The 109,032-nt window shown below is 36.7% G+C and carries 101 protein-coding genes, 1 other RNA gene and 1 pseudogene; 50 read left to right on the forward strand and 53 right to left on the reverse strand.

Annotation, left to right across the window (positions count from 1 at the left end; translation table 11 throughout):
* Window positions 1–195 precede the first annotated feature (195 nt).
* The 5 genes from K8089_RS06260 to K8089_RS06280 form a co-directional block, all read right to left on the reverse strand.
* Window positions 196–2,178 (reverse strand): BatA domain-containing protein, encoded by a 1,983-nt coding sequence (locus tag K8089_RS06260; RefSeq protein WP_237602431.1) that lies wholly within the window; start codon window positions 2,176–2,178, stop codon window positions 196–198.
* Between the two features lie 45 nt (window positions 2,179–2,223).
* The gene (locus K8089_RS06265; RefSeq protein WP_237602432.1) at window positions 2,224–3,420 is read right to left on the reverse strand and encodes a sensor histidine kinase; all 1,197 of its coding nucleotides are present in this window, start codon (window positions 3,418–3,420) and stop codon (window positions 2,224–2,226) included.
* A gap of 70 nt (window positions 3,421–3,490) precedes the next feature.
* A complete protein-coding gene (locus tag K8089_RS06270) occupies window positions 3,491–4,696 on the reverse strand; it encodes a sensor histidine kinase (RefSeq protein WP_237602433.1) in 1,206 nt (401 codons plus the stop codon).
* A gap of 153 nt (window positions 4,697–4,849) precedes the next feature.
* Entirely contained in the window at window positions 4,850–5,614 is a 765-nt protein-coding gene (locus K8089_RS06275) for a TIGR02757 family protein (RefSeq protein ID WP_237602434.1), read from the reverse strand.
* 43 nt (window positions 5,615–5,657) lie between these two features.
* Window positions 5,658–6,317: an ABC transporter ATP-binding protein gene (locus K8089_RS06280; protein ID WP_237602435.1), complete on the reverse strand. Its 660-nt coding sequence runs from the start codon at window positions 6,315–6,317 to the stop codon at window positions 5,658–5,660.
* Between the two features lie 120 nt (window positions 6,318–6,437).
* Here K8089_RS06280 and folE point away from each other — a divergent pair, with 120 nt between their 5' ends.
* The gene (folE, locus tag K8089_RS06285; protein ID WP_237602436.1) at window positions 6,438–7,037 is read left to right on the forward strand and encodes a GTP cyclohydrolase I FolE; all 600 of its coding nucleotides are present in this window, start codon (window positions 6,438–6,440) and stop codon (window positions 7,035–7,037) included.
* Window positions 7,038–7,088: 51 nt separating this feature from the next.
* Complete coding sequence (locus K8089_RS06290) at window positions 7,089–7,391, forward strand: hypothetical protein (RefSeq protein ID WP_237602437.1); 303 nt, start codon at window positions 7,089–7,091, stop codon at window positions 7,389–7,391.
* Between the two features lie 24 nt (window positions 7,392–7,415).
* Here the strand turns inward: K8089_RS06290 and K8089_RS06295 are convergent, their stop codons facing one another.
* The 8 genes from K8089_RS06295 to K8089_RS06330 form a co-directional block, all read right to left on the reverse strand.
* Complete coding sequence (locus K8089_RS06295; protein ID WP_237602438.1) at window positions 7,416–9,629, reverse strand: TonB-dependent receptor; 2,214 nt, start codon at window positions 9,627–9,629, stop codon at window positions 7,416–7,418.
* A gap of 51 nt (window positions 9,630–9,680) precedes the next feature.
* A complete protein-coding gene (locus K8089_RS06300; RefSeq protein WP_237602439.1) occupies window positions 9,681–10,010 on the reverse strand; it encodes a hypothetical protein in 330 nt (109 codons plus the stop codon).
* Entirely contained in the window at window positions 10,007–10,309 is a 303-nt protein-coding gene (locus tag K8089_RS06305) for a DUF6787 family protein (RefSeq protein WP_237602440.1), read from the reverse strand. The genes K8089_RS06300 and K8089_RS06305 overlap by 4 nt, the downstream gene beginning before the upstream one ends.
* The gene (locus K8089_RS06310) at window positions 10,306–10,728 is read right to left on the reverse strand and encodes a DUF6146 family protein (RefSeq protein WP_237602441.1); all 423 of its coding nucleotides are present in this window, start codon (window positions 10,726–10,728) and stop codon (window positions 10,306–10,308) included. Before K8089_RS06310 ends, K8089_RS06305 begins: the two co-directional genes overlap by 4 nt.
* Before the next feature lie 170 nt (window positions 10,729–10,898).
* Window positions 10,899–11,534: a DUF937 domain-containing protein gene (locus tag K8089_RS06315; RefSeq protein WP_237602442.1), complete on the reverse strand. Its 636-nt coding sequence runs from the start codon at window positions 11,532–11,534 to the stop codon at window positions 10,899–10,901.
* 46 nt (window positions 11,535–11,580) lie between these two features.
* Window positions 11,581–12,537, reverse strand: a complete 957-nt coding sequence (locus K8089_RS06320) for a D-2-hydroxyacid dehydrogenase (protein ID WP_237602443.1) — start codon at window positions 12,535–12,537, stop codon at window positions 11,581–11,583.
* An 85-nt stretch (window positions 12,538–12,622) separates the two neighbouring features.
* Entirely contained in the window at window positions 12,623–13,690 is a 1,068-nt protein-coding gene (serC, locus tag K8089_RS06325; protein ID WP_237602444.1) for a 3-phosphoserine/phosphohydroxythreonine transaminase, read from the reverse strand.
* 68 nt (window positions 13,691–13,758) lie between these two features.
* Window positions 13,759–14,775 (reverse strand): acyl-CoA reductase, encoded by a 1,017-nt coding sequence (locus K8089_RS06330; RefSeq protein WP_237602527.1) that lies wholly within the window; start codon window positions 14,773–14,775, stop codon window positions 13,759–13,761.
* A gap of 63 nt (window positions 14,776–14,838) precedes the next feature.
* Between K8089_RS06330 and K8089_RS06335 the strand changes: the two genes are divergently transcribed.
* On the forward strand, window positions 14,839–15,189 hold the full coding sequence (locus K8089_RS06335; RefSeq protein WP_237602445.1) for a 4Fe-4S binding protein: 351 nt from the start codon (window positions 14,839–14,841) through the stop codon (window positions 15,187–15,189).
* A gap of 91 nt (window positions 15,190–15,280) precedes the next feature.
* Here the strand turns inward: K8089_RS06335 and K8089_RS06340 are convergent, their stop codons facing one another.
* Together K8089_RS06340 and K8089_RS06345 are read right to left on the reverse strand one after the other, a co-directional pair.
* Window positions 15,281–15,808, reverse strand: a complete 528-nt coding sequence (locus K8089_RS06340; RefSeq protein WP_237602446.1) for a hypothetical protein — start codon at window positions 15,806–15,808, stop codon at window positions 15,281–15,283.
* Between the two features lie 244 nt (window positions 15,809–16,052).
* The gene (locus K8089_RS06345; protein ID WP_237602447.1) at window positions 16,053–16,526 is read right to left on the reverse strand and encodes a hypothetical protein; all 474 of its coding nucleotides are present in this window, start codon (window positions 16,524–16,526) and stop codon (window positions 16,053–16,055) included.
* Between the two features lie 326 nt (window positions 16,527–16,852).
* On the opposite strand from K8089_RS06345, the gene ychF reads away from it, so the two are divergent.
* On the forward strand, window positions 16,853–17,947 hold the full coding sequence (gene ychF / locus K8089_RS06350) for a redox-regulated ATPase YchF (protein ID WP_237602448.1): 1,095 nt from the start codon (window positions 16,853–16,855) through the stop codon (window positions 17,945–17,947).
* Between the two features lie 62 nt (window positions 17,948–18,009).
* On the opposite strand, the gene K8089_RS06355 is transcribed toward ychF, so the two are convergent.
* The 3 genes from K8089_RS06355 to K8089_RS06365 form a co-directional block, all read right to left on the reverse strand.
* Window positions 18,010–18,966: a phosphatase PAP2 family protein gene (locus K8089_RS06355; protein ID WP_237602449.1), complete on the reverse strand. Its 957-nt coding sequence runs from the start codon at window positions 18,964–18,966 to the stop codon at window positions 18,010–18,012.
* Between the two features lie 88 nt (window positions 18,967–19,054).
* On the reverse strand, window positions 19,055–19,345 hold the full coding sequence (locus tag K8089_RS06360; RefSeq protein WP_237602450.1) for a chaperone modulator CbpM: 291 nt from the start codon (window positions 19,343–19,345) through the stop codon (window positions 19,055–19,057).
* Complete coding sequence (locus K8089_RS06365; RefSeq protein ID WP_237602451.1) at window positions 19,345–20,253, reverse strand: DnaJ C-terminal domain-containing protein; 909 nt, start codon at window positions 20,251–20,253, stop codon at window positions 19,345–19,347. Before K8089_RS06365 ends, K8089_RS06360 begins: the two co-directional genes overlap by 1 nt.
* Before the next feature lie 279 nt (window positions 20,254–20,532).
* Between K8089_RS06365 and K8089_RS06370 the strand changes: the two genes are divergently transcribed.
* Window positions 20,533–22,383: a DNA topoisomerase IV subunit B gene (locus K8089_RS06370; RefSeq protein ID WP_237602452.1), complete on the forward strand. Its 1,851-nt coding sequence runs from the start codon at window positions 20,533–20,535 to the stop codon at window positions 22,381–22,383.
* 167 nt (window positions 22,384–22,550) lie between these two features.
* Window positions 22,551–25,214 (forward strand): DNA gyrase/topoisomerase IV subunit A, encoded by a 2,664-nt coding sequence (locus K8089_RS06375; protein ID WP_237602453.1) that lies wholly within the window; start codon window positions 22,551–22,553, stop codon window positions 25,212–25,214.
* A gap of 1 nt (window position 25,215) precedes the next feature.
* Here K8089_RS06375 and K8089_RS06380 read toward each other — a convergent pair whose 3' ends face one another.
* Both K8089_RS06380 and K8089_RS06385 read right to left on the reverse strand, forming a co-directional pair.
* Window positions 25,216–26,037 (reverse strand): T9SS type A sorting domain-containing protein, encoded by an 822-nt coding sequence (locus tag K8089_RS06380; RefSeq protein ID WP_237602454.1) that lies wholly within the window; start codon window positions 26,035–26,037, stop codon window positions 25,216–25,218.
* Entirely contained in the window at window positions 26,018–26,338 is a 321-nt protein-coding gene (locus K8089_RS06385) for a hypothetical protein (protein WP_237602455.1), read from the reverse strand. Before K8089_RS06385 ends, K8089_RS06380 begins: the two co-directional genes overlap by 20 nt.
* A 319-nt stretch (window positions 26,339–26,657) precedes the next feature.
* On the opposite strand from K8089_RS06385, the gene rpsA reads away from it, so the two are divergent.
* The 11 genes from rpsA to K8089_RS06440 all read left to right on the forward strand — a co-directional run bounded on the left by rpsA (window position 26,658) and on the right by K8089_RS06440 (window position 39,353).
* The gene (gene rpsA / locus K8089_RS06390) at window positions 26,658–28,508 is read left to right on the forward strand and encodes a 30S ribosomal protein S1 (RefSeq protein WP_237602456.1); all 1,851 of its coding nucleotides are present in this window, start codon (window positions 26,658–26,660) and stop codon (window positions 28,506–28,508) included.
* A gap of 206 nt (window positions 28,509–28,714) precedes the next feature.
* Entirely contained in the window at window positions 28,715–29,254 is a 540-nt protein-coding gene (gene pyrR / locus K8089_RS06395) for a bifunctional pyr operon transcriptional regulator/uracil phosphoribosyltransferase PyrR (protein WP_237602457.1), read from the forward strand.
* A gap of 59 nt (window positions 29,255–29,313) precedes the next feature.
* Window positions 29,314–30,255: an aspartate carbamoyltransferase catalytic subunit gene (locus K8089_RS06400; protein WP_237602458.1), complete on the forward strand. Its 942-nt coding sequence runs from the start codon at window positions 29,314–29,316 to the stop codon at window positions 30,253–30,255.
* Window positions 30,256–30,287: 32 nt separating this feature from the next.
* On the forward strand, window positions 30,288–30,623 hold the full coding sequence (locus K8089_RS06405; protein WP_237602459.1) for a ribonuclease Z: 336 nt from the start codon (window positions 30,288–30,290) through the stop codon (window positions 30,621–30,623).
* Window positions 30,624–30,714: 91 nt separating this feature from the next.
* Window positions 30,715–31,620 carry a ribonuclease Z gene (locus tag K8089_RS06410; protein WP_237602460.1) on the forward strand — a complete coding sequence of 302 codons (906 nt, stop codon included), beginning with the start codon at window positions 30,715–30,717 and terminating at the stop codon, window positions 31,618–31,620.
* A gap of 209 nt (window positions 31,621–31,829) precedes the next feature.
* Window positions 31,830–32,957 carry a T9SS type A sorting domain-containing protein gene (locus tag K8089_RS06415; protein ID WP_237602461.1) on the forward strand — a complete coding sequence of 376 codons (1,128 nt, stop codon included), beginning with the start codon at window positions 31,830–31,832 and terminating at the stop codon, window positions 32,955–32,957.
* 145 nt (window positions 32,958–33,102) lie between these two features.
* On the forward strand, window positions 33,103–33,747 hold the full coding sequence (pdxH, locus tag K8089_RS06420; RefSeq protein WP_237602462.1) for a pyridoxamine 5'-phosphate oxidase: 645 nt from the start codon (window positions 33,103–33,105) through the stop codon (window positions 33,745–33,747).
* Window positions 33,748–33,799: 52 nt separating this feature from the next.
* Window positions 33,800–34,285: a SixA phosphatase family protein gene (locus tag K8089_RS06425; RefSeq protein ID WP_237602463.1), complete on the forward strand. Its 486-nt coding sequence runs from the start codon at window positions 33,800–33,802 to the stop codon at window positions 34,283–34,285.
* The gene (gene ppk1, locus K8089_RS06430; protein WP_237602464.1) at window positions 34,285–36,381 is read left to right on the forward strand and encodes a polyphosphate kinase 1; all 2,097 of its coding nucleotides are present in this window, start codon (window positions 34,285–34,287) and stop codon (window positions 36,379–36,381) included. Before K8089_RS06425 ends, ppk1 begins: the two co-directional genes overlap by 1 nt.
* Before the next feature lies 1 nt (window position 36,382).
* The gene (locus tag K8089_RS06435) at window positions 36,383–37,294 is read left to right on the forward strand and encodes a Ppx/GppA phosphatase family protein (RefSeq protein ID WP_237602528.1); all 912 of its coding nucleotides are present in this window, start codon (window positions 36,383–36,385) and stop codon (window positions 37,292–37,294) included.
* 451 nt (window positions 37,295–37,745) lie between these two features.
* Entirely contained in the window at window positions 37,746–39,353 is a 1,608-nt protein-coding gene (locus K8089_RS06440) for an FMN-binding glutamate synthase family protein (protein ID WP_237602465.1), read from the forward strand.
* Window positions 39,354–39,407: 54 nt separating this feature from the next.
* On the opposite strand, the gene K8089_RS06445 is transcribed toward K8089_RS06440, so the two are convergent.
* The 7 genes from K8089_RS06445 to K8089_RS06475 form a co-directional block, all read right to left on the reverse strand.
* On the reverse strand, window positions 39,408–39,866 hold the full coding sequence (locus K8089_RS06445; protein WP_237602466.1) for a tRNA (cytidine(34)-2'-O)-methyltransferase: 459 nt from the start codon (window positions 39,864–39,866) through the stop codon (window positions 39,408–39,410).
* A gap of 205 nt (window positions 39,867–40,071) precedes the next feature.
* The gene (locus K8089_RS06450) at window positions 40,072–40,404 is read right to left on the reverse strand and encodes a hypothetical protein (protein ID WP_237602467.1); all 333 of its coding nucleotides are present in this window, start codon (window positions 40,402–40,404) and stop codon (window positions 40,072–40,074) included.
* Between the two features lie 29 nt (window positions 40,405–40,433).
* Window positions 40,434–40,709, reverse strand: a complete 276-nt coding sequence (locus K8089_RS06455) for a hypothetical protein (protein ID WP_237602468.1) — start codon at window positions 40,707–40,709, stop codon at window positions 40,434–40,436.
* Between the two features lie 115 nt (window positions 40,710–40,824).
* On the reverse strand, window positions 40,825–41,436 hold the full coding sequence (locus K8089_RS06460; RefSeq protein WP_237602469.1) for a class I SAM-dependent methyltransferase: 612 nt from the start codon (window positions 41,434–41,436) through the stop codon (window positions 40,825–40,827).
* Between the two features lie 74 nt (window positions 41,437–41,510).
* Entirely contained in the window at window positions 41,511–42,806 is a 1,296-nt protein-coding gene (locus tag K8089_RS06465; protein ID WP_237602470.1) for a chloride channel protein, read from the reverse strand.
* A gap of 59 nt (window positions 42,807–42,865) precedes the next feature.
* Entirely contained in the window at window positions 42,866–43,447 is a 582-nt protein-coding gene (gene miaE, locus K8089_RS06470) for a tRNA-(ms[2]io[6]A)-hydroxylase (protein WP_237602471.1), read from the reverse strand.
* A gap of 92 nt (window positions 43,448–43,539) precedes the next feature.
* Window positions 43,540–45,411, reverse strand: coding sequence for a DNA polymerase III subunit gamma/tau (locus K8089_RS06475; RefSeq protein WP_237602472.1), 1,872 nt, complete (start codon window positions 45,409–45,411; stop codon window positions 43,540–43,542).
* A gap of 91 nt (window positions 45,412–45,502) precedes the next feature.
* Between K8089_RS06475 and rnpB the strand changes: the two genes are divergently transcribed.
* Window positions 45,503–45,853, forward strand: an RNA gene (rnpB, locus tag K8089_RS06480) — RNase P RNA component class A.
* Here rnpB and K8089_RS06485 read toward each other — a convergent pair.
* From K8089_RS06485 to K8089_RS06500, 4 genes are read right to left on the reverse strand one after another with little or no spacing between them, the layout of a single operon-like run.
* Window positions 45,852–46,241 (reverse strand): hypothetical protein, encoded by a 390-nt coding sequence (locus K8089_RS06485; protein ID WP_237602473.1) that lies wholly within the window; start codon window positions 46,239–46,241, stop codon window positions 45,852–45,854. The two genes, rnpB and K8089_RS06485, sit on opposite strands and share 2 nt — an antisense overlap.
* Window positions 46,242–46,249: 8 nt before the next feature.
* Window positions 46,250–46,783: an RsmD family RNA methyltransferase gene (locus K8089_RS06490; protein ID WP_237602474.1), complete on the reverse strand. Its 534-nt coding sequence runs from the start codon at window positions 46,781–46,783 to the stop codon at window positions 46,250–46,252.
* The gene (locus K8089_RS06495) at window positions 46,783–47,604 is read right to left on the reverse strand and encodes a DUF3822 family protein (RefSeq protein WP_237602475.1); all 822 of its coding nucleotides are present in this window, start codon (window positions 47,602–47,604) and stop codon (window positions 46,783–46,785) included. The genes K8089_RS06490 and K8089_RS06495 overlap by 1 nt, the downstream gene beginning before the upstream one ends.
* Window positions 47,582–48,244 carry a hypothetical protein gene (locus tag K8089_RS06500; protein ID WP_237602476.1) on the reverse strand — a complete coding sequence of 221 codons (663 nt, stop codon included), beginning with the start codon at window positions 48,242–48,244 and terminating at the stop codon, window positions 47,582–47,584. The genes K8089_RS06495 and K8089_RS06500 overlap by 23 nt, the downstream gene beginning before the upstream one ends.
* Before the next feature lie 128 nt (window positions 48,245–48,372).
* Between K8089_RS06500 and K8089_RS06505 the strand changes: the two genes are divergently transcribed.
* The 6 genes and pseudogenes from K8089_RS06505 (at window position 48,373) to K8089_RS06530 (ending at window position 54,028) form a co-directional block, all read left to right on the forward strand.
* A complete protein-coding gene (locus K8089_RS06505) occupies window positions 48,373–49,794 on the forward strand; it encodes an ATP-dependent DNA helicase (protein ID WP_237602477.1) in 1,422 nt (473 codons plus the stop codon).
* Between the two features lie 76 nt (window positions 49,795–49,870).
* Complete coding sequence (locus tag K8089_RS06510) at window positions 49,871–50,449, forward strand: DUF4126 domain-containing protein (RefSeq protein WP_237602478.1); 579 nt, start codon at window positions 49,871–49,873, stop codon at window positions 50,447–50,449.
* Between the two features lie 51 nt (window positions 50,450–50,500).
* Window positions 50,501–51,211 (forward strand): annotated as a pseudogene (gene kdsB, locus K8089_RS06515) (3-deoxy-manno-octulosonate cytidylyltransferase); the annotation flags it as partial.
* A 45-nt stretch (window positions 51,212–51,256) separates the two neighbouring features.
* A complete protein-coding gene (locus K8089_RS06520; protein ID WP_237602529.1) occupies window positions 51,257–52,315 on the forward strand; it encodes an iron-containing alcohol dehydrogenase family protein in 1,059 nt (352 codons plus the stop codon).
* 17 nt (window positions 52,316–52,332) lie between these two features.
* On the forward strand, window positions 52,333–52,884 hold the full coding sequence (locus K8089_RS06525) for a 1-acyl-sn-glycerol-3-phosphate acyltransferase (RefSeq protein WP_237602479.1): 552 nt from the start codon (window positions 52,333–52,335) through the stop codon (window positions 52,882–52,884).
* A gap of 112 nt (window positions 52,885–52,996) precedes the next feature.
* The gene (locus K8089_RS06530; protein WP_237602480.1) at window positions 52,997–54,028 is read left to right on the forward strand and encodes a hypothetical protein; all 1,032 of its coding nucleotides are present in this window, start codon (window positions 52,997–52,999) and stop codon (window positions 54,026–54,028) included.
* Window positions 54,029–54,098: 70 nt separating this feature from the next.
* Here K8089_RS06530 and K8089_RS06535 read toward each other — a convergent pair whose 3' ends face one another.
* The 5 genes from K8089_RS06535 to gcvT form a co-directional block, all read right to left on the reverse strand.
* Window positions 54,099–54,824 (reverse strand): YebC/PmpR family DNA-binding transcriptional regulator, encoded by a 726-nt coding sequence (locus K8089_RS06535; protein WP_237602481.1) that lies wholly within the window; start codon window positions 54,822–54,824, stop codon window positions 54,099–54,101.
* 122 nt (window positions 54,825–54,946) lie between these two features.
* A complete protein-coding gene (locus tag K8089_RS06540) occupies window positions 54,947–55,228 on the reverse strand; it encodes a 4a-hydroxytetrahydrobiopterin dehydratase (protein WP_237602482.1) in 282 nt (93 codons plus the stop codon).
* Window positions 55,229–55,269: 41 nt separating this feature from the next.
* Window positions 55,270–56,127: a sugar nucleotide-binding protein gene (locus K8089_RS06545; RefSeq protein ID WP_237602483.1), complete on the reverse strand. Its 858-nt coding sequence runs from the start codon at window positions 56,125–56,127 to the stop codon at window positions 55,270–55,272.
* 20 nt (window positions 56,128–56,147) lie between these two features.
* The gene (locus tag K8089_RS06550) at window positions 56,148–57,062 is read right to left on the reverse strand and encodes a glutaminase (RefSeq protein ID WP_237602484.1); all 915 of its coding nucleotides are present in this window, start codon (window positions 57,060–57,062) and stop codon (window positions 56,148–56,150) included.
* On the reverse strand, window positions 57,062–58,144 hold the full coding sequence (gcvT, locus tag K8089_RS06555) for a glycine cleavage system aminomethyltransferase GcvT (RefSeq protein ID WP_237602485.1): 1,083 nt from the start codon (window positions 58,142–58,144) through the stop codon (window positions 57,062–57,064). Before gcvT ends, K8089_RS06550 begins: the two co-directional genes overlap by 1 nt.
* 221 nt (window positions 58,145–58,365) lie before the next feature.
* On the opposite strand from gcvT, the gene K8089_RS06560 reads away from it, so the two are divergent.
* Both K8089_RS06560 and K8089_RS06565 read left to right on the forward strand, forming a co-directional pair.
* Entirely contained in the window at window positions 58,366–59,727 is a 1,362-nt protein-coding gene (locus tag K8089_RS06560) for an NAD-dependent succinate-semialdehyde dehydrogenase (protein ID WP_237602486.1), read from the forward strand.
* 47 nt (window positions 59,728–59,774) lie between these two features.
* Window positions 59,775–60,164: an acyl-CoA thioesterase gene (locus K8089_RS06565; protein WP_237602487.1), complete on the forward strand. Its 390-nt coding sequence runs from the start codon at window positions 59,775–59,777 to the stop codon at window positions 60,162–60,164.
* Window positions 60,165–60,166: 2 nt separating this feature from the next.
* On the opposite strand, the gene K8089_RS06570 is transcribed toward K8089_RS06565, so the two are convergent.
* Both K8089_RS06570 and K8089_RS06575 read right to left on the reverse strand, forming a co-directional pair.
* Window positions 60,167–61,429, reverse strand: coding sequence for a mechanosensitive ion channel family protein (locus K8089_RS06570; RefSeq protein WP_237602488.1), 1,263 nt, complete (start codon window positions 61,427–61,429; stop codon window positions 60,167–60,169).
* Entirely contained in the window at window positions 61,429–61,716 is a 288-nt protein-coding gene (locus tag K8089_RS06575; protein ID WP_237602530.1) for a DUF3817 domain-containing protein, read from the reverse strand. Before K8089_RS06575 ends, K8089_RS06570 begins: the two co-directional genes overlap by 1 nt.
* A gap of 103 nt (window positions 61,717–61,819) precedes the next feature.
* Between K8089_RS06575 and K8089_RS06580 the strand changes: the two genes are divergently transcribed.
* Window positions 61,820–62,743: a mechanosensitive ion channel family protein gene (locus K8089_RS06580; RefSeq protein ID WP_237602489.1), complete on the forward strand. Its 924-nt coding sequence runs from the start codon at window positions 61,820–61,822 to the stop codon at window positions 62,741–62,743.
* A 57-nt stretch (window positions 62,744–62,800) separates the two neighbouring features.
* Here K8089_RS06580 and K8089_RS06585 read toward each other — a convergent pair whose 3' ends face one another.
* Window positions 62,801–63,415 carry a M15 family metallopeptidase gene (locus K8089_RS06585; protein WP_237602490.1) on the reverse strand — a complete coding sequence of 205 codons (615 nt, stop codon included), beginning with the start codon at window positions 63,413–63,415 and terminating at the stop codon, window positions 62,801–62,803.
* A 70-nt stretch (window positions 63,416–63,485) separates the two neighbouring features.
* Here K8089_RS06585 and K8089_RS06590 point away from each other — a divergent pair, with 70 nt between their 5' ends.
* Window positions 63,486–64,211, forward strand: a complete 726-nt coding sequence (locus K8089_RS06590; RefSeq protein ID WP_237602491.1) for an SDR family oxidoreductase — start codon at window positions 63,486–63,488, stop codon at window positions 64,209–64,211.
* Between the two features lie 82 nt (window positions 64,212–64,293).
* On the opposite strand, the gene K8089_RS06595 is transcribed toward K8089_RS06590, so the two are convergent.
* From K8089_RS06595 to K8089_RS06615, 5 genes are all read right to left on the reverse strand, one after another.
* Window positions 64,294–65,136: an OmpA/MotB family protein gene (locus K8089_RS06595; RefSeq protein ID WP_237602492.1), complete on the reverse strand. Its 843-nt coding sequence runs from the start codon at window positions 65,134–65,136 to the stop codon at window positions 64,294–64,296.
* Window positions 65,137–65,225: 89 nt separating this feature from the next.
* Window positions 65,226–65,366, reverse strand: coding sequence for a hypothetical protein (locus tag K8089_RS06600; RefSeq protein ID WP_237602493.1), 141 nt, complete (start codon window positions 65,364–65,366; stop codon window positions 65,226–65,228).
* Window positions 65,367–65,396: 30 nt separating this feature from the next.
* A complete protein-coding gene (locus K8089_RS06605) occupies window positions 65,397–66,290 on the reverse strand; it encodes a mechanosensitive ion channel family protein (RefSeq protein WP_237602494.1) in 894 nt (297 codons plus the stop codon).
* A 9-nt stretch (window positions 66,291–66,299) separates the two neighbouring features.
* Entirely contained in the window at window positions 66,300–68,120 is a 1,821-nt protein-coding gene (locus K8089_RS06610; protein WP_237602495.1) for a sodium:proton antiporter, read from the reverse strand.
* 95 nt (window positions 68,121–68,215) lie between these two features.
* Window positions 68,216–69,082, reverse strand: a complete 867-nt coding sequence (locus tag K8089_RS06615) for a sigma-70 family RNA polymerase sigma factor (RefSeq protein ID WP_237602496.1) — start codon at window positions 69,080–69,082, stop codon at window positions 68,216–68,218.
* Window positions 69,083–69,208: 126 nt separating this feature from the next.
* Between K8089_RS06615 and K8089_RS06620 the strand changes: the two genes are divergently transcribed.
* The 10 genes from K8089_RS06620 (at window position 69,209) to K8089_RS06665 (ending at window position 77,871) form a co-directional block, all read left to right on the forward strand.
* Window positions 69,209–69,418 (forward strand): adenylosuccinate synthetase, encoded by a 210-nt coding sequence (locus tag K8089_RS06620; protein WP_237602497.1) that lies wholly within the window; start codon window positions 69,209–69,211, stop codon window positions 69,416–69,418.
* An 82-nt stretch (window positions 69,419–69,500) separates the two neighbouring features.
* Window positions 69,501–70,151: a hypothetical protein gene (locus K8089_RS06625; protein WP_237602498.1), complete on the forward strand. Its 651-nt coding sequence runs from the start codon at window positions 69,501–69,503 to the stop codon at window positions 70,149–70,151.
* Window positions 70,152–70,313: 162 nt separating this feature from the next.
* On the forward strand, window positions 70,314–70,763 hold the full coding sequence (locus tag K8089_RS06630) for a hypothetical protein (RefSeq protein ID WP_237602499.1): 450 nt from the start codon (window positions 70,314–70,316) through the stop codon (window positions 70,761–70,763).
* On the forward strand, window positions 70,760–70,960 hold the full coding sequence (locus K8089_RS06635; protein ID WP_237602500.1) for a helix-turn-helix transcriptional regulator: 201 nt from the start codon (window positions 70,760–70,762) through the stop codon (window positions 70,958–70,960). Before K8089_RS06630 ends, K8089_RS06635 begins: the two co-directional genes overlap by 4 nt.
* Window positions 70,961–71,101: 141 nt before the next feature.
* Window positions 71,102–72,853: a thiamine pyrophosphate-dependent enzyme gene (locus K8089_RS06640; protein WP_237602501.1), complete on the forward strand. Its 1,752-nt coding sequence runs from the start codon at window positions 71,102–71,104 to the stop codon at window positions 72,851–72,853.
* A 4-nt stretch (window positions 72,854–72,857) separates the two neighbouring features.
* Entirely contained in the window at window positions 72,858–74,381 is a 1,524-nt protein-coding gene (locus tag K8089_RS06645; protein WP_237602502.1) for an FMN-binding glutamate synthase family protein, read from the forward strand.
* 23 nt (window positions 74,382–74,404) lie between these two features.
* Complete coding sequence (locus tag K8089_RS06650; protein ID WP_237602503.1) at window positions 74,405–74,863, forward strand: universal stress protein; 459 nt, start codon at window positions 74,405–74,407, stop codon at window positions 74,861–74,863.
* A 61-nt stretch (window positions 74,864–74,924) separates the two neighbouring features.
* Entirely contained in the window at window positions 74,925–75,230 is a 306-nt protein-coding gene (locus K8089_RS06655) for a DUF1456 family protein (protein WP_237602504.1), read from the forward strand.
* Window positions 75,231–75,922: 692 nt separating this feature from the next.
* A complete protein-coding gene (locus K8089_RS06660) occupies window positions 75,923–76,537 on the forward strand; it encodes a YqaA family protein (RefSeq protein ID WP_237602505.1) in 615 nt (204 codons plus the stop codon).
* A gap of 68 nt (window positions 76,538–76,605) precedes the next feature.
* The gene (locus tag K8089_RS06665) at window positions 76,606–77,871 is read left to right on the forward strand and encodes an MFS transporter (protein ID WP_237602506.1); all 1,266 of its coding nucleotides are present in this window, start codon (window positions 76,606–76,608) and stop codon (window positions 77,869–77,871) included.
* 55 nt (window positions 77,872–77,926) lie between these two features.
* Here K8089_RS06665 and K8089_RS06670 read toward each other — a convergent pair whose 3' ends face one another.
* The 3 genes from K8089_RS06670 to K8089_RS06680 all read right to left on the reverse strand — a co-directional run bounded on the left by K8089_RS06670 (window position 77,927) and on the right by K8089_RS06680 (window position 79,977).
* Window positions 77,927–78,484 carry a DUF4256 domain-containing protein gene (locus K8089_RS06670; RefSeq protein WP_237602507.1) on the reverse strand — a complete coding sequence of 186 codons (558 nt, stop codon included), beginning with the start codon at window positions 78,482–78,484 and terminating at the stop codon, window positions 77,927–77,929.
* A 24-nt stretch (window positions 78,485–78,508) separates the two neighbouring features.
* Complete coding sequence (locus K8089_RS06675) at window positions 78,509–79,243, reverse strand: YoaK family protein (RefSeq protein ID WP_237602508.1); 735 nt, start codon at window positions 79,241–79,243, stop codon at window positions 78,509–78,511.
* Window positions 79,244–79,425: 182 nt separating this feature from the next.
* Complete coding sequence (locus tag K8089_RS06680; protein ID WP_237602509.1) at window positions 79,426–79,977, reverse strand: ExbD/TolR family protein; 552 nt, start codon at window positions 79,975–79,977, stop codon at window positions 79,426–79,428.
* A 174-nt stretch (window positions 79,978–80,151) separates the two neighbouring features.
* Between K8089_RS06680 and K8089_RS06685 the strand changes: the two genes are divergently transcribed.
* Window positions 80,152–80,718 (forward strand): Crp/Fnr family transcriptional regulator, encoded by a 567-nt coding sequence (locus tag K8089_RS06685; protein WP_237602510.1) that lies wholly within the window; start codon window positions 80,152–80,154, stop codon window positions 80,716–80,718.
* A gap of 93 nt (window positions 80,719–80,811) precedes the next feature.
* Here K8089_RS06685 and K8089_RS06690 read toward each other — a convergent pair whose 3' ends face one another.
* Window positions 80,812–81,687, reverse strand: a complete 876-nt coding sequence (locus K8089_RS06690) for a pirin family protein (RefSeq protein ID WP_237602511.1) — start codon at window positions 81,685–81,687, stop codon at window positions 80,812–80,814.
* Between the two features lie 251 nt (window positions 81,688–81,938).
* Between K8089_RS06690 and K8089_RS06695 the strand changes: the two genes are divergently transcribed.
* Entirely contained in the window at window positions 81,939–87,014 is a 5,076-nt protein-coding gene (locus tag K8089_RS06695) for a translocation/assembly module TamB domain-containing protein (protein WP_237602512.1), read from the forward strand.
* A gap of 39 nt (window positions 87,015–87,053) precedes the next feature.
* Window positions 87,054–89,324 carry a translocation and assembly module lipoprotein TamL gene (gene tamL, locus K8089_RS06700; RefSeq protein ID WP_237602513.1) on the forward strand — a complete coding sequence of 757 codons (2,271 nt, stop codon included), beginning with the start codon at window positions 87,054–87,056 and terminating at the stop codon, window positions 89,322–89,324.
* Between the two features lie 6 nt (window positions 89,325–89,330).
* Here tamL and K8089_RS06705 read toward each other — a convergent pair whose 3' ends face one another.
* A complete protein-coding gene (locus K8089_RS06705; RefSeq protein ID WP_237602514.1) occupies window positions 89,331–89,942 on the reverse strand; it encodes a hypothetical protein in 612 nt (203 codons plus the stop codon).
* 139 nt (window positions 89,943–90,081) lie between these two features.
* Between K8089_RS06705 and msrA the strand changes: the two genes are divergently transcribed.
* Both msrA and K8089_RS06715 read left to right on the forward strand, forming a co-directional pair.
* Complete coding sequence (gene msrA / locus K8089_RS06710; RefSeq protein ID WP_237602531.1) at window positions 90,082–90,630, forward strand: peptide-methionine (S)-S-oxide reductase MsrA; 549 nt, start codon at window positions 90,082–90,084, stop codon at window positions 90,628–90,630.
* Window positions 90,631–90,888: 258 nt separating this feature from the next.
* Window positions 90,889–91,335, forward strand: coding sequence for a cold-shock protein (locus tag K8089_RS06715; protein ID WP_237602515.1), 447 nt, complete (start codon window positions 90,889–90,891; stop codon window positions 91,333–91,335).
* 67 nt (window positions 91,336–91,402) lie between these two features.
* On the opposite strand, the gene K8089_RS06720 is transcribed toward K8089_RS06715, so the two are convergent.
* Entirely contained in the window at window positions 91,403–91,645 is a 243-nt protein-coding gene (locus K8089_RS06720) for a YtxH domain-containing protein (RefSeq protein ID WP_237602516.1), read from the reverse strand.
* Window positions 91,646–91,948: 303 nt separating this feature from the next.
* Here K8089_RS06720 and K8089_RS06725 point away from each other — a divergent pair, with 303 nt between their 5' ends.
* From K8089_RS06725 to K8089_RS06755, 7 genes are all read left to right on the forward strand, one after another.
* Window positions 91,949–94,051 carry an elongation factor G gene (locus K8089_RS06725; protein WP_237602517.1) on the forward strand — a complete coding sequence of 701 codons (2,103 nt, stop codon included), beginning with the start codon at window positions 91,949–91,951 and terminating at the stop codon, window positions 94,049–94,051.
* Between the two features lie 179 nt (window positions 94,052–94,230).
* Window positions 94,231–95,784: a DEAD/DEAH box helicase gene (locus K8089_RS06730; protein WP_237602518.1), complete on the forward strand. Its 1,554-nt coding sequence runs from the start codon at window positions 94,231–94,233 to the stop codon at window positions 95,782–95,784.
* Window positions 95,785–95,924: 140 nt separating this feature from the next.
* Window positions 95,925–97,271, forward strand: a complete 1,347-nt coding sequence (locus K8089_RS06735) for a DEAD/DEAH box helicase (protein WP_237602519.1) — start codon at window positions 95,925–95,927, stop codon at window positions 97,269–97,271.
* A 190-nt stretch (window positions 97,272–97,461) separates the two neighbouring features.
* Entirely contained in the window at window positions 97,462–98,400 is a 939-nt protein-coding gene (locus K8089_RS06740; RefSeq protein ID WP_237602520.1) for an EamA family transporter, read from the forward strand.
* A gap of 368 nt (window positions 98,401–98,768) precedes the next feature.
* Window positions 98,769–99,824, forward strand: a complete 1,056-nt coding sequence (locus tag K8089_RS06745) for an NAD(P)-dependent alcohol dehydrogenase (protein ID WP_237602521.1) — start codon at window positions 98,769–98,771, stop codon at window positions 99,822–99,824.
* 355 nt (window positions 99,825–100,179) lie between these two features.
* A complete protein-coding gene (locus K8089_RS06750; protein ID WP_237602522.1) occupies window positions 100,180–102,393 on the forward strand; it encodes a tetratricopeptide repeat-containing sensor histidine kinase in 2,214 nt (737 codons plus the stop codon).
* Window positions 102,394–102,431: 38 nt separating this feature from the next.
* Window positions 102,432–103,094: a response regulator transcription factor gene (locus tag K8089_RS06755; RefSeq protein ID WP_237602523.1), complete on the forward strand. Its 663-nt coding sequence runs from the start codon at window positions 102,432–102,434 to the stop codon at window positions 103,092–103,094.
* Between the two features lie 3 nt (window positions 103,095–103,097).
* Here the strand turns inward: K8089_RS06755 and K8089_RS06760 are convergent, their stop codons facing one another.
* From K8089_RS06760 to K8089_RS06770, 3 genes are all read right to left on the reverse strand, one after another.
* A complete protein-coding gene (locus tag K8089_RS06760; RefSeq protein ID WP_237602524.1) occupies window positions 103,098–104,333 on the reverse strand; it encodes a gliding motility-associated C-terminal domain-containing protein in 1,236 nt (411 codons plus the stop codon).
* 1 nt (window position 104,334) lies between these two features.
* The gene (locus tag K8089_RS06765) at window positions 104,335–107,076 is read right to left on the reverse strand and encodes an Ig-like domain-containing protein (protein ID WP_237602525.1); all 2,742 of its coding nucleotides are present in this window, start codon (window positions 107,074–107,076) and stop codon (window positions 104,335–104,337) included.
* 214 nt (window positions 107,077–107,290) lie between these two features.
* Window positions 107,291–109,032: hypothetical protein (locus tag K8089_RS06770; RefSeq protein WP_237602526.1), on the reverse strand; the 1,742-nt coding region annotated here is incomplete at its 5' end.

Genomic DNA, 109,032 nt, shown 5'->3' on the forward strand with positions numbered 1-109,032 from the left:
ATAAACTTGTATTGAGAATTTTTGCAATTGCTAAAAGGGAGGAGCCTTTTGTAAAATTATCCAATTAAAAATTTGTTTTTAACTTAGAATGCTCAATAACCGTATTTCGACTTCGCTCAATAACCGTATTTCGACTTCGCTCAATAACCGTATTTCGACTTCGCTCAATAGCCTATTTTGGTTTTGCGCAATTACCTAATTCGGCGTTATATTAATATTACGCTTTTTACTTGATCGCTGGGCGAAGTTGGAACGCAGAATAATCATTTCAAAAATTAAAAAGAGCAATGCAAAAATAGCAAACCATTTCCAAAAACTGTTAATTGCATTCGCTTCGGTTAACGAATCAAAAAGTGCTTCCACCGAACTGTAAACTTCGGCACCTTCCCAATCTTCGGGATTTAAATACTGAAGATTGCTCTCGCTACGATCGTAATTATAACTTATATTTTCTAAAAGTTCGGCATCTTTCACAATTTCGTAATTGCCAGCTTTATTGGGAGATTCAGTGGTGGTTAAAAGCACATAATTGGCTTTTGATTGCTGTAACGGAATAAATTGTACCGTGCTGTCTTTTATAGTCAAAATTTCGTCGGGCCCTAATTTTACAGGTACTGCGATGGAATTTTGTTCGCCAATGGTGTAATACAAACGCGGCAAAGGCAAACTCTGCAATGCCATATTGTAAATTGTGGGCACCACTAAAGGCGAATTTTGAAAATTTGAGTTTTCGTTATTAATCGCTGCGGTAAACAAATAATTTTTGTTATTCTGAACTAAAAACGGCTGGTTGTCTTCAAAGCCAATTGCGGGAGTGGCATTTGATGAAAGATTGTAAAACGAATGAACCTTTGGATATTGAAAATTTGCGACTTCTTTTTCAAAAACATCTTTAAACAGCGGATGCGAGAAAACAATTTTTGTAATCTTCTTTTCTTGGGTTTTTTCTTCGGAAATAGTTCCCAAAGCCATCGTTAAAAGGAAGTTGTTATAACTGTTTAAATTTGCCTGCGATGACGGAATAACCAAAATACTGCCGCCTTCGTCACTAAAAGATTTGAGCGCGGTTGTAAGCGAGGCTGGAATTTCAGTTAACTCATTGAGTACGATAAAATTTTGATCGGGAATTCCGTTATAATTCAGCGTTTTAAAAGTTTGCTGGGTAAATTGGAATTCTTCCTTTTCAAAAAGACGCTGCAAAAAGTTCCCGTCTGCTTCGTTTATAGCCAAAACCTTTATTTTTCCAGGTTTGTTGATGCTAAAAAACAAAGTATTATCGAAGGTAAGATTTGGATCGCTAAGCTCTAGTTTTCCTATAAATTCTTCGGCATTGTCAATATCAAAAGTAACTGTGCCGCTGGTGTTTTCGGAAAAGTTTACTGCAGTTTTCGCAACTAATTTTTCGTTGTTAAAAAGTGAAATTGGTGCTTCGGTAATTTCGCTGCTATTTTGTGCTTGCTGCGGAGCAGAAACCTTCACTTTAAGTTGTGTGATAGAAGCATTTTTAGAAGCAATAAACACACTGTCAATTCCCACGTTTGAGGCTTTCACGGGTTTTAACTGCACTGCATCTACAATTAAATCTTCGGGAATAGGAGGGAAGGCCTCTTTCTGCTGAAAATCTGATAAATAAACCAATCGTTTTACAGTTCCTTTTTCATTTGAAAAAAGCTGATTGGCTTTCAACAGAACTTGATTCGGTGTTAGTTGATTTTGAGAATATTCAATGGAGAGCACTTCGCCTTTAAAATCTTGTGCGGAAACGCTTTTGCTTTCAGCATTGTTTGTAAACCAGCTTATTTTTTCGGTGCCGCTAACTTTATCAAATAAATCCTGCAAAGCCCGCTCCAGGATGGCACCCTTGGCACCTTTAGCTTGCATGCTGAAAGAATTGTCTATATAAACAACGGTTTCTTTTTGAGTTGTTAATGCATTTTTTGCAGCGGTAAAAGGTTGTGCGAAAGCTATAATTATACAAGCCATAGCCAGCAAACGCATTAATAAAGTGAGCCATTTTTTAAGTTGCGAACTTTTCCGCGTTTGAATGGTTACTTTTTTAAGAAACGCAACATTGGTGAAATCTACTTTTTGGAAACGCCGAAGTTGAAAAAGATGAATAAATATGGGTATGAGCAGTAGGAAAAGGGCGTAAAGAATTTCTGGGTGTTTGAACTGCATTCCTATAAATATTGCCCAAAGATAAAAAATGCAATGTAATTATTGCTATTTCTGTATGGTAAAGGTGAAGGTACTCCCGCAATCTAGTTTAGATTCTAATGAAATTGTTCCGCCAAGCTTTGAAACTAAGCTTTTTACCGTAGCTAAACCAATGCCGGTTCCTTCCTTTCCATTGCGGTCTTTAATGCCGTTGGTCTTAAAAAGACTAAAAATCTCTTCCTGCACGCCAAGATCAATCCCCATTCCGTTGTCTTTTATAGCGAATTTGTGAAAATTCGGTTCTTCAATATAAGATACCGAAACCAAACGCTTTTCATTTAAATTGTATTTTAAACTGTTATCAATTAAATTCAAGAAAATCTGGGTTAGGGCTACTTTGTTTACATTTTTTAAGACTCCCTCTTTTGGAAAGCTAAATTCTGTTTCCTCAGTTTTAAAAATTTCTTTTATATCTTCAAAAAATGTGGCAAGTACAATGTCTTCTTTTTGTGCTTCGAGTAAGACATCTGCTTTGTAAAAATTTAAAATACCGTTGATGTAATTTTTAAGTGTTAATGATGACTCTTCTATATATTTTAGGTACAATTCTGAATCTTCAGAGAGGTTTTGATTTTTTTCATCGTTTAGCAATCGGGTAAGCGAAATAATATTGGCCAACGGCGATTTTAAATCGTGTGATACTACGTGGGCAAAGCTGGTGAGCCTTTCGTTTCTTGACTGCAATTCTTGTTGATATTCTATCAGCTTTTTGTTTTTTAAACGAAGTTCAAAAAGGTTGATCGTTTGTTTTCCTAAAGATTTTAAAGATGTAATTTGAATTTTAGTTAATTGTCTTGGCTTATAGTCGAAAATGCATAGAGTACCCAGTTTAAAACCGTTTTGGTTTACAAGGGGAACGCCTGCATAAAACCTGATTTTTTCGTCCAAAACCAGCGGATTATCGTAAAATCGATCGTCTTTGGTAGCATCTTCAACGATAAAAATTTCTGAATCTTCCATAATAGCATGGCCGCAGAATGAAATATTGCGAGGCGATTGATTAAAATCCAATCCGAAATGTGATTTAAAATAATTGCGTTTGGAATCTAAAAGAGTAATTAATGAAATTGGCACCTCGCAGATTGCAGCGATAAGGCTTGTTATATTATCAAAATCGTTCTCGGAAAGCGTATCGAGTAAATCATATTTTTTTAACTCGGCAATACGTGCTGCTTCGTTCTTGGGATATTCAGGAGAAATCATACAAAGAAAATCGTGGTTTATGTAAGTTTAATCATTAAATGGCAGCCGCTGAGATTTTTAATATAATTTTTTAATTTAATTTTTTAACACTAAATTTTACAGTAGTACCTTCCCCTAAAGTTGAAGTTACTTCTATTTTGCCCCCAAGTCTATTTACTAACTTTTTTACAGTGGAGAGCCCTATACCATTTCCTTTTTTTCCGTACCTATCTAAGGTGTTACTAGTAGCAAAAAGATTGAAAATTTGAGAAAGCTGTTCATTGTGGATTCCCATGCCGTTATCGGTAATTGTAAAATAATACATTTCCTGTTTTTCGCTACAATCAATGTCTATTTTAATCTTTTCTTTGTCGTTGTATTTTAGACTATTTCCTACGAGATTGAGTAAAATTTGCTCGAGGGCAACTTTATTTGCTTGCATTTCAATATTCTCCTCGGGAAGATTTATTTCGCAGTCTATATTTATATTTAATAGTTCTATTATTTCTTCTATTAAATCTTGACTATCAAAAACTTCACTGCGCAACGCGGCGGTTTTATTGGTTTCATAATGCTCTAAAAGCCCCGTTATATATTCACTTAATGTAAACGAAGATTGTTTTATATAATCTAAATATTCTTTCCCTTGATTGTCTAAAAGTTTTCCGTATTTGCTGCGCAGCATATCTGAAGTAATAATCATATTTGCCAGCGGCATTTTCATGTCGTGCGACACCACACCTGCAAAGGTTTTAAGTTCTTCGTTGCGCTCTTTTAATTCTGCTTGAACGTTGAGTAATATTCTATTGTGTTTTCTGGCTTCAAACAAGTTTACAACTTGATAAGCCATAGCAATTAACGCCTTTTTTTGAGAGGTAGTTAGGGTACGTGGTTTGGTGTCAAAAACACAAAGTGTGCCTAGCGGATATCCTTCAGAATTTACCAAACGAACGCCGGCATAAAAAATGGAATTCATTTCAGTAACCAGCGGATTGTCTTTAAAACGCGGATCTTTTCGTGCGTCTTCTACAATAAAAATACTGCTTTCTTCCAAAATTGCGTGACCGCAAAAGGAAGTATCTCGTGGCGACTCATTAAACGAAAGTCCATAGTGAGATTTTAAAAAATTACGGTCGGCATCGAGCAGCGTAACCAAAGATATTGGAACATCACAAATATTCGCCGTTAAAGCGGTAATATTGTCAAAATCCTTTTCTGGTAAGGTATCCAGTAAGTGATATGAATGAAGCGCAGCTAATCGTTCCTGCTCGTCAACGGGAAATTTTGGTTTAATCAATGTTGTAATCTATTAAATTATAATCGGAAAGAGCTATTTTTTCAGGGTTTAGCGGTAAATGTACAACATTTTCGGTTGAAATGTTAAACATATAATATTTATGTGAAATGGATTATAATTTTACACAATAACGTTCATTTCATTGACAATAATTTAAAAACTTTCAAAAACGCCTAATCCGAATAATGCAAAATCATATTTTACTGGGTCTGCCGGATCCATTTTTCGCAAGGCATTGTCTAATTCAAACAAAGCTTTGGCATCATTTTGTTTTCTTTTTAAAAGATTTATTTTTCGCGCTACATTGCCACTGTGCACATCTAGCGGACAGGAGAGTTGCGAAGGTGAAATGCTTTTCCAAATACCAAAATCTACTCCGGCATTATCGTTGCGAACCATCCACCGCAGGAACATATTTATACGTTTTGCCGCCGAATTTTTTAATGGATCGCTAATGTGTTTCTGTGTTCTGGCGGGGTGAGGCAGTTCAAAGAACGTTTTTTTGAAATGATGAATTGCGGGCTGCATCGAATTTTTTTCAGCATTTTTTTCGAATAAACGTTCTAGTCCGCCGTGATTTTTATAGATATTTTGAAGTGATTTTAAAAAATAAACGAGGTCGGTATCGTTAAATGTACGATGCACGAAACTTGAAAGGGAGTCTGCTTCATTTTCAGAAAAATTCATCACAAAATCATAGGGTGAATTCCCTAGCATTTCCATCAATCTATGTCCGTTGTTTATGATGCTTTTCCTATTTCCCCAAGCTATAGTAGCGATTAAAAAACCAGCGATTTCAATATCTTCCTTCAGGGAAAATAAATGCGGAATTTGAATTGGATCGGATTCAATAAAGTTTGGATTGTTGTAAACGCTAACTTTTTGGTCCAGAAATTCTTTTAATTGGCTACTGTTCATTATAAATATTTTCCGAAAAAATTGCCTGCCGTAAACAGTTTTTCTACTTGACAATTACTCCATCCTGCATAACCAACTTTCTATCGGCCATATCTGCAAGTTCTTCATTATGCGTAACAATTACAAAGGTTTGCCCAAACTCGTCACGTAGTTTAAAGAATAGGTTGTGTAGGTTTTCGGCGCTTTCAGTATCGAGATTTCCGCTGGGTTCATCGGCAAGAATTATTGCCGGATTATTAATTAGTGCACGTGCTACGGCAACGCGTTGTTGTTCGCCACCTGAAAGTTCGTTTGGTTTGTGGTTTTCTCTGTGCGAAAGTCCTAAAAAAGCGAGTAACTCCTTGGCTCTTTTGGTTGCTTCGGCTTTGGGCGTGTTTTTTATAAAAGCTGGAATGCAAACGTTTTCAAGCGCCGTAAATTCGGGCAGTAACTGATGAAACTGAAAAATAAACCCCAAGTTTTCATTTCTAAATTGCGCTAATTTTTTCCCCGAAAGGGTACCGATATTTATACCGTTTATAACCAATTTGCTTTTTAAAGGATCAAAAGCATCGAGGGTTCCCAAAATTTGCAATAACGTGGTTTTTCCTGCACCCGAGGCTCCAACTATAGATACAATTTCACTTTTTTTAATATGAAGATCTACGCCTTTTAATACGTGAAGATTGTCGTAGTATTTATGAATATTTTGGGCCTCAATCATAGTAAAAATTTAAAGCGTGAAAGTACTATTTATAGTGCTATCATGCAATCTGATGGGCTATATTGTTTTTATTCAAACTTATGTGTCTATTTTTGAATTGCAATTTTTAAACAAAAATCTATGTCGTCATATAAATATTTTGAGGAGTACAATCAGCCAGTTACCGATAGTTTAGTTAAAAACTACAATGATATTTTGGATAAAGTAGGAGAAGATGTTTCTCGGGAAGGAATATTAAAAACGCCCGAAAGAGCCGCAAAGGCAATCCAGTTTTTAACCTCGGGAAACTGTCAGGATCCTGCCGAAATTTTAAAATCGGCGATGTTCGCTGAATCGTATCACGATATGGTTGTAATAAAAGACATTGAATTATACTCTCTGTGCGAGCATCACATTTTGCCCTTTTTTGGCAAAGCACATATTGCTTACATTCCAGACGGGTATATTGTTGGGCTTAGTAAAATACCGCGAGTGGTAGATGTTTTTGCACGTAGATTGCAGGTACAGGAACGACTTACGCACGATATTTTGGAATGTATAAACAATACTTTAAAACCGAAGGGAGTAGCCGTAGTTATTGAAGCTTCGCATATGTGCATGATGATGCGCGGTGTACAAAAACAGAACAGCGTTACTACAACTTCTGGTTTCCGCGGACAGTTTGAAGCCATTGAAACACGAAGCGAATTTTTAAAATTAATAAGTCACGATTTGTCTTAGGTTTTTGGAATGTTTTTTGCAATTGTATTCGCGAAATAACACCGTAAAAGAATGAATAACGAAAAATATAAATTACTACGAAAAGGAATTGTTTTCGATTTAATAGGAATGGCAACGATGGCTATTCCCGTAATTGGACCGTTTTTAGATTTAATTTGGGCGCCAATTGCAGCAAAAAAAATGACTGAAATGTATAAAGGCACCGAAGGAAAAGTAGCTTCGGTAATTGTGTTTCTCGAAGAAATACTTCCTATAACCGATATAATTCCAACATTTACACTAATGTGGCTTTACACTTTTGTTTGGAAAAAACAGCCAACGCAACGAGCTATTAAAATACGAGTGAACGAATAAAAAAAGCCCCGATTGGGGCTTTTTTTAGATTTCTAGTTTCAAGTTTACATTTATACTTCTTCCAATATTGAAAATACCATCGGGTTTAAATCGCGATAAATGCGAAACATATTGTTTATCGGTTAAGTTTGTTCCATTGACACCTATTTTCAATAAAACTTTTTGAAGTTTGAAGCTGCTTTCTATCCCTGCACTTAATAATGAATACCCTGCAGTTCTCGTTTCAAAATTGCTGACGTTTTTTTGGTCGAAAGTGTTTTCAAGGGTAATAAAGGCCGAGCTTTTTTTGCGAGCTTTTCCATCTTCAAATTCTACACGAAATGTATTCCGAACTGAATTTGCTGGAATTAATGGTAAAAATGCATCATTGCTTAACTTGCCAGTTACGGTTTCAAAACTGCTCTCCAAATGCAACCAATCTAAAGGGTGTGGATGAAGATGAAAGCCTAATTCGCCGCCATAAAGCGCGGCATTATTCTGTAAATAATCATATACTGGTGTGTCGTCAATTGTTTCATTGGTTGGCGACAGAAATATATAATCGTTAACAGCATTGTAAAAACCGTTTGCAAAAAATTCAATGTGTTCGTTTCTGTATTCCAAAGCAACATCGGTCTGGAAGTTATGTTCGTTTGTAAGATTGGCATTGCCGCGTTCGTATCTATTTGTGCCTTCGTGAACGCCGTTAGATGTTATCTCTGCCAAGTTTGGCGCTCGGAAACCACTCGCCAGATTTACACGGGCCGAAAAATTATCAATCAAATCTAGTTTTGCTCCTAAAGCCGCTGTAAAACTTGTAAAGGTTTTATTGAATGCTGGAATAAAATTTTCATCCAGAGAATTGCGTGCCGCTTCACTTTCAATTTTTCGTGAATCGAAACGAATTCCGGCTTGCAAATCAACTTTTTCTAAATGGTAGTGCGAAGTTGCTAAAAGCCCAATATCGGTGGTTTTGGCATCGGGGATTAATATTTCTTCACCTTCATTTTTATTGTTTTGAAACATTCCCTGCAATCCAACAATAGTTTCAAAATTACCAATTTGTGGGAGGTGATATTTTACGTCGTAATTTAAAGTATTCAATTTAAGCCGAAGTGCCGCAAGGTTTGCTTCTTCTTCAAACTCGCGTCGATCGTTAAAAATATATCCGACTTTTACATCTAAACTAGATTTGTTGAAAAACAATGTATTGTCGAAACTTAAAATGTGGTTGTCAATTTCCTGAAAAGGAAGTTCCAATTCTTTTGAACGTGTTTGCTCTCCAATTTCTTCGGGAATACCAATGTTGGAACGGTTGTAATTATAACGAAGGGTCGATTTAAATTTGACGCCCGAATATTGCACCCCTGCTTTAAAATCCTTTTCATTAAAACGCGAATTGGTAACCCGGTAAGTAGCTCCCGATTGGTAATCGCTAAAGCTAGAGTAGGAGCCACGTGCTAAAAACTTCAACTTTTCACCCGAAGTTTTAATCCCCAAATTTGTTGCAGTTCCCAATGTATTTGTAAAATAAGTACTGCTTAAATCGACGTTAGTTTCGTTAGAAAGTGCAAATTTTTCCGGATTTAAATAAAGTACGCCGCCAAGCGCATCACTTCCATAGAGCAGCGATGCGGGACCTTTTATAACCTCCACACTTTCAATTCCGGCTTCGTTAATTCCCAGTCCGTGTTCGTCGCCAAATTGTTGATTTTCTAAACGAACTCCCTGCGCATAAGTCACTACACGATTAGAACTTAGGCCGCGGATAACGGGCTTGCCAATGCCAGTTCCGGTGCTAATTACATTCACTCCTGCAATGTTGTTAATGCCTTCGGCCAGTGTTACCGCTCCTGAGGCGTTCAACTCTTCGGTAGAAACCCGCTCTACTTTCATCACGTTGTCACTTTGCAGCTGGTGAAAAGGAGTTGAAATTATTACGGCTTCCATTTCTACTGCACTTTCTTGTAATTGAATGTTTTGGGTTACGCTAGCGTTGTTTGAAAAATATAGCTTTTTAGAAACTGTAGCAAAACCCAATGAAGAGAATACAACATTGTAACTTCCGTCTGGAATGTTCTGTATGTTATATTTGCCGTCAAAGTCTGCAACTGTTCCCTTTTCAAGTTGCGGTAGGTAGATGGTCGCGGAAACTGATTGGTTTGTGTTTTTTGAAATAATAGTACCCGTTAAGGAATTTTGTGAACTTGCTGCCATAGATACAATAAATACCGCAAGCAAGCATAATGAGTTTTTCATGCTTTCTCGATTTTGAAAAATTATTTTTAATTTAAAGTAAACTGCTTAAAATCAAGAAAATGACGGTGGCCCTCGTAGGAAATAATGTGTTGTGTTTAAACTGAATTCAGAAAGGAAATATTCAGTTTCTTCGCTTTTAAAAATGTGGAAAACCACAAATTCAGGAAGCTGTTGTGGTGTAAAATTAAATATTGAAAAGTGAAAATCGCAAATAGAGCAATCTAGTTGCTTTTCGTGCAGGTGGGTAGAAAGATCTGTACAGGCTTTGTGTTCGTGGCCGTCAAAAGTGTGCGCAAAATTTACAGCAGTAGGCAGCAGTAGTGCAACCGAAAAAATGGTTGCTGCTAAAATTTGCAATATTTCCTTTTTTAAAATCTTCATTTTTTAAATAAAAAGCCCAAGCCCATACTGCGCAGCATTTTCTTTTCAAAGTTCCAAAAAAATTTGAATTCGCCAAATACCCAACCAAAAAAAACGAGAAGTACTTGATAAATTGGGAAGATAATTAAAATACGGAATGGCCAATAAATGTACCATCCCATTTCTTTTTTAACTTCTAAAAATTCTGAGACGGGAGCCCCGAGTTTTGCTGCTGAACTTCCGGTTATTGCGAAAACCAGAAATATTATAAAAAGTTGGCCGTTGGTTTCTATTTTCCAACGTTCTTTAAGTTTTTTCAATTTCGTCCTCCAATAAACCTTTGATTGTATTTTTCCTGAAAATACATAAAGTAGTTATACAATAGATAGTTTACTTCGTAGCCATAATCTACTGCTGGATCATAGTTTATTTTTTCAGAATATAGATTACGAGAATACTGTGTTGGGTTTAAAACACGCGAATTGTATTCGGTTACAAATTGTCTGTTTTTCGATTCTAATTTCGCTTGTCCATAAAACCCGCGAGGTGGCTGCGAAATAAGCCACGAATCAAAACCTGGTTCAACTATTATTATTTCGTATTCTAAACTGTCGTTTGCTATTCGAATGGTGTCAGAATTAGCAATTTCAGACGAAGTATTGTTACTTATGGTTTTTGTTCCTGTACCACAACTAAAAATTGTGATGGACAGAACTGCTATAATTAAGAAGTGTTTCATCTATTTTAAATTTTTAAGATTTAAAGCTGTTTCCAGCAATTTTCAATCTAAACGAATTTTTGCAAAGTTAAGGAATGTTATATGAAGCGCACCGCATTTAATAATCATTTAAAAAAAACCGCCTCTGAATATAAGTGGCGGTACAATTTATTTATGACAAAATGATAGTTTTATTTTCCGAAAAGTCCGCCGAGCATACCCCCAATTCCGCCTTTTTTCTTTTTACCACCAAGCACCATTCCGGCAATATCGTCAACAACGCTTCCGTCGCCATCAGCATCTAATAGTGTTGTGAGTAGCGATTTGTCGTGATTGGTGTTTTTACCCATTACTGAACCTAAAAGATCACCGAGCCCATTTTCATCTACATTGTCTTTTCTTTTTTGGCTTCCCAAGATACCCATAATTATAGGAGCTGCCATTTGAATTATTTTGGCTACTGAGTTTGCATCTACACCGCTTATTTTACTAATACCCTGCTGCACCTTTTGTTGATTGCCACCGAGAACATGGTTTAAAATACCAGCGCCATCATGCATTAAATTACTATCGGCACTTTTGCTTGCCAATAAATCGCTCAATTGGTTTAAAATGGAACCGTCGTGTCGATTGTTTTCGAGGGCTGCGTTTAAGCTTTGAGCGCCTTGAGGTGTAGCGGCGTTTTTTTGCATTGCTCCTAAAATAACCGGTAAAGCCATGCTTAAAACATTTGCGGTTTTTTCGGGCGATTGACCAGTTTTTGCACTAGCAGCACCAACAAGTTGTTTGCCTGCATCACTACTAAGAAAATCTAAAATTGATGGCATAATATATTGTGAATTAATTTATTAGCTGACAAGGTAAAAAAAATAATTAAGCTTTTTTCAGTAAACTAATTATTTGCTCTGCAAGTTCGATTCCTATTCGGTCTTGTGCTTCGGTTGTTGCTGCGCCAATATGTGGGGTTAAAGAAATAGCATCATTCATTAAAACTTTTATAGCTGGGCTAGGTTCATTTTCAAAAACATCGAGTGCGGCGAATGAAACCTTGCCAGTTTCAATGGCATCAATAAGTGCAACTTCATTTAAAATTCCGCCCCGAGCTGTATTAACGATTCCTACGCCATCTTTCATTTTTTCAATTTCCTCCTTTCCAATTAAATACCCTGTTTGCGAAGGCACGTGTAAGCTTATAAAATCACTTTTTTTAATAAGTTTATCAATGGGTGCGGTTTTTATTTTTAACGTTACTTCTTGTCCATCGTAAAAGGTGAGGGTTATATCGGCTTCTCCCACTTGGTGATCGCTTGCAATTACTTTCATACCGCAACCAAGGGCAATTTTTGCTACTTGGCGCCCAATTCGGCCAAACCCAATAATTCCCAAAGTTTTTCCACGCAACTCACGGCCGGCGGCATAACTCTTCTTTAATTCTTTAAATTTTGTATCGCCATCTAGGGGCATGTTTCGGTTTGAATCGTGCAGAAAACGCACGCCACCAAACAAATGCGCAAAAACTAATTCGGCTACAGATTCTGACGAAGCTGCTGGTGTATTTATAACATTTATGCCGTTTTCCAATGCATAATCTACATCTATATTGTCCATGCCAACGCCGCCGCGACCAATGATTTTTAACGACGGACAATTATCGATAATATTTTTTCGAACTTGTGTGGCGCTTCGCACTAAAACTACATCTACTTGATGTTCGTTTATATAATTTTGAAGTTGTTCCTGTGCTACGTGAACCGTCAATACTTCAAAACCTGCAGCCGTAAGTGCATCTTTTCCGCTTTTTGAAATTCCGTCATTTGCTAATACTTTCATATTTTTTGTTGCCTATAATTATTTTAAATTGTTGCGACGATTGTAAGCGTTATTCACTATTTCGCCATCGAAAATTAGGTTGCTTTTATGCGCCTTTTTCTACTGTTTGCATTACATCTACCAATACCTGCACACTTTCTAAAGGCAAAGCATTGTACATAGAAGCACGATACCCACCAATACTGCGATGGCCATTTATACCATTGATTCCGGCTTGTTTTAAGTGATCGTCAAAAGTTGCTTTTAAGCCGTCATTCTTTAAATTAAAAGTGGCATTCATTTTTGAGCGATCTTCTTTTTTTGAAACAAAACCTTCAAAAAGTGCGTTCCTATCTATCTCAGAATAAAGAAGTGCTGCCTTTTCGTTGTTCACCTTTTCAATTGCCGAAATACCGCCCGAGTCTTTCAGCCACTGCATTGTTAACATAGAAACATACACCGAAAAGACGGGAGGAGTGTTAAACATACTATCTTTGTCAAGATGTACTTTATAATTGAGCATAGATGGGATGGCGCGTGAAACTTTACCGAGAATTTCTTCTTTTATAACGACGAGCGTTGTTCCTGCTGGACCCATATTTTTTTGTGCTCCCGCATATATTAAACCAAATTTTGAAAAATCAAGCTGACGTGAAAAAATATCGCTGCTCATGTCGCAAACTAGCGGAATTTCAGTTTTAGGGAAATCCTGCATCTGTGTTCCGTAAATTGTATTATTGCTGGTACAGTGAAAGTAATCGGCATCTTTTGGGATGTTGTAATTTTTAGGAATAAAGTTGAAGTTTTCACTTTTAGAAGAAGCTACCTCAATTACTTCCCCCAGCATTTTTGCTTCTTTAATTGCCTTTTCGCTCCAAGTTCCCGTATTTAAATATGCCGCTTTCTTTTCTAAAAGATTGTAAGCAGTCATTAAAAACTGCATACTTGCGCCTCCTTGTAAAAATAGCGCTTTGTACCCTTTATTTTGAAGTTGCAAGTGTACTAATGCTAAACTTTGTGCGGTCTCCATAACCTCAACAAAATCTTTACTTCGGTGTGAAATTTCAATTAATGAAAGGTTTAGATTGTTGAAGTTTAATACGGCTTCGGCAGATTTTTGCAATACCGATTGCGGCAAAATGCAGGGTCCTGCACTAAAATTATGTTTCTTCATTTCTTGGAAATTTATAGTACAAAGATGTAAATAATGCCGCTAAAAAGTAGGAAATTATATTTTTTTTATCAAGGAAGTTTCAACAGAAAATCAACGGTATCTACACCATCGGCATAATCCCAAAGTTCTGGATTTTGCGCTTTTCCGAAGGGAACTTCATTAGGAATACCTGCTTTTGAAACGATGCATTGAATATGCAATTCACTTTCTTTCAAATTCTTTTTCAGACTTTCCAACGAAGTATATTTTTCATAAAAAACCACCGAAATAGGCGAGGAGAAGCCATTGTCTTCTTTCAATAACATAAATTCGTTGTCTAATAACGGAAAGCTGTCCATTAAATAAACAGCTTTGTTGTAATCGTAATTATTAATGTATTTATTATTATTAATTATTTCTTTCCAGCTGAACATAGCTTTAAAAAACGCTTCAAAATTGTAGTTTTCGGGAATGTAAATTTTTGAAACGTTACGGCAGCCAAGTCCAAAATACCGGAAAATATCGTTGGCGAGTTTGGTGAGTTCATCTTCGGTTTCATTTCCTGTTAAAACTGCAACTGAATTTCGGTTTTTGCGAATAATATTCGGGTATTTTCCAAAGTAATAATCAAAATAGCGCGCCGTGTTGTTACTTCCGGTGGCGATGACGGCATCAAAATTTTGCAGTCTTCCTTCGGTGAATTCAATTAAATTTTTGAATTTCGGTTCAATTGAAATTAAATGGTTGGCGAGATAGGGCAGCAACGTTTTATCGTTTGAAGATAATTTTACCAACGCTTTGTTGCCCGTTATAAGTACCGATAGAAAATCGTGAAAACCAACCAAAGGCACATTTCCGGCCATAATAATTGCGACGATTTTTGATCGCTGTGCAGTGGTTTCTAAATTATAATTTGAAAGCCATTGTTTAATATTTTCTTCGGAAAGCGCTTTTGCCCAGCTGTTGAGTGCAAAGTTTATATTATCCTGCGTGAACCAGCCATTTTCTGCTTCGGCTTTATTCAAAATTGGATTGGATTCTGTATCAATTTCGCTTAGAAATTTCCCTAAATTGATAAAAGCGTTAATTCTGTCCTTTATTTGCATACTTCCTTTGGAGTTACCCTTAATAGGCATTAAATTTGTGCAAAGTTAGAAAAAGTAAATACCATGGCAATTATAATAACAGATGAATGTATAAACTGCGGTGCTTGCGAGCCTGAATGCCCAAATACCGCAATATATGAAGGTGCCGATGATTGGCGTTATGCCGATGGCACCGATTTGGAAGGCAATGTAGTCCTTCCGAATGGAAAACAAGTAGATGCAAACGAAGCTCAAGAACCAATAAGTGACGAAATATATTTTATAGTAGCAGATAAATGTACCGAATGTAAAGGTTTTCACGATGAGCCGCAATGTGCCGCCGTTTGTCCTGTGGACTGCTGCGTGCCAGATGAAGACAACGTAGAAACCGATGAGGAATTACTGGCTAAGCAAGCATTTATGCACAAAGAGTAAGGGTTTCTTAATTCTTAAAATCAAAAATCGCCTCTTAAACATAAGTTTTAAGAGGCGATTTTCTATTATGGGGAGAATTTAAATTAATGGACTATTTTTTAATGGCGCTATCACTCGATATATGTAATTTATATACATCGGTTACAATTTCGCCTTTTTGAGAATCGTAACGTTCTACTACAAAATTTCCATTTTCATTAAAATATCCAAAAGAAGAATTTCCATCTCTAGACATTATATAATAGCCATTTTGCGAGGTTGGTTTTATAATCGCGTATTCTTCATTTGAAGCATTGTCTTTTACAGTCATTAATCTATAACCATCTTTATCCTTTTGGTTTAAAAACTGAAAACGGTTGCCGTCGTACCCGTAGCTAACTTCGGTATTTACCTTTGCGGGTTTCATAACCACACTTTGGTTGGTTTGGTTAGCATCGCTATCGTCTAACTGAAGTACTTGCTTTTTCGTTTTAGTAACTGCTTTTGTTGAAACATCGGTACCTTTTTCACTAGTAACAGCGGTTTTGGTTACCACAGTTTCGGTTTTCTTATTTTTATTTTCTTGTGCAAAACCAGCTGTAAAAGCTGCTAATGCAATAATTAAAAGTGTCTTTTTCATCTTATAGATTTTTAATAGTTGATCTTCATTTTTGTTAAAACAAAGATATTCTTTGTAATAGTTAAAATGAAATATTAAATGGTAACTAATTCTTAAAATATTGCGTATAAATTGCTTTTTTAATAAAATATCTTAAAATTGAGGTGGTTTTTTTAATTTCCATTAAATCAACATCTTAAATTAGTCTTTATAAAAAAATCCATCTCGATTAACTGAGATGGATTTTTGCAAGCTATTAATTTTATTAGTCTTTCTTTAGTTTAGACATCCCTTTTGGTCGCGATTCTAATTGGGCTTTTCTTTCAGCCAGTTCTTTTTGCATTTGGGCTTGCTTTGCCTCGTATTTTGCTTTTCTTTCTGCGGCCAATTCGGCTTGTTCTCTTTTGGAGGCTTCAAGTTGAGCTTGTGTTTTAGCTTTCTTTGCAGCGATCATGGCTTCATTGTTTTGGTCAATATTCACTTCGTTTACCAGTACTTTTTCGTCAGATTTTTTTTTAATCGCCTCTCTAAATTCTTGGTTGGTTTGATTGTTGTCTTTCACGATAACGGTACCGCTTTCGGTATCGGTTTTTTTTACTTCCTTTATTTTTACATCGCTGCCTTCTTTTGTAATTACGCGTTTTACAGTAGCTTCTTCTTTTACAGTTTTGTTTTCCTGAGCGTTTGTTGTAGTAATGGCTATTAATGCAATAGCAATACACATTATAATACGTTTCATAATATTGGTTATTAAGGTTTATACGGTAAACATAGTGCGACAATCGTTAAGTTATTGTCAATTTTTAGTGAAAAAAACCCTAAACTTTTTATGAAAAGCATTTTAAAGCAAATACCGAAATTCTAGTTTGAAGATGTATATTTGCACCCTTTTAAAATATTACTAGATAAAAAGATGAAAATATTTAAGGCATAGGACGATAAAACGAAGGTTTTAAGATTAATTTCTTTTTTGAAATTGATTTTTTAAATAAAAAATAGGTCCTTCGTATTATGTCATCCTGTCCCAAGTCATTTTAAATTTAACAAGGATTATAAATCATAAATATGAAAGCAGGTATCGTAGGATTGCCAAATGTTGGAAAATCCACTCTATTTAATTGTTTATCGAATGCAAAGGCACAGAGTGCAAATTTTCCGTTCTGTACAATTGAACCAAATATTGGGGTAGTAAATGTTCCGGATAAGCGTTTATTAAAATTAGAAGAATTAGTAAAACCAGAACGCGTACTTCCCGCCACAGTTGAAATTGTTGATATTGCTGGTCTTGTAAAAGGCGCGAGTAAAGGCGAAGGTTTAGGCAATCAATTTTTGAGTAATATCCGTGAAACAGATGCTATTCTTCACGTATTGCGTTGTTTTGATGACGATAATATAGTTCACGTCGATGGTAATGTAAACCCCATTCGCGATAAAGAAACAATAGATATTGAACTTCAATTGAAAGATTTAGAGACAGTAGATAAAAAACTTGAAAAAGTAAAACGCGCTGCCAGAACGGGGAATAAAGAAGCTCAAAAAGAAGAGGCTGCTTTACTAAAAGTGAAATCGGGACTTGAAGCCGGTATTTCTGTGCGGGCAATAGATTTATCTGCCGAAGAGCGCGAAGAATTTATTGTAGATTCACAATTTATAACAGACAAACCAGTACTCTATGTTTGTAATGTTGATGAAGGTTCTGCCGCAACTGGAAACGCCTATGTTGAAAAAGTGAAAGAAGCTGTCGCGAATGAAAATGCTGAGGTTTTGGTATTGGCAGTTGGCACCGAAGCAGATATTACAGAATTAGATACTTTTGAAGAACGCCAAATGTTTTTGGAAGATTTGGGCCTCGACGAAGCTGGTTCTGCAAAACTAATTCGCAGCGCTTACAAATTATTAAACCTTCAAACCTATTTTACGGCAGGTGTAAAAGAAGTGAGAGCTTGGACAATTCCTGTTGGAGCTACTGCACCGCAAGCTGCTGGGGTAATCCACACAGATTTTGAAAAAGGATTTATCCGCGCTGAGGTTATTAAATATGACGATTTTGTAACCTACGGTAGTGAAGCAAAAGTGAAAGAAGCAGGAAAAATGGGCGTTGAAGGGAAGGAGTATATCGTTAAAGATGGCGATGTAATGCACTTCCGGTTTAACGTGTAAATAGATATATAGATATGAGACTTTAGATGTGAGATTTGAGACGGTAATCTCACATCTCACATCTAAAAAGTATATCTAAAAGCCATTCCGTTATAGCTATCTCCATTAAAGTTAGTTCCAGAACTGGGATAAATATCTATATTTTCCATTTTCTTTTTGTGAAGTTCGGGTATTAAAATTCCGGTTCCGGCACCTAAAACATACCCTAGTAGAACATCGGTTAAAAAATGTTGACCAGCTTCAATTCTTAAAACTCCAACTGCAGCTGGAAGTGCTGCTGCACCAGTCCAAATTAGTGCTTTTCCTTTTCCATTGGGGTTAAAATCGCTGTAAGCTTTTGCTGCAAAAAAGGTTGCGGTAGCCGTAGCAGCTACGTGACCCGAATAAAAAGACCGCTGTCCGTTATTTTTAAACCGTCTTTCTTCACTTGTGTTGCCACTATTGTCATAAACATAAGGTCTGCTTCGGTCTATTAAGCCAGCGGAGATTGAATAAATAGCAGCTGTAGTAGCCAAACTTTCAAGATACAAACCTAAATATTGCCCCGTGTGGTTATTAACTTCATCGTCTAAAAGCAAGACGAAGGGTGCGGCAAATGAAAGCGCAAAGGGAATATCGCTATATTCATTTGTAGTTTTATTATGTTTTCCTGCTACCCATTGGTCTAGAAAATTTATTTTATCTATTTCTTTTTGAAGGCTAACGTCATCTAAAAATTTAGGGCGTTCAGAAAGTGGCATATCATCCTTGTTCTGAATTAAAATTAGTCCATAAGCGCTAGCTCCTAAAGCTGCGCCAGTCCAAATTCCATCGCGAACCCATTGCCATTCGTAGGGTGAGCCATTTTTTTGTTTATTAAAAATAGACGTGTTTTTCACCAAATAATTTACCGAGTTAGTAGATTCCGGTTGATAGGAATTAGATTCGATATTACTAATAGTAGTGGAATTTTTAAATGATTGCTGTGCATAAAATGTAGTACACGCAAATAGTGCGAAAAGTAAGATGGTTTTTTTCATATACTGATAAAGATATCAGTTTGACTATTCGCGCAAATTTCATTTAACGTTTCATTAAAATGAATTTATCGTTCCTTTTAGAAAAATGCTATTCGTACAAACGCAATTTTTTCTGAAGCAAATCCATTTCTTTTTCAAGTTTGTGCATACGTTTAAGCATTTCTTTTATGGCGTCTAAACCTTCAAAATTAATACCTAAGTCGTGATGGAGTCTAAACATTCTTTCAATTTCTGAAATGTCCTGCTCATCAATATATAGGTCGTTTTGCTTTTCTTCAAAAGCTATAAGGCCAAACTCGTGCAGTCTTTCTACAAACGCATCTTCAATTTGTGAAACTTTGCAGTAGTGTCTTACTAATATGTATTTTTCTCGTGCCATTATCTCAGTTTTGAAAGTTCAGTAAACAGTTCTTTTTCTTTTTCAGAAAGATTTTTAGGAAGTGTAATTTTATAAGTAATGTATAGGTCCCCGTGTTGATTTTCCTTTTTATACTTCGGTAAACCTTTGCCTTTCAGTTTTACTTTTGTGTCGTTTTGGGTTTCTGGTTTTACTTTTAACTTTACTTTTCCGGTAAGTGTATCAGCGGTAATTTCGCCACCGAGAAGGGCTGTATAAAGAGAAATTTCTTTCGTTGAATACAGATCGCTTTCCAGACGCTTAAATTGTGTATTGTTGAAAATTTCAAAAGTAATATACAAATCGCCTTTGGGGCCACCCTGCATTCCTTCGCCGCCGTAACCCTTAATTTTAATAGTTTGCCCATCCTCAACCCCAGCAGGAATTGTAAGTCTAATTTTTTTGTCGCCAATACTTATGGTTTGTTTTTGGCTTTCTAAAACATCTGTAAGGTTGAGTCTAAGTGTTGCGTTTAAATCTTGTCCTTTAAACTGCGCTGTTTGTCTTCTGCCACCACCGCTAAAACCGCCACCGCCGCCAAACATAGACTCAAAAAAGTCTGAAAACTGACTCTCATCAAAACCTTGACCGCCGCTACTGTAGGTTCTCTGTCCGCCGAAGCCTTGCGCTCTTTGTTGTTTTTTGGCTTCTTCAAAAGCATCGGCATGCTGCCAATCTTTTCCGTATTGGTCGTATTTTTTACGTTTATCTGGGTCGCTCAACACTTCGTTGGCCTCGTTAACTTGCTGGAATTTTTGTTGTGCAGCAGTATCATTCGGATTTAAATCTGGATGAAATTTTCGCGCTAATTTGCGGTATGCTTTTTTAATATCTGCCGTAGTTGCGCTTTTGTTTAAGCCAAGAACTTTGTAATAATCTATAAATTCCATTGCCATTTTTTATTTGTGCTATGAAGTTAAAAAAACTAATTTAACACAACAATTACTTTGCTCATTCTTCACAAAAGTTTAGCAAACCCACTTCCAATTGTTTTAAAAACTTACTATCATTAGATTAGATTTCGTCAAAATTAATCTATTTATTGGTGCTTTTTTGCCACTGCAATAATTACTAACAATATCTGTTGTTTTATTGTTAATTACTTTCTCAAGTATTGGTTTCACAAGTGCTCCCGTATATTTATATTAGCAACCCTACATTAAATCTTTATGGCCGAAACACAATATACCGAAGACAATATACGCTCGCTCGATTGGAAGGAACACATCCGTATGCGCCCGGGTATGTACATCGGGAAACTCGGCGATGGCTCGTCACCCGATGATGGTATCTATATCCTTCTAAAAGAGGTGATTGATAACTGTATAGACGAATTTGTAATGGGCGCAGGAAAAACCATCGAAGTGCGCATTAAAGACAAGGAAGTGAAAGTGCGCGATTACGGTCGTGGTATTCCGCTGGGGAAAGTGGTTGATGTAGTTTCAAAGATGAATACCGGTGGTAAGTACGATAGCCGCGCGTTTAAAAAATCGGTTGGACTAAATGGAGTGGGTACCAAAGCGGTTAACGCACTTTCGGCGTTTTTTAAAGTTGAATCTGTTCGTGACCAACAAATAAAAGCAGCCGAATTTTCTTTAGGTGAATTAACAAACGATGTGGCCGTTGAGGAAACTTCCAAAAGAAAAGGTACGAAAGTAGTTTTTATTCCGGACGAAAGCATCTTCAAAAACTTTAAGTACCGCACAGAATATGTGCAAAAAATGCTAAAAAACTACGTTTATCTCAATCCGGGATTAACGATAGATTTTAATGGCGAAAAGTTTTATTCTGAAAATGGTTTAAAGGATCTTTTAAAAGAAACAATTTCTGAAGAAGACAGCGCGTATCCAATAATTCACTTGAGAGGTGATGATATTGAAGTTGCCCTTACACATAGTAAAACGCAATATAGCGAAGAATATCACAGCTTTGTAAACGGACAAAATACTACACAAGGAGGAACACACTTAGCTGCTTTTCGCGAAGCTTTGGTAAAAACAATTCGTGAGTTTTACAATAAAAATTACGATGCTAGCGATGTGCGAAAATCTATTGTTTCGGCAATAAGCATTAAAGTAATGGAACCCGTTTTTGAGAGCCAAACTAAAACAAAACTTGGCTCCACCGATATGGGCGGCGATTTACCAACGGTGCGAACATTTATTAACGATTTTGTAAAAACAAATCTCGACAATTATCTTCATAAAAACCCTGAAACGGCAGACGCCATTCAGCGTAAAATCGTTCAGGCAGAACGTGAGCGCAAAGAATTAAGCGGCATCCGGAAATTAGCAAAAGATCGTGCTAAAAAAGCAAGCCTTCACAACAAAAAGTTACGTGATTGTCGCGTGCATTTGGGAGATGTAAAGAACAACCGAAATCTTGAGTCAACTCTGTTTATTACCGAGGGAGACTCGGCAAGTGGTAGTATTACCAAAAGTCGCGATGTAAATACGCAGGCTGTTTTTTCACTTCGTGGGAAACCGTTAAACACCTACGGAATGACCAAAAAGATTGTTTATGAAAACGAAGAGTTCAATCTTTTGCAAGCTGCCCTAAACATTGAAGATTCAATGGAAGATTTGCGGTATAACAACATTGTAATCGCTACCGATGCCGATGTAGACGGTATGCACATTCGGTTATTGTTAATTACCTTTTTTCTTCAATTTTTTCCTGAATTGATAAAAGAAGGGCATTTGTATATTTTGCAAACGCCATTGTTCCGCGTTCGGAATAAAAAAGAAACTATTTATTGCTATTCCGAAGAAGAAAGAGTGGCTGCAATAGAAAAGTTAAAACCGAAACCCGAAATAACGCGATTTAAAGGTTTGGGTGAAATTTCGCCAGATGAGTTTGTGCATTTTATTGGGAACGATATTCGTTTAGACCCCGTAATGCTGGATAAGTCGATGAGTATCGAAGAATTACTCTCGTTCTATATGGGAAAAAACACCCCCGATAGACAGGAGTTTATTATTGATAATTTGAAGGTGGAGTTGGATAGGGTAGAGGAATAAATAATGTAGGTTCGCGATTTATCGCGAGCATTCCGAAAAATAAACCTTTGCGAATCTCTGTGAAACCTCTGCGCAACTCTGCGAAATAGTTATAACACAGAGTTACACGAAGAACCACAGAGTTTCACAGAGAAAAAAAATAAAAATAAAGAATACAGAATATAAAAATGAGTGACGAACTCGACAATAACGAAGAACAAGAAATAACGGGCCCCGACTATTTGGGTGTTAACGACGATACTTCTGGCGATACTATAAAAAAAGTAACCGGAATGTATCGCGATTGGTTTTTAGATTACGCCAGTTACGTAATTCTAGAACGCGCCGTGCCCGCTATTGAGGACGGTTTTAAGCCAGTTCAGCGCCGCATTATGCAATCGATGAAAGATTTGGATGACGGGCGGTACAACAAAGTTGCGAATATTGTTGGGCATACCATGCAATACCATCCGCACGGGGATGCCAGTATTGCCGATGCAATGGTGCAAATTGGTCAAAAAGATTTATTGATCGATACGCAGGGTAACTGGGGAAATATTTTAACCGGTGACAGCGCTGCGGCTTCGCGATATATTGAAGCAAGGCTTTCAAAGTTTGCTCTGGATGTTCTTTATAATCCAAAGATTACCAAATGGCAAGCATCTTATGACGGGCGTCGAAAAGAGCCAATTAATCTGCCCGTAAAATTTCCGTTGTTGTTAAATCAAGGGGGTGAAGGGATTGCTGTAGGACTTTCAACTAAAATTCTTCCACATAACTTTATCGAATTAATTGACGCTTCGATTAAACATTTGCAAGGGAAAAAGTTTAAAATCTACCCAGATTTTCCAACTGGAGGTTTAATCGATATTGCGGACTACAACGATGGTATGCGCGGCGGAAAAATTCGCAGTCGTGCGCGAATCAATCATCTCGAAAAGAACAAATTAGTTATTACCGAAATTCCTTTTGGAACAAATACTTCGTCATTAATTGATTCAATTCTAAAGGCGAACGACAAAGGAAAAATCAAAATCAAAAAAATTGAAGACAATACCGCTGCCGAGGTAGAAATCCAAATTCATTTACCAAGCGGTATTTCCCCCGATAAAACCATTGATGCGCTGTATGCATTTACGGCCTGCGAAACTTCAATTTCGCCTTTGGGTTGTGTAATCGAAGATAACAAACCGCTTTTTGTTGGGGTTTCAGAAATGTTAAGAAGAAGTACAGATCGTACCGTTCAGCTTTTAAAACAAGAGTTGCAAATACAACTCGACGAATTGGAAGCACAGTGGCATTTTGCCTCGCTTGAGCGAATTTTTATTGAAAATAGAATCTATCGCGATATTGAAGAAGAAGAAACCTGGGAAGGCGTTATTGCAGCGATAGACAAAGGATTAAAACCACATACAGCACATTTAAAACGCGCCGTAACCGAAGAAGATATTGTGCGTTTAACCGAAATTCGCATTAAAAGAATTTCAAAATTCGATATTGATAAAGCGCAGCAAAAGATTGATGCTTTGGAAGATAGCATTGCTCAAATAAAGCATCACTTGGAGCACTTAATTGAATATGCGATAGATTATTTTAAAAGGTTGAAAAAAGATTACGGAGAAGGCAAGGAGCGTAAAACCGAAATTAGAACCTTTGAAGATATTGAGGCGACAAAAGTTGTAATCCGCAACACCAAACTTTACGTAAACCGCGCCGAAGGTTTTGTGGGCACTAGCCTAAAACGCGACGAATATGTTACCGATTGTAGCGATATAGACGATATTATTGTTTTTACCGAAGATGGTACCATGATGGTCACCAAGGTAGATTCTAAAACTTTTGTAGGTAAAAACATTATTCACGTTGCCGTCTTTAAAAAGAAAGACAAACGTACTATTTACAATATGATTTATCGCGATGGCAAACGCGGGGCAAATTATGTAAAACGTTTTGCCGTTACTTCAACTACGCGCGATAGGGAGTACGACATGACCAATGGCACAAAAGGCTCAAAAGTGCTATATTTTACAGCCAATCCAAACGGTGAAGCCGAAATTGTTTCGGTTTACTTGCGCCAAACAGGAAGCATTAAAAAGCTTAAATTCGATTTAGACTTCGCCGATCAATTGGTAAAAGGACGAAATTCAAAGGGAAATATTGTTACCAAATATCCTATTCGAAAAATTGAATTAAAAGAAAAAGGTCTTTCCACTTTAAAACCCCGAAAAATATGGTTTGATGACTCGGTACAACGTTTAAATGTTGATGAGCGCGGAGAGCTTTTAGGCGAATTTAGAAAAGAAGACAGATTGTTAATTGTAAACCAAAAGGGAGTTGTAAAAACCGTGGTGCCAGATATCCAACTTCGTTTTGACGATGATATAATCATTTTGGAAAAGTGGGAGCCTAAAAAACCATTGAGTGCCATTTATTGGGAAGGAGAAAAAGAGTTGTTTTACGTAAAACGCTTTTTAATTGAAAACCCAGACAAGGAGGAAACCATTATTACCGATCACCCAAATTCCTATCTCGAAAAAATATTTACCGATTACCGCCCAATGGCCGAAGTTGTATTTGCCAAAAAAAGAGGGCAGGAGCGTGAGGAAAATTTAGAAGTGAATCTCGAGGAATTTATTGCTGTAAAAGGCATAAACGCAATGGGGAATCAACTTACCAAAGAAAAAGTTTTAGAAATAAACACCAAAGAACCCTTGGCTTACGAGCCGCCAGCTCCCGTTCAGCCTAAAGAAATTGACGTGGTAGATGAAGAGGATGTGGCTTCGAAAAACAAAGATTCGGAAGCTGAAGATAATTCAAAAACAGATGAAGGCGGACAGGGGTTATTGTTTTAAGTTACTGTTTTATTAGCTTTTTTGTTATACTCCCAAGATCAGTCTTTACTTTGAAGAAATATAATCCAGTAGAAAGTTCATCAATGATAATTCTTGAGAGCCCCATATTCAATTTTCCTGTTTTTAGATTTTTTCCGTTTAAATCTAATATTGCGTATTCCGCTGGTTTGCTGAAAGAAACAGTCAACGTACTCTTTGATGGGTTAGGGTAGATAAGCAGTTGCTCCCTTTCATAAGATAAAACGCTTAGTGCATCGCACTCTGCCTCGTTGTTTACAAAGGTGGTAAATGGGTCTATATACCAATCGTCCAAATAAGAGGCGCTTGCATCATCAACAATCACACATTTTAGGGCATTGGTCCCAGTAACGTTTATGCCGTTCATGTTTGCATTGTTGCCATTGCGAATGTCAAGAAAATCTAATGGAAAATTGTAGGGGGCTAAAAAACTGATTAAATTTTGGTTATGTGATAAATCCAAACTAATTATATTATTTTCCCCAACATTTAAATATGTTAAATCTCTATTATTTGATACGTTTAACTCACTTAGATTGTTTCCAGATGCAATGAGGAAGTTTAAATTTTCATTTTGATTTACATCTAATGAAAATAAATTATTAAAATTGCAATCCAAATAAGTCAACAAGTGAGCTTGTGAAACATCCAAATTGGTTAATTGATTTTCAAAGCAATAAATTTCAATCAGGTATTCGCTATTAAGGATTAGATTATTTAATTCATTATTCTGACAATTTAAATATTTTAAATTTATATTTGAACTCAAATCCAATGAGGATAAGTTATTGTATGCAACAAACAACGTTCTCTAATAAGAGATTTGCAGAAAGATCAACTGTGGCTATATTATTAAAACTCGCATCTAGATTTTCTAGGGAAATAAAATCCTCTATACCTGTAATATCAGTAATGTTCCCATTAAAAGGAAGAACTAAGTCTATGACATTTTCAATATTTGCAGTGAGCACCTGTCCATTCCCAGGTACTCCATCACCCATACCGTTGGCTTCCAAAAAATTTTCAAAATTGGGGTCTGGCACAGCAGTATATTGCGCATAGGTTATGGCAGGGAAAAACAATATTAATAAGAACAAATTTTTCATTTTGAGAATTTTGAATGCTGCATTTCAAATATAAGTATTTATCAAACAAGAATTTACCCCCCGATGTTGCTACTGATAAATTATTTCTTCAGAAATATCCTCTTTGAGCTACCAAACCTTTTGATTTTCAAAAGAAAAACACTATTTTTGCACCCCTCTTAGCGACGAGGCAAGAATAAGAGGAATTAAAACAAAACAAAATCAATCCCTTCTGTGGGATAGTCGCAGTAAATTCTTGTAACAGCGCAGAATACAAAGCGTTTGAAATTAGCGGTTTTCGCAATGTTGAAAATTTAAAATTTCAAACACAATTTAACAAATGGCTGATAAAGCAAAAAAAGAAGAAGTGCAGGTAGAAGATACTGCATCTCAAAACGAGGTAGCTACAAAACCTCAAAAAGAAGTTTCTCTTAAAGAGAGCAATCCTGAAAAATTTCTTGAAGAATTTAACTGGCACAACTACGAAGAAGGTATAGACCCTATCGACGATGGAAAGCTAGAAGAATTCGAAAAGTTAGTAGCAGATAATTTCGTTGACACACTAGATGACGAGGTTGTTGAAGGGGAAGTAGTTTATATTACAGACCGTGACGCAATTATCGACATTAACGCGAAGAGTGAAGGTGTTGTTTCGTTAAACGAATTCCGTTACAATCCAGATTTAAAAGTTGGAGACAAAGTAGAAGTATTGATCGACGTTCGTGAGGACAGTACAGGTCAACTTATTCTTAGCCACCGTAAAGCAAGAACTATTAAGGCTTGGGATCGCGTAAATGCAGCTCACGACGAAGGTACTATTGTAAACGGTTACGTAAAATGCCGCACAAAAGGTGGTATGATTGTAGACGTATTTGGAATTGAAGCATTCTTGCCAGGTTCGCAAATTGACGTTAAGCCAATTCGCGACTACGATGTTTACGTTGGTAAAACAATGGAATTTAAAGTTGTTAAAATCAACCACGAATTTAAAAACGTTGTTGTTTCGCATAAAGCGCTTATTGAAGCAGATATCGAAGAACAGAAAAAAGAAATCATTGGCCAACTTGAAAAAGGTCAAGTACTTGAAGGTGTTGTTAAAAACATCACTTCTTACGGAGTATTTGTTGATCTTGGTGGTGTTGATGGACTTGTTCACATTACAGACCTTTCTTGGTCACGTATCAACCACCCGAATGAGATCGTTGAGCTTGATCAAAAATTAAACGTTGTAATTCTTGATTTCGATGAAGATAAAACACGTATCCAATTAGGTCTTAAGCAATTAAACCCACACCCATGGGAAGCTCTTGGAGAAGAGTTGAAAGTAGGTGATAAAGTAAAAGGTAAAGTAGTTGTTATTGCAGATTACGGTGCATTTATTGAAGTTGCTGAAGGTGTTGAAGGTTTAATCCACGTTAGCGAAATGTCTTGGTCTACGCACTTACGTAGCGCACAAGATTTTGTAAATGTTGGTGACGAGGTTGAAGCGGTTATCCTTACAATGGACAAGGAAGAGCGAAAAATGAGCCTTGGTATTAAGCAAATGACTCCAGACCCATGGACAGATATTACTACTAAATACCCAGTTGGTTCACGCCACAAAGGTATTGTACGTAACTTCACAAACTTTGGTGTTTTTGTTGAATTAGAAGAAGGAATTGATGGTCTTATCTACATAAGCGATCTTTCTTGGACTAAGAAAATTAAGCACCCAAGCGAGTTTACCAATATTGGTGACGAACTTGAAGTTGTTGTATTAGAATTAGATGTTGAAGGTCGTAAGTTAAGTTTAGGACACAAACAAACTGAAGAAAACCCTTGGGATAAATACGAAGCTGAATTCGCAGTTGGAACTAAGCACACAGCTACTATTGACGAAGTAGTAGACAAAGGTGCAACTATTAAGTTCAACGATGATATTGTAGCATTTGTACCAAGCCGTCACCTTGAAAAAGAAGATGGTTCTATGTTGAAGAAAGGTGATGAAGCAGAATTCCAAATTATTGAATTCAACAAAGAATTCAAAAAAGTGGTTGCTTCACATATGGTAATTCACAAAGAAGAAGAAGCGAAAATTGTTAAGGAAGCTGTGAAAAAACAAACAGCTGCCGATGCAGAAGCAAAACCAACTCTTGGTGATGCAAACTCTGCGTTACAAGCGCTTAAAGACAAAATGGACGGTAAAAAATAATCGCTCATTGCCGCAAATGCGGTGATCTTTTTAGATAACTAAAAGCCTTTCGGAAACGGAGGGCTTTTTTATTATACATTTTTTAACGCTTCGATTCTCACCGAAACGCTGCGAAATGGCTCGATTTAAATCAATTTTAAAAATCTTCACAATTCAATCCTAAAAAATTGTATTTTTGCTCTCTGAATCTAATTCAGAACTTCACTATGAGCCAAAAAGTGTTACTAAACGCAACCGAGATAAACATTGCGCTTAACCGTTTGGCTTGCCAATTGATTGAAAAACACGACGATTTTTCCAAAACCGTACTTATCGGTATACAACCGCGAGGTGTCTTTTTAGCAGAAAGACTTAAAACGTTGCTTGAAACCGATTACAAAATCAAGAATATAAAACTTGGGTATTTGGATATTACTTTCTTCCGCGACGATTTCCGTAGAAGTGAAAAACCGTTGGAAGCTAATAAAACCAAAATAAATTTTATAGTTGAAGACAAGAATGTGGTTTTTATAGACGATGTGCTTTTCACCGGAAGAAGTATTCGCTCGGCATTAACCGCGGTGCAATCCTTCGGAAGACCGTTAGAAATAGAGTTGCTAACGCTAATTGACCGTCGCTTTAGCCGTCATTTGCCCATACAGCCCGATTATCGCGGTAGACAAGTAGATGCCATCAATGGCGAAAAGGTTAAAGTATGTTGGAAAGAGAATGATGGGGAAGATGCTGTTTACCTTGTTAAAAATTGAAGAAGAAGAACCAACAACCAACAACTGATAACAGATAACCGAAAACTGAAAACCAAAGAATGGAACTAAGTGTAAACCACTTACTAGGGATTAAATACATTACCGAAGCCGATATACAACTCATCTTCGAAACGGCAGATCATTTTAAAGAAATCATCAATCGGCCCATTAAAAAGGTGCCTTCCCTTCGCGACATAACTATTGCCAATCTTTTTTTCGAAAATAGCACCCGCACAAAACTATCTTTTGAACTTGCGGAAAAACGACTCTCTGCAGACGTAATTAATTTTGCATCTTCCAGCTCATCGGTTGCTAAAGGCGAAACGTTAATTGATACCGTAAACAATATTCTTTCAATGAAGGTAGATATGGTTGTTATGCGGCACCCAAATCCTGGCGCGGGCGTGTTTCTTTCAAAACACGTAAATGCAAGTATCGTTAACGCGGGTGATGGGGCGCACGAACATCCAACCCAAGCTTTATTAGATGCTTATTCTATTCGCGAAAAATTAGGAGATGTGGCTGGTAAAAAAGTGGTTATTGTAGGAGATATTCTTCATTCACGCGTTGCATTGTCTAATATATTTGCACTTCAAAAACTTGGAGCAAAGGTTAAGGTTTGTGGCCCTAAAACATTAATTCCTAAGTATATAGAAAAACTTAATGTGGGTGTTGAAACCAATCTTCGCAACGCGTTGGAATGGTGCGATGTAGCAAATATGCTTCGGGTGCAAAACGAACGAATGGACATTAGTTATTTCCCAACAACGAGAGAATATACACAGCAATTCGGACTCAATAAAGCAATTCTCGATTCTTTAGATAAAGAAATTGTAGTAATGCACCCTGGTCCAATTAATCGCGGGGTTGAAATTACAAGCGATGTGGCAGATAGCAAACAGTCCATCATTTTAGAACAAGTACAAAACGGTGTGGCCGTACGTATGGCGGTAATCTATTTATTAGCCTCAAAAATAAAGCACTCCGAAGTTATTAATTAAAAGAGATACCCCGTCACGGCGGGGATAATATTATGAAAATTGAGAATCATCCAAATTACGTGGTCCTTGAGGATGAAAAGGACGATATAAAAGACTTTGCTTCGTTTATCGAATCGCAAATTCCTACAAAGTATAAAGGTCAAAACGTGGTTTTAAACCTTTTAAAATACCAATCGCTTGAGCTACCACAATTATTAAAGTTTCTTAAAACTTCCAACCTACATCGAAAAACAAAACATTCCTTCGTAATAGTGAATGACGCCATAGACATTGACGATGTGCCTTTTGAAATGATTGTAGTGCCTACGCTTCAAGAAGCTGAAGACATTATTGAGATGGAAGAAATAGAACGCGATTTGGGGTTTTAGCTGGAATCCATATTAAAAAGCTTGTCGTTTCGACTCCGCTCAACGACCGCACCCTGAGCGGAGCCGAAGGGTAAACCTTAAATTCTAAATTTTGAAATTAACAATCCTCGGATGTCATTCTGCAACACCAACAGCCAAAGCGCACCCCACGGCGCAGGTTTTGGAAATGAAGGGACACTTATTTTTAATTGATTGTGGCGAAGGCACACAAATGCAGCTACGAAAATACAGGATTAAGTTTTCGCGAATAAAGCATATTTTTATTTCACATTTGCACGGCGATCATTTTTTTGGCTTGCCGGGACTTATCTCTACTTTTCTGCTTTTGGGAAGAGAAGCCGAATTACACATTTATGGTCCAAAAGGTATAAAGGAAGCTATTTTACTTCTTCTAAAATTAGGGAAATCGTACACCAATTACCCGCTCTATTTTCACGAGTTGGAAGAAACCACGCCCCAACTCATTTTTGAAGATGATAAAGTTACAGTAGAAACTATCCCGTTGGATCACAGGGTTTATACCAATGGATTTCTTTTTAAAGAAAAGCCGGACGACCGAAAATTAGATGTTGAAATAGCCCGAAAACTCAATATAGATTTAAGTTATTACAACAAAATAAAACAAGGTTTTGATGTTGAGAATAGGGAGGGCAAACTAATTTCTAATAAAGAAATAACTTTTGATCCGCCACCGCCAAAGAGCTACGCTTATTGCAGCGATACGGCCTATTACCCCGAAATAGTGCCGCAAATTGAAAATGCGACAGTTTTATACCACGAATCTACTTTTCTGGAAGAACACCACCATCTTTGCGATAAAACCAAGCACAGTACTGCAAAAGAGGCTGGAGTGATTGCCAGAAAGGCAAAGGTTGGAACTTTAATACTCGGTCACTATTCTGGGCGTTACGGCGATTTGGAGCTTTTTCGAAAGGAGGCGCAGGAAGTTTTTGAAAATGTGGAATTGGCAGAGGATGGGAGGGTAATTGCGCTGTAAGTATAATTTTTTAATCAATTTATTATTTTTAATACAAATATTTTGTTAAACTTATAGTGTTGTTTTATCATTTCGAGTTTTTGATCAGAAAAATTTTTTTGCTATGAAAAAAACACTACTAACCATTTGCGCGATTTCTCTTTTAACATTTATGATAACAACGAGATTATTATCAAACAAATTCTGGTAGATCGTTAAAAATAGTGATTATGAAAAAAGCAACACTCTTTTTCTTATTCCTGGCCACAACAATGGTTTGTTATCCTCAATATACAGCGGTGCCCGACCCCAACTTAGAAGATTTTTTAGAAGCCAACGGCATGGGTGATGGTGTACCGGGTAATGGGCTGGTGCTTACCGCAAATATTGAAAATGTTACAGAATTAGTTCTTCCTTTTAATGGTAATATTACGGATATAACTGGTGTTGAGGATTTTATTTCCTTAGAGTATCTTGACGCGAGTTTTAATGGTATAAGCAGTGTAGACTTTTCACATAATAATCAGCTAAAAACACTAATATTTGCATTTAATCCATTGTTAGAATTAGACGTTTCCATGAATGTAAATTTGGAATATTTAAATTGTCAAAGCAATCAATTGACCAGTTTACTACTTAATAGCGAAAATCTTGTACATATTGATTGTTTTGAAAATCACTTAACTGTATTAGATTTAGCAAATTTACCAGCATTGATTGAATTGAATTGTAATGAAAATCAAATTTCAGCATTAGACCTGTCTCAAAACCTACTTTTACAGAAACTTTCTTGTGCTGCAAACGATTTAAGTTTATTGGACACAACGAACAACGCCGCTCTTTTTTATTTACTATGTGGTTACAACAATATAGAGAGTTTAGATTTAACTCAAAATCCTGCACTAACACTCTTATTGGCTCCCTTTATGCCCCCATTAAATCATCTAGATCTACGCAACGGCAATAATGAAAATATAGGCTCCTTCAATGTATATGGCACAGATAACCTACAATGTATATTTGTGGACGATGCCAGCGCTACCTATCTTGACGATTGGTATAAAGACCCATTTACAACATTTGTAAATAATGAGGCGGAATGTGATGCTTTGGGAAATCAAGAATTTGTTATGGCGCCATTCAAGATTTTTCCCAATCCAGCAAAAACCTATTTTAATATTTCGTCGAAAGTAGAAGGTGAGTACTCATTGATTTCCGTTCAGGGTAAAATAGTGCGTTCAGGCACTCTGAATATCGGGCTATCCAGAATTCCAGTTGATGGACTTTTAAGTGGGCTTTATTTTTTAAGGGTTATAACAGCAAATGGTACTGCAATCCAAAAAATAGTAGTGGAATAGTTTAAAAAAAGATAATTCGTTTTTAGCTCCACTTCAATCTTGATTTCAATTTCTCTTCAATTTCAACCGTAATTTTAATACATATTTAATATCCCACTGTTTTATAGCTTCGTTAAAACCCTTAACTTGCGTTAAAACTCAAACCATGGCCGAAAAGCTTTACAGCTACCGAAAATCATACGAAAAAGACGAACTTTCCAAAACATCGGTTGATGAAAACCCGATGCAACAATTCCGTACATGGTTTTTTGAAGTGAAGGATAGTGGCGGTGTAGATGAAGTAAATGCCATGACCATTTCAACAATTGGCACCGATGGTTTTCCTAAAGGGCGCGTAGTTCTTTTAAAAAAATACGACGAATACGGTTTCTATTTTTACACCAATTACAACAGCGAAAAAGGCAAATCAATTAGCAATAACAACAAAGTTTCGCTTTCCTTCTTTTGGCCAAATATGGAGCGACAAATCATAATTAAAGGAATTGCTGAAAGAACTTCGGAAGCAGATTCAACTAATTATTTTCATTCCCGTCCAAAGGGAAGCCAGTTGGGGGCTGCTGTTTCGCATCAAAGTGAAGTTGTAGCTTCCCGAGAGGTTTTGGAAAAAAACTTAGCCGAATTAGAAAAAAAATACAAAAATATAGAAGTGCCAAAACCCGATGATTGGGGTGGTTTTCTTGTAAAACCCATTTCAATTGAATTCTGGCAAGGACGACCCAATAGGCTTCACGATAGAATTCGATATACTTTAAAAAATGATACTTGGCTAATTGAAAGATTGGCGCCTTAAAATTTGCTGACTTTCAAATTAACATATTTACGAATCCCCAATTAACAAAACAATGAAAACACTATACTTAGTCCGCCACGCAAAATCATCTTGGAAATACGATGTAGACGATCACAAACGTCCTTTAAAAGGTAGGGGAGAACGCGATGGGCAATTGGTTTCAAAAAAAGTTTCGAAAGAAATTGAGCCACCGCAAAAAATAATTAGCAGCGATGCTACCAGAGCGCTTTCAACAGCACATTTTTTTAAAGATGCCCTAAAAGTAGCAGATGCAAATTTTGAAACCAATCACGATTTGTATGATTTTAGTGGTCAAAACGTAATGCGTATTATTAAATCGCTGCCAGATACCTTAGATAAAGTTATGATTGTGGGCCATAACCACGCTTTTACTTCCGTCGCAAATATGTTGGGCGACCATTACATAGACAACGTTCCCACGTGTGGTTTCGTAATGCTTGCGTTTAACGAAAAGAAATGGAGCGAAATAACTACGGGTAAAACCGTTAAAACAATTTTCCCACGGGATCTTAAATAATGATTGAAAAAGTAGATAAACATACCCAACAACGCAATATATACACAAATAGAGAATTAAGCTGGTTGCAGTTTAACGCACGTGTGTTACAAGAAGCGAAGGATAAAAAGCTCCCTTTAATTGAAAGACTTCGGTTTTTGGGAATTTTTTCGAATAACTTAGACGAGTTTTTCAAAGTGCGTTACGCAACCATTAAACGTATTGTGGAAGCCGGAAAGTTGGGACGCAGCTTTTTGGGTGGTATTTCGGCTCAAGATCTCTTAGAGGTAATTACGAAAACCGTTATTGAACAACAAGCCCATAGTTTAAATATTCTGAGCGATATTCAAAAAGAACTTCGCAAGGAAAACATTTTTATTATAAACGAAACCGAAATAACGCCAGACCAAAGTAAGTTTATTTCGGAATATTTCACTAGAAATGTCAGCCCCGCCATGATGACTATAATGATTGGGGAATTGGAAGAATTTCCAAGCCTGCGCGATAGTGCGGCATACCTGGCCGTAACAATGGTCATGAGCAAAGATGACGACACCTTTGAAGCAAAGCACAATTATGCACTTATAGAAATTCCGAGAACTATAGACCGTTTTGTGGTGCTGCCGCCACAGGGAGAAAAGCAATATGTTATAATTCTGGACGACCTCATTCGCCATTGCTTGCACAATATTTTTAGCATTTTTAAATATGAAACCATTTCGGCGCATATGATTAAAATAACCCGCGACGCCGAACTAGATATAGACAGCGATTTAAGCCGAAGTTTTATTGAAAAAATTTCAAAAAGCGTTAAAAACCGAAGCACGGGCGATCCCGTTCGCTTTGTTTACGACAAAAGCATCGATAAGAAAACCCTGCAATTTTTACTGGACAAAATGGGGATTGATAAAACCGACAGTATAATTCCTGGCGGGCGTTATCATAACAGACGCGATTATATGGATTTTCCGCGCTTGGGAAGACCCGATCTTCAATATGAAAACAAAGAACCATTGCCCATTCCAGGGCTGAGTTTACAGGGTAATCTGTTCGATAAAATTGTGGAGAAAGATTATTTGCTGCACGCGCCCTATCAAACATTCGCGTATGTTATTAAATTTTTGCGCGAGGCCGCATTAGACCCGAAAGTAAAATCGATTAAAATAACTATCTATCGCTTAGCAGAAGTTTCGCACATCGCCAGTTCGCTTATTAATGCCAAGAAAAACGGAAAAGATGTAACCGTACAAATAGAATTGCAAGCCCGTTTTGATGAAGAAGCAAACATTAAATATGCCGAATTATTACAAAGTGAAGACATTCGTTTAATTTTCGGAGTAAAAGGATTAAAAGTACATTGTAAAGCGTGTTTGGTAGAACGTATTGAAAACAAAAAAACAGTGCGATACGGAATTTTAAGCACCGGAAACTTTAACGAAACCACCGCACGTCTTTACACCGATTACACACTTTTTACGGCAGACCAGAAAATCTGCAAAGAAATAAAAAAGGTGTTTGAGTTTTTTGAAGTAAATTATTTAGTGCGCAATTACCAGCATTTAATAGTTTCGCCACACTACACCCGAAAAGCCATTTACCACTTAATAGATGCCGAAATAAAAAATAAAAAAGCTGGATTACCAAGCGGTATTAAACTGAAACTTAACAGTCTGTCTGATTATAAAATGATCGATAAATTATATGAAGCAAGTCGAGCTGGAGTAAAGATAAAAATGATTGTTCGCGGTATTTGTTGCTTAATTCCCGGCGTTAAAGGGATGAGCGAAAATATTGAAGCCATAAGTATCGTAGGAAAACTTTTAGAACATCCGCGGTTGTTTATCTTTGAAAATGCAGGCGACCCAAAAGTATATATTTCTTCGGCAGATTTTATGGGAAGAAATTTAGACAACAGAGTAGAAATTTCCTGCCCCATTTATGATGCCGATATTAAGAAAGAAATACTTGAAAATTTTGAAATTGGTTGGAGCGATAACGTAAAAGCACGTGTAATAAGTATTAAAAATGATAATGCCTATTTAAAAAATAACAAGCCCCCCGTGCGCTCCCAATTCAAAATGTATGATTATTATTTAAATAAACTTGAAGTACACTAATTTGTTAAACATTGAAAAATACGGCGCTGTAGATATTGGCAGTAACGCCATACGACTTTTAGTTGTTTCTGTAATTGAGCAGAACGGAAAAGATACACTATTTAAAAAAACCTCGTTGGTGCGGGTGCCCATTCGTTTGGGAGCAGAAGTTTTTCTCAACGGAAAAATCTCAGAAGCTAGTGCAAACAGAATGATTGATGCTATGCAAGCGTTTAGCCTGCTAATGAAAACCCACAATGTAAAACGGTTTAGAGCTTGTGCTACCTCAGCAATGCGCGAGGCGGCTAATGGGCTCCAAGTTGCTGAAACAATTAAAGCCAAAAGCGGTATAAATATAAATATAATTGACGGTAAAGAAGAAGCAAACATCATAGCCTCTACAAACTTAAAAAGCATAATTGAAGCAGAAAAAGTCTCGCTGTATGTAGATGTGGGTGGGGGTAGTACGGAGTTTACTTTATTTGCCAATGGAAAAACGTTGAGTTCTCAAAGTTTTAAACTAGGCACCGTAAGGTTGCTGGAAGGTCTTGTTGAAGAATCTATCTGGGATGACATGGAACTATGGATAAAAAAAGAAACCAAAGATTTAAAAGGAATTTCACTAATTGGCAGTGGCGGAAACATCAATACTATATTTAAAAAGAGTGGTAAAAAAATAGGGAAGCCGCTGAGCTACTTTTATCTTTCTTCGTATTATGAGTTAATAAAATCCCTCTCCTATGAAGAACGCATCACCGAACTAGATATGAATCCAGATAGGGCAGATGTTGTTATTCCTGCAACTCGCATCTATTTATCTGCTATGAAATGGAGTAAAGCTAAAAATATATTTGTTCCTAAAATTGGACTAAGTGACGGTATTGTTCGCAGCCTTTACAATGAAAAGGTTGCTGCCTCCCAAAAACATATTTAAGCAATTCACCTAAACCACAGTAAAATTTTATACAATCGCCAAGATTTATATAAGCAAACTTTACAAAAGTGATGATGCACTGTATCAACATTGTAAAGAGATGTTTTCTATATGATAAAAAGGGGAAAGTTATTGGTCCGATATTTTAAAAAAGAGGTGCAAAATTTATAAAATATACAACGGTCCCAAACGGATTTAAATTGACTTTTCTATGCCCAGAGTTTATAGTGCAAAAAAATTAAAACCAGCCAAACCAAAGGGATAAAGTTGATTTCAATACACCGAATGACTTAAATATTCTTTAGCTTTGTTTACAATTTGTTTCGAGGAGTAATTCTACTTTTAACCGTTTTATGAATATCACTTGCGTAACATTTTTTTCAAAATAAATTTAAGGATAAGGCTATTTTAATCATTCAATTTTCGCTTTAAAATTCAAAATAATTCGATTATGAGAATTCAATTTTTTGTTATATCGACTGCCTCGTTACTAATTTCGTTTGCCTTGGCTTATTTTTTAAATCCCAATTGGTACGTCTTTTTCGGAATCGTTTTAATACTGACAATTGTGGGATACTACGATGTATTTCAAACACGACATACCATCATGCGAAACTATCCTTTACTTGGAAGATTGCGGTATGTGTTAGAAGAATTACGTCCAAAAATGTATCAGTATTTTATTGAATCTGATATAGATGGCCGCCCTTTTAATCGCGTAGATCGCTCTACGGTTTATCAACGCGCAAAAGGTGTTCGCGACACCATTCCATTTGGAACCCAACTAGATCTTTATTCCGAAGGTTACGAATGGATTTGCCATTCTATCGCGCCAAAACCTTTTATTACCTTAAATCATGATCCGCGTGTATTAATAGGAAATAAGGATTGTAAACATCCGTATTCTGCTAGTATATTAAATATTTCGGCTATGAGTTTTGGAGCTATAAGTGCCAATGCCGTTAAAGCTTTGAATGCCGGTGCTAAAATTGGCAATTTTGCACATAATACGGGCGAAGGTGGATTGAGCGATCATCATTTGGCTGAAGGAGGCGATTTAATTTGGCAAATTGGAACAGCATATTTTGGTTGCCGAACCGAAGATGGGAAATTCAACCCCGAACTTTTTGCTGTAAAAGCAAAAAATACAAACGTAAAAATGATTGAGCTTAAAATATCTCAAGGTGCAAAACCTGGGCATGGTGGTATTTTACCAGCCGAGAAAAACTCTGAGGAAATTGCTAAAATCAGACATATTATTCCGTTTACCAAAGTAGAATCGCCGCCATATCATTCTGCTTTTAACACACCATTAGAAATGGTGAAGTTTATTGAAACATTAAGGAATCTATCGGGTGGAAAACCAATTGGCTTTAAGCTGTGCATTGGTTATAAAAGTGAATTTATATCCATTTGTCAAGCCATGGTAGAATTAGATATTTACCCAGATTACATAGCTGTAGATGGTGGCGAAGGAGGAACCGGAGCTGCACCGCCAGAATTCAGTAATTATGTAGGCGCTCCACTGATTGATGGACTGGATTTTGTGCACAACATTCTTAGAGGGATGGGAATTCGGCAGCATATTAAAATTATTGCCTCGGGTAAAATTAGCTCTGCTTTTCATATTGCGCGTGCAATTGCTTTGGGAGCCGATGCGTGTTATCAAGCTCGCGCAATGATGTTGTCTATTGGTTGTATTCAAGCCTTGCTTTGCAACACAAATAAATGTCCGGTCGGAATTACAACGCAAGACCCTAAACTAACGGTAGGCTTGGTTCCGGAAGATAAAAAAGTACGTGTTGCCAATTATCACGAAAAAACAATTAAAAATTTTGTTGAACTTTTGGGCGCTTCTGGTTTAGATGAATCAAAAAACCTGACACGCTCACATATCTATCGTCGCATTTCGCTCAATGATATGATTACTTATGAAGAACTATTTCCATCCATAAAACCTGGTTCGATGCGCAACGGTGAAATTCCGAAAAAATATGAATTAGACTTCGCATTTGCCGATAAAACACGCTGGGGAATTCATCCAGAAGTAGAATTTTAAAATATCGCGCCCTATTTTTTGAACGCGCATTGTTTCAAAATACAATCGGCTGTTTCACCTTTTTTTCAAATTTCGAATACCTTCATAAACTACAATACTGACGGCATTAGCTAGGTTTAAACTTCGAATGTGAGGGCTGAAAATAGGTATTGTATAAACTGAATTTAAATTTTCTTCCACTAGATTTTTGGATAAACCAACCGATTCTTTTCCGAAGATTAAAAACATATCGTCTGTGTAATCAATGGCTGTATAATCTTGACTGCCATGACTGGAAAGATATGCAAATTGCTTTCCTTTATTTTTTAAAAAAAAGTCTTCAATATTTTCATAAATAAAGAGTGAAACATGCTGCCAATAATCTAATCCAGCTCTTTTTACGCGCTTGTCATTTAATTCGAAACCAAACGGTTTTACCAAGTGTAAAGTTGATCCAGACGCTAAACTTAATCTTCCTATATTACCTGTATTCGTAGGAATTTCTGGTTCAATTAATACAATATTGAATGCCATTTTCTATTATTTTATTTCTTGATATTTCTATGTAAAACAAATATGTAAGTAATCTCTAATTGCTATTTTCCAAATTGCTTTTCTAGATAGATGAAAAATTCAAATTTCCACACATTATAATCGTGCCCCGAAATAAATTCCTTGAATTCTACTTGTATGTTTTTCGACTTCCACGTAATGTCAAAATTACGTTTTAAATCAGAAACTATCCTTTTTTCTGCAAAATGTAAAATATGACTCCGCCTAAGAAATAACACACCACATCCCAAATATCTGCCGTGTAACGATGCGATTGCTTCGGCAAATAATATTCAAAAGCGACTGAAAATAGAACAACCAAACTTAAGATTGTAAAAATATTAAGTCGAATGGTTTTGTCTTTTTTAACACACCATACGCCGTGCAAACACACGGTAGCCACCAGCGGAATGGTTAGAAAATCATTGAGATGATGAAAAACCCAGGTGGCCTGAATGCCCGAAAAATATTTTAAACTCTGTACGTAAAAAAACACAACCAAAGAGAGCAAAGCGTACAAATGCAATATTTTTAAAGGAAGCGGCCGCATTATATAAATAGGAGAGAAATTAACCATACAATTATACCGCCAATGAACATAACGACCATCCAAACCGAACGCAAGACAAAATAAGTACCGCGAACGAGCCAAAATCTATTTGTTTTCCACCTTTCAGAAAATGACTTTTCTGTTTCAACCTTAGCTTCGTAAACAGTTTCGGGTTCTGTTTTTAATACGTTATTTTTAGAAGTCGATACAGCATCGGTATGCTCTAAAATGGAATTTTTAGGCTCAAGGTTTGCATCGTCTTTTCGCTGGGTCATAACTACTATTTTCAACTTGCGAAAATACGATTTATTACCGTGATAACGAACGAAACCCTTATTTTACAAGACGTTTAACAATTTTATACAATGTAGATTTATGAAAGTTTAGTTTCTATTTTCTCTTAAAACTACAAAACAAAAAATTCTGAAATGTATCAAAAGGAGTTTTGTGGTCTTCGGTTAGGCAGCTAATTTTTTCAAACGTATCTATAAATTCTGCAGTTAATTTTTCTTGGCTGTATTGTGTTATTTCGAGGCCGCTGCATTTTAGTGGGCCATTTTCTGAAAACGTTCCTATTACCAAAAATCCTTTTACAGCGTTAGTAACTATTTCCTTGTATTTTTCAATTTGTTTTGGGGTTGTTAAAAAATGAAAAGTAGCTCTGTCGTGCCAAAGATCGTACTCGGTTGCAGGTTTAAAGGTTGTAATGTCGCATACAATCCAAGTAACTTTTTTTGCTTTATCGCCGAGTCTTTTTTGTGCCTTTTCAAGCGCTTTTGCCGAAATATCGAGCACAGTTATATTTTCAAAGCCTTCGTCCAGCAAAGAGTCCACGAGTTTACTGTCGCCACCACCAATGTCTATAATTTTGGCAGTTTTATCCAATTTAAATGAATGGACGAAATCCAATGAAGTTTTCGGAATCTCCTGGGTCCAACTTACTTGTTCGGGGGTCTTGGTTTCGTAAACTGTTTCCCAATGGGTCTTTTGGTCTGTTTGCATTTTCTGATTGTTAAATGTAAGATATATTACGTAAAAACTAATTTCACAATAAAACCTTGTGTAATTTGCCCACTTTAAAGATTTTTCTTCACTTCATTCAATTCTTCTTCTTTCATCTGTGCGCCAATAAATGGAATTTTCGGCGCTAAAAAGTACCCCGTTAAACTCGCAAAAAGTATGGGAATAAAATATGTGAACCCCGTAAGTGTTGCCAGTAGAATAGTGGTACTCATGGGGGTTCGAGTTACGCAAGCGTTTATTGCAGCCATACAACTCACAATTGTTAACGAAAGGCTGATTGATGGAAAAATTGTGTGAATAAGTAATCCGAGCGCCGTGCCACAGAAAAACAACGGAATAATAAATCCGCCACGCCAACCGGAAGTTACCGTAATGGCGATTGCAATTATTTTAAATATCAAAACGCCAATTAAGAATTGTACCGTACCATTTTCCTGTAATAGTTCGTTAATTTCAAAATGGCTGAAATACCTTGTAAGTGGAATATAAAAAGCGATGGTTCCCAGTAAAATTCCACCAATTAGTGTTTTAATGTAAATAGGGGTTTTTAATTTTCCGAAGAGATTTTTAAAAAATTTAGTGCAAAAAATAAATCCCCAACCAACTACAGTTGCAATTACCGCAAAAAAGAAAGCCCATCCAAAATCGAAAAATGTCTCCATTTCATAGGCGGGTAAATTCCACATGGGACCCAAACCAAGCTGTACGATTATTGCAAAAATAATATAACTAAATCCACTGGCTACCAGTGCTGGTATTATTGCTTGATAGTATTCCACAGCGTGTTTGTGATGGAGTATTTCTAAAGAAAAAAGGCTTCCTCCCAAAGGTGCACCAAAGAGCGCTGTAAACCCTGAAGCCATTCCTGCAATGCTTAGCGAACGCAATTCTTCACCTTTTAATCTTAAAATTTTACCCATCCAACTTCCGGTGGAACCAGTAACCTGAACCAACGGCGATTCTGGACCTAAACTACCGCCCGAAGCAACACAAAGCAACGACGAAAGTATCATAGACGGGTTGTTTTTGGGGTCTAACTTTCCCTTATTAAAACGGATGTTGTTTACTATTAGCTGCATTTCGCCCGGATCGCCAATAAAATAAATTATTAAACCTGCCAAAAGTCCAGAGATTGCCATTACTGGAATAACGAGCCAGCCTTCATATCCACCCAAGAATTCGGTAAGGAGCATCAGCACAATCCAGTACAAACCTGAAATAAGCCCGCCAATTAATCCTAAAATGGCCCAAAGAATAAACATTCTACTAAAAACAAACGGATTAAACCGGATAGGCTGATCCAGAATGTCTGTGTATTTTACGAGCTTTCTTCTGCGTTTTAATTTCATAATGGTAGCTTAAAAATAAAGCCTATAATTCAATATATATCTAATGAGGGATTTATCACTTACCCGTGAATAGATTGATGTTTGCCGAGATCTTTCATTACTTCAGCCTCAAAGGCAAGAAGATCGTTCCATTTTTGATCAACTTCCTTTCTATCGCCGTATTGGCGCGCAAAACCGAGAAACATGGTGTAGTGATTTGCTTCGCTAACCATTAGTTTTCGGTAAAATTCAGCGAGTTCTTTGTCTTCCAATTCTTCGCTTAACAGTCGGAAACGCTCGCAGCTGCGGGCTTCAATTAATGCGGCGTATAATAAACGGTGAACAAGCTGAGTGGTTCTACTACCTCCTTTTGGAAAGAATTGTACAATTTGTAAAACATACTCATCTTTTCGGTCGCGGCCCAAAACCCAGCCGTTTTCTAAAATTTTATCGTGAACCATTTTAAAATGACTTATTTCTTCTTTCACCAAAGCAATCATTTCCTGAATAAGTTCAGTGTATTCTGGAAAACTCACAATTAGCGAAACCGCAGTGGAAGCGGCTTTTTGTTCGCACCAAGCGTGATCGGTAAGAATGTCTTCTATGTTTTTTTCAACAATATTTACCCAGCGTGGGTCTGTGGGAAGTTTTAAGCCTAGCATAATGGTTTCAAGTTTTTACTGAACAAATAGCGGTTGTTGAGTGGAGCCAAAATGACTGTTGTGACTTCAGCTCCGCTCAGTCACCGAATTGATTAAATGTCTAAATCAAATTCCTGCCGTAGTTTTTCAATTAGCGGATTCATTTCTTTCAATTTGTCAAATTTTTCACGTGTGGTATAAGCGTATTTTTTTTCCGCAGTTTCATTTACGGTAATGTCTAAATCTATGTCGTAATTCTGAAGTTTTTCACGTAAAAAACCCAGTAATTCATACTTGGCACGCTCCACTTCGGTCTTTATTGTTTGGTTTGGAAATTCGAGATGAATGATGGAACCTTCCAGTTTTGGAACTCCCATCGTTAAATGTGAGAGCAGGTTGTATTTTCCATCGCTTTCAACATTTGTAGTATATTCTGCCCATACTGCTTGCATTTCATCTTCAGAAAAATCGTTAAAAGGAAGGTTTTCGGCATCGGGTTGGTTTGCGACTATTTCCTCTTTTATTTCCTGCTTTTTCTGAATGCTTTTAAGTGAAAGTGCAGATACCTTCTTTGCATTGCGTTCTGCTAAAATTTGCGGCCGTTCAATTACTTTTTCGGCCTTATTTCCCGATGGATTTCCTTGGTTATCATATGGTTTAGTTGCAATTTCGGAAGAATTACGATTTGAAGCATTGCTTCCGTTTGAAATTTCATCGGAAGGTTCAGCAAGGTTTCTTTTTTTAGCTTCAACTTCAATTTCAACTTCAGTTTCAATTTCAACTGGTTTTGGAGTAATACTTCCCGCAGAAGTAACTCTTTCCGAAGTAAATTCTTCACTCTTAAAATGGGAGGGAGGGATTACGAAACGATTAGAATCCCTGATTGCTAGACTTCCTCCTTCGCGAGAATTAGGGTTTTTTTTTTCTCCCTGAAAAGTCAGAGAAGCAAGCTGCATTAAGCAAAGTTCAACTAAAAGTCGTTGGTTTTGGCTGTTTTTATATTTTAGGTCGCAGCTGTTTGCAATATCTATTGCTTCAACTAAAAACTGCGTTGTAGTTTTTTGCGACTGTTCAAAATACATTGATTTTACTTGTTCGCCAACTTCCAAAAGTTCAATGGTTGCTTGGTTTTTACAAACCATTAAATCGCGGAAGTGGGAGGCAAGACCCATGATAAAATGATGCCCGTCAAAACCTTTTGAAAGAATGTTGTTATAAGTAACTAAAACCTGCGGAATGTTGTTTTCAAGAAGTAAATCGGTAATTTGAAAGTACCAAGTGTAATCCAGCACATTCAGGTTTTCAGTTACGGCTTGACGGGTAAGGTTTTTACCAGCAAAACTTACAACTCTGTCAAAAATGGAAAGTGCGTCACGCAAGGCACCATCTGCCTTTTGGGCGATAATGTGCAGGGCGTCGTCTTCGGCTTCAATGTTTTCGGCTTTTGCTACTTCGGCTAAATGTTCTTTTATATCGCGAACGCCAATTCGTCTAAAATCGAAAATTTGGCAACGCGAAAGTATGGTAGGTATTATTTTGTGTTTTTCAGTAGTCGCCAAAATAAAAATGGCGTGTTTTGGTGGTTCTTCCAAAGTTTTTAGAAAGGCGTTGAAAGCTGCTGAAGACAGCATATGCACCTCATCAATAATATAAACTTTGTATTTTCCTACCTGTGGTGGGATGCGAACTTGATCAATCAAATTCCGGATATCGTCTACCGAGTTGTTGGATGCGGCATCTAATTCAAAAATATTGAATGCGAAGTCTTCATCTTCCTTTTCGGTACCGTCTTGATTTATTTTTTTGGCAAGGATACGTGCGCAGGTTGTTTTGCCAACCCCACGTGGCCCCGTAAAAAGTAAAGCTTGGGCAAGGTGGTTGTTTTCTATGGCGTTTTCCAAAGTATTGGTAATGGCCTGTTGCCCAACTACGTCTTTAAAAACGGCGGGGCGGTACTTTCTGGCAGATACAATAAAGTGTTCCATAGTGCGGAAGCAAATATAAAGATGTACAACGGGTTTTAAAAAAATAGACGCTCGTATTTTACCAAATTTATTAACATTAACGTACTTTTGCGACGCAGGCCGCCTTATCGCTGAGACCCTTGCTTTTGCGAGGGTTTAAGAGGAAAGTCCGGGCACCAAAGGGAAGCATAGCGGCTAACAGCCGTCGGGATCCCCGCTTACGCGAGGATTTCAGGACAAGTGCAACAGAAAGAATGTACAGGTAATGCTGTAGTGAAATCAGGTAAACTCTATGCGGTGAAATGCCACGTAAACCTGTGACCCGATAGCTATCGGGAGAGGGTTCCCGCCCGATGCAGGAGGGTAGGCAGATTGAGCGTGTGGGTAACTGCACGTCTAGATAAATGATAAGGTGCCGAACTAGTTTCGGTAACAGAACCCGGCTTATAGGCCTGCTTTTTTTATAGCTTCGTTTGGGCTATGATTTCTAACATCCAATCTTTAGCAGCGCTCAATTTTTTAAAGGTTTGAAAGGGTATATGTATAAAGAATTTTTCAAAATTTGCTATTTCCAAGGTTCTTTGACTTTTATAAACTATCGCAAACGCTACTAAGTGTGGAATCTGTCTAGTATATGACTTTGGCGATAAATTTCTGGAATAATCGTTTACCCTATTAGATATATAACCGAAAGATTGGTCTCCATAAAATTGTGATGCTAATTCTTGAATTTTAGCGACATACTCCTCATCCAGGGTAATGCCTTCGGCTGGGGTAGCAATCATATAGGTTTTGTAGAATTCAATTTTTACAAATTTTAATTCTATTAATTCTACCGGAAGTTCAAACATACTACAAGTTACACAAAAAAGCTGAAAACGTTTCCACCGTATTTTCTCGCTTCGCTAAAGTTTGGTAAAGTAGAAAGGTCATTCTGTTTGGCGTGCTCAATTATTAAAAGTCCATCTTCATTTAAAAGATTTTTTTCGGCAACCTTAGAAACAATTTCTTCTAATTGTGAAGCGGTAAATTCATAAGGTGGGTCGGCAAAAATAACATCGTATTTACCCGAGACTTTTTCTAAATATTTGCCAACGTCTGTTTTTATAGCTGTTATGGGGAAGGTGAATTCTTCTGAAATTTTATTAATGTATTGCACACATCCTAGATGCGCATCAACCGCCGTTATGTGTGGCACGCCGCGCGAGGCAAATTCAAAACTAATATTTCCTGTTCCCGAAAAAAGATCTAATACTGAAAGTTCATCAAAAAAATAACGGACTCTTAAAATATTAAAAAGTGCTTCCTTTGCAAAATCGGTAGTAGGGCGAACTGGCAAATTTTTTGGAGCGGTTAATCTTCTTCCTTTGTGTGTGCCTGAAATTATTCGCATTATTGTGCATTTTTTAAAATGAAATGATTGTGGGCTTTATCAGTACCTAATTGGTAGTTGCTGTACTTGGTAGCATCTAAAAATTCGAGGTTGCGAATATACGTGTATGCAATTTTGTAATATTCATCTTCTTTGTCAATTTCTCCAAAAAGTATTACTGGAAGCGTATCTGGGTTTAAGTGGAGTTGTTCTAAGCAAAAAAGCGTGTAATATATAAAATCTTCGGGGGTTTTATATTGAAAGCTGTTGCAGAGTTGCAATTCGCCATTTTTTAAAATAATACAGTCGAAATTGTTTTTCTGAAAATGTAAAAACATTTTTGGAAGTGAATAGTTCTCTTTTTCGAGTAGGGTTTTTAGCATTACAGAAACGGAGTGATAGTAGCTGAAAGAACCGTATTTTTCGAAAAAAAAGTTATTGATATTCATAAACGGGATATAGACAACAACAATGTTTTTGAGTTCAATAACATCGTGTGCCATATAATCATTAGCCAAAATCTTAGAGTTAAACTTTAAGTATTCGCTTGCCTTTGTTTCGTCAAACAGAGGAGCAGGTATTACACTGTAAATGGGCGAGCTATATACAACTGTTACTTGGGCAAAGTTTGTGTTTAGTTCGGCATTATTATACATAACAGCTTCAATGTCCATCAATATTTCTTCGGGTGTCGTGCTGTGATCAAGACTTTTTTCAACAAAAAATATAGGGTCTTCACTTGCAGGATTAGTCACCAAAAAAGAAAGCCCGTTCAAAGAAACTTGAACGGACAGTCTATTATGTACTTTGTTTTGTATGTTAGTTGACTTTTGCAGCATCATAAATTTTGGGCCAGTTTCCAGAAGTATTTACTTCTTCTAGCGAGCCTACTTTAATATCGGGGCCATTAACACCATCAACAGATTGAACTTGAAGTTCTTGGGCTATTAAATCTGGATCTTGATCTGCCAAGATTACTTTTTTAGAAACTTTTGCTTCAAAAACTGAATAAGACACATCGTTTTTCTCAATTTTACCAGCTTTTAATTCAAATTTGGCATCAGTGTCCTCAACGGGAACATTCATCATAGTTTTATATCTATCGGTTCCGCCAAACAACGAATCTCTAACAGGTGTAAAACCTAATGTATCTATCAATGATTCTTCTATGAAATATCCTTTGTCAATCCCATAAGCTTTATTTTTAGCAACATCGGCATAACTGGTATCGCGGCGTTGTGTTCGTGCAAATTTGGCCGTGTCGATAAAACGCACCAAACTGTCCCAATCGCCAGTAAAACTACCGGTAATTTCTTTGTGGGCAAGCTCTGCGGCCTGTATATCTTTCAAATTTTTAATTACTTTGGCGTAGCGAGCCTCTTTAACTTTATTGAACTCAACTGGGCCCATTACCGAGTTATATAGCTTCCAACCAAGGAAGATGATGACAATCCAAAGAACAATCTGAATTACTAATTTCATTATTGATATTATTTAAGTGTTGATTTTACTAAAAGGTCTATCGCAAATCTACAATTTTTTTTTGTTCACAAAAGTATATTGCGAAAAAATCATACCTATCTTTAAACCCTCATAGTTAGCAGCAAATAATGAATGTATCAGAATTTTACAGTTTTTTAAAAAATGATTTTCCGCATAAAACCACCACAACGCAGGATATTGCGCTCCAACTTTTGGCAAAATTTGTGCTGAGCTCCAACAAAAATGAAACGTTTTTATTGAAAGGATATGCTGGAACGGGGAAGACAACCATCGTGGGGGCATTGGTAAAAAACTTGTCTAAAATTAAAAAGCGCTCTGTACTACTGGCCCCCACCGGAAGAGCAGCAAAGGTAATTAGCAACTATTCAAAAAAACAGGCGTTTACAATTCATAAAAAAATATATTTTCCAAAACGTGAAAAAGGCGCTGTGTCTTTTTCGCTTCAACAAAATAAACATCGCGACACTATTTTTATTGTAGATGAAGCTTCGATGATTCCCGATATAAATCAAGACTCCAGATTGTTTGAAAACGGTTCATTGTTAGACGATTTAATGCAATATGTGTACAGCGGAAATAACTGTAAATTACTTTTAATTGGCGATTCGGCTCAATTACCGCCCGTACATTTGGATATTAGCCCAGCCTTAGATGCGGCTTTACTCGAAAATCAATATAACCGTGAAGTTATAAAGTTAGAGCTAAATGAAGTGGTGCGGCAACAAATAGACAGCGGTATATTAGAAAATGCAACCCTAATTAGGGAGCGATTGGATGATGAACTCTATGAAGCATTTAAATTTTCTGGCATTAATTTTCCCGACATTATTCGGCCGGTCGATGGACAGGAAATTATGGACGCAATTAACGATAGTTACTCGGCCTTGGGGAACGAAGACACGGTAATTATTGTTCGTTCAAACAAGAGAGCTAATCTGTACAATCAAAGCATTCGAGAACGTATTCTTTTTCAGGAATCGGAACTTTCATCGGGCGATTATTTAATGGTCGTGAAGAATAATTACTTTTGGGTAGATAATACAAGCGAAGCTGGTTTTGTTGCCAATGGCGATATTGTAGAGATTCTGGAAATTTTTGCATTTAAAGAATTGTACGGTTTTCGTTTTGCTGAAGTAAAATTGCGAATGGTAGATTACCCAAATATGAAACCTTTGGAAACCGTGCTACTTTTAGACACGCTTACTTCCGAAACTCCATCACTTACTTATGACGATTCAAATAAATTGTACCAGGAAGTTATGAAGGATTATGCAACTGAAAAATCGAAGTACAAAAAATTTCTGGCCGTAAAAAACAATAAATACTTTAACGCGCTTCAAGTGAAATTCAGTTATGCTATAACGTGTCATAAATCGCAAGGAGGGCAGTGGAATACAGTTTTTGTGGAACAACCTTACTTACCCAACGGTATAGATAGAGAATACCTGCGATGGCTTTACACAGCCATTACGCGTGCGCAAGAAAAGCTATATTTAATAGGATTTAAAGATGAATTTTTTAGAGAATAATGTAGCGAGATTAGATAGACAGATAAATCTTCGTGCAAGGTTTTAAAAACCTTGTAGGTTTAACACTAAGTGAATTATGCAAACCTTCAATGTAATATTAAGTATTTTCTTAGGTATTGGTCTCGCTGCGGCGGTGGGTTTTCGCGTGTTTTTACCGTTATTAATTTTGAGTTTGGCAGGTTATTTCAATGTAATTCCGTTGAACGAAAGCTGGCAATGGATTGGTAGTCTTCCGGCCGTAATTACAATGGCTGTGGCAACGGTAGTTGAAATTTTTGGGTATTATATTCCGTGGTTTGATAATTTACTGGATACAATTGCGTTACCATTGGCAACTTTGGCAGGTACCGCAATAATGGTTGCAACCGTTACAGATTTAAGCCCGGGTGTTACTTGGACCTTGGCAATTATTGCAGGCGGAGGAACTGCAGCAACAATAAAAGGCAATACTACTGCAGCCAGAATAACCTCAAGTACCACTACCGGTGGTTTTGCAAACCCCGTATTAACTACTGTAGAAACGGGCACTTCAATTGTAATGGCGGTGGCTTCTATCTTTGTTCCTATTATTGCCTTTGTTTTAGTGTTATTTCTTTTTTTCGTAATATTTAGATTTTATAAAAAGCTTCGTAAAAAAGACGCCCCAAGAACATAATCTTCTTATTTTTGAATTCAATTTAAAAACTTCGACTTGAAAATAATAGCAATGATTCCCGCGCGTTACGGTGCATCGCGTTTTCCTGGAAAATTGATGCAAGATTTAGCAGGCAAACCTGTAATAGTACGTACTTACGAAGCTGCAAAAGCCACCAATCTCTTTGATGAGGTTTTTGTAGTTACTGATAGCGACATAATTTTCAAAGAAATAGAAGCCTTTGGTGGAAAGGCAATCATGAGCCAAAAAGAACACGATTGCGGTAGCGACCGCATTGCCGAAGCCGTTGAAAACTTAGATGTAGATATAGTGGTAAACGTTCAGGGCGACGAACCATTTACCAGTAGAGAAGGACTGGAAAAAGTGTTGGCAGTGTTTAATGAACCAGATGCTGCTAAAATTGACTTAGCTTCACTAATGACCGAAATCCACGACTGGAAAGAGATTAGCGACCCAAACTGTGTAAAGGTTATTGTAGATAAAGACAATTTTGCTCTGTATTTTTCGCGCTCGCCTATTCCATATCCGCGCGATAAAAATGTAGCACTTCAATATTATAAACACAAAGGTATCTACGCCTTCAGAAAGCAAGCGATAATGGATTTTTACCGTTTGCCAATGCGTTCATTGGAAGCTGTAGAAAAGATTGAATGCATCCGATATCTGGAATACGGGAAAAATATTAAAATGGTGGTATCTAACACTACAGGCGTTGAAATAGACACGCCCGAAGATCTTGCCAGAGCCAATAGATTACTAAAAGATAAGTCTGAAGATACCGTCAACAATAAGTTTCGTAATTTTCCTATGGTTCCGAAAGTGGTTTTTGGCGAAGGGTGTTTTGATCAACTGAGCACAATTCTCACTTCCCAAAAGCAGGAAAAAGCACCATTTATTTATTTGGTGGACGATACTTTTAAAAATAACACGCAATTTTTAGATAGAATTAATCTTCGATTTAACGACAAGTTGCTATTTGTTTCGGCAGATGAAGAACCCAAAACGAGACAGGTTGATGAAATGGTTAAAAACATTAAAACCGAATTTACGTATTTGCCATCGGGTATAATTGGCATTGGAGGAGGAACAGTAATGGATTTGGCAAAAGCGGTAGCCATTATGCTCAATAATAAAGGAAGCGCTGCAGATTATCAAGGTTGGGATTTGGTGAAGAAAAAAGCAGTGTACCACGTAGGAATTCCAACTATTTCGGGAACAGGCGCCGAAGTTTCTCGTACAACCGTACTTACAGGCCCTGTGCGAAAACTGGGTATTAACAGCGATTTTACTCCTTTTGATCAAGTGGTTCTTGATCCGCAGCTTACCAAAGGCGTTCCAAAAAACCAGTGGTTCTTTACTGGCATGGATTGTTTTATTCACTGTGTTGAATCTTTAAATGGCACTTTTTTAAACGCTTTTAGCCAGAGTTATGGCGAAAAAGCGTACGAGCTTTGTTTAGAGATTTTTCTTGGCGATTCACTTTCTGAAGAAGAATCGCGCGCCAAACTTATGATGGCTTCGTGGCATGGTGGAATGAGTATTGCATATTCGCAAGTAGGAGTGGCGCACGCAATGAGCTATGGCCTTGGTTACGTTTTAGGAACCAAACACGGAGTAGGCAATTGTATTGTTTTTCAGCATTTAAAGGAATTTTACCCCAAAGATGTGGCTTTGTTTGAACAAATGGTAGCCAAACACAACATTCAAATTCCGCAAGGAATATGTAAAGATCTTACTTCGGATCAAATGGACACGATGATTACAGTAGCTTTAGGAATGGTTCCACTTTGGGAAAATGCACTTGGCACTAATTGGCAAGAGGTGATAACTCCAGAAAAACTAAAAGCGCTGTATTTAAAAATGTAGCAAACCCCACACGAATTATGGGACTTACAAAATTTATTTTTGAAAAAGTAATGGGATGGAAAATTGAAGGTTCTTTTGACCCTACGGTTAAGAAGGCTGTTATAATTGTTGTTCCGCATACCAGTTGGCACGATTTCTATTTGGGGTTATTTACACGACGCCTAACTAAAGTTAAAATTAATTACATTGCTAAAAAAGAACTTTTTGTGTGGCCTATTGGGTGGTATTTTCGATGGACTGGCGGCGTTAAATTAGATAGGACCCCCGGGCAGAATAAAGTTGAAGCAATTGCCGAGTTGTTTAATGACAAAGAAGAATTTCGATTGGCACTTTCTCCCGAAGGTACGCGTAAAAAAGTTGCAACTTGGAAGACGGGTTTTTATTATATGGCTTTAGCAGCCAAAGTGCCTATAATTTGCGTAGCATTTAATTATGGATCAAAAAAAATAAGTATAGGCAATCCTTTTTTTCCAAGTGGAGACATTGCATCAGATATACCAAAACTTCGTTCGTTTTACAAGGGTGTTATTGGAAAAAATAAAGCGTATTCCTATGATATTGAAATGTAAATTTTCGTCTCGCGCCCAATCATTAATTTGTTGTTAAATATTAGTTAAGCATTCAAAAAATGTGGCATTATTTTGAATCTTAATATTAATTATGCATAAAAAATATAAAACTATGAAACGATTAAAATACTTAATTCCAATTCTTGCCTTGGCACTTACAGTGGTGTCTTGCAGTAGCGATGATGAAACCGGTGGTGGAGGGGAGCCAACTCCAGTAGCGATTTTGGCAAATCTATACGCTACGAGTAACACGAGTACTGCAATTCAGTCGTATGATTTTACACCAAACGGTATTGTACTGCGTTCCTTAATGACCAGTTCAGAAGATAATGAAGGAGTTTATTACGACGAAGATACCAGTGAACTGGTTGTGGCTTCCCGGTCGCAATCTGTAATTAATACGTATTCAAATATCGATAATGTAAATAGCGGTAATAATCTAAGCCTATTTCTTTCTAGCGATACAGTTTTAGAAAGTCCTCGCGATATTGCTGTAAAAGACGATGTTTATATTGTTTCAGACAATGCAGACCTCGATAATAATCCCGATACAGATGAAGGCCGGTTTTTTATTTTTACGCGAGATAATTCAGGATATACTTTGCGAAATATTGTTACCGTAAATTATGCCGTTTGGGGAATAGAACTAATAGGCAACGATCTGTATTCAGTAGTTGATAAAACAGGTGATATAGCAGTTTTTAAAAGTTTTATTGCAACTTATACTACAGATGTTACCGCAACTCCAGATAAACAAATAACTATTGAAGGTATTACCCGCACACACGGAATTACCGAAGACGATGGTTTTGTGGTACTAACAGATATTGGAGACGCATCAAATGATGGTGATGGAGGTTTTCATTTTATAAATGGATTTATCACTAAATTTAATGCAACTCCAAATGGTGGTACATTAAGTTTTGCCGGTAATCAAGTGCGAGTATCGGGTAGGTTAACTGAACTTGGCAACCCAGTGTCGGTAGAATACGATAGTCCAAGCCAGACTGTATTTATTGCAGAACGCGCAAACGAAGGCGGTAAAATTCTTTTCTTTAATGAAATTGGAGCAGGTGGAAACTTAGTACCAAGTTTAAGTTCGCCATACGCAGGAGCCTCATCTTTATATTTTATTGATAGATAAAAATTAGTTTCTTATTATATAAAAAAAGCCACCTATTACGGGTGGCTTTTTATATTTTTTGAAATTCTTTTTATTCTTCTTCAGAAGATTCTTCCATGGTATGATAGACATTTTGCACATCGTCATCTTCTTCTATTTTTTCTAAAAGTTTGTCAACATCTGCAGCTTCTTCAGCTGTTAATTTTTTTGTTACCTGCGGAATACGTTCAAAGCCTGAAGAAAGTATTTCAATATTTTTTTCTTCTAAATACGATTGAATAGCACCAAAACTTTCAAATGGAGCGTAGATTAAAATTCCGTCTTCATCTTCAAAAATCTCCTCAACGCCGTGGTCTATTAACTCTAATTCTAATTCTTCAATATCCAAGCCTTCTGGGTTTATTCTAAAATTACAGGTATGGTCAAACATAAACGACACAGATCCAGAAGTACCCAAGCTACCATCACATTTATTAAAATAACTGCGAATATTTGCAACAGTACGCGTGTTATTATCTGTCGCCGTTTCAATTAAAATTGCAATTCCGTGTGGGGCATAACCTTCAAAAAGAACTTCTTTATAATCGCCCAAACTCTTGTCGCTTGCACGTTTTATAGCGCGCTCCACATTGTCTTTAGGCATGTTTACAGCCTTCGCATTTTGAATTACAGCACGTAACCTAGAATTAGAATCAGGGTCTGGTCCGCCTTCTTTCACAGCCATTACAATGTCTTTTCCAATACGTGTGAATGCTTTAGACATTGCAGACCAACGCTTCATTTTTCTTGCTTTTCTAAATTCGAAAGCTCTTCCCATATTTATAATGATTTTGGTGAATTTTTCTTCCGCAATAGAAATAAACCGTCTCTATTTCTGTTGCAGACGAATGGTTTTTTAGTTATTGCAAATTTAAAAATTTGACTGGCATATCAAATTAACTAACCTATAAGTTTATCTATAATCTGCGCCAATTCAAAATCTTTTTCTGTAACTCCATCTGCATCGTGGGTGGAAAGATATATTTCAAGTGAATTATATACATTGCTCCACTCCGGGTGATGTTGCATTTTTTCGGCTTCAAAGGCAATTCGCGTCATTGCTGAAAAGGCTTCTTTAAAATCTTCAAACTCAAAAATAGTGTGTAATGCACCTTCGTGGTATTCCCAACCTTCAAATGCTTTCAATTTGTCGTTTATTTGTTTTTCAGTTAATGCTTTCATGGTGTGTGGGTTTTTTAATTGAGGCGCAATGTCTTGCGTATCTACTTAATTGATATAATTTCTTCGTTTAAACTACATTCTTCAATAACTTGTGCTACCGTAATTTGATGTTGATTTGGCAATTTGTTTCCCTTCGGAAGTATTGCATTATATCTATCTTCATTACTGCTAAATACACTTTTAAAGATAGGCATTTTATCGCCAATTTTAGCTGTAATTTCTCTAAAAAGATCTTCGTGATGCACCATATCTTTGCTCGCTAAATGAAAAATTCCGACCAAAGTCTGGTTGATTATATAATGAATTTGTTGACAAACTTTATTAATAGTTGTGGCAGTAATTACCAAATTTGGAAACACCTCAAAAGTAGCTTGATGGCGAATGCACTGCCGTAAATGTAGTATTTGAGGCGAATTAATTCCCAAAACAATTGGGAGGCGTAAAATTGCCGTTTGTGAGGGAATAATTTCTAACAATAACTTTTCAACTGAAATTTTAAATTTTCCCGAAACTGAAACGGCTAATGTTGGATCGCTTTCATACGAAGGAAGTTTAAATTGCCCATCAAATACTTCTGAGGAAGAAATATAAAGTACCAAACAACTCGCATTAAGCAAGGCGTAATTTACAATTTGTTGATGCGCTTCAAACTGGCTTTTAGAATCGCCCTTTATAGCCGAAATTATAATAGTGGGCTTAATTTTATTCAGCAATAAAAACATGGAATCTTCTTCAGCACAGAAATTATGAAAAACATGATTTTCTGCGAATGCTCCGTATTGTTTGCAATAGGTACAATGCACTTCAAAATAGGGAAGCAGTTCTTTGTAAATAGCATTGCCAATAAAGCCGCTGCCACCCAAAATTAAAATGCGTTGTTTTTCCAATTTTTTTATCATTAAACTCTTTTCCGAAATATTTAAAAAATGGACAATTTTGTTTTTGTAGTAAAGTGTTCCAACGCCTTCATTCCCAAGTATGAATTGCCTTGCGGATTCAAAGCCGGCGCCCAAGTTGCAATGGTAAAGCAATGCGGTAAAAGTGCTACAATGCCGCCACCAACACCACTTTTTCCGGGTAAACCTACTTCAAAAGCAAATTCGCCAGCCTCGTCATAAAATCCGCAGGTTAACATAATTGCGTTTATACGTTTAACTTGGCTAGCGGTTAAATGTTGTATGTTTTTTAAACATTTTCCCTTATTGGCATAAACAAAAAAAGCATTGGTAAGCTGCCTACAATCCATCATAATAGAACATTGATGAAAATAAAAATCCAATACATCTTCAACATTATTATGCAGGTTGCCGTATGATTTTAAAAGATTGGCCGCAGCATAATTATTGTAACCATTTAATCTTTCCGATTCGGCAACTTTTTCGTTAAATGAAATAGTATTGTCGTGTGCTAAATTGCGTACAAAATCTAAAAAATCTTTCTTCGGATTTTTTAAATTAGAAAGCAGAATATCTGCAACCACAATGGCTCCCGAATTAATTAGCGGATTTCTGGGAATGCCATTTTCTAATTCTAAAAGTGAAAGATGATTGAATGGGTTACCCGAAGGTTCCACATCCATACGTTCCCACAAATGGTTTCCCACAAGTTGAAATGCTTTTGTGAGCGAAAGCACTTTTGAAATACTTTGAATAGATAACTTTTCCGAAGCATCGCCAACCGAAAAATTTTCACCGGTAATTAACTGTAAGTGAATTCCGAATTTTTCTTTTGGAACATTGGCCAATTCGGGAATATATGAAGCAACTTCACCAGTATCTTTAACACTGTTTAGCGATTGATGAATTTCCTCTAATATTGCTTGATAATCTAGCATTAGCCTTTGTAAAACGGTGTTTTTACAATTGTTGCTGCAACAGGCTTATTTCTAATTTGAATAAATATTTCGGTGCCGGGAGCGCTGTTTTCTACTGTTACGTATCCTAATCCTATGGCCTTGCCTAAAGATGGCGCCATGGTGCCACTGGTTACAATTCCAATATTATTTCCGTCTTTGTCAACAATTTCGTAATCGTGGCGCGGTATGCCGCGTTCGGTTAATTCAAAACCGATGAGTTTTCTTTTAACGCCTTCTTCTTTTTGTTTTTTCAGATTTTCAGAATTCACAAAATCTTTGGTGAATTTTGTAATCCAGCCCAAACCAGCCTCCAAAGGCGACGTAGTTTCATCAATATCGTTGCCGTAAAGACAGAAGCCCATTTCTAGTCGCAATGTGTCGCGAGCAGCAAGACCAATTGGCTTTATTCCAAAATCTGCTCCAGCTTCCATCACTTTGTTCCAAACTTGCTCTACTTCGTTGTTTTTACAGTAAATTTCAAAACCGCCACTTCCGGTGTATCCGGTTGCACTAATAATTACGTGCTCGATTCCAGCAAAATCTGAAACTTTAAAATGATAAAATTTTATAGCGCTTAAATCTTCAGAAGTTAAAGATTGCATAGCTTCAATAGCTTTTGGACCTTGAATTGCAAGTAGCGAATAATCATCAGAAAGATTACGCAATGCCGCGCCCATAGTATTGTATTTTGAAATCCACGCCCAGTCTTTATCAATATTAGACGCGTTTACTACCAACAACCATTTTTCATCTTCAATTCTGTAAACAATTAAATCGTCCACGATTCCGCCAGTTTCATTAGGAAAACAACTGTATTGTGCTTGGCCAACAGCCACTTTTGAAGCGTCGTTGCTGCATACTTTTTGAATTAAATCTATAGCGTTTGGACCAGAAACTAAAAATTCGCCCATATGCGAAACGTCAAAAACGCCCACTGCTTTGCGAACGGTTTCGTGTTCTGCGTTTACGCCTTCGTACGAAACGGGCATATTAAAACCTGCGTAAGGAACCATTTTGGCGCCCAATTGCTCGTGAATATGTGTAAGTGCTATGTTTTTCATAGTTTAAAGGTTTGCTTATTAGACTCGTATCGGCAACTTCGAGTCTTGGTTTAGTAATATTTTTATCGATTATTTTAACGAATGTATCGTTTAGCAAATGTATCATATTCGTTTAAAGGTAACGAAAGTTTGCAGGGTTTATTTTCAACATTCGCTTCGTTAAAATCATCTTAATCGGAGGCATTTTTACCAATGTTTTCAATACTTTTAAAAGAAAAACCATGGCCACAACCACTTCGCTTAATCCGTATACGGGCACAGCATTAAATTCCTATAAAAATCACACAATAAAGGAAGTTTCTAAAATAATTGACAAAGCAGATAAACGCTTTTACAGTTGGCGTGAAACCACTTTTTCTGAGCGGAAAAAACTTATGCTTGCGGCGGCTTCGGAATTAAAGAAGAATAAAAAAGAATATGCCGAAATAATTACTTTGGAAATGGGGAAACCAATTTCACAAGCCATCGCCGAAGTTGAAAAATGTGCCTGGGTTTGCGAATATTACGCCGAAAACGCGGCACAGCAACTAGAAAATGAAGTGATAAAAACCGATGCCCATAAAAGTTATGTTAGTTACGAGCCGTTGGGAGTTGTTTTGGCAATAATGCCTTGGAATTATCCATTTTGGCAAGTATTTAGGTTTGCTGCTCCCGCGTTAATGGCGGGAAATATAGGGGTTTTGAAACACGCATCAAATGTTTTTGGCAGCGCTTTAAATATTGAAAAAGTTTTTAAACGTGCAGGTTTTCCGGAGAATTGCTTTACAACTTTATTAATAGGAAGCGATGCCGTGGAAGCTATAATTGAAAATGAAAAAGTAAAAGCGGTAACCCTTACCGGAAGCGGGCCAGCTGGATCCTCCGTAGCTTCCATTGCTGGGAAAAACATAAAAAAGACAGTTTTAGAATTGGGCGGAAGTAATGCTCTGGTTGTACTAAAAGATTGCGATATTGATAAAACTATTGAAATCTGCGTGCAAGCGCGTTTTCAGAATACGGGGCAGAGTTGCATTGCAGGAAAACGGTTGATTATTGATGAATCCATTTCGGAAGAATTCATTGAAAAAATGCTTGTAAATGTTCTTGAACTTAAGAGCGGCGACCCAATGGATAAAGATACCTTTATTGGCACTTTGGCACGTGAAGACCTTGCGAAAGATATAGAAAATCAAGTGAACGATTCTATTAAAGCTGGCGCAAAATTAGAAATAGGAGGGAAGCGACAAGGCGCCTATTTTGAGCCGACAATCTTAACAAACGTCACTAAAAATATGCCAGTTTTTAACGAAGAAACTTTTGGTCCCGCACTGTCTGTAACAACTTTTAAAAATGTGGAAGAAGCAATTGAGCTTTCAAACTTTTCAAAATTCGGATTAGGGGTTTCGCTCTTTACAAAAGATACTGAAGCGGCTGAGAAGCTTGCTCTTCAATTTAATGAAGGCGCGGTTTTTATAAATGAATTAGTAAAAAGCGATCCGCGATTACCTTTTGGTGGCATTAAAAATAGCGGCTATGGTAGAGAATTGAGTGAACACGGCATTCGTGAATTTGTAAATAGAAAAACGGTTTTTATTAATAAATAGGTGAAAGTTGAACAAGCTAGCAACTAACTTTTAAATAATTTTAAACTATGAATTTTCACACACGAAAATGGATAAAACCCGAAGATTTAAACCCTAATGAAACACTATTTGGAGGAAGGCTACTGCAATGGATTGACGAAGAAGCCGCGCTTTATGCAATTATTCAACTTGAAAATCCGCGAACGGTAACAAAGTTTATAAGTGAAATAAATTTTAGAAGCTCTGCAAAAAAAGGCGATATTATTGAAATAGGAATTGATACAATTGGATTCGGAAATACGTCAATAACGCTTTGTTGCGAGGTACGAAATAAAATGACCCGCGAAGTTATAATTAGCATCGATAAAATAATAATGGTTGGTTTGGGTGAAGATGGAAAACCGTGCAAACACGGCAAAACAAAAAAAGAATTTGTAAAAGACCGTTTGGCCAAATAAAATCAGGCTAGCGATTTAAAATCTTTCCCAGTTGGTAATTCAAATACTTCTAAGTCAAAGAAAGGTGTTGCTGCCAATAAATGGTCAAAAATATCTGCTTGAATGTGTTCGTAATTTACCCAGCGTTTGTCTTTGCTAAAACAGTAAATTTCAATTGGTAAGCCTTTTTCGGTTGGTTCCAAATGTCTCACCATTAACGCCAAATCTTTATTAATGGCAGTATTTTCATTTAAAAAAGCATCAATATAATATCTAAAAACCCCAAGATTTGTTTGGTTTCGACCATTGATTTGAACTTCTTTATTTGCTTCGGTTAAGCGGTTAAATTTATCAATATCTCTTTGTCTGTGTTCAATATAAGGTTTTATAAGTGAGATTTTTTTCAATTGTTCCAAATCTTCTTCCGATAGAAATTTTATGGACGACTGTTTTATATAAATAGAGCGTTTAATTCTTCTTCCGCCGCTATCCTGCATTCCGCGCCAGTTTTGAAAAGAATCGGCAATTAAACTATAGGTAGGAATGGTTGTAAAGGTATTGTCCCAGTTTTGCACGCGTACTGTGGCGAGATTTATTTCGGTTACAAAGCCGTCTGCGCCAAATTTGCTAAAGGTTATCCAGTCGCCAATACGCACAATATCGTTAACCGAAACTTGAATACTGGCCACAAAACCCAAAATAGTATCCTTAAAAATAAGTAAAACTACTGCAGACGCGGCCCCTAAAGTTGCAAGGCTCGTTACCGAATAGCCCGTAAGTAAATTAATTATAAAAAATATGCCAATACCCCAGGCAAAAATCATCATTACCTGCACATAACTTTCCAGCGGCTTATCGCCGTAGCGTTCGCTTTCTTCCATAAAATTACGTGTGGTACGCAAGATACTTCTGAAAATAAGAACGAAAAGAACTACAGAATATACTTTGGCAGCAATAAGCAACAGCCCAATTACCAAAGGCGATTCCATAAAAATAATTGGTATGAGATACCAAATGATTGTTAAAGGTACTAAGTGAGCAATATACTTTGGAAAATTGCTCTGTATTAAATAATCGTCAAAAGTGGAGATGGTTTTATTGCTAAAAGCCTTAAAAACTTGTATTATGGTTTTTCTAAAAATAACATCTAAAATAGCGACGGCTATTAAAATTATAATAGAATTAACTACCACATTTATAAAGACCGCCCAACCATAACCCATGCCTTCATTAACTAAATAATCTTGAAGAATACAACTATATGCTTGTAGGGTTTCGGCGTTCATTATAGGTATTTACGTTCTACATAAAAAGGTCCAAAAGGCAATATAGAACACATTACTACAATCAACAGATCTGTAACAGACCAATTTAATTTTTTATACATATAAAGTGCGCCGCCAACGTAGAGCACAAATAAAACACCGTGTGCCATCCCAACAATTTGCACCATTTGTGGCATGTGCCAAATATATTTTAATGGCATTGCTATTCCTAAAAGTACCAGAAACGAAATCGCTTCCAAAGTGCTAATAAATCTAAATGTTTTTACTGAAAGTTCCACTGTAAATATTTTTTTGGCAAAGATACAAGTTGCAATTGGTCCCGCTACACTTTAAGGATAATTTATACTTTAAATTATTTTATACAGAATTACTATCTTTAAAAGAAAAAATATGCTTTTACTATTACAAACCCCAACCGAAACTATCCATGAGTCTCTTGAGAATTACTACGCTGAATTTTTAAAAGTATTACCCCGAATTGCCCTGGCACTTTTAGTAATAATCTTGGGTGTTTTGTTGGCACAATTGCTCACCAATTTTTACAAAAGACGTTTTCAGCAAAAATCTGAAGACCCATTAATGTCGAAATTTTTGGCACAGGCCGTAAAAATTATATTAATAATTATTGCAATTATGTTAGCTTTAAAAGTTGCAGGATTGGACGGAATAGCCACAGGTTTGCTAACTGCCGTTGGCGGCGGCGCTATTATTTTGGGTTTTGCCTTTCAGGATATTGGAAAGAATTTTTTAGCGGGAATTATTTTAGCTTTCAATAGACCATTTAATATTAACGATACCATAAAGGTTGATGATATTTTTGGAAAGGTAAAGGAATTGAGTTTTCGGTATTCTCACATTAAAACTTTTGATGGGCGTGATATTTACATTCCGAATAGCGATGTGCTTACCAAACCCGTTGAAAATTATACCGCCGATGGTTTTTACAGAGTAGATTTTACCGTTGGCATTGGTTACGAAGACGATATTGTGGCCGCAAAAAAGGTTATTCAAGAAATTATAGATGCAAATGACGAATTAATACGCGATAAAGAGCACGAAAACTTTGTAATTGAAGACGAATTAGCGGCAAGCACCGTAAATTTGAAAGTCTTCTTTTGGGTGGATACACTCGATTATCGCAGGGCTTCCCGAGTTTTGCGAGGTTTGGTTATTCGGCAGGTTAAAGAAGAACTTTTTAAAAGAGGGTTTAATTTACCGGCAGACATTAAGGAGCTTAAAATTTATGGAACCGAGGATGCTATTCCTATTAAATTCAGAAATAGTCCGGAGTTTGCAAAAGAAGAAAAGCAATAAATGCTGCCACCTCAGTGTCTTCGCAGTAAATTTGAAACGCAGAAGCGTAGAGAACCATTATTCACAGGGCAACGGAGTGTTTAATGTTTTATAGCTCCAATTTTTTCGAAAACTAAAATGCCACCATTCAGTGCGGATCGTGTTAAAGCCAAATTTTCGCATGCCTTCAAAAAGCAGCTTTCGGTTGGCTAATATTTCTTTTGAAAAATTGAAATTGTCAATATGCGCTTCTTTTCCAAAGTAGTCGTAATCGCTACCCATTTCAACGTAACAACCCTCTAAAGTTTCCAACCTAATATCTACCGCTGCACCTTTATTGTGCACGGAACCATTGCCGTACGGATTGCCAACGTAGGTAGGTCGTGGAACTTTTGCCCACATTTTTTTCTGCACATCCAACGGGCGGTAGCAATCGTATATTTTTATGCGGTAGCCTCTTTCGCAAAAGTATTGGTTTGCTTGTAAAAGAGCTTCGGCTACTTCGGGGCGAAGTAAACATTCGGCACAATCGTACAGTGTTTCACCTATAAAATTGTTGGGGGTTGCGTACCGTATTTCGTATCCAAATTCTGTTGAAAGGTCCTTCAAATTTACAAGCGTGTCTTGCGAATTTACTTCGGAAGAAAAACTCAAGAATAGCAACGCGGAGAGGAGAATTGAAGGTAGTTTCATACTTCAAATTTAAGTAGAATTTAATAACATTCGCAATCACTATTTGTAACTTTGGGAAAAACGAAAAAACATGAATGATTTAGGAAAAAAATCCGCACTCATTACAGGCGGTACAAAAGGAATTGGTTTTGGAATAGCCGAAGCAATGATGAAAGTAGGTATTAACGTGGCCATTACTGGAAGAACCAAAGAAACAGCCGAAGCAGCGGCTAAAAAGTTAAATGCGAACGGAAACGATAGGGCACAAGCTATAGGCTTAGAAGCCGATGTGCGCAATTACGAGAGTCAACAAAAAGCGGTAAAGGATGCGGTTGGGCAATTTGGCAATTTAGATATTGTGATTGCAAATGCGGGGCTTGGCCATTTTGGTTCTGTAGATGAGCTTACTATTGAGCAGTGGAACGAAACAATTGACACAAATCTCTCTGGGCCTTTTTATACCTTAAAAGCCAGCGTAGATCAATTGAAGAAAAACCAAGGGTATTTTATAAGTATATCCAGTTTGGCGGGTACTAACTTCTTTAAAGGTGGAAGCGCGTATAATGCCAGTAAGTTTGGATTAACGGGTTTTACGCAAGCGGCAATGCTAGATTTGCGTCAACACGGTATTAAAGTGAGTACAATTATGCCAGGTTCTGTTTCAACTTATTTTAATAACAATGAACCGGATACAAAAGACGCCTGGAAAATTCAAAAGGAAGATATTGGTAAACTCGTTATTGATTTGCTAAAAATGCATCCGCGTACGTTGCCAAGTAAGATAGAAGTTAGGCCTACAATGCCACCTTCAAAATAATTAATAGTTTCATAAGCTTATAAAAAAAGGCGGTTCATTTTTTAAATGAACCGCCTTTACCATAGTTATGTACTCTCTATTTTTAATTGGCAGAAAGTAGAGCCAAGAATTTATCGAGGTTTGGCAAAATTACAATACGCGTTCTTCTATTTTTTGCGCGACCTTCTTTTGTTTCGTTTTCGGTTAAGGGATGAAAACTGCTTCTGCCGGCTGCAATTAACTTTTCTGGGGCTACGCCGTATTTGTCTTGCAATGTGCGAATAACGGCAGTGGAACGCTCTACACTTAACTCCCAGTTGTCTTTCACGTAGGCGCCCGGTTTTACCGTTTGGCTATCGGTATGCCCTTCTACCATTACTTCTAAGGCTGGTTCACTGTTGATTACATTAGCTAGTCGCTCTAAAAGTGGATTCGCTTTTGGGTTTACGCGAGCACTTCCGGAGTTGAACAGTAGCTTATCTGAAATTGTAATCATCACTACTGTTTCATCTATGTCAATTTTAATATCGTCTTCTTCACCTTCGCCTACTAAACTATTATCCAAGTTCTTTTTAAGGTTGTAAGAAACGATTAGATTCATAGAATCTTTTAAAGTCTTTGCCTGCGCTAATTCTTGTTGATCTACATTGGCGAGGGCTTGCTTCATTTTATCCTTATCGTTTTTAGAGATTACTACGCCTTCAACTTGCTGTAAGCGGTTGTTGTTAGAATCTGTTAACGACTGTATTTTTGCGTTGTAGTTAGCTACGCGTTCTTCAATTTTAGCATATTTGGCTTCAATTTCTTCTTTTTCAAGTTGCGTTTTGGCCAGTGTAGAGCGGGTGTCGTTGTATTGATTTTCCAGTTCTACATACTTCTTTTTCGATACACAAGATGTGGCAATAAGCGCTCCTGCAATCATGGTTAGTGCAATAACATTTTTCATAATACTTAGTTTTTTAGGTTTATGGTATACATAACTCCTTCTTGCACCAAAAAATTAGTTAACGGATGCTATTGTTTTGTTAAACAATTTTAGTTGAACCATTCAAACACATACCCTAAAACCACATATAATATTATAAACAACACAATGGTACCAATGCATCCGCACTTGCCGCCACCAATTTTTTTAGCGCCCCACCCGGCCAATAAAATTCTGAGTAATTTTTTCATAGAAAGCTAGAATTAAATAATTAACCTATTTTAATCGTCGTGGTTAGGCTCCATTTGCAACTTGTTTTTTCCGAAATCTAAAGTGCGAATAGGGAAAGGAATATTGATACCCGCTTCATCAAAGTTTTTCTTAATAAGTTTGATAGCCTTGTGTTGTGCTTGATATTTGGGTTTCGGCTTTTGACTTGTAATCCAGAATCGCACCATAAAATTAATGGAGCTGTCTCCAAATTCAGTAAAGAAAAACTCAACGCCTTCGTTTTGGCGTTGCTCAAAATTTTCAGAAATTATTTTCACTACCAAATCTTCTACTTTCTGCAGATCGTCTTCGTAACCCACACCGCAACTTACGGTTACTCTGCCGCGCTCTGTCCACGAGTAATTTATAAAGGAGTTTTCTGCAAAAATTTTATTCGGAACAATTACATAATCATTATCGGGTTGGCGGAGGGTAACATTACGCAAGTCAATTTCTTCTACATAACCTACGTTTCCTTGAGCATCTATAAAGTCGCCAATACGTACTTTTGGTTGAAATGAAAGCATAAATCCCGATACGGTGTTGCCCAATGTACCTTGTAAAGCAAACCCAATTGCCAGTCCCATAACTCCGGCCCCAGCCAATACAGAAGTAAGCACCTTATCTAACTGCAGAACCCCGAGGGCTATAAAAAAACCAATTAATAGTACAATAGCATAAATTAATTTGGAAAGTACTTGTTTAATAGATTCATCAGTTACTTTTTTGAAAAGAACTTTATGTGAAAGTTTTTTTAACCCTTTGGCGATAAAATAGAAAACTACAATTATTAAAATTGCCACAGCCAGATTAGGCAGCTTTAAAATAATAGCATCTAACCAGCCGTCTAGTTTATCCCATAAGCTTGAAATTGCGTCTTGTACTGAAAATTTTTCTTCTGTCATACGTGTATTTTACAAAATTGATGAAAGCATAAAAGTACCTAAAATCCATAAAATCAAGGATACTATACCTCCTATAATAAAAAAATGTTTGAATTTATAAAACCCCATTCCATAAATTAAAGTGTTTGTTTGATAGCCCATAGGGGTAAAAAAACTAAAATTGGCTCCAAATAATACCGCGAGTATAAACGGTTTCATAGCAAGGTCTAAGCCAATTGAAACGGCTATTGCAATAGGAGTCATAATAATGGCAGTTGCATTGTTACTCACTACACTGCTCAACAGCATTGTTATTAAAAAAATTAAACCAATTACAATAAAATTAGATTGCCCACTGAGAATTTGAAGTAGCCAATCTGAAATCCAACGGTCTGCCCCTGTATTGTTCATGGCAACTCCCAATGGAATCATTCCGGCAAGTAGAAAAATTACCTGCCAGTTTATTCTATGATAAACTTCATTGAGATTTAAGCAGCCCGAAAGCAATAATAACGAAACACCCGTTAGTGCACTAATTAGTATACTTAACACCCCGCTGGCGGCTAAGCCAATTACCAATAACAAAATTAGGGATGAAAGCACTCTTTTTTGATTGTTTACAGATTGCGATTTATGCTCTCGTAAAATGGCTACATTTTCTAATTCGTTAAGTTGATTGATTTCATTGGTGGGTATTTCAACCAACAAACGATCTCCAGGTTTTAACGTAATCTGATCTATTTCTTTTCGAACCAACCGTTCCTCGGTATTTCTAATATTCTTTCTTTTTTTTATTGCAATAGGCAAGGCATTGTGAAAGGTTTGTTTTCGCAATTGTTTTAAAGACTTTCCAATTAAAATAGAACCTGGCAGAATTAATAATTCTACAAAACCATAATCGTCTGGTTTTTTTTGAGTTTCTTCTTCGTTATCAACTTCTGGTTTCGGCTTTTTAAAAGCATCTTGATTTTTATGAACACTTAATCCTTCTGCATCATTTAATTTGGAGAGGTTTTCAATATCGCACATTAACAATAGTTTATCCTTCTCTTTTAATGTAATATACTTGCCGGGAGCATTGGTTATCTGCTTATTTCTGGTAAGTTTTAAAATAGAAATCTCTGAATTGTTAAACAGAAAGGTATCTTCAATATGTTTGTCTATTAAATTTGAATTCTTGTTGATTACAACAGTTGTAACAAAGTTTTCTAAATTGTAGGCGTCGCGTAAATTCTCTTTTGAATCTTTTGGAAGCCATCTTGAAGCAATAGTTATAATTATAATACCAACTACTAAAAATACAACACCAAACAGCGAGAATTCAAAAAAACTGAATCGTTCCGCTCCCAAATTACGGGCGACAGAATTTACAATTAAGTTGGTTGAAGTTCCCATTAACGTACAACTGCCTCCTAAAATACCAGCAAAAGAAATGGGTAAAAGCAACTTTGCCTGCGGAAGATTAAATCGTTTGGATAATTCTGAAATAATTTTAATAAATACAATTACTACGGCAGTTGTATTTATAAATGCCGAAATACCGCCAGTAATTAACATAAGTACGGGTAGCAGTAAAAATAGCGGTAATATATGTAGGTTTTTTAAAAAGCGTGCTAACGACGCAATTACGCCGTTATCCTCTAATGCCAAGGCAATTATCATTAATGAAAGCACCGTGATTGTAGCCGAATTTGAAAAACCAGAAATAGCCTCTTCGGGTTTTACCAATCCAGTTAAGGCGAGGGTGGCAATTAAAAGTAACGCAATTTTGTCTACCGAAAATACTTCAAATGCGAAAAGGATAATGGTAACAAACAGAATAGAAAAAACGAGTATTATTTCTGGCGTCATTTGGTTGAAAGGTTAGTCTTATAAAGATAACCGCAGAAATAATACTCGTTATTAAGAAATTCATAAAATATTGAAATCATCAATATTTTAACATTTTAGCCAAGATATTTTTTAAGAATGTGGCTTTTTGAAGTTTGGCGTAACCTTCTAATTGCTTTTTCACGAATTTGGCGTACCCGCTCTCTACTTAAATCGAACGTGTCTCCAATTTCTTGAAGCGTCATTGGTGGCTGTCCACAAAGACCAAAATTCAATTTTACTACGTCGGCTTCGCGCGGGGCCAGTGTATCTAGTGCTCTGTTAATTTCAATTCTAAGTGATTCGTGCATCAAACTTTTATCTGGGTTCGGACTTTCGCCCGAACTAAGCACATCGTAAAGATTGTTATCGTTTTCACCTTCTTGAAATGGTGCGTCCATCGACAAACTTCGCGTTGAATTTTTAAGAGAATTTTTTACTTTAGATTCACTAAAATCTAGTTCCTTGGCAATTTCGGCAGCCGTTGGCACACGTTGAAATTTTTGTTCAAGATGAATGGAAGCTTTTTTAATTTTATTGATATCGCCAATTTTATTTAAAGGCAAGCGAACCACTCTCGATTGTTCTGCTATGGCCTGCAAAATTGCTTGACGTATCCACCACACTGCATAGGAAATAAATTTAAAGCCTCGAGTTTCATCAAATCTCTTCGCCGCCTTTACCAAGCCCACATTTCCTTCATTAATTAAATCGGGAAGACTCAAACCCTGATTTTGATATTGTTTTGCCACGGAAATAACAAATCTTAAATTTGCCCGGCTCAGCTTATTCAAGGCTTGTTGATCTCCTTCACGTATGCGTTGAGCCAACTCAACTTCTTCTTCAGCAGTTATTAAATCAATTTTACTAACGTCCTGTAAATAACTGTTTAATGATTTTGTTTCGCGGTTGGTTACTTGCTTCGTGATCTTAAGTTGTCTCATATATTCTGGTGTTTTTTATAATAACACGGCATAGTATGACATTTTAGGGTAATTTCCAAATAGTTAACACAAGTTGTTAAAATTTGATAGTCCAATTATTTTGCATACTTTCATAAAAAAAATAATATGAAACCTTATAAACTCATTCTTTTGTCATTTTTTCTACTAATTGGCAACTTAATTTTTGCACAAAAACCCACCGAAGTACCCAAGCCCAGTGAGGAACCAATAGATTTAACAAATCCGGCAGATATAATTATTTATATTGTACTTCCAGCGTGTGCCGTGCTATTGTATTTTATTTATAGAAATAGCCGTAAAAAAAAGAATAAATAATTTTTTGGAAATAAATTTTTTTACCAAGCCAAATACTATTTTTGGTGCAGTTGTTGTTAACTATTGTGAAACGTTATAAAACATGTTGAAGCCTTTTTTTCTATTCGGTTTTCTTTTAACCGCTTGTACTTCATTTTCGCAAATTGAATTGCCAAGTAATTCTGTGCGTTTTGACAACTCAAATTCCAACATAAACAGTTCTACGGGTTTTGAAATTCCCGCGATAAAAGCACCGTCTCTTTCTAATACCAAGAACCCGAATACGCCAAATAATTCAGATTTGGGAAAAGAAAAGGAAAAGCCAATAGACATGCAAAATGGTGACGGTTTACAGGAATATACCACAAATAAAACACCAAAATATTTCACCACCGACAAAGAAATAAAACCCGAATACGGAAAAGATCAGTATTTAGGCGATTTTAAAACCAAAGCCAAAACAGCAACTTTTATGTATCGCGATCATCAATTTGTGGATGGCGATATGATACGGGTTTATGTAAATGGCGAAATAGTAATTCCAAGGGCTAGGTTGGAAGGTAGTTTTAGAGGGTTGGACGTGCCGCTACAGGTGGGTTTCAACAAAATAGATTTTGAAGCATTAAACCAAGGGTCATCCGGCCCAAATACAGCGCAATTAAATATCTACGACGAAATTGGCAATCTGCTAGCTTCCTATGAGTGGAATCTTCTAACAGGCAATAAAGCAACAGCCATATTGGTGAAGGAGTAGTTTTTCTTTAAACATTTTTAATTGTAAAAAATGATGTGATAAATTCATCGCAAGTGTTCAAAATAAAATTATTTTGAAATGTAAAGTTAGGTTTACATATTAAACAGTATATTTGTCTTATTGTTAAGTAAGCTTGCATTAATTCACTTTGAACTTTTTGTTATGAACATGAATAAAATTTGCGATTCGGAAGAAAGAAGATTGCACTGGTTGGTCAATTTTAAGTTGCCAAACTACTGGAAGAAAATAGGGTGGGGCGTACTCATTATTTCGTTCGTATTTCTTATACTCACTAAGTTTTTTGACGGTGATTATTTGGTAATTAAGTCAATTCTAAAAAAACTAACACTTGTTGGTTTATTGATTGTTGTTATTTCAAAAGATAAAATTGAAGATGAACTGGTAGAAAATTTGCGAGGCAAGGCTTTTTCGTTTTCTTTTATTATTGGTGTGATTTACGTTTTGGTACAACCAATTATCAATTACGCGGCATTTTTAATATTCAAACCAGAAAGCGCAAAATTTGAAGACTTGGGCGATTTTCAAATTCTTTGGTTTTTACTAATTGTTTATTTAGTGACTTTTTGGTCTTTAAAAAGAAGAAATTCATGAAAAACACCTTAAAAGTAGAACGTGCCATCCTAAACTTCACACAGGAAGAACTTGCAGAAAAGATTGGTGTTTCTCGACAAACTATCAATTCTATTGAAACCAATAGGTATGTGCCTTCCACACTTTTAGCTTTGAAGTTATCAAAGGTTTTCAATAAACCGGTAAATGAATTTTTCAAACTTGAAGAAAATGATTAGCATCTTTTTGTCTCATTTTTCGTTTAGTATTTAATTCATAGCTTCTTTGCACCGTTAAACTTCCCTTAACAAAACAGAATTAGTACTTTATATCTTTCATTTTTCTATTTAAGGTCTGTAATTTTATAGGAAAATGAAATTATGAATGTTTCCGAACAAATCCTCGAAATTCTTAAAAATGTTGGTGTAACCCAAATTTGGGGTGTAACTGGCGATGCGTTAAACACATTTACCGATGCCATCCGTGACGGCGATGGTATAAAATGGAATGCTGTAAGACACGAAGAAAACGGTGCTTTTGCAGCCTGCGCCGAAGCACAAATGACCGATAATCTAGCAGTCTGTGCGGGCACGGTTGGCCCGGGAACACTTCACCTAATTAATGGACTTTACAACGCAAAAAAAGAGCGGGTCCCGGTGCTTGCAATAAGTGGGCAGGTGGCTCGCGTAAATATGGGAACCAACTATTTTCAAGAGGTTGGGCTCACCAAAATATTTGACGATGTTTGTGCGTATCAAGCTGTAATTCGTTCTGCCGAAGAGGCGCCCCGCGTGGTTTTAAAAGCCATTCAGATTGCTTTGGAACAGCGCGCCGTAGTTCGTGTGGAAATTCCCGTAGATATTGCGGTTGAAGAAGCGCAGGGCGATCATTATAAACATCCAGTGTTTCGTGGCAATGCAGTTTTAGTGCCTTCAGATGAAGATATAAATCTGGTTGCAAATGCTATAAACGAAGCAGCAAATATTACCATTCTTGCAGGCTCGGGATGCAAGGGAAGCAAAAAGGAGGTGTTGGCGCTTTCCGAAAAAATTAAGGCACCCATTGTGCATACGTTGCGCGCTTCAGATATTATTCACAATGACGATAAAAATGTGGTGGGTTTAACGGGGCTTATTGGAAATCCATCGGGTTATCACGCAGTTATGAAAGCTGATCTGCTGTTGATGCTGGGTACGGATTTTCCGTATAGTAACTTTTTACCAGACGATTCTAAAGTAATTCAAATAGACAGTCGTATTGAAAATATTGGAAATCGAGTAAAGGTAGATATAGGGGTGCAGGGTGATTGTTTAGCGACACTTCAAAAATTAGAGTCTAAAATTCTTCCGAAGAAAGACTCCTCCTTTTTAGACAATTTGGTTGAAAACTTCAAAAAATGGAAAGAGCAAAAAAAGGAGAGCAGTAGTTTAAAAAACAACGAAGAGCCTTTGCATCCGCAGCTTTTTATGAACGTGTTGAATGCGAAAGCTTCCAGCGATGCCTGTTTTACAGTAGATGTTGGCGAGAGTGCTATTTGGGTGGCGCATCATTTAACGCTTCACGGTAAACGCAGGCTGCTCGGTTCCTTCAATCACGGTTCTATGGCGGTTGGTTTTCCGGCAGCAATGGGTATTCAATCTGTAAATCCCGGAAGGCAAGTTTGGGCAATAGTGGGCGATGGCGCGTTCGGGATGTGTATGAACGACTTTATTACCGCGGTACGATACAATTGGCCTGTTAACATTTTAGTTTACAACAACAGCGAGTTAGGATTCGTGAAAATTGAAATGGAAGAAGCGGGCTATGCAATGGCAGATGAAGCGTTGAGTTTACAAAACCCAAATTTTGCTGATTACGCCAAACTCTGCGGCGGTGATGGAATTAGGGTGGAACACGCTACCGATATTGAAAAAGCGATTGAAATGGCAATCGCTTCACCCAAACCTTTTATAATTGATGCAGTTACAAATCCCGGTGAACTGTCGCTGCCGCCCAATATAACGTTAGAGGAAGCTTGGGGTTTCGGAAAATCTAAAGTGAAAGAAATTTTATTATCTGTTAAAGGCGATGAAAGTCAAAAGAAAAATTTAATGGATGAAATAAAAGGATTTTTTCACAATTCAAAAGAATAGAATAATGAGAGAAGCAGTAAAATTTACGTTTATTACTATAGGAATAATTGCTATAATAACCTGTACAGCTATTTGGCCAGCATACGGTTTTTCCATTATAGGTGTTTTAATTTTTGCAATTGGTATCCATGATTTATTTCAGAAAAAGCATACCATTCTGCGCAATTTCCCAGTATTGGGCCATATGCGGTTTTTGCTCGAAATGATTGGCCCCGAACTTCACCAATATTTTGTAGAATCTGATACAGACGGCAAACCAATAGACCGAAATCACCGAGCGTATGTTTATCAAAGATCAAAATTGCAAAAGGAAACACATCCATTCGGCACTGAATTAGATGTTGAAAAGGAAAACTATAAATGGATGAAACACAGTATTTATCCTTCAAAATTATTGGAAGAAGCACCGCGAGTTGTGGTAGGTGGGCCAGATTGCAAACAACCGTATAGTGCGAGTATTTTTAATATTTCAGCAATGAGTTTTGGGGCCTTGAGTAAAAACGCAGTTATGGCATTAAACCTTGGTGCGAAAGCTGGTAATTTTTTTCACGATACCGGTGAAGGTGGAATTTCCGAATACCATTTAAAAGGAGGCGATTTAGTATATGAAGTAGGGACCGCGTATTTTGGTTGTAGAACAGAAGATGGCAACTTCTCACCCGAAAAGTTTAAGGAAAAAGCCGCGATTCCCGCTGTAAAAATGATTGAAATTAAAATCAGTCAAGGTGCAAAACCCGGTCACGGAGGTGTTTTACCAGCTGTTAAAAACAATGAAGAAATCGCTAAAATTAGAGGTGTAAAGCCGCACACAACCGTACTATCACCTCCGGGCCATACAGCCTTTAACGATGCCGAAGGATTTTTAAAATTTGTGAAACAAATGCGCGAATTGAGCGAAGGGAAACCCATAGGATTTAAATTGTGTATTGGCAGTAAACAAGAATTTATAGACATTTGTGAAAAAATGATTGCTACGGGCATCAAGCCCGATTTTATTACAGTAGACGGCTCGGAAGGTGGAACGGGCGCCGCGCCCATAGATTTTTCAAACTACGTGGGAATGCCTTGGGAAAAAGCACTTGTATTTGCGGTGGACACCTTAAATGGCTATGGGTTAAAAAAAGATATTAAAGTAATAACCGCAACAAAAATTTTTACTGCTTTCGATATTTTTAAAGCCCTTTGCATGGGTGCCGATATTTGCAATTCGGCGCGAGGAATGATGCTCGCTTTGGGTTGCATTCAGGCATTGCGATGCGACACCAATACTTGCCCCACGGGTGTAACCACAAATAACCCAAGCTTAATGCGAGGTTTGGTTGTTGAAGAAAAATGGAAGCGTGTTAAAAATTATCACGATGAAACAGTAAAGGAATTTTTAGAACTTTTTGCGGCTGCAGGCTGTAACACACTTTCCGATTTAAATAGAAGTTTTATTTTTAAACAAGTAGAAACAGAAGTAAAATGTTACGATAAAATTTACCCGACCGTTTATGAGGGAATACTGCAAAAAGAAAGTTATATTTAATGCGCAATCAAAAGTATTAATTTATGAAAAAAGTACTAATTACACTCGATTATAATCCCAATTCAGAAAAAGTTGTAAATAAGGGTCAAGAACTGGCTAAATTGATGGGTGCTGAAATTTGCCTATTACACGTTTTAGCAGAAGTGCGTTATTACGGAATGCAGTACGAACCATTTATGGGGTATGAGGGATATGCATTTCCGGTAGATTTCAGGATTCAAGAAGAATTTGTGAAAGTTGCAAAAGATTATCTCGAAAAAACTGCAGCACATTTGGGTGGAGAAAATGTTACAACCCATTTAGCCGAAGGCGATACCGCTAAAAGCATTCTTGAATATGCCGAATCGTGGAATGCTGATGTAATAGTGATGGGAACCCACAGCCACGGCACTTTGGAAAAAATATTTTTGGGAACCGTTGCCTCAAGTGTTTTGGAACGTACAGAAATTCCTGTCTATATGGTTCCAACTGGAGAAAAATAACGGGAAGATAAAGCTTTTTTATGGCGGATAAATTAATATATCTTTGAACAAATAAATTTTTATGGCTTTAAGTAATAACGATATAATGAAAAAACTGCGTGTAGCTCATAAATTACGCGATGACGATATTGTAAAAATATGTTCCTTGGTAGATTTTGCAGTAACTAAAAGCGAATTGGGAGCTATTTTTAGACACGAAAGTCACGAGAAATATATGGAATGTGGCGATCAGTTTTTACGTAATTTTTTAAACGGTTTGGTAATTCACTTAAGAGGACCGATGCCAGAGCGGAAAGTTAAAAAACCGGAAGACAAAAAACCACGCACGTACAAACCGCGACCGAAAAAAGGAAAAGAAAAAAGCTGAATTAAATTTCTTCAATTCAGCTTCATTTCGGCGTGGGCAATTTTAATAAATATATCTGCATGTCTTTCTAATTGTGGGATCTTCAAACACTTGTTTATTTGCGCTTAAATATTGCAAAGTGTGTAGTTTTTGCGATCCGCATTTAATTCTCTTTTGAATGTTTCTCAATGTTTTCATCTTTGGCTTTCTTTAATAGGGGTTACTTGTAACGTCTTTTTGTATTCCATAAATACGCTTTGGAATTGCTGGGTCTGTGTTGTTTTTCGTTGTTGTCTAATGTTCTCATGATTCCTAGTCTTTAATTGTTTTCGATTTAATTTTTTAGTGAAACCTTCTTTTCAAATTCCAAGAATATGATTTTGAAGTTTTCATCTTTGCTGTTAATTGATTGTTGTCTAAAGTTCTCATAATAAATTGTTTTATCGGGTTATATCTAAAAGACGCAGCAATTATAGTTTTGTTACAGTACTATGTAATACAAAGTAGTATTTTAACGAAAAATTAACGTTAGAGTCCTTTTACAAAATAGCACAACAACCACTCAAAATGTTTAACATACTATTAACCGTCAATGCTTTACCAAAGTGTTGCAGTATATAGGGTTTAGCTTTATATTTGTGCCCTGTTACCGATGCCACACAGGCAGAAGTAAATACGCATATTCAGAATAAAAAAAATTATCCCAAACTATAATGAACACCGTAAAAAAATCGGAAACTAACAAATTTAAACGCACCCACCTCTATTATAAATACACTGGGTTTTATTCCTTCGTAGGGCAGAGCCTTAAAAAAGCAATCATTCCTATTATTGTGGTAGTGGCGTTGTTAATTGCATTAGATAGATATGTCGTAGATTTTAGCGATTTATTTACCTACATTACAATTACGTATGCTCCGCTAAATGTTTTATTGGTCTTTCTTGCATCCGAATCACTTTTAGGCCTTGTTCCGCCAGAAATATTTATTGCTTGGAGCGATAAAATGCCGCAGCCAATTCTTTATTTAACACTGTTGGCAACGCTTTCGTACATTGGTGGTATTATTTCTTACTTTATAGGAAAATGGATTTTCACCATTCCTCGTGTTTATGCTTATATGGAAGGCAAGATGAAAAAACACTTAAAACACATTCGCAAGTGGGGTGGGTTTTTAATTGTTGTTGGTGCGCTGTTACCTATACCTTTTTCTATGACGAGTATGGCTGCGGGAATGATTCACTATAAATTTAAAAACTATCTATTATTTGGTTTGTTGCGGTTTGTACGGTTTTATCTGTATGCAATTGCCATATTCAGTTTGCTGTAGTACTTTTGAAGTTTCGAAGTATATTCTTCGTAATAACACTTTCTTTTTCAAATTACCACTTCTTTTAAATGAAGAAAAACGACCCCTACGCAGCATTACGATTTCGGGAATTTAATATTTTTCTTCTAGTTCGTTTTGCAATGGTTTTTGCGTGGACTATGCAATTTGTTGTAATAGAATGGGAAGTTTACAGCATTACCAAAAATCCGCTCTCACTCGGCATTATTGGTTTAATGGAAGTTATTCCCGCAGTATCTATGGCGCTTTTTGCTGGGCATATTGTAGATCAAAAGGAAAAACGCGGGCTCTTAATTAAATGTATTTTAGGTTTTTCTGTTGTTAGTCTCGGCCTATTTTTAATAACTTGGCCACGCATAATAGCAGATCTTTCTACCGAAGTAATACTTTACACAGTTTACTTTTTAGTATTTATGGGAGGCATCGTTCGCGCATTTCTTGGCCCGACTATTTTTTCGCTTTTTTCCTTATTGGTTCCTAAAAAAATATACCCCAATGCGGCGACTTGGAGTAGTTCCGTTTGGCAAATGGGCGCAGTGGTTGGTCCAGCTTTTGGAGGATTTTTTATTCATTGGATTGGTGTTCACTGGTCTATGTGTTTTGTTTTTGCGTTTTCACTTACCGCTTTAATGCTGTTGTTTCAAATTCCGAAAAAACCAATTTTAAATCCAAATATTGGGGAGCCCGTAATGAAAAGTTTAAAAGAAGGAATAAAGTTTGTAAAAAATACCAAAGTAATTTTAGGGGCTTTAACGCTAGATATGTTTGCGGTTTTATTTGGTGGGGCAGTAGCGCTTTTACCTATTTACGCACAAGACATATTAAAAGTAGGTCCCGAAGGTTTTGGAATTTTACGTGCCGCGCCAGCCGTTGGGGCATTGTTAATTATGTTTACTTCCGCGCATTTTCCACTTAATAAAAATGCAGGTATGAAACTGCTCGCAGCCATTTTTGGTTTTGGTGTTTGCATCATTGTATTTGGGCTTTCCACGTGGTTTTGGGTTTCGGTAGTGGCGCTTTTTTTGAGCGGAGCCACCGACGGAATTTCTATGGTAATCCGGCAAACGATACTTCAATTGCGAACTCCAGATGCTATGCGTGGACGCGTGGCTTCTGTGAATTCTATGTTTGTAGGTTCATCTAACGAGTTGGGCGCTTTTGAAAGCGGACTTACCGCAAAATTGATGGGCACAGTTACAGCAGTGGTCTTTGGGGGAGGAATGACGATACTAACCGTAATTGGAACTGGAGCTTTCTTTCCCAAATTGCGAAAGTTAGATTTGCAGAAGGATTTGGAAGAACACCAAAAAGAATAAAACCGTTTTACACGCTAATTCAAGTTTTGTTACTTTTTGAAGAAATACATTGTTTTTAAACTTTTAGTAAAGCACGAAATCCTCTTCCTGCATAGTAAGATTGCACGCCGTTGTGATAAACGAATACTGTATTAAAACGAAAATCTCCAAAAATTGCACCGCCAAGTTTTCTGATTTCTGAAGGGGTTTTTAACCAACTTGATGTTTTAGTGTCAAACTTGCCGAGTTTTTGCAATTTCCGGTATTGGGCTTCGTTTAAAAGTTCAACCCCTATTTCGGTTGCAAAACCCATTGCGCTGTTTTTTGGCTTGTGTTTTTTTCTCACTTCCAAAGCATCATTATCGTAACAAAAGCTTCGGCGGCCTTTGGGGCTTTCGGCGGAACAGTCGTAGAAAATACATTCGTCTGTTTTTTCGTCATAACCCACAACATCGGGCTCGCCGCCCGTTTCTTCCATTTTGTAAAGCGACCAAAGTTTTTCGGGATTGGCTTTAAGTCTTCTCTCCACTTGTTGCCATTCCATATCGTCATGCCGCTTTGGGTTTGCATTGAAACGTGATTTTAAATTTACAATCAATTCGTTCTGCTGCTGGGTTGTTAGTGTCATTTTCATATTTCGTAATTTGCGTTGACTTATTTATGGCTTTCGATAATAGTTTCGTTTTGCTTTAATCCATCCGAATCTAACATCGTCGTAAATTAAACTGCCGAGTAAAATAAATGCCCCCAAAAACAAGGTATTCAGCTTTAAATTAAGTGTTGAATAAAACAATCCGCCGGTTATTCCGCCTGTAAAGAAAAAAGCAATAATATAAATTCGTAACCTTATTGTCGCTTTAATTTTTCTACTATTGCGATGTGTTTTCGGAAAAAATAATTGGGAGAGTTCAATGCCTAAATCGGTGAAAAGACCTGTTAAATGAGTAGTTCTTACAACGGCATTCGAAATCTCGGTTACATATGAATTCTGCATTCCCATGGCGAAAAGTAAACAACAGGCAATTAGGTGCGGGTAATTTATTTCGGTGAAATTACTAATCACTGCAATTGAAATTAAAATAAACGATTCAATTAAAATTGGAGTTGCAAAAATGTTTAGCTTTTTATTCTCCTTAAATATTTCAATTAAAAAACTTGACGAAAAAGAACCGACGAGAAATGAAAATATATACAAAACATAAATGGTGCCTTTCCAGAAATTGAAATTTTCAACATCATACATAAACTGAGCGAAGTGGCCAGTAACATTTGTAGTGAGTTGGTGAATGGATAAAAACCCAGTAACATTAACAATGCCGGCTACAAAGGACAAAACGGTGGCAATTTGCAGATTGTGTTTTAAAGTTCTGCTTCGTCCTTGGTGTCTTAACATTAAATAGTTGTTTGGAAGTTAAAATATCACAGCGTCGTAATTACAAATTTAACAATTTTGAAGTACAAATAAATTTAAATAAAACTTTTCATACAATACAATTCCAGTAGGTTTAGCCTTAAACGAAGTTTTAGATGGTTATTTCTGAGATAATTGTTTTTAAAATATTTTCGAAGAAGTTTTCATAAAGACGATTCAATAATTCTGAAAGGATACGCATCTTGTGTCTTTTTTAATTCTTCATCTGTGATTTTTTTAGCATCCGTTTTTAAAATTTCAGAAACATACTGCTCACGTAATTCAAAATAAGCCGAAGCTATTTCATCTTGAATTGAAATATAACTTTGATAGGGTGCTTCGCGATGAATTGAAAATGAAATAGAAGCTTTTTTAGGATTATCGGAAGAATCAGCAAGTTGTTCCCCATGGCAATAAACGCAGGATTGGTCTGCATTGTTATCTATAAAACGTATTAATTCGTCTTTTAGATCTTCAATTTTCGTAAGTGTTTTGTTGACCATAATTTCCCCTTTTTCGTTGACGCTGATGGCAAATATATTGTTCTTTTTAAGCGGAATATTACAGATGGCTCCAGGCGGACAAGCCTCCGGAAGATTACGCGTAATTCCTTTATCGTTCGGAATCATCGAGGTTACCAAAAAGAAAATTAGAAGTAAAAAAGCAATGTCGGCCATGCTGCCGGCATTTACGGTGGGCATGTTTGAATTTCTCATAATTTAAAATGGTTTAGTGTTCTCTCTTTCAGGAAACAAAAAAAGTGCCACAAGTTTATTTTGTGTGGCAGCAATTTGTTTCAGTAGAAAATTGTAATTTTAAAATGTTGAGAAATTCACTGTTAAATGATTTCAGAAAATAAAAAAATAGCATCCCGTTTTCAAAGGTATTTGATGGAAACAGCAGGAATGGCTGAAGATGAAGCCGCAAATATTACTTCAGATTTAAAACGTTTAAATTTTGAAAAAGGAAACATCGTTTTGAGAAAAGGCGACTTGTGCAAACATTCTTTTTTTGTAGAAAAAGGTTTGTTGCGATCGTACACGCTTGAAGACAATGGGAAAGAACACGTAATACAGTTTGCACCCGAAAATTGGTTTATTGTAGATAGGAGCAGTGTATATTTTAATGATACTTCCGAAATTTTTATAGAAGCTGTTGAAGATACCCAAGTGGTTTTAGTAAATGAACAATTTGTTTGCAGAGCAAATGAAAGTAGTTTAGCTTTTAACAGATTTAACGATAAGTTGCTGCATAACCACATTAGGCAATTGCAAAAAAGAATCAATCTATTGCTGGGCGCAACCGCCGAAGTACGCTACTTAAATTTTATAGAAACATATCCAGATTTACTGTTGCGGGTACCGCAGTGGATGATTGCTTCGTATTTAGGAATAACGCCCGAAAGTCTTAGCCGTGTGCGGAAAGAGCTGGCGCATAAAAATTTTAAACCGAGTTGAGATTTGCCAAAATAAACGCAGTAGAGAACTAGTTTTAATTGAATTGTTTACAAACAAAAAGTTCCCGACTGCGCGTTATAGACTATAAATTTTCTATTCTAAATATCCAAATTTCCCCATATTGAAGTCATTCATGGCTTGCATTATTTCGGCACGGGTATTCATTACAAAAGGGCCTTGAGCTGCAATGGGTTCGTCAATGGGTTCGCCACTTAAAACCAAAACCACAGCGTTGTCTGTTGCTTCAATTGTAAATTCTTCACCTTTATTTTCAAACAATCCCAGACCGTCTGTATTAATTTCTTCGGCATCATTTACATTTATATTTCCTTCAACTACTAAAACAACTGTATTGTAATTTTCGGGAAAACTGAATCTTGCTTTTCCGCCTTTATTCAACTTTGCGTTGAGCATATGCACAGGGGTAAAAGTACTTGCCGAACCTTTTTCGCCCAAGTATTCGCCTGCAATAACTTCAACAACTCCTGCATTATGGGGCAGTTGCACCTTTTGCAATTCAGCATTTGTAATGCCTTGGTATTTTGGTGGGCTTTTTTTGTCCTTTGCTGGAAGGTTTACCCATAACTGCACCATTTGGAAATATCCACCAGCTTTGCTAAAATTCTCCTCGTGATATTCTTTGTGTAGAATTCCCGAAGCAGCCGTCATCCATTGCACATCGCCTTCGCCAATTACACCACTATTGCCAGCGCTATCTTTGTGTGCAACGCTACCTTTGTAGGCAATGGTTACCGTTTCAAATCCTTTGTGCGGATGCACACCAACGCCACGTGGCTGGTCTGTGGGCGGGAAGTAAAATTTACTGTTATAATCCATCATAATAAACGGATTCATTCTTTCAAACCCTTCTCCCAAGCCGGAAGGAATATACTGGTGAACCCTAAAACCATCGCCAACCATATGAGGGCGCGGAGGTGTTAATACGCGTTCTATATTTCGTGTTTTCATCTTGTTATTTTTTAAATTAATTATATAAAACTACTTTATATACCGCTGATAAACATTGATGTATGATAAGAAAAAACACTGCATTTGTTTTGAATATTGCATACAATTCTTTTAAAAGTTGAATTCTATTTTTAAACTGCATTCATTGTAAATATTTAACAGAAGTTTATGTCAAATCGCAGATTGTTGGCGGGATAGCGTGCATAATTGACACGAATTTTTTATATTTTTGAATACCACCAAAAATTGCTTTGGAAAAGAAAAAAGAAAAAACAACAAAACCATCTAAGTACAGGTTTTTAAGAATACTGGGGAAAATTTTCGCAGCTCTTATAATCCTGTTTATCTTGTTGGTGCTTTTTATTCGCAGTCCTTGGGGTCAAAACATTATCGTGCAACGTGCAGTAAAATACGTTTCCGGCAAAACCCACACCAAAGTTGAAATAGAAAAACTCTTCATCACTTTTGACGGAAATATTATGTTGAAAGGTCTTTATCTCGAAGACAAAAAGGGCGATACTTTAATTTATTCAAAATCGTTGGAGGCAGATGTGCCTTTAATGTCAGTTATTCGCGGAAATGCAATTGGCGTTAATTATATAGATTGGGAAGGTTTGCGCGCTAATATTGTTCGAAAAGATTCCATTAACGGTTATAACTTTCAATTTTTAATCGATGCTTTTGTCACCTCAGATTCCACTTTGGTAGCAGCAGATACTACCGCAACCCCGATGGAATTTATGCTAGGAGACATTGCTTTAAAAGATATAGATGTAAATTTTAAGGATGCCGTTTTGGGAATAGACAGCAAATTTAAAGTAGGGCAGTTAGCACTTCAAATGAGGAAAACCGATTTAGAAAACATGGAATTCCGTGCTTCCGAAGCCGAAATTTCCAACGCACAGATTAAGTACATTCAATCGCCCGTGCCACCACCCTCCACAGAAGCTCCGTCCTTACCGTATTTGGTTTTGGATGAACTTAAACTTAAAAATGTTTTCGTTAATTATGAATCTTATGCCGATAGAATTGCCGCAAACTTGGAAATTTCAAATTTATATCTCGAATTGCCAAAAGCCGATTTGGCGAACAACGATATTGAAATTGGGCAATTCAATTTAAAAAATTCAATCGTCACAATTAATACTGAAACTGAAAATAACGGCATTACTCAAAAAGTTGAGGAAGTAACAGACAATTTAAAAGAAGACATTCAAAAATTTGATTGGCCAGATTTCAATATTACCATGGCCGAAGTAGATTTTGAGGGAAATAACATTAGCTATTTTGTCGGTAATAATAAAGTGAAGGGCAACGTTTTTAATCCTAACGCCATCGCGTTGCAAAACCTAACGTTAAAAGCGAAGGACGTTTTTCTGAAAGATAAAAAGGTTGGTTTACAATTGGAAACGCTAACTTTTAATGAAAGCTCCGGTTTTAACCTAAACGAACTTGCGTTAAAACTGGAAGCAACTGATGCATTTTTAGCGGTAAACAATTTAAATCTCGCGCTCAACAGCAATAAACTGAAAGGAAAGTTTCGATTGGATTATAAATCTTTAGCCAGCTTAATTGAAGTGCCCGAACAGTCTAAAATTTCCCTCGATTTCCCAACTTTTCAAGTAGATTTAAAGGAAGTATTTAAACTTCAACCCGAACTAAAAAAGAATGAATATTTAAAAACACTCAGTAAAAAATACCTGTCCGGAAATGTTGCAGCGGCTGGTTATCTTTCGGCCATTCAAATTTCCAACTTGAATATTCGCTGGGGAAATACCACCCGCATTGCCGCCAACGGGTTTTTTGAAAATGCCACTGTTCCCAAAAATTTAAAATTCAATATTCCTCGTTTTTCCGCGCAAACTAAACGCAGCGATTTACTTCAGTTTATAAGCGAAGCAGACCTTGGCGTAAATCTGCCGGAAGACGTTTCACTTAAAGGAGAAGCAAAAGGAAACTTAGAAGATATTTACGCCAAAGCGAATCTTACCACTTCGCAGGGAATAGCAACAATTGACGGCCATTTCAAAAACGATTCGCAAATTGCATTCGAAGCCGATCTTGAAATAAAACAATACAAACTGAACGAATTGCTTCAAAATGAGCAATTGGGGCCAATTAGTTTGCAGCTGAATACAAAAGGTTTTGGCAGTGATATCAATTCGCTCGATGCTACTTTGGAAGCTACTGTTTCCAGTTTTCAGTTTAATAATTACGCAATCCAAGACTTATCCATTACAGGAAATATTAAAGATGGAAAAGGCGAAGTAGTTTCAAATTATAAAGATGAAAACATAAATTTAAACCTAAACGCAGATGTGGTTTTAGACTCGGTTTCGCCTACAGCAAGTGTACATTTAAACCTTATTGGCGCTAATCTCCAATCGCTCGGACTAATGAGTCGCGATGTGCGAACCGCCTTTAAACTAGATGCCGACTTTGAAGGAAACAAGGATGGATTTGATGTAATTTCTACTATTGGCGATGGGGTATTGGTTAACGATAATAGAACGTATTTGTTAGGCGATGTTTTGGCTACGGCTCACGTTCGCAGCGATACAACTTCTATTTGGCTAGATAATAAAATGGTAGAACTCAGCTTAGAAAGCAATACGGATCCTGCAACTTTTAGCACGTCGGTACAGCGGCATATTTCCAGCTATTTTTCTAAAAAAATTGCTTTTGCAGATACGCTTCAAAATCCTGTAAAGCTCGATATTAAGGGACAAATTGTTGAAGCACCCGTTTTAAATGAAGTGTTTTTAGTAAATGTAAAAGACCTAGATACTGTAAAAATAGACGTAGCTTTTGATGAGGCTGCTCGAAAATTGAAAGCCGCCATTACTGCGCCCCACATAAATTACGGAGGAAATGAATTAGACAGTTTGGCTTTTACAATGGACACAGATAGCGAAAAATTTGTTTTTGACCTTGGTTTTAATAGCATTAAAGGCGGTCCGTTGGAAATACCAAAAACTAAGATTACCGGAAACCAACTAAATGGCGAAATGAACTTGAATTTTACTTCAGTTTACAAAGATAGTACGTTAATAAACATTCAATCGCAAATTACGGGAACTGCAGAAAAACTGCGGTTTCACGTTGTGCCAGAAGATTTAATTTTAGACAGAAATCTTTGGACAACACCCGACAATAATGAAGTATTGATATTAAGGGAGAAGTTGGAGTTCAATAATTTTCGTTTCACAAGAAATAACGAACTTGTGGAATTAACGCATAATTTAACTGGAGTTTCGCCACAGCACGCTGCAATTCGCTTTGAAAATTTCAAATTAAGTGAAATTCTAAATTATTTAAATCCGTCTGAAGAACTTGCAAAAGGAAACCTAAATGGAAGTTTAGCAATTGTGGATCCTTATGGAAATTCGGGGCTTATAGCAGATTTGGCCATACATGAACTAAATCTGTTAAACGTAGATTTGGGAAAGTTAACCGTTGACGCAGAATCCAAAGGCGGAAATAGTTATGACTTTAATTTGGCACTAAAAGAAGGCGAAGTAAATCTAAATTTAACGGGAGATTACATTGCCACTGAAAAGGATGCAAAGCTAAATTTAGATTTAAATATCATTGATTTCAAAATGCGAGCTTTGGAAGGCTTTTCTTTAGGGGAACTAAAAAATGCCGATGGAAGTTTTTCGGGAAAATTCAACGTCACCGGAAGCACTACCGCACCTAAATACGATGGTAGTTTGAATTTTAAAAATGCCGATTTTACTATTTCAAAATTAAATGCACCATTCACTTTAGCCGATGAAATCTTACAAATAGACAATAAAGGTTTCTATATGGATGGTTTTACGGTGTTAGACGAAAACCAAAACAAACTGGTGCTTACAGGTAATATAGGTACAGAAAGTTTTATAAACCCTACTTTCAATTTAAATTTAAAAGCACAAAATTTTCAGGTATTAAACGCCACTAAAGACGATAACGATTTTATTTATGGGAAGGCTTCATTTGATGCAGACGCTAAATTAACGGGCGATTTGCATATACCAAAGCTAGACGCCCAGCTTTCGGTAAATGACGATACCAATATTACCTATATTCTCCCTTCTTCCAGTGTTGCTATTGAAGAGCGGGACGGGGTGGTTATTTTTGTAAACCGCGAAAACCCCGACGCCATTTTAACAAAAAACACAGAAAAATCGGCAACGTTCACCGGTCTCGATGTAGCTGCTTTTATAAATATTGGCAAATCGGCAAAAGTCACCATCATTATAGATCAGGAAACAGGCGATAATTTTGAGGTATTTGGCGATGGCGAGTTCGATTTTAATATGAATCCAAACGGAAATATGACTCTGAGTGGCGTCTATGAAATTGCTGGTGGTCATTACGAAATGAATTTGTACAACCTTGTAAACAGACGTTTTGAGCTTTCACCCGAAAGTAAAGTTACGTGGTCTGGAGATCCATTTGATGCCAAATTAGACGTAAAAGCAATTTACACGGTAAAAGCTTCCGCATCGCCTTTAATGGCGCCAATAACTTCGGGTTCCGATCCTTCGGTGAAAAATAAATATAAACAGGTTTTACCATTCAATGTATATTTAAATATTGATGGACAGTTAACGCAGCCCGAAATTGGTTTTAATATAGATATGCCAGAGGACGAGCAAGGTGCAGTTGGCGGACAGGTTTACGGCAGATTGCAACAAGTGAATACACAACAGGACGAATTAAATAGGCAGGTATTTTCACTTTTGGTCTTAGGTCGTTTTTACCCAGAGCCCGGTAGTGATGGAAGCCGCGGTGGATTTGCAACCGTAGCTCGCGACAACTTGAACGACGCTATTTCAGATCAATTAAATGTAGTTTCAGACAAACTACTTGGAAGCACTGGAGTTGAACTGGATTTTGGATTAGATAGCTATACAGACTACCAAGGCGAAACAGCGCAGGAACGCACCCAATTAGATATTGCCGCGCAGAAAAAACTGTTTAACGACAGGCTTATTGTGCGCGTAGGCAGCGAAGTAGATTTACAGGGAAGCAGTGCCACAAACGAACCCGTTCCTATAATTGGCGATGTAAGTTTAGAGTATTTACTCACCGAAAACGGTAGATACAGATTAAAAGGTTTTCGAAAAAATCAATTTGAAAATATAGTTGATGGTCAAACTATTGTTAGTGGAATTGCGCTAATTTTTACGCAGGAATTCAACAAATTTGATGAATTGTGGCAGGCTCTGCTTCGCGGCGAAACCAAAAAAGAAAAAGCCGAAAAGAAAGCCGCTGAAGAACAAGCTAAAAAAGAAAAGGAGCAAACTGAAAAGTCAACTAAAACGAAAGGCGAGTAATTCATTATTTCTCAATTAATTGAAATAAAATATTAAATTTTGAACAGTATTTATAAAATAACAATTTTTAGTACCGCGATTTTGTTCGTGCTGCAATCTTGTGCTGTAAAGAAATTTATTCCGGAAGGGGAGCGACTTTACACAGGGGCCAAAGTTGAAATTGAATCAGATTCGGTAATAAATAATAAAGGAAATTTAGAAGCTGTTTTAGAAAAAGCACTACGCCCAATACCGAATAAAAAGTTTTTGGGAATGCGTCCGGGGCTTCATTTTTATTACAAGATGCAACAGGAAAAACCTGGGTTTATCAATCGGTTTTTTTATAAAAAAATAGGCGAGGAGCCCGTTTATCAAAGCGATGTAAAACAGTATGAGGTTGAGGAAATACTGCTGAACAGAATGGAAAATAGAGGCTTTTTCTATTCAGATGTGAATTCAGAGTTTATAGAAAATGAAAAAGAAGCCTCTGCAATTTACACCGTAAAAGCACCAACTCCGTACACTATTGCAAGCTACCAACTAGATTCTTTACGGCCGCCGGTATATTCGGCGATTCAACAAAGTGTTGCTAAATCGCAATTAAAAAAAGGGCTTCGTTTTGACCTTTCAAATTTAAAATTGGAACGGGAACGTATAGACCGCGATTTAAAACAAAAAGGCTTTTATAATTTTAATTCCAGCTTCTTAATTTTTGAAGCCGATACAAATCAGTACGACAAAAAACGTTTCGATTTATTTCTTCGGTTAAAAAAAGATATGCCTCAAAAAGCGATTGTTCCGTATAAAATTTCAGAAATAAACGTTTATGCAAATTACGACGGACAAGATACCACGGTAACCGATGTAACCCGCTTTAACGATCGAAATTATATAAACAGCGCTTCTCATTTTAAACCGAAATATCTGGATCCGTTTATCACTTTGGAAGCGGGAAAACTATACAGTCCCGAAGATTCACGCAATACCGCAAGACGACTTTCAACAATTGGTGCGTACAAATTTGTAAACATTCAATATAAAGAAAAGGATTCGTTGCATAGCGATAGTTTGGGGATTTTGGAGGCCAATATTTTTCTTTCGCCTTTAAACAAACGGGCTTTGCGAGTTCAATTGCAAGCTGTTACAAAATCTAACAATTTTGCTGGGCCCGGTTTGGCATTAACGTACAGTAATCGAAACCTTTTTAACGGTGGCGAAACACTAAACACTACTGCCAGCTTTGGTTATGAAGTGCAAATGGGTAGTGGCAGTAATAGTGGCAATACAAGTATAGATTTAGGTTTAAAATCTGAATTGATTTTTCCGCGAGTTATATTTCCTATAAAAATTGATACAGATTTTTTTAAATATGCCATTCCCAAAACAAAAACCAGTTTAGGTATAGATTATTTAAGTAGAACCAAACTATACGCTCTGTTTTCGGGTACGGCGCGGTTTGGATATATCTGGCAGGCTAATAAGTTTGTAACCCACGAAATTATTCCTATTTCAATTAATTACACCAAGCCTTCAAATACCACTCCCGAATTTGAAGCTATTTTAGACGAAAACCCGTTTTTGAAACGCAGTTTTGACCAGCAATTTATTTCTGGATTGAACTATCTATTTACGTATAATGAAATGATAGAAACTTCAAAAACAAATCAGTTTTTTCTCAATACAACATTGGATTTAGCGGGAAACAGCATTAGTGTTTTCGGAAAAGAAAATGCGATGGGAACCAAAGAATTTTTAGGGTTGGAATATGCCCAATTTGCAAAAGTAGATGTAGATTTTAGATATCATTTCAATTTTGGAAATGAGCAAGTTATCGCTGCCAGGCTCTTTGGTGGCTACGGATACGCGTATGGCAATTCTGAAGTCGTACCATATGTAAAACAATATTATTCGGGAGGTCCGTACAGTGTTCGTGCATTCAGAATTCGTTCTTTGGGCCCGGGAACTTATAATGATGAAAATAATCCGAACTCCAATTATTTTGACCAAACCGGAAACATTCGTTTGGAAGCCAATATTGAATACAGGTTTCCATTATTTTCATTTTTTAAAGGAGCCGTTTTTGCTGATGCCGGAAATATTTGGAATTCAAAAGCATTGCCAACCTATAACGGAAAAGACAAATTCACTTCTAATTTTATAAACGAATTGGGAATGGGCGCAGGTATTGGCTTACGGGTAGATGTACAAGGCTTTGTGCTTCGGTTTGATTTTGCCGCGCCGTTTCACGATCCATCGCTTTCGGAAGAAAAACGCTTCAATTTTAATGTAAATGAAACGGTGTTTAACTTCGGAATTGGTTATCCTTTTTAGTTATTTCTACTTATTTATTTCTTCAAGTAATTGATCGAAATCTTCAATTTTAACGTGCAAAGTACCGTCCAAACTTATGATTGGCGTAGTAACCGAATCTATTTGCACCGTAGAATTTGCAAATGCGGGTGCCAATTGATCTTTTAATTCAGGCTTTTCAGAAAAACGGTGTACGGTATATAAATACCTACTCTTGTTTAGGTTGGACACCAGGGAGTCGCAACTAGTGCAGGTTTCAGCAATGTAAACAATCACTTTTTTCTTTGGATCTATTTTTATGGGTTCAAAACTCCTACGCATAGCGCGTCGCGAAAGACTGTCATTTATTTCAAGGTTATATGTATAATGTGCTTTTTTACCCCTATCGACGATTAAGTTAGCAAGCAATACTTTTGAAGCTGCAGGAATTCGAACCGGTCTCGGCGCGCTTTTACTTTGTCTAAAATTGGTTCCTTTAACCGTAATTTTTACGTCTAAATCTTTTTCAGTTTTATTTAAACCATAAAGAAACAGACGGCTTGGTTTCTCTTCTTCAACTATTTCTATTTGTTTTTCTTGTGAGAATAATGGCGTAACGCTCATTGAAAAAAGTAGCGCAAAAAGTATTTTTTTAATCATGAAGAATGTTTTAAGGTTTTTTAAAGATATGATTTTCAACAAGATTCAAAAAATAAAATACTGAAAAATACACAGCTAGCTTTAACAATACTTTGTAAAATTTAGCCAAACGCAGTAAGTATCTTTGAAAAAAAGAACAATGGAAGAAAATAATTTAGAAAAAATGACTGTTGGCGGAGGCTGCTTTTGGTGCACCGAAGCGGTTTTTGATCAAATAAATGGCGTTGAAAAAGTAGTATCGGGTTACGCTGGCGGGACAGTTCCTGGAACGCCCACCTATCGCGAGGTTTGCAGTGGACTTACAGGACATGCCGAAGTAATTCAAGTCACTTTTAATCCCGCGATTGTTTCATTTGAAGATTTGCTCATTATTTTTATGACCACCCACGATCCTACAACCTTAAACAGACAAGGAGCAGACAGGGGCACGCAATATCGTTCGGTAATTTTTTATCACAATAAAAATCAAAAAGAAATTGCTGAAGCTGTTTTAAGTGAAATGAAACCTTATTTTGAAAACCCAATCGTTACGGAAATAGGCCCATTGGAAAAATTTCATCCAGCCGAGGAGCAGCATCAGGATTATTACATTAATAATAAAAACCAAGGTTATTGTACAGCTGTTATTTCGCCAAAACTCGCACGATTAAGGCAAATGCATTCAGATAAATTAAAATCAACGTCGTAACGCAACAAATTAATTTTTCTTCAATAATAAATTGAAAATTTGAAGCAATTTTTTAACAAATGGTATTTCAATATATTGTTACTTTAACCCTTTTTATGATGTTACTTGTCTAATTTAATGTACCTTTGTAACCCACGGATGCAAATTATTTAAACCCACCTAGGTAAACCAATAAAACAACAAATTACATATAACTAATTCAAAAGTCATCTGCAGCGTGTGGATGGCTTTTTTTATTCTAATAATTTAAAAATTAAAATGGCAAAATCGCAACAGACGTATAGTAAAAAAGAAAAGGAAAAAGCAAAACAAAAAAAGCGGGAAGAAAAGCAAAAGAAAAAGGAAGCTCGCAAGGCAGAAAAGACGCCAGGTATTGATTTTGCTTATGTAGACCACAATGGAAATTTAGTAGATACGCCGCCAGATCCGTCTATGAAAGTAGAAATTGAAGCCGAAGATATTGTACTCGGAATTCCTCCAAAAGAAGAAGGCGAGCGCGAAGCTTTTGATCCTGTGAGACAGGGAAAAGTTTCATTCTACGATTCTTCCAAAGGTTTTGGATTTATAATTGACAATGAAAATAACGAAAAATATTTTACGCACGTAAGCGGAATTATTGACGAAATTACAGAGAATGACATCGTATCTTTCGAACTTGAAAAAGGCCAACGCGGTATGAATGCCGTAAAGGTTAAAAAGGTTTAAAACTTTCTATTTGAAGCATAAAAAATCCCGCAACTTGCGGGATTTTTACTTTCTAAAAACCAATATATTAATTGGTAATATCGTTTACTTCTTTCTTCGTAGAATTTTTTAGTTGGTCGTACTTTTCTGAAATGGTATCCTGTACTTCGCCAGCTTTTTCCTTTATTTTACTGCTCGTTTCGGTAGCTTTGTCTTTAAGTCTTTGTTTTTCTTCGGGCGTCATGTTTTTGTATTTCCAAAATGCAAATGCGCCGGCTGCTACTCCTAGCAATGCCAATATTCCTTTTCCTTTATTGTTCATGTTGTTCATTTTTTTTGTTTACGTGAAGATACGTTTTTGATTGGCTTCGCAATAATTTTGAAATGACTTTAGTATAAGTTTAATACTTATACTTTCAATTGTAAAAAATATTCACAATTTGTTCAACCAAAGCGGAGCTAAAAACGAAAAGTAACAATCTAAAAGTTTTATTAAAATAATTTCTTAAATTTAAGAATCAGAAAAACCCAATAATATATTTATGATTAACAAAATTTAAGCAAGTCCAAACTCCCAAAGAATTGTTTGGCGCATTGCATCTGAAAATAACATACTAACCAAAAACACAGACAGATGAAAATATATGACGACAAACACATTAAAAACGTAGTCTTTGTGGGTGCTCACAATAGCGGAAAAACCACGCTCGCCGAAACAATGCTTTTTGAAGCAGGCCTTATAAACCGCCGCGGAACAGTTGAAAACAACAACACAGTTTCAGATTACCACGACATTGAACACGAAAGAGGCAATTCTATTTTCGCTACGCCCTTGCACACCGAGTGGCGTAATTACAAAATCAACATTTTAGACACTCCAGGTTTAGATGATTTTATAGGTGAAATCGTTTCTTCTATTCGCGTTTCAGACACTATTGTTACCGTTTTAAACGGGCAATACGGCGTGGAAGTGGGCACCGAAATTATTTGGAACTACATCGATAAATACCACAAACCAACAATTTTTGTAATAAACCAAATAGACCATATTAATGCTAATTTTGAAGAGAGTTTCCAAAGCATAAAAAATTTGGTGGGTAACAATGCCGTAAAAATCCAATACCCTTTAATTGTCGACGGCGCGCAATGTATTATTGATGTGCTTAAAATGAAAATGTATAAATTTTCCCCAGAGGGAGGAAAGCCTGAAAAGCTGGAAATTCCCGACGATCAAAAGGAATTGGCCAACGAATTAAATAACGAATTAATAGAAAAAGCTGCAGAAAATGATGAAACATTGATGGAGCTTTTTTTTGATAAAGGAACTTTAAACGAAGATGAAATGCGGGTCGGCATCAAAGCGGGAATGCTGAATCAAGAGCTTTTCCCTGTCTTTTGCGTTTCGGCTATAAACGATATGGGCACGGGACGATTGATGGGGTTTATAGATAATGTAGCGCCTGCAGCTGCCGATTTAAAACCTGAACAAAGCATAGATGAAAAAGAAGTAAAAGCCATAAAGGATGGTCCAACAGCTTTATTCGTATTTAAAACGGTTTATCAGCAAAATCTTGGTCAGATTACTTTCTTTAAAGTATTGCGAGGCGAAGTGCGTTTAAACGACAAGCTTATAAATTCAAGAAATGACGAAACCGAAGTGATAAATCAACTTTTTATTATGGATGGAAAGGAACGCCAACCCGTTACTAAATTGACCGTGGGCGACCTCGGAGCCACGCTAAAGTTGAAATATACCGAAACCAACGATACGCTTTCTTCCCCAAAAGACACAATAGAAATAAAGCCTATAAAATTTCCGCAGCCAAGAGTTAAGAAAGCTATTTCGGCGGTAAATACAAAAGATGAAGAAAAACTAAGCGAAACATTAAAGAAAATTCACAGCCAGGATCCCACAGTTGAAATTTCTTTTTCTTCCGAAGCAAAACAGCTTATTCTTTCCTGCCAAGGCGAACTTCATCTTGCCACCATAGATTGGATTTTGAAAAATATTTACGGAGTGGAGGCACAATTTGAAAATCCAAAAATAGCTTTTAGAGAAACCATTCAGCGTTCTTCAACTTCAAATTATAGACATAAAAAACAATCCGGCGGTTCGGGTCAGTTCGCAGAAGTTCACTTAAAAATTGAACCGTGGTTTGAAGGTATGGACGAGCCGCAAGGTTTCAGTCTTCGCGGTAAGGAGGAAGTGGATCTTCCTTGGGGCGGAAAATTGGTTTTTTACAACTGCATTGTTGGTGGAGTTATAGATCAAAGGTATTTGCCGTCAATTATGAAAGGTGTTTTGGAAGTAATGGAATCGGGCCCGTTGGTAAATTCGTTTATTCGCGATGTGCGCGTCATGGTTTTTGATGGCAAAATGCACAATGTTGACTCAAACGATATTTCGTTTAAAATTGCAGGAGCACATGCTTTTAAAGAAGCTTTTTTAAATGCAAATCCCAAGCTTTTGGAACCAGTTTTAGAACTTATTGTAAAAGTACCCGAAGAAATGGTAGGCAATGTAATGACCGATTTACAAGCGCGTCGTTCTATGATTCAAGGAATAGAAAGTAACAATAATTATCAGATTTTAAAATGCTTAACTCCTGAAGCCGAGTTGTTTAATTTTTCAACAGATTTGCGCTCATTAACACAGGGTAGGGCAACCTTTAAATCGGCATTCGCTTCGTATCAACCGGTGCCAACTCACGTTCAAAAAGAATTGGTGAACAAATAAATTACTTTTGCGAATAAATTGCATTCCACGATTAAATTAGTCGTTCTTTTTTGTTTGCAATTGCGTCTAATTATGACACTTTTAAAGCGTACGAAAATTCTTTAACAATAATTTCATCAAATACGCTTTAAATACTTACAAAAGGGTGTATTTTTGCAATCCTGCAAAACTAAAATTTCATGACCGATATTCAAGACGCTGTACAAGAGAAAAAAACTGATAAAGAGCTATATAGCTACCAAAAAGGAGCCATTGACAAAATTTTTGACAAGTTTGAGACGGCACCAGACGATTACCATTTGCTGTACCAGTTGCCTACGGGTGGCGGAAAAACGGTTATTTTTTCTGAAATAGTTCGTCAGTATTTAAAGAACCATAACAAAAAGGTGTTGGTAATGACCCACCGCGTGGAGCTTTGTAAGCAAACTTCAGAAATGTTGACAAGTTTTGGGGTAGTGAATAAGGTTGTAAACAGTACCGCAAACCTTTCCGATCAAGCCAAATACAGCTGTTTTGTGGCAATGGTTGAAACTTTAAACAATCGTTTGAACGATAACAAACTGGATATTTCAGACATTGGTTTGGTTATTATTGATGAAGCCCATTACAACTCGTTTACAAAGCTTTTCAAATTCTTCGAAAAATCCTTTATTCTTGGGGTAACAGCAACGCCTTTAAGTTCTAATAGAAGTCTTCCTATGAAAGACAACTACCAGGAATTGATTGTAGGTGAAAGCATTGAATCGTTAATTGAAAATGAATTTTTGGCTGAGGTTGAGGTTTTTCAATATAATATGGGGCTAACCTCACTTGAAATTGGTTCTAATGGCGATTATACGGTAAAATCTTCAGATGATTTATACTCGGGTGTAGGAATGCTAGACCAATTACTACAGGCGTATTTAACGCATTCAAAAGGAAAGAAAACCTTAATATTTAATAACGGTATTAATACATCTATACAAGTGTATTACCATTTACGAGCCGAAGGTTTGCCGGTTATGCATTTGGATAATACGGCATCTAAAAAGGAACGAAAGCAGATTTTAAGATGGTTTAAAGAAACACCAGATGCTATTTTAACTTCGGTGAGTATTTTAACTACAGGTTTTGATGAACCAACAATTGACACTATAATCTTGAATAGAGCAACCCGTTCACTAACGCTTTATTTTCAGATGATTGGTCGAGGTTCGCGAATTTTGAATAATAAATCGAAATTTTCTGTAATTGATTTAGGAAATAACTACCAGCGTTTTGGTCCGTGGGAAGCGCCATTAGATTGGCAAGCAATTTTCCGTTCGCCAGATTATTATATGGATAGGTTGATGAGCGATGACGAATTGGAAAGTCATTTTAGATATGAAATGCCTGAAGAACTTCGAGCCGAATTTGCTAAAAGTGAAGAGGTTTATTTCGATATTAAAAAAACCTATACCGAAGCAACTTTTAAAGGCGAATCGTCTAAAGTTGTTTTAGAACGTTCCATTGAGCAGCATGCCTATATATGCATTGAAAACAGCGAAGATGTTTACGATGCTCTAGGTTTGGCAAAAATGCTGAATGATGATATTGACCATAGAATCGAAAAATACTCACAGTGCATAAGTAAAAGTACACATAACTTTATTAGCTGGTTAAAAGACGATTACCGTTTAAAATTGCGCAGTTATATTCGTGAAAATTTTGATGCCGTTTTTGAAGAAATCAACGGTTTTCCACCAGAAGATTAGGTTTATATTTTTTTAGAAGAATAGGCCAATGCGTCTCATTTTTATTGCCTTTCAATAATACAGAAGGTAAAAAAATCCACTTTTTACAATATTTAATTCACTAATTGACAAAGCATTATATTTGCACCAAATAGCCATCCATGGAAACATTCAACGAGCTTAAAATTTCAAAACAGCTGCAATATGCCATTACCGATTTGGGTTTTGAAAAACCAACGCCCATTCAAGCGCGATCGTTTTCAGTAATTATGTCGGGAACAGATATGGTTGGAATAGCGCAAACCGGAACTGGAAAAACCTTTGCGTATATGCTTCCTATTCTTCAAGATTTGAAGTTTTCGAAACAGGTTCATCCACGAATTATGATTTTGGTGCCTACACGAGAGTTGGTATTACAAGTAGTTGAAGAAATTGAAAAGTTTGGGAAATATTCGTCTATTCGTGTTGTAGGAATTTATGGCGGAACTAACATAAACCGTCAAAAAGAAGCAGTGGCTCAAGGTACCGATATAATTGTTGCCACTCCGGGTAGATTGTACGATTTAATTATTAGTAGAGCCATACAATTAAAGTCCATCAAAAAAGTGGTAATTGATGAAGTAGATGTTATGCTCGACCTCGGTTTTCGCTTTCAGCTAACAAATATTTTAGAATTACTTCCAGACAAGCGGCAGAATATTATGTTTTCGGCAACGATGACAGATGATGTAAATGTTTTTATTCACGAATTTTTTATTGCTCCAGTAACTGTTTCAGTGGCAGTTAGCGGTACGCCGTTGGATAATATTTCGCAATACGCGTATAAAGTGGAAAATTTTTATACCAAAGCAAATTTGTTAAAACTGCTACTTCAGAATGAAAAAGATTTTAAAAAAGTACTTGTATTTGTTCCGAATAAAAAAAGTGCCGATTTATTATTCGATATATTAGATGAATTCTTCGGAAGCGAAGTTGCTGTAATTCATTCAAATAAAACACAGAATTACAGAATACGTTCCATTGAAAATTTTAATACTGAAAAAACGCGAATTCTCGTAACTACCGATGTTATGGCACGCGGGCTGGATTTAGATTTAATTAGCCATGTTATTAATTTTGATACGCCTAACTTCCCCGAAAACTATATGCACCGCATTGGGCGAACAGGCAGGGCAGAGCAGGAGGGAACAGCCATTTTGCTGTATACCCAGAAGGAAGAAGCTGCTAAAAATGCCATTGAAGATTTGATGGATTTTAAAATTGAAGAACTTGATTTTCCAAAGGAAGTAGAAATTTCGAAACAATTAACCTACGAAGAGCAACCGCAAATAGTAGAAATTAACAATCCGAGTAATGTAGAAGTAGCCGGGCCCGCTTTTCACGAGAAAAAGGAGAAGAACAAAAAAGAAAACCAAGGAGGGTCCTACAAGCGAACCATAAAGCAGAAGTACAAAAAACCAAAGACCCGTGGCGATAAAAACTATAATAAACGCAAAAAAAGAAAATGAGTTTTACTTAAAAAATTAAGTTTCCAGAAAACTGCATTCTCTTAATTTACAAAATTCTCGCTCGAATAGTGGTTGATGACGCATTTAATCTTTCCTAATTTTAACTTTCGATTTTATACTATTTTTCCAAAACACTGAATCGAAATTTATATCTTCACAATCTTAAAAATTTAAAGCCACCCTTTTATACATGCCCAAAAACACAACGTTGGTTGTTCTCGCTTTTTTCTCCATTTATGTTATTTGGGGTTCTACTTATATGCTTAATAAAGTTGCAGTGGGGGAGTTGCCACCCTTTTTTTTGGCTTCTATACGGTTTACAAGCGCGGGGCTACTTATTTTTATTATTTCAAAAGCGATGGGGAAAAGCCTCGCCATTACCGGAAAACAATTTATAAACGCTTTTATCGTAGGATTTCTGTTTCTTTCTTTTGGCAACGGCGTAATTGTCTGGGCATTAAAATACGTGGACAGCGGTTTTGCCGCTTTAGAAATTTCTGCACAACCTTTAGTGGTTTTATTTTTAATGCGTATGCTGCAGGGCAAACCCATAAAATTAATGTCGATTGTAGGTGTGGCGTTGGGGATACTTGGAATCATACTCCTAGTTAGCCAGCAACAAATTATTGCAAAAGAAGGTACCGTTTTAGGAATGATAATGATTTTTGCTTGTATGCTCAGTTGGGCATACGGCAGTTTATTTGTGGGCAAGGCAGACTTGCCAAAAAACTTCTTTGTTAATACGGGTTATCAAATGTTTACGGGAGGAATTACTCTTGCTATTGCCAGTTTGTTATTTGGAGAAAAATGGATTGCTCCAAACCAATGGAGTGCATCTGTACAATGGAGTATGGTTTTGTTGATAGGCTTCGGAAGTATTGTAGCATTTACTTCTTTCAACTATTTATTAAAAACAGTTTCACCAGATAAGGTTGCTACTTCTACATACGTTAACCCAATAATTGCTTTATTTCTAGGATGGTTTATTTTAGATGAAAAAATTACCACCCAGTCTATTATTGCCGCTGCGGTGTTGTTAACGGGGGTTTACTTTATTACTACCACGCGCACCACGCTAACGCTTCCAAGGTTTTCGGGGAAAGTAAAACAGGAAAAACTGGATAAATAACTCTAAATAGCTATGAATTTTCATTTGTAGGAAAAGGAGTGAGTGTTCTTTCAATTTAATGACTTTGCTATGGCTTTGATATGGCTTATCTATGGCTTATCTACGGAGTAAACACGGATGAACCTTATGTTTGTTTTGGCGTTGATAAGTAATAAATTGGTTGTTGACCATTCCTAAAATATTGTCATGCAATCAAACCACAGAGTCAAAATTTAACTACCAACGATTTGTTAATTACTATTAACATTGCCTTAACCACAATTGTAGAGTGGTATAAATACCTTTACGTAATTCAAAAAAAAAGATACGCTGTCGGATTTCTGGTCTAGCGTTCATTCTATAAACTTAATTCATAACCAATATATTATATGGCTACAAGCACAAAAGCATATGGCGTACAAAGTGAAAAAGACAATTTAAAACCAATGGAAATATTGCGTAGAGACGTTGGCGATAACGATGTTAAATTAGACATTACGTATTGCGGCGTTTGCCATAGCGATATACATACCGCACGTAACGAATGGGGTGGTTCAAAATATCCCGTGGTTCCTGGACACGAAATTATTGGACGCGTAACAGCCATTGGCAAAAACGTAAAAAACATAAAAGAAGGAGATTTAGTAGGCGTAGGTTGTTTGGTAGATTCCTGCCAAGAGTGCGATCCTTGCAAAAAGAATTTAGAACAATTCTGCGAAAAAGGAGCCACTTTCACGTATAATAGTAAAGACAAGCATTTTAAGGGAAAACAAACCTTTGGCGGTTATTCCTCCAGTGTTGTGGTTGATAAAGAATTCATTTTAAATATCCCAGAAAATTTAGACGCAGCTGGCGCAGCACCCTTATTATGTGCGGGTATAACCACTTGGTCGCCACTAAAACATTGGAACGTAAAACAAGGTGATAAAGTGGGGGTTATAGGTTTAGGTGGTTTAGGGCATATGGGCGTTAAGTTTGCCAATGCTTTGGGCGCGCGGGTAGTTATGATTACCACGTCGCCATCAAAAGCTGAAGATGCCAAAAAACTAGGCGCACACGAAGTGCTTATAAGTAATGACGACGCAGAAATGGCAAAACACAAAGCCAGCTTCGATTTTATTTTAAACACCATTCCCGTAGGCCACAAAATGGATCCGTACATTAGTCTTTTAAAAATTGACGCCACAATGGTACTCGTGGGAGCCGTGGAACCATTAGAACCTTTTCATGGTGGCGGTATTATCTCGGGTCGTAAACGCATTGCTGGTTCACTTATCGGCGGGATAAAAGAAACCCAAGAAATGTTGGATTTTTGTGGAAAACACAACATTGTTTCGGATATTGAAATTATAAATATTGAAAATATAAACGAAGCTTATGATCGCGTTGTAAAAGCAGATGTAAAATATAGATTTGTGATCGATATGGCTTCACTCAAAAATTAGAATTCATCGTGTATAAGCTTTAAATGCGACCCTTCCCAGGTCGCATTTTTTAATTTGTAATGTAACTTCGCAATTATTGCAAATTTCTACAAACAGAAAACTAAACTTTAAAATTAGCAGCAACAAATAGAAGCAATTAAAAAGCATGCTTTAATTGAAATGTTCTAACTTGTTGAGAAATAGATAGGTATGCTTTCGGCAAAAATTTCTTTTAAACTAAGTATGTTTGAAGTTTTGACTATAGAGTGATTTTTTTATCTTTATAACAGTAATTATTTAAGATTCCTCATTGTTTTATGATAAAAAAACTCGCAATCTATTGAAGTTACCTCAATCTAAAATCTCCTCAATTTTTGTGTCTAATTTCACCGTGTGGTTAAAGACACTACTGTATTTAATCGCTATTTCATTTAGTTTTCATTGTTTAGGACAAACTAAACTGGATAGTATTTCCCAAGAAATAAATGATTTAAAAGCATCTTCGGCAAAAGCACAACTTCAGTTAAAAAGAGCGCTTCTTTATGATAAAAAGGATCGGGAAAAAGCGTTTAAAGATGCCGAAGAAGCTCTTTCATATTTTAAAAGTAAAGCCGATAAAGAAGGTGAAGTAGACAGTTATATAGTTATTGGAAATATAAATTTTCATAATAGAAACCCGAAAGAAGCGGCTCGTTTTGATTCGTTAGCGTTTGACTTAGCAGAAAAAATTTCATATAAAAAAGGAAGCGCAACTGCTTTGGGTAATTTAGCCAGAGAATTTATAATTACCGGAAATTTTAGTAAAGCAGAGGACCTATTAATCTCGGCCATTGAAAAGGAGCAAAGTTTGCGTCCGCAGGATCGGGATCGATTGGCAGAACTTTATAATCGAAAAAGTATATTAAATGCTAATCGTGGCGATTATTTAAGAAGTTTAGAGGCCATTGAGAAGGCCATGGATTTTGCCAATGGCAGCTCCAATAATATTTTACTCTCAAACGTGTATATTAATTATGCAAATGCACTTTCGCGGTTAACAAGATTTGATGAAGCTGTTAAAATGCATTTTAAGGTAATTAGACTCAACGAAAAAACAAATAATGAAATAGGTTTACTTAAAGCGTACAACAACTTAGGGATAGCATTTAAAAATGCTGGCGAATACGATAAAGCACTAGAATATTATACAAAGAGTTTTCAATTGGGTAAAAGTCTAAAAGACTATAAATCTATGGGGCTAACGGTAGTTAATATGGCTACGGTTTATAGTGCTAAAAAAGAGTATAGCGCCCTTGACACCCTTTACATACAGGGGATAAAATATTTTGAGGAAATTTCAGATTTAGGCGGAATTGCATTTGCAAACCACAATTACGGAAACTCCTTAGTTATTAGAAAAAACTATGTTGAAGCCGACAAGCATTTGCAAATAGCCTATACTTTACGAAAGCAAATAGGAGCAGACCTGGGCGCTGCCTCTTCGCAGGCAATTTTGGGCAGATCTGCTTTGGAACAAAACAAATACAAAGAAGCTGAATTAAATTTATTAGCCGCAGAGGCTGCTTTTCATGGTAAGAGTCGTGAAAATAATACTTTAAAAGAATTATACGGTCTTTTAAAAGATTTGTATAACCAAAAAGGGAACTATAAAAAAGCACTGCAATACCAAACGCAAGAGTTGGAACTGGAACGCACCCTTTTTACAGAAAACGAAAAAGTAAATACGCTTAAAACAGAAACCGCATATTTACTTGAAAAGCGCGACATGGCCATGGCGCTTCAAAATAAAAAACAACAATTGGTAAGAGACAGAATGGTTTTTGGCGGTGGAAGTGTTGTACTTATTTTATTATTGATTTCGTTATCGTTATGGCAGCGCAGAAAACAACTAAAAGAGCGCCATCAAGCACAAATTATAAATTTAGATCAGCAACATCTCATAACTTTAACACGCTCTTTAAAAAATGCAGAACAGGAAGAGCGCAAAAAAATTGCCCATAAATTGCACGATGAAACTGGGTCGATGCTTTCCATTGCATTACTGAATTTAAAGCAATTTCAGCAAGATGTTCCTACTATTAATACCAAAGCAGCGCAGAAATTAAATACCACCCAAAAGCTTTTAAGCGATATAAGTGAAAACGTGCGGGGCATTAGTCACACCCTTATGCCAATAGCGCTTGAAAAATATGGGTTAAGGCCTGCAATTCACGAAATGGTTACCGCCGTAAATACTTCGGAAAAACTTAAAATAGAAGAGGTTTTCGAAGGGCTCGAAGACACTAGCAATTGGAGTGAAGAATTTAATCTAACTGTTTATAGAATCGTGCAGGAAGTAGTAAATAATATAATTAAACACGCGCAAGCAAGCCATGTATTATTGCAAATTGTGGAACTGGAAGACTCTGTAACAATTTATATTGAAGATAATGGAAAAGGAATAGATACTGCGACAGGCGATAATTATTCGGGTTTACGAATGTTGAAAAGTAATGTGGAATATTTAAATGGTACTGTAGAAATTAATGGTGCGGATAACAAGGGTACCTTTATTTTGGCAGAGCTTCCCATCGAAAAGAAGATTAAGTAAGGTAAATTTATTTAAAAAGATAACTTAAAAAAAACATTTTGACACACAAAATCCCCAATCCTCAAATACGTGTGATTATAGCAGATGATCATCCGCTTATTGTAAACGGAATTACAGATATACTCAATAAAGACGACCGTTTTGCAATTATGGCTACTTACAACGATGGATCATCCCTTATGCAAGCTACCTTTTTGCCAGATGCAGATGTTCTGTTGTTAGATTTAAATATGCCAGGGAAAGATGGTCTTCAAGTATTGGAAGAAATTAAAAGCATGAACCTTAAAGTTCATATTTTGGTGCTCACGTCTTATTTTTCGAAGGAGCTTGCAGAGCAGTGCCAAGCGGTTGGTGCCCGTGGTTATATTTTAAAATCGAATAACCTGGATAGATTGATTGAAAACATATTGGAAGTAATTGAAGGAGGATCTGTATTTCCCGATTTTTCTAAAAAAACCGAAGAAGACCCCAGTGAGTTTACCTTTATGGATGAGTTTTTGAAAAAGTACAATCTTACCAAACGCGAAACCGAAGTTATACAAATGGTCTGCAAAGGTTATAACTCTAAAGAAATTGCAGATCAGCTATATCTATCTAGCTTTACTGTACAAACCCACCGCCGCAATATTTTCAGAAAATTAAATATTGAAGGCAATACTATTGCACTTTACAAATTTGCTTCGGCGCACGGACTGCTTTAATTCTTAATTTAAGTATAAAAACCCTGTTTGTTTGTGTCTGTTGCCTACGGCAGGATCGCCATATTCATAATTTAGAATATAAAAATAGGTTCCGGTAGGTAATCGATCTTTAGCCTTAACCGTAACTCGACCTGTTGAGGTTCCGTCAAATACATCGCCATCTGGACCATAATTATCAGTTTCAAAAACTTTTACTCCCCAACGGTTAAAAATTAACACATGCATATCGCGAGCGCAGTCGTCTGTTACATCAATACGAAAATAGTCGTTCATACCGTCTCCATTTGGACTTACGGCGTTGTATATGGCAAGGCTACTACAACCTAAAACTTCACCTTCTACTATTCTGGCGAAGGTAAAAACGCCATAGCCTGTTGCTACGGCTGTAACAGTTTGATTGTTTATATCTATTGCACCACCTTCATTAACCCACATATTGGTAGCTTCATCCCAGCGCACTATTGTTAATGTTTCTCTTTCTGCAGCGGAAATCATTGATTGTGGCGTTGTTACATCTCGCCATGATAAGGTGATTAAAACATCTTCTTTTGTGGATGATTCTTTTTCAATTGTCCAATATTCTTGGTTGTCTATTTCCAAAATTATCCCAGCTTTTAAATCGTGTGGATATAGGTCATTTGAATTTTCAAAATAAAACTTCCCTTCAAATACAGCCGTATTATTTACAGGCGCAGAAATTCCGCCAAAGCGATAGTAGCCTCCATCGCCAATAGGAAACGTAAATTCGGTGTCGCCAAATTTATTCACTTCACCATCAACGTGGCTATAATCTGAAGTATTAATATGGCTTGCATTTGTATTGAAAGTAATTTCTCCGCCAAAATTATCGTTATCCACGATGCCTTCAAAAAATTCTGTTTCTCCGCTTATGTCAATATTTCCATATAATTGAAAGGGAACAGTGGCACTTCTATTATTAAATAAAACATTGTAAAGGTAACTTATTTTTGAACCTCTGATTGCTTGATTAGAGTTTCCTACAAATCTGGTAATACCAGTGTTTTGGTAGAAGTCTATGGTGCCATCGTTATTGAAATGGCTATAGATAAAAGTATTCCCATCATTATAAAACGATCCGGTAGTTAGGTTATCAAAACGCTCTACGGTTGAAAATTTTGTGTTTTCACTAACATACAGCATTCCTTCGTTTGAAGTTTGGGCTTTTGAATATAAAGTAAAGAACAGTAGGGTAGCGATATATACTATAGATTTCTTCATATTAATTGCCTTTTACTTTTTGATAAATATGCGGGTTGGTAATCAATAATTTGCGCTTTTGAACGGTTACTGTTACTGTAGCTGTTTTACAGTTTGTAGGGTATGCAGTTTGGCAAATGGTATAAACAATGGTATAAACACCCGGTCTCGTGTTTGGTGCTAGAATTACATTCCCGGTATTTGAATCAACAGATAGTTGGGAAGTTGGAGTAGCCGTAATGATTACATCCTCTGGTACTATCTGATTTTCGTTGAGTGAATCGTTTTCTAACACACTGCTTAAAGTAGAACCATTTAAACCTTGTAAATACGTGGCTGTAAACGTATCGTCTTCTGCTATTAAGGGATTTGTATAACCATCATTACCGGCACTTACTACACCATTGGGAGTGACAGTTACCACAGTAGGGTCTGTTCCTTCTGTTAAAACATATCCAGCAGGTAGCGTAGTGATATCTACCTTTATGTTGATAGAACCTGGCGGCACATCATGTATAGTGTAAGTTCCATTAGTAGCTGTTGTAGCCGTCGGTTCATTGGTATTTCGATCTCCATTGTTATTTAAATCGGCATAAACTGTAACAGGATTGGTAAACCCTGTTTCAGTTCCGTTTTGAATTCCATCACCGTTTAAATCATAATATACTTTTCCGGTAACTTGACCTAAACACGCATTTACGCTACTATTTCTTGCACTAACATCTGCCTGACCTCCAGCTACGAGGGTAGGCACTCCGTTGCTATCGACTCCTCCAGTTATACTACCAGAGCTATCGAGATTAGAAGCTATAACAGTGCCATCACCTTCTAATGCGTCATAACAACCGTCTGCGTCACTGTCTCTATCTAGATGATTTGGCGTGCCATCTTCATCGGTATCGATGTTTGCATATAAGTCTGGTTTATTCACCCAATAAGTTTTTGGATTACAGGGTGAAAAAGACATGGAATGATTAGATGTGCTAGAGGCGGCAGATCCAAACCTAAAGCTCACCGAATTTGTTAAAGAATATACTGCTGATACCTGATGTTTAGGGTCGGTAGTAATCCCGTTTGTGGCATTTCCGTTACTAACGTAACCTTGTGAAAATCCATTTAAAATTGCTGAACCGTAATAAGGTTGATTATTAGAAGGTGTATCAATAATAACTCCGGTAGAGTGACCATCTTTAAAAGCCACAAATTCACTTACATCATTATCCATTGCGGTTAAAACATAACTATCTAGATCTGCCGGGTTATTTTGGCCAGATTTAACAAAATCAATTCTAAATTCAGTGTAACTATCGGGCGATGCATGTTCTATTTGAGGTTGAAAAGCGTCGTCATCTCCGGCGGTAGAACCTGGCACATCTAATTGTATTATTCTAGTATCGGTAGAGGAAACAATGGTTACAAGTGCATGTAAACCACCTGAACTAACGTTTTTATACCGGAATACATCGCCCACCTGTGGATTGTTTACATCTGCGCCCGATGAAAAAGGGTGGGGACCTTGACTTGTACCAAAATTAGGCTTAGTAACTGCACTACAATCTAGTAAATCTTGTTCGTCTGTATCTAAAATACCGTCGTTATCATCGTCTAAATCTTCTTCATCATGATATCCATCGCCGTCAGAATCTGGAATCACTCTAATCGTGACTCTTGCCGTATCGCAAGTTGCTGTATTTGGGCTAGGTAAACACAATTTATACTCAAAAGTATCAACACCCGTAAAACCAGTATTGGGTGTATAAATAAAGGTTCCATTCGAATTAAGATTTAAAGTACCATTATTTGGTCCTGAACCAGTTACAAGGCTGTAGGTAGAGTTAGTAGGAGTTGGGTCGTTAGTAGCCACATTTCCGTTATACGAGCTATTCCATTTCATTTTGTAATTGTCGTTTTTTGCATAAGACTGAAGTATAAAAAACTTACCGTCACCATGATCTGTTGTTGCAGCTGTAATCTGAACTCGTTTTATTAACGAACCTTCTGATGCAATATCTGTTAAATAAAACAAAGCAATACCAATTGTATTATTACCCTCTAAAACACGGTCGGACAGCCAATAATCTGAGTTAGGACTTGGTGGATTAAAGGCACCGCGTGTTCCTATATTTCCTGACGATCCTGTTCCTCCAAACCCCCATCTTGTTGAATCCTGATTTACAAAAGTTTGCCCTAATGATCGATCTGCACCGCCACCAGCTGGGGTTCCAAAGACTTCAATATGAAAACAGTTGTTAGCATTTCTTTCTGTTATAGCTACAATTCCACCACTATTTGAAGGAATGGCAGGATTATAAAATAGCGTTTGTCTTTGAGCGGTTGTATTTGTTGCGACAGCAGTAAAATTATCACACAAATTAGCACCGTTGGGGTTTGACTCAAAATAATGATTTAGGTTTTTATCTTGAAATGCGCCTAAGGCGGAAGATACCCAATTTGGACTTGTACTATTATTTACTACAATTGTACCATTTTTTCTAATATTGTTAGCATTTGGACTTGGGCCTTGTCTTGTTAACTCATAATTTGTTGGAACAGCAAATAATTTATATTCCTTGCCATCTACAGTTATGCTACGGATTGTAGCAGGGTCTGAACCAACCGTCTGTGTATCGCTCCATTGGAATCTAACCCCAGTTTGAATACTTGGCGCATTAGTTTGTGCAGCTATAGTTAGTATTGAAAAAACAATAAAAAATAACGATAGGTATAGCGATTTTGTATGAGAGAATCTTTTGCCGATTTCCATATCAGTGAGTAGGTTAATAATTCTTAATATACTATACAATTACTTCGTATTTTATAAGTTTATTTGATTGCTTAGTGTGTAATTATTTTTAGCTAATGTTTAAATAGGAACGCTTCATTGAACATTTTTACTATTTTAAAATAATCACTTTTTCATTAAACATTATTTTGTAGCGCTAGCTAATTTATAAGACACCTCTACAAATAATATTCTATTACTTAACTACAAATACTATAGTCATGAACGAAGCCTCTGTGGCATTGTTTATTATGTCATATGTTAATACGCCATTGGCATTTATAGAAACATTGGTGAATACATCTGTATCGTAATAAGTAATATAATAATATAAATCTGTTGGTCCTGGTACATTAGGTATAGCACTAGGCGCAGATGTACTACGAACTAGGGTTGGGTTGCTGGTTCCGGAAAATTGACCTAAATATTCTGAGTGCAAGTTTCTTGTGAAAGTCCCATTTACGGAAGTATCAAAAATAATAGGAGGCATATAAAAGAACTTCGGCATTGCTGCATTTACTTGTCTTAATGTACCATCGGCCTCTGCAACTACTAGCTTATCTAAAGTGCTTCCAGTTTGTAATCCGGCAACTGCTAATGTGTTTGTAGCATCGGTTGTAACTGTAGTTGGCTTAATAAGGTTGCCACCTAATTGTACTGCATCTGCTGTAGCATCTACATTTAAACCATTATTAGCTTGAACATCTAGAGCGTTGGTTGTTGCATTTTTCACTAAACCTACACCGGCCACATCATCATTAAGTTTGGCAGCGGTTACGTTTGTATCAGCAATGTCTGCAGTTTTTACTTCACCATCAATTATCTTATCTGAATTAACAGCGTTGTCTGCAAGCTTTGCAGTTGTAATTCCGCCATCGGTAACTTTTACGTTTGAGTTAACTAGGGTAGCACCTGTACCATTAGTTACTGTAATAGAAGTATCGCCGGCAGTAAGGTCTTTAGCATCGGTAATTGAAGTTGTAGTAATAGCTTTGTATGAAACTGAACCATCAGCGTTAACTGTAGCAATTTTATTTACATCAGCAGCATCAGCACCTAATTTATCGGCGGTAACATTTAAGTCTGCGATGTCTGCAGTCTTAACTTCACCATCGCCAATTTTAGCAGAAGTTACGGCGTTGTCTGCAAGTTTAGCAGTTGTGATTGCACCGTCTTTTACTTCAACTATATAAGGATCTGCTACAGTTCCCGTACCACTAACAACAGTGGTTGTACCATCCACTAATTGCGCTTGTAAAGTAGCTTGGTTTACCCATTCAACATCTCCAGCAGCATTAGTAATCATTACTTGGCCTGCAGTTCCTGCAACAATTTTTGTAGTTGTAACAGCAGCATCAGCAATGTCTGCAGTTTTTACTTCACCATCTCCAATCTTCGCAGAAGTTATAGCGTTGTCTGCGAGTTTTGCAGTTGTGATTCCGCCATCCGCAACTTGAATGCCTGCATCAGCTAATAGTTTATTAAGACCATCTGTTGCGCCGGTAAATTCAATTCCACCAGTAACAGTTAGATCACCTCTTGTTGTATTTATAGTTGTATTAATCTCTTCAATAGCAGCTTGAACATTAGTTGCAGTAAAGCCGTTTGTTGAATTATCGAAAGCAATAGCATCTGCATTGGTGTCGATGGTAGTTATCGTAGTCCCAGCGCCATCGGTAAATGTATAAACACCATCAACAACAGTTACCCTTGTAGTGTTGGCGTCTATAACAGTAGTTACACCATCCTCATCGATATAATTATATGTTCCATCACCATTATCAATTATTTTAGTAAGAGTCTCAAAATTTTTAATTACCGTTTCAAGATCGATGCTGGTTAGAACGCCGTCTTCGTCGGTGTACTCTAAGGTTTTTCCGTCAACGTTTAACGCAAGTGTTGTAAGCGTTTCGAGGTTTGAAATATCGATTGTTGTAG

The organism is Aequorivita vitellina, from assembly GCF_022008365.1.
Classification (GTDB): domain Bacteria; phylum Bacteroidota; class Bacteroidia; order Flavobacteriales; family Flavobacteriaceae; genus Aequorivita; species Aequorivita vitellina.

Excerpts from the sequence above, each read along its gene's own strand:
- K8089_RS06460 (WP_237602469.1), bottom strand. The coding sequence starts at position 41,436 with ATGCAAACAGACCAAAAGACCCATTGGGAAACAGTTTACGAAACCAAG.
- K8089_RS06500 (WP_237602476.1), bottom strand. The coding sequence starts at position 48,244 with ATGAAATTAGTAATTCAGATTGTTCTTTGGATTGTCATCATCTTCCTT.
- pdxH (WP_237602462.1), top strand. The coding sequence starts at position 33,103 with ATGGCCGAAAAGCTTTACAGCTACCGAAAATCATACGAAAAAGACGAA.
- K8089_RS06530 (WP_237602480.1), top strand. The coding sequence starts at position 52,997 with ATGAAACGATTAAAATACTTAATTCCAATTCTTGCCTTGGCACTTACA.
- K8089_RS06580 (WP_237602489.1), top strand. The coding sequence starts at position 61,820 with ATGCTTTTACTATTACAAACCCCAACCGAAACTATCCATGAGTCTCTT.
- K8089_RS06690 (WP_237602511.1), bottom strand. The coding sequence starts at position 81,687 with ATGAAAACACGAAATATAGAACGCGTATTAACACCTCCGCGCCCTCAT.
- K8089_RS06300 (WP_237602439.1), bottom strand. The coding sequence starts at position 10,010 with ATGAAGATTTTAAAAAAGGAAATATTGCAAATTTTAGCAGCAACCATT.
- K8089_RS06485 (WP_237602473.1), bottom strand. The coding sequence starts at position 46,241 with ATGTTTGAACTTCCGGTAGAATTAATAGAATTAAAATTTGTAAAAATT.
- K8089_RS06650 (WP_237602503.1), top strand. The coding sequence starts at position 74,405 with ATGAAAAAAGTACTAATTACACTCGATTATAATCCCAATTCAGAAAAA.
- K8089_RS06260 (WP_237602431.1), bottom strand. The coding sequence starts at position 2,178 with ATGCAGTTCAAACACCCAGAAATTCTTTACGCCCTTTTCCTACTGCTC.
- K8089_RS06495 (WP_237602475.1), bottom strand. The coding sequence starts at position 47,604 with ATGATGCTGCAAAAGTCAACTAACATACAAAACAAAGTACATAATAGA.
- K8089_RS06535 (WP_237602481.1), bottom strand. The coding sequence starts at position 54,824 with ATGGGAAGAGCTTTCGAATTTAGAAAAGCAAGAAAAATGAAGCGTTGG.
- K8089_RS06360 (WP_237602450.1), bottom strand. The coding sequence starts at position 19,345 with ATGGCACGAGAAAAATACATATTAGTAAGACACTACTGCAAAGTTTCA.
- K8089_RS06335 (WP_237602445.1), top strand. The coding sequence starts at position 14,839 with ATGGCAATTATAATAACAGATGAATGTATAAACTGCGGTGCTTGCGAG.
- K8089_RS06680 (WP_237602509.1), bottom strand. The coding sequence starts at position 79,977 with ATGAGAAATTCAAACATGCCCACCGTAAATGCCGGCAGCATGGCCGAC.
- K8089_RS06705 (WP_237602514.1), bottom strand. The coding sequence starts at position 89,942 with ATGATTAAAAAAATACTTTTTGCGCTACTTTTTTCAATGAGCGTTACG.
- K8089_RS06445 (WP_237602466.1), bottom strand. The coding sequence starts at position 39,866 with ATGGCATTCAATATTGTATTAATTGAACCAGAAATTCCTACGAATACA.
- K8089_RS06340 (WP_237602446.1), bottom strand. The coding sequence starts at position 15,808 with ATGAAAAAGACACTTTTAATTATTGCATTAGCAGCTTTTACAGCTGGT.
- K8089_RS06400 (WP_237602458.1), top strand. The coding sequence starts at position 29,314 with ATGGAACTAAGTGTAAACCACTTACTAGGGATTAAATACATTACCGAA.
- K8089_RS06280 (WP_237602435.1), bottom strand. The coding sequence starts at position 6,317 with ATGATTGAGGCCCAAAATATTCATAAATACTACGACAATCTTCACGTA.
- K8089_RS06355 (WP_237602449.1), bottom strand. The coding sequence starts at position 18,966 with ATGAAAAAAACCATCTTACTTTTCGCACTATTTGCGTGTACTACATTT.
- K8089_RS06765 (WP_237602525.1), bottom strand. The coding sequence starts at position 107,076 with ATGGAAATCGGCAAAAGATTCTCTCATACAAAATCGCTATACCTATCG.
- K8089_RS06275 (WP_237602434.1), bottom strand. The coding sequence starts at position 5,614 with ATGAACAGTAGCCAATTAAAAGAATTTCTGGACCAAAAAGTTAGCGTT.
- K8089_RS06370 (WP_237602452.1), top strand. The coding sequence starts at position 20,533 with ATGGCCGAAACACAATATACCGAAGACAATATACGCTCGCTCGATTGG.
- K8089_RS06675 (WP_237602508.1), bottom strand. The coding sequence starts at position 79,243 with ATGTTAAGACACCAAGGACGAAGCAGAACTTTAAAACACAATCTGCAA.
- K8089_RS06540 (WP_237602482.1), bottom strand. The coding sequence starts at position 55,228 with ATGAAAGCATTAACTGAAAAACAAATAAACGACAAATTGAAAGCATTT.
- K8089_RS06760 (WP_237602524.1), bottom strand. The coding sequence starts at position 104,333 with ATGAAGAAATCTATAGTATATATCGCTACCCTACTGTTCTTTACTTTA.
- K8089_RS06610 (WP_237602495.1), bottom strand. The coding sequence starts at position 68,120 with ATGACGCCAGAAATAATACTCGTTTTTTCTATTCTGTTTGTTACCATT.
- msrA (WP_237602531.1), top strand. The coding sequence starts at position 90,082 with ATGGAAGAAAATAATTTAGAAAAAATGACTGTTGGCGGAGGCTGCTTT.
- K8089_RS06510 (WP_237602478.1), top strand. The coding sequence starts at position 49,871 with ATGCAAACCTTCAATGTAATATTAAGTATTTTCTTAGGTATTGGTCTC.
- K8089_RS06745 (WP_237602521.1), top strand. The coding sequence starts at position 98,769 with ATGGCTACAAGCACAAAAGCATATGGCGTACAAAGTGAAAAAGACAAT.
- K8089_RS06550 (WP_237602484.1), bottom strand. The coding sequence starts at position 57,062 with ATGCTAGATTATCAAGCAATATTAGAGGAAATTCATCAATCGCTAAAC.
- ppk1 (WP_237602464.1), top strand. The coding sequence starts at position 34,285 with ATGATTGAAAAAGTAGATAAACATACCCAACAACGCAATATATACACA.
- K8089_RS06620 (WP_237602497.1), top strand. The coding sequence starts at position 69,209 with ATGAAACCTTATAAACTCATTCTTTTGTCATTTTTTCTACTAATTGGC.
- K8089_RS06265 (WP_237602432.1), bottom strand. The coding sequence starts at position 3,420 with ATGATTTCTCCTGAATATCCCAAGAACGAAGCAGCACGTATTGCCGAG.
- K8089_RS06625 (WP_237602498.1), top strand. The coding sequence starts at position 69,501 with ATGTTGAAGCCTTTTTTTCTATTCGGTTTTCTTTTAACCGCTTGTACT.
- K8089_RS06585 (WP_237602490.1), bottom strand. The coding sequence starts at position 63,415 with ATGAAACTACCTTCAATTCTCCTCTCCGCGTTGCTATTCTTGAGTTTT.
- K8089_RS06440 (WP_237602465.1), top strand. The coding sequence starts at position 37,746 with ATGAGAATTCAATTTTTTGTTATATCGACTGCCTCGTTACTAATTTCG.
- K8089_RS06715 (WP_237602515.1), top strand. The coding sequence starts at position 90,889 with ATGGCAAAATCGCAACAGACGTATAGTAAAAAAGAAAAGGAAAAAGCA.
- K8089_RS06600 (WP_237602493.1), bottom strand. The coding sequence starts at position 65,366 with ATGAAAAAATTACTCAGAATTTTATTGGCCGGGTGGGGCGCTAAAAAA.
- K8089_RS06595 (WP_237602492.1), bottom strand. The coding sequence starts at position 65,136 with ATGAAAAATGTTATTGCACTAACCATGATTGCAGGAGCGCTTATTGCC.
- K8089_RS06670 (WP_237602507.1), bottom strand. The coding sequence starts at position 78,484 with ATGAAAATGACACTAACAACCCAGCAGCAGAACGAATTGATTGTAAAT.
- K8089_RS06475 (WP_237602472.1), bottom strand. The coding sequence starts at position 45,411 with ATGGAACACTTTATTGTATCTGCCAGAAAGTACCGCCCCGCCGTTTTT.
- miaE (WP_237602471.1), bottom strand. The coding sequence starts at position 43,447 with ATGCTAGGCTTAAAACTTCCCACAGACCCACGCTGGGTAAATATTGTT.
- K8089_RS06660 (WP_237602505.1), top strand. The coding sequence starts at position 75,923 with ATGAACACCGTAAAAAAATCGGAAACTAACAAATTTAAACGCACCCAC.
- rpsA (WP_237602456.1), top strand. The coding sequence starts at position 26,658 with ATGGCTGATAAAGCAAAAAAAGAAGAAGTGCAGGTAGAAGATACTGCA.
- K8089_RS06565 (WP_237602487.1), top strand. The coding sequence starts at position 59,775 with ATGAATTTTCACACACGAAAATGGATAAAACCCGAAGATTTAAACCCT.
- K8089_RS06655 (WP_237602504.1), top strand. The coding sequence starts at position 74,925 with ATGGCTTTAAGTAATAACGATATAATGAAAAAACTGCGTGTAGCTCAT.
- ychF (WP_237602448.1), top strand. The coding sequence starts at position 16,853 with ATGAAAGCAGGTATCGTAGGATTGCCAAATGTTGGAAAATCCACTCTA.
- K8089_RS06405 (WP_237602459.1), top strand. The coding sequence starts at position 30,288 with ATGAAAATTGAGAATCATCCAAATTACGTGGTCCTTGAGGATGAAAAG.
- K8089_RS06645 (WP_237602502.1), top strand. The coding sequence starts at position 72,858 with ATGAGAGAAGCAGTAAAATTTACGTTTATTACTATAGGAATAATTGCT.
- K8089_RS06545 (WP_237602483.1), bottom strand. The coding sequence starts at position 56,127 with ATGATAAAAAAATTGGAAAAACAACGCATTTTAATTTTGGGTGGCAGC.
- K8089_RS06490 (WP_237602474.1), bottom strand. The coding sequence starts at position 46,783 with ATGCGAATAATTTCAGGCACACACAAAGGAAGAAGATTAACCGCTCCA.
- K8089_RS06295 (WP_237602438.1), bottom strand. The coding sequence starts at position 9,629 with ATGAAAAACTCATTATGCTTGCTTGCGGTATTTATTGTATCTATGGCA.
- K8089_RS06640 (WP_237602501.1), top strand. The coding sequence starts at position 71,102 with ATGAATGTTTCCGAACAAATCCTCGAAATTCTTAAAAATGTTGGTGTA.
- K8089_RS06730 (WP_237602518.1), top strand. The coding sequence starts at position 94,231 with ATGACCGATATTCAAGACGCTGTACAAGAGAAAAAAACTGATAAAGAG.
- K8089_RS06665 (WP_237602506.1), top strand. The coding sequence starts at position 76,606 with ATGAAGAAAAACGACCCCTACGCAGCATTACGATTTCGGGAATTTAAT.
- K8089_RS06310 (WP_237602441.1), bottom strand. The coding sequence starts at position 10,728 with ATGAAACACTTCTTAATTATAGCAGTTCTGTCCATCACAATTTTTAGT.
- K8089_RS06465 (WP_237602470.1), bottom strand. The coding sequence starts at position 42,806 with ATGAAATTAAAACGCAGAAGAAAGCTCGTAAAATACACAGACATTCTG.
- K8089_RS06385 (WP_237602455.1), bottom strand. The coding sequence starts at position 26,338 with ATGAAAAATTTGTTCTTATTAATATTGTTTTTCCCTGCCATAACCTAT.
- K8089_RS06375 (WP_237602453.1), top strand. The coding sequence starts at position 22,551 with ATGAGTGACGAACTCGACAATAACGAAGAACAAGAAATAACGGGCCCC.
- K8089_RS06605 (WP_237602494.1), bottom strand. The coding sequence starts at position 66,290 with ATGACAGAAGAAAAATTTTCAGTACAAGACGCAATTTCAAGCTTATGG.
- K8089_RS06345 (WP_237602447.1), bottom strand. The coding sequence starts at position 16,526 with ATGAAACGTATTATAATGTGTATTGCTATTGCATTAATAGCCATTACT.
- K8089_RS06735 (WP_237602519.1), top strand. The coding sequence starts at position 95,925 with ATGGAAACATTCAACGAGCTTAAAATTTCAAAACAGCTGCAATATGCC.
- K8089_RS06615 (WP_237602496.1), bottom strand. The coding sequence starts at position 69,082 with ATGAGACAACTTAAGATCACGAAGCAAGTAACCAACCGCGAAACAAAA.
- K8089_RS06505 (WP_237602477.1), top strand. The coding sequence starts at position 48,373 with ATGAATGTATCAGAATTTTACAGTTTTTTAAAAAATGATTTTCCGCAT.
- K8089_RS06590 (WP_237602491.1), top strand. The coding sequence starts at position 63,486 with ATGAATGATTTAGGAAAAAAATCCGCACTCATTACAGGCGGTACAAAA.
- K8089_RS06315 (WP_237602442.1), bottom strand. The coding sequence starts at position 11,534 with ATGCCATCAATTTTAGATTTTCTTAGTAGTGATGCAGGCAAACAACTT.
- gcvT (WP_237602485.1), bottom strand. The coding sequence starts at position 58,144 with ATGAAAAACATAGCACTTACACATATTCACGAGCAATTGGGCGCCAAA.
- K8089_RS06685 (WP_237602510.1), top strand. The coding sequence starts at position 80,152 with ATGGAAACAGCAGGAATGGCTGAAGATGAAGCCGCAAATATTACTTCA.
- K8089_RS06425 (WP_237602463.1), top strand. The coding sequence starts at position 33,800 with ATGAAAACACTATACTTAGTCCGCCACGCAAAATCATCTTGGAAATAC.
- K8089_RS06630 (WP_237602499.1), top strand. The coding sequence starts at position 70,314 with ATGAACATGAATAAAATTTGCGATTCGGAAGAAAGAAGATTGCACTGG.
- K8089_RS06330 (WP_237602527.1), bottom strand. The coding sequence starts at position 14,775 with ATGCAAATAAAGGACAGAATTAACGCTTTTATCAATTTAGGGAAATTT.
- K8089_RS06725 (WP_237602517.1), top strand. The coding sequence starts at position 91,949 with ATGAAAATATATGACGACAAACACATTAAAAACGTAGTCTTTGTGGGT.
- K8089_RS06635 (WP_237602500.1), top strand. The coding sequence starts at position 70,760 with ATGAAAAACACCTTAAAAGTAGAACGTGCCATCCTAAACTTCACACAG.
- K8089_RS06290 (WP_237602437.1), top strand. The coding sequence starts at position 7,089 with ATGAATAACGAAAAATATAAATTACTACGAAAAGGAATTGTTTTCGAT.
- K8089_RS06740 (WP_237602520.1), top strand. The coding sequence starts at position 97,462 with ATGCCCAAAAACACAACGTTGGTTGTTCTCGCTTTTTTCTCCATTTAT.
- pyrR (WP_237602457.1), top strand. The coding sequence starts at position 28,715 with ATGAGCCAAAAAGTGTTACTAAACGCAACCGAGATAAACATTGCGCTT.
- K8089_RS06520 (WP_237602529.1), top strand. The coding sequence starts at position 51,257 with ATGGTTCCGAAAGTGGTTTTTGGCGAAGGGTGTTTTGATCAACTGAGC.
- K8089_RS06455 (WP_237602468.1), bottom strand. The coding sequence starts at position 40,709 with ATGACCCAGCGAAAAGACGATGCAAACCTTGAGCCTAAAAATTCCATT.
- K8089_RS06525 (WP_237602479.1), top strand. The coding sequence starts at position 52,333 with ATGGGACTTACAAAATTTATTTTTGAAAAAGTAATGGGATGGAAAATT.
- serC (WP_237602444.1), bottom strand. The coding sequence starts at position 13,690 with ATGAAGAAACATAATTTTAGTGCAGGACCCTGCATTTTGCCGCAATCG.
- K8089_RS06365 (WP_237602451.1), bottom strand. The coding sequence starts at position 20,253 with ATGGAATTTATAGATTATTACAAAGTTCTTGGCTTAAACAAAAGCGCA.
- K8089_RS06320 (WP_237602443.1), bottom strand. The coding sequence starts at position 12,537 with ATGAAAGTATTAGCAAATGACGGAATTTCAAAAAGCGGAAAAGATGCA.
- K8089_RS06415 (WP_237602461.1), top strand. The coding sequence starts at position 31,830 with ATGAAAAAAGCAACACTCTTTTTCTTATTCCTGGCCACAACAATGGTT.
- K8089_RS06720 (WP_237602516.1), bottom strand. The coding sequence starts at position 91,645 with ATGAACAACATGAACAATAAAGGAAAAGGAATATTGGCATTGCTAGGA.
- folE (WP_237602436.1), top strand. The coding sequence starts at position 6,438 with ATGTCGTCATATAAATATTTTGAGGAGTACAATCAGCCAGTTACCGAT.
- K8089_RS06570 (WP_237602488.1), bottom strand. The coding sequence starts at position 61,429 with ATGAACGCCGAAACCCTACAAGCATATAGTTGTATTCTTCAAGATTAT.
- K8089_RS06560 (WP_237602486.1), top strand. The coding sequence starts at position 58,366 with ATGGCCACAACCACTTCGCTTAATCCGTATACGGGCACAGCATTAAAT.